We start from the raw sequence: 111,231 nt of genomic DNA, 5'->3' as shown, positions 1-111,231 counted from the left end.
GAGACGAGCGTCTACTCGCGCACCCTCGCGGCCGACCTGGTCGACCCCGACGGCAACGTCGTCGGCAAGGCCGGCGACGACGCGGGCGACGTCCTCATCGACGCCGCGGTCACCGCGGGCGTCCGCGAGGCCAAGGTCCGCTCGGTCCTCACGTGCGAGTCGCGCGTCGGCACGTGCGCGAAGTGCTACGGGCGCTCGCTCGCCACGGGCAAGCTCGTCGACATCGGCGAGGCGGTCGGCATCATCGCCGCCCAGTCGATCGGTGAGCCGGGCACGCAGCTGACGATGCGTACCTTCCACACCGGTGGTGTCGCCTCCGCGGACGACATCACGCAGGGTCTGCCGCGTGTCACGGAGCTCTTCGAGGCCCGCACCCCCAAGGGTGAGGCGCCCATCGCGGAGTTCTCGGGCCGCATCGCGATCGACGACTCGGAGCGCTCGCGCCGTCTGGTGCTCACTCCGGACGACGGCTCGGAGGAGATCGCCTACCCGGTGACGAAGCGTGCCCGCCTGCTCGTGCAGGACGGCGACCACGTGAACGTCGGCACGCAGCTCGTCCAGGGTGCGGTGGACCCGAAGAAGGTCCTGCGCATCCTCGGCCCGCGCGCCACGCAGAAGCACCTGGTGGACGAGGTCCAGGAGGTCTACCGCTCGCAGGGCGTGGACATCCACGACAAGCACATCGAGGTCATCGTGCGGCAGATGCTGCGTCGCGTGACCGTGCTCGACTCGGGCGACTCGCACCTCCTGCCGGGCGAGCTCGCCGAGCGCGGCCGCTTCGAGGACGCGAACCGTCGCGCGGTGGCGGAGGGTGGCCAGCCGGCCTCCGGCCGTCCGGAGCTGATGGGCATCACGAAGGCGTCGCTCGCGACGGACTCGTGGCTCTCGGCCGCGTCGTTCCAGGAGACGACGCGCGTGCTCACCGAGGCGTCGATGAGCGGTCGTCGTGACCCGCTCCTCGGCCTCAAGGAGAACGTCATCATCGGTAAGCTCATCCCGGCCGGTACCGGTCTTCCCCGGTACACCAAGGTCCAGGTCGAGCCGACCGAGCAGGCCAAGACGGAGCTCTACCCGAGCTTCGGCTACGACGAGATCGACTTCCCGGCGCTCGGCATGGGCTCCGGCGAGGCGATCCCGCTCGAGGACCTGGACTTCGGCGACTACCGCTGACGTCCCACGACGGGTGCCCGTCGGCTGCCGCGCCTCGTGCGCGGTGGCCGGCGGGCACCCGTCGTCGTCCCTCCTGCGGGACGACGACGGGCCCGGGGGAGCGGCCGTGCTCGCGACCTGCTCCTTTGACTCCTTGCCGGGTGGCAGGTAACCTGGTAAACCGTGCCCGCGCCGTCGGGCCCTCCGTGATGTCCCTGGCGGGACGGTGCGGGCGAGCGATCGTCGCACACCGCCGCGTGGCGGTCTCCGGACGGGCCGATGTGAGTGCCCGGGCACTCCGGATCCCGGTCCTGGTGGCGCGCTCGCGCCCACGGCCCGGAGCCGGACCATCGAGCCGGTGGTAGGTGGCTGCTGCAGCGTCTCTCGCGCTGCGGGTGCCTCGTGCGATCGGCTCCAGCAGCCAGCACGACCACCATCGGGGATAGCCCCGGTAGCTCGAGAAGACACGGAGACGTAGTGCCTACGATCCAGCAGCTCGTCCGCAAGGGGCGGACCTCGAAGGTGGGGAAGTCCAAGACTCCCGCCCTCAAGGGCTCCCCGCAGCGGCGCGGTGTGTGCACGCGCGTGTACACCACCACCCCGAAGAAGCCGAACTCCGCGCTGCGCAAGGTCGCTCGCGTGAAGCTCTCCTCCCAGGTCGAGGTCACGGCCTACATCCCCGGCGTCGGCCACAACCTCCAGGAGCACTCCATCGTGCTCGTGCGCGGCGGTCGTGTGAAGGACCTCCCGGGTGTGCGCTACAAGATCGTGCGCGGCGCGCTCGACACGCAGGGCGTGAAGAACCGCAAGCAGGCCCGCAGCCGCTACGGCGCCAAGAAGGAGAAGAGCTGATGCCTCGCAAGGGCCCGGCCCCGAAGCGGCCGCTCATCGTCGACCCGGTCTACGGGTCTCCCGTCGTCACGCAGCTCATCAACAAGGTGCTGCTCGACGGCAAGAAGTCCACCGCCGAGTCGATCGTCTACGGCGCCCTCGAGGGCGTCCGGGCGAAGACGGACGGCGACCCGGTCGTCGTGCTCAAGCGCGCGCTCGAGAACGTCCGCCCGGCGCTCGAGGTCCGCTCGCGCCGCGTCGGTGGTGCGACCTACCAGGTCCCGGTCGAGGTGCGCCCGGCGCGTGCGACGACCCTCGCGCTGCGCTGGCTCACGGACTACTCGCGCGCCCGTCGCGAGAAGACCATGACGGAGCGCCTCATGAACGAGATCCTCGACGCCAGCAACGGCCTCGGCGCCGCGGTCAAGCGCCGCGAGGACATGCACAAGATGGCGGAGTCCAACAAGGCCTTCGCCCACTACCGCTGGTAGTCCGCACGACGGGCCCCGGGGACCGGAGCGTCCCCGGGGCTGTCGGCGGGTCCGAGGCCGGTCATCCCGGTCCGAGCAGCGCCCCCGACTCAACCCATCTAACGAGGGAAGCAGACCGTGGCACTTGACGTGCTGACCGACCTGAGCAAGGTCCGCAACATCGGCATCATGGCCCACATCGATGCCGGGAAGACCACGACCACCGAGCGCATCCTGTTCTACACGGGTGTGAACTACAAGCTCGGCGAGACGCACGACGGCGCGTCCACGACCGACTGGATGGAGCAGGAGAAGGAGCGCGGCATCACGATCACGTCCGCCGCCGTCTCGTGCTACTGGAACAAGAACCAGATCAACATCATCGACACGCCCGGCCACGTCGACTTCACGGTCGAGGTCGAGCGCTCCCTGCGCGTGCTCGACGGCGCCGTCGCCGTCTTCGACGGCAAGGAGGGTGTCGAGCCGCAGTCTGAGACGGTGTGGCGCCAGGCGGACAAGTACAACGTCCCGCGCATCTGCTTCGTCAACAAGATGGACAAGCTCGGCGCGGACTTCTACTTCACCGTCGACACGATCATCAACCGCCTCAAGGCGAAGCCGCTGGTCATCCAGCTCCCGATCGGGGCCGAGAGCGACTTCACCGGTGTCGTGGACCTGCTCGAGATGAAGGCGCTCGTCTGGCACGGGGAGACCCAGCTCGGCGAGGCGTACGACACCGAGGAGATCCCCGCGGACCTGGTCGAGAAGGCCCAGCAGTACCGCAGCGAGCTCGTCGAGGCCGTCGCTGAGGCCGACGAGGAGCTGCTCGAGAAGTACCTCGGTGGCGAGGAGCTGACGATCGCCGAGCTCAAGGCCGGCATCCGCAAGCTCGTCATCGCGGGCGAGGCGTTCCCGGTCCTGTGCGGCTCCGCGTTCAAGAACAAGGGCGTCCAGCCCATGCTCGACGCGGTCATCGACTACCTGCCGTCGCCCCTCGACGTGCCGGCCATCGACGGTCACGACCCGAAGGACGAGGAGAAGGTCATCCAGCGTCACCCCGACGCCTCGGAGCCGTTCTCCGCGCTCGCCTTCAAGGTCGCGGCGCACCCGTTCTTCGGCAAGCTCACCTACGTGCGCGTGTACTCCGGTCGCGTCGAGCCCGGCCAGCAGGTCGCGAACTCGACCAAGGGCAAGAAGGAGCGCGTCGGCAAGATCTTCCAGATGCACTCCAACAAGGAGAACCCGGTCGACGAGGCGAGCGCCGGTCACATCTACGCGGTCATCGGCCTCAAGGACACCACGACCGGTGACACGCTGAGCGACATGGCGAACCCGGTCATCCTCGAGTCGATGAGCTTCCCCGAGCCCGTCATCGACGTGGCGATCGAGCCGAAGACGAAGGCCGACCAGGAGAAGCTCTCCACGGCGATCCAGAAGCTCGCCGAGGAGGACCCGACCTTCCGCGTGAAGCTGGACGACGAGACCGGCCAGACCGTCATCGGCGGCATGGGCGAGCTCCACCTCGACATCCTCGTCGACCGCATGCGTCGCGAGTTCAAGGTCGAGGCGAACGTCGGCAAGCCGCAGGTCGCGTACCGCGAGACGATCCGCCGCAAGGCCGAGAAGATCGAGTACACGCACAAGAAGCAGACCGGTGGGTCCGGGCAGTTCGCGAAGGTCCAGGTGACCTTCGAGCCGCTCGACACGTCCGAGGGCGAGCTCTACGAGTTCTCCAACGCGGTCACCGGTGGTCGCATCCCGCGCGAGTACATCCCCAGCGTCGACGCCGGCATCCAGTCCGCGATGGAGCTCGGCGTGCTCGCCGGCTTCCCGCTGGTCGGGGTGAAGGCGATCCTGCTCGACGGCGCCTACCACGAGGTCGACTCCTCGGAGATGGCGTTCAAGATCGCCGGCTCGATGGTCCTCAAGGAGGGCGTCAAGCGGGCGGACCCGGTTCTGCTGGAGCCGGTGATGGCGGTCGAGGTGCGTACGCCCGAGGAGTACATGGGCGACGTCATCGGCGACCTGAACTCACGTCGTGGAATGATCCAGTCCATGGAGGACGCGACGGGTGTGAAGGTCGTCCGGGCCCACGTACCGTTGTCAGAGATGTTCGGGTACATCGGTGACCTCCGGTCCAAGACCCAGGGTCGTGCGGTGTACTCGATGCAGTTCGACAACTACGCCGAGGTTCCTCGGAACGTTGCCGAAGAGATCATCAAGAAGACCCGGGGCGAGTGAGTCCCCACAGGTCGAAGACCCGCACAACCATCAACCTGTAGGAAACCGCAACGCCCCGCGGATGTAGGATCTCTCGGTCGACATTCGCAACGTTCGGCACATCTACCCAAGTCCCAGGAGGACCCCAGTGGCTAAGGCCAAGTTCGAGCGGACCAAGCCGCACGTCAACGTCGGCACCATCGGTCACGTCGACCACGGTAAGACGACGCTCACGGCGGCGATCTCGAAGACGCTCGCGGACACGTACCCGGACCTGCCGGCGAACACGCAGCGCAACTTCGACGAGATCGACGCGGCTCCCGAGGAGAAGCAGCGCGGTATCACGATCAACATCGCGCACATCGAGTACGAGACGCCGAAGCGCCACTACGCGCACGTCGACGCCCCGGGTCACGCCGACTACATCAAGAACATGATCACCGGTGCCGCCCAGATGGACGGCGCGATCCTGGTGGTCGCCGCGACCGACGGCCCGATGGCCCAGACGCGCGAGCACGTCCTGCTCGCCCGCCAGGTCGGCGTGCCGTACCTGCTCGTGGCGCTCAACAAGTCCGACATGGTCGACGACGAGGAGATCCTCGAGCTCGTCGAGATGGAGGTGCGCGAGCTCCTCTCCTCGCAGGAGTTCGACGGTGACAACGCGCCGGTCGTGCGCGTCTCCGGTCTCAAGGCGCTCGAGGGCGACCCCGAGTGGACCGCGAAGATCCTCGAGCTCATGGAGGCCGTGGACGAGAACGTCCCCGAGCCCGTCCGCGAGCTCGACAAGCCGTTCCTCATGCCCGTCGAGGACGTCTTCACGATCACCGGTCGTGGCACCGTCGTCACCGGCAAGGTGGAGCGTGGCACGCTCGACCTCAACTCGGACGTCGAGATCGTCGGCATCCGCTCGCCCCAGAAGACCACGGTCACGGGCATCGAGACGTTCCACAAGCAGATGGACCAGGCTCAGGCCGGCGACAACACCGGTCTGCTCCTGCGCGGCATCAAGCGCGAGGACGTCGAGCGCGGCCAGGTCGTCGTGAAGCCGGGCTCGATCACCCCGCACACGCAGTTCGAGGCGCAGGTCTACATCCTGGGCAAGGACGAGGGCGGCCGTCACAACCCGTTCTACTCGAACTACCGTCCGCAGTTCTACTTCCGCACGACGGACGTCACCGGCGTCATCACGCTGCCCGAGGGCACCGAGATGGTCATGCCCGGCGACAACACCGAGATGACGGTCGAGCTGATCCAGCCGATCGCCATGGAGGAGGGCCTCGGCTTCGCCATCCGTGAGGGTGGCCGCACCGTCGGCTCGGGCCGCGTCACCAAGATCCTCAAGTGATCTGACGCTGCCTCCGCAGCACCTCGTCGAAGGCCCGGTCCCGTCCGCGGGACCGGGCCTTCGGCCTGCGGTCACCGTCACACCGGCGTCGCGTCGTCCCGACTTGGACGACGGCGGCTTCGTGTGGCAGACTGTTCAGGTTGCCTGTTACGGGTGCGCTCTTTCACGTGTCGAACAGTGTGTTGAACCGGTCCTCTCGCCGAGGGCCAGGACCCCGGGACTTCTCCCGGGTCTGCGGGTTGAGCTCTCTGTGTCGCCATGGATCGAGTACCCCGCGGAACACACGTTCCGACAGGCTCGCACAAACGTTGTGGTCCGGTTCGCGGAGCCGTGCGTCAGCACGGAGCCCGGCGGGAGTCCACATATCCAACGGCCCTGCGCCTCTCGGCGTGTGCGCCCAGGTGCGTCGCGACTACGCGACACGCCCGAGCGCGGGGGTCGGACAGCTAGCGGTTCGAGAGAGAGAGTCAGACGACGCCATGGCGGGACAGAAGATCCGCATCCGGCTCAAGTCCTACGACCACGAGGTCATCGACAGCTCGGCGCGCAAGATCGTCGACACGGTGACGCGCGCTGGTGCAACGGTCGTGGGTCCGGTGCCGCTGCCGACGGAGAAGAACGTCTTCTGCGTCATCCGGTCGCCTCACAAGTACAAGGACAGCCGCGAGCACTTCGAGATGCGCACGCACAAGCGGCTGATCGACATCATCGATCCCACGCCGAAGGCGGTCGACTCGCTCATGCGTCTCGACCTGCCGGCTGACGTGAACATCGAGATCAAGCTCTGAGGCTGGAGGACATCATGACTACCCCCCAGCAGAACGCGCGCCCGGTCACCGCGGTGCTCGGCACGAAGCTCGGGATGACGCAGCTCTGGGACGAGGCCGGGCGCCTCGTGCCCGTCACCGTCGTCGCGGTCGGCACGAACGTCGTGACGCAGGTGCGCACGTCGGACGCCGACGGCTACGCCGCCGTGCAGCTCGCCTACGGCCAGATCGACCCGCGCAAGGTCACGAAGCCGCTCAAGGGCCACTTCGAGAAGGCCGGCGTCACGCCGCGTCGTCACGTCGCCGAGGTCCGCACCACCGACGCCACCGAGTACTCGCTCGGCCAGGAGATCACCGCGGAGGCCTTCGAGGCCGGCGCCGTGGTCGACGTCGTGGGCACGACCAAGGGCAAGGGCACCGCCGGTGTCATGAAGCGTCACGGCTTCTCCGGCGTGGGTGCCTCCCACGGCTCGCACCGCAACCACCGCAAGCCCGGCTCGATCGGTGGGGCCTCGACCCCGTCGCGAGTCTTCAAGGGCCTGCGCATGGCCGGTCGGATGGGCAACGTCCGTCAGACCACCCAGAACCTGACCGTCCACGCGGTCGACGCCGAGAAGGGTCTGCTGCTCGTCAAGGGCGCGGTTCCCGGCCCCAAGGGCGGCGTCGTCCTCGTGCGCAGCGCCGCGAAGGGAGCGTGAACCCCATGTCCGCTCTGACCGTTGACGTGCTGGACCCCAAGGGCAAGAAGGCCGGCACCGCCGAGCTCCCCGCCGAGGTGTTCGACGTCGAGCTCAACGTCCCGCTGATCCACCAGGTCGTCGTCGCCCAGCGTGCTGCCGCACGCCAGGGCACCCACGACACCAAGTCCCGCGGCGAGGTCCGCGGTGGTGGTCGCAAGCCGTACAAGCAGAAGGGCACCGGCCGCGCCCGCCAGGGTTCGACCCGTGCGCCGCAGTTCGCCGGCGGTGGCGTCGTCCACGGCCCCACGCCGCGCTCGTACGACCAGCGGACGCCCAAGAAGATGAAGGCCGCCGCGCTCCGCGGTGCCCTCTCGGACCGCGCCCGCAACGGCCGCGTCCACGTGGTGACCGGCTTCGGCGTCGACGGCGTGCCGTCGACCAAGACCGCCGTCACGACGCTCGCCAAGCTCTCCGGGCGCAAGCACGTCCTCGTCGTCACCGAGCGTGGCGACGAGCTGACGATCAAGTCGCTGCGGAACGTCGAGCAGGTCCACCTCCTGGTGGCCGACCAGCTCAACACCTACGACGTGCTCGTCTCCGACGACGTCGTCTTCACGCAGGGCGCGCTCGACGCGTTCCTGACGGGCCCGGCCACGGGTCGCTCCGCGAAGGCCGTCGCCACCTCCACCGAGGCGGACGAGACTGCTGCCGAGGAGGCCGCGAAGTGACCACCGTGACCAAGGACCCCCGTGACGTGATCCTCGCGCCGGTCGTCTCCGAGAAGAGCTACGGCCTGCTCGACGAGGGCAAGTACACGTTCGTCGTCGACCCGCGGGCCAACAAGACCGAGATCAAGATCGCCGTCGAGCAGATCTTCTCGGTCAAGGTCGCCTCGGTGAACACGATCAACCGCAAGGGCAAGACGCGTCGCACGCGTTTCGGCCTGGGCAAGCGCAAGGACACCAAGCGTGCGATCGTCACCCTCCGCGAGGGCACGATCGACATCTTCGGCTGAGCCGACGAGAGCAGATTGAGGACAGATCCCCATGGGAATCCGTAAGTACAAGCCGACGACGCCCGGCCGCCGCGGCTCGAGCGTCGCCGACTTCGCCGAGATCACGCGCTCGCAGCCGGAGAAGTCTCTGGTCCGCCCGCTCTCCAAGAGCGGCGGCCGCAACAGCTCCGGTCGTATCACCACCCGTCACAAGGGTGGTGGCCACAAGCGTGCGTACCGCGTGATCGACTTCCGTCGTCACGACAAGGACGGCGTGCCGGCGAAGGTCGCGCACATCGAGTACGACCCCAACCGCACCGCGCGCATCGCGCTCCTGCACTACGCGGACGGCGAGAAGCGCTACATCGTCGCGCCGGCCAAGCTCAAGCAGGGCGACGTCGTCGAGGCGGGCGCGGGCGCGGACATCAAGCCCGGCAACAACCTGCCGCTGCGCAACATCCCGACCGGTACGGTCATCCACGCCATCGAGCTCAAGCCCGGTGGCGGCGCGAAGATCGCCCGTTCGGCCGGTGCGTCCGTGCAGCTCGTCGCCAAGGACGGGCCGTACGCGCAGCTGCGCATGCCCTCCGGCGAGATCCGCAACGTCGACCTGCGCTGCCGCGCGACGGTCGGCGAGGTCGGCAACGCCGAGCAGTCGAACATCAACTGGGGCAAGGCCGGCCGCATGCGCTGGAAGGGCAAGCGCCCGACCGTCCGCGGTGTCGCCATGAACCCGATCGACCACCCGCACGGTGGTGGTGAGGGCAAGACCTCCGGTGGTCGCCACCCGGTGAGCCCCTGGGGCCAGCCGGAGGGTCGTACCCGCCGTCCCAACAAGCCGAGCGACAAGCTGATCGTGCGTCGTCGCCGTACCGGCAAGAAGCGCTGATAGGAGCCTGGAGACATGCCTCGTAGCCTGAAGAAGGGCCCCTTCGTCGACGACCACCTGCAGAAGAAGGTGGACGCTCAGAACGAGAAGGGGACCAAGAACGTCATCAAGACCTGGTCCCGTCGGTCGGTCATCACGCCCGACTTCCTCGGTCACACGTTCGCCGTGCACGACGGTCGCAAGCACACGCCGGTGTTCGTCACCGAGTCGATGGTCGGCCACAAGCTCGGCGAGTTCGCTCCCACGCGGACCTTCCGCGGCCACGTGAAGGACGACAAGAAGGGTCGTCGCCGCTGACCCCCGGGTCAGTCTGGTGACGACCTGGACGGTCAAGAGACAAGAAGGCAGGACAGCAATGGAAGCCAAGGCGCAGGCGCGGTTCGTCCGTGTCACGCCCCAGAAGGCCCGGCGCGTCGTGGACCTCATCCGTGGCAAGCAGGCCTCCGAGGCCGTCGCGGTGCTGAAGTTCGCACCGCAGGCGGCGAGCGAGCCCGTCCGCAAGGTCGTGGAGAGCGCCATCGCCAACGCCCGGGTGAAGGCGGACCGCGCGAGCGAAGCGTTCGAGGAGCAGGAGCTCGTCGTGCGTGAGGCGTTCGTCGACGAGGGCCCGACCCTCAAGCGTTTCCGCCCCCGGGCCCAGGGCCGTGCGAACCGCATCCTCAAGCGCACCAGCCACATCACCGTGGTCGTCGCTCCGCGTGAGAACACGAAGGGAAGTGCCCGATAGTGGGACAGAAGGTTCACCCGCACGGGTACCGCCTCGGCATCACCACCGACCACCGGTCGCGCTGGTTCGCCGACAGCACCAAGCCCGGCCAGCGGTACCGCGACTACGTCCGCGAGGACGTCCAGATCCGCAAGCTCATGAGCACGGGTCTCGAGCGCGCCGGCATCTCCAAGGTCGAGATCGAGCGCACCCGTGACCGCGTCCGCGTGGACATCCACACGGCGCGCCCGGGCATCGTCATCGGCCGCCGCGGCGCCGAGGCCGACCGCATCCGCGGCGAGCTCGAGAAGCTCACCGGCAAGCAGGTGCAGCTCAACATCCTCGAGGTGAAGAACGCCGAGACGGACGCGCAGCTCGTCGCGCAGGGCATCGCCGAGCAGCTCGCGAGCCGCGTCTCGTTCCGTCGTGCCATGCGCAAGGGCATCCAGTCCGCGCAGCGCGCCGGCGCGAAGGGCATCCGCGTGCAGGTCTCCGGCCGCCTCGGTGGCGCGGAGATGAGCCGGTCGGAGTTCTACCGCGAGGGTCGTGTGCCGCTGCACACGCTGCGCGCGTACATCGACTACGGCTTCTTCGAGGCCCGCACCACGTTCGGCCGCATCGGCGTGAAGGTGTGGATCTACAAGGGCGACGTCACCGAGAAGGAGTTCGCCGCGCAGCAGGCCACGGCCGCTCCGCGCCAGGGCCGTGGCGGCCCGCGCGGTGAGCGCGGCGGCGACCGTCGTGGTGGCGGCCGTCGTCCCGAGCGTTCGGCCGAGCGGACCCCCGCGTCCGAGTCGCCGGCGGCGCCCGAGCAGGCTGCTCCCGCCGCAGAGGCGAAGGCCCCTGAGACCGGAACGGAGGCCTGAGTCATGCTGATCCCGCGCAGGCTCAAGCACCGCAAGCAGCACCACCCGTCGCGCTCCGGCGCGGCGAAGGGTGGCACCCAGATCTCGTTCGGCGAGTACGGCATCCAGGCTCTCGAGCCGGCGTACGTGACGAACCGCCAGATCGAGGCTGCTCGTATCGCGATGACCCGCCACATCAAGCGTGGCGGCAAGGTCTGGATCAACATCTACCCGGACCGTCCCCTGACCAAGAAGCCTGCCGAGACCCGCATGGGTTCCGGTAAGGGTTCGCCCGAGTGGTGGGTCGCCAATGTCAAGCCCGGCCGGATCGTCTTCGAGCTGGCGGGTGTCCCGGAGGACCTGGCTCGCGAGGCCATGCGCCGCGCGATCCACAAGCTCCCGATGAAGTGCCGTTTCGTGGTGCGCGAGGGTGGTGGCAACTGATGGCAATCGGAACGAAGGGGCTCGCCCCCGTCGACCTCGACGCCATGGACGACGAGACGCTCGTCGCCGAGCTCAAGAAGGTCAAGGAGGAGCTCTTCAACCTCCGCTTCCAGTCGGCCACCGGCCAGCTGGAGAGCCACGGGCGCCTCAAGGCCGTCCGCCGCGACATCGCGCGGATCTACACGATCCTGCGTGAGCGCGAGCTCGGCATCCGAACCGCGCCGAGCGCCGAGTGAGTGAGGCTGGAATGAGCGAGAACGCAACGAACGCGCCCGAGGCGGCCGAGGAGCGCGCGCACCGTAAGACGCGCCGCGGCTACGTCGTGAGCGACAAGATGGACAAGACCGTGGTGGTCGAGGTCGAGGACCGGGTCAAGCACCCGCTCTACGGCAAGGTCATCCGCCGCACGAGCAAGGTCAAGGCGCACGACGAGCAGAACTCTGCCGGCGTGGGCGACCTGGTGCTCATCATGGAGACCCGCCCGCTGTCCGCGACCAAGCGGTGGCGCCTCGCGGAGATCCTCGAGAAGGCCAAGTGATCCACCGGTCGTGACGGGCGTGCCCCGGCTCGCTCGTCACGACCGCTCTCGTGCCGCACCGCGGTGCGGCAACCAGTGAGGACAGGTCGGGCGGGTCCACCGCCCGGTCCTGGCCGGTTCACCCGCGAGGGACCCGGCACTGACAGCTATCCGTTCGGCAAGGCTCGCCCCCGGCGAGAACCGGCTCGACGACAGGAGTTCATTACATGATCCAGCAGGAGTCGCGACTTCGTGTCGCCGACAACACGGGTGCCAAGGAGATTCTCTGCATCCGTGTTCTCGGTGGCTCGGGCCGTCGCTACGCCGGAATCGGCGACGTCATCGTCGCAACCGTCAAGGACGCGATCCCGGGCGGCAACGTGAAGAAGGGCGACGTGGTCAAGGCCGTCGTCGTCCGCACCGCCAAGGAGCGCCGTCGTCCGGACGGTTCCTACATCAAGTTCGACGAGAACGCCGCCGTGATCCTCAAGAACGACGGCGAGCCGCGCGGCACGCGCATCTTCGGCCCGGTCGGGCGCGAGCTGCGCGACAAGCGGTTCATGAAGATCATCTCGCTGGCTCCGGAGGTGCTCTGACCATGGCCAAGATCAAGAAGGGCGACCTCGTCGTCGTCATCGCGGGCAAGGACAAGGGCAAGCAGGGGCGCGTCCTCGAGGTGCTCACCGACCGTGACCGCGTCATCGTCGAGGGCGTCCAGCGCGTCACCAAGCACACCAAGGTCGGCCAGTCGCAGCGCGGCACGCGGACCGGTGGGATCGAGACCGTCGAGGCCCCGATCCACATCAGCAACGTGATGGTCGTCGACCCGGAGACCAAGAAGGGCACCCGCGTCGGGTACCGCACCGAAGAGGTCGAGCGTGACGGCCGCAAGCGCACCGTGCGCGTGCGTGTCGCCAAGCGCTCCGGGAAGGACATCTGATGAGCACCGAGATCGTCGCCCCCGAGGTGCCCCGCCTGAAGCAGCGCTACCGCGAGGAGATCGTCGCCGGTCTGCGGGAGGAGTTCGGGCACGAGAACGTCAACCAGGTCGCCCGCGTCACGAAGATCGTCGTGAACATGGGTGTCGGTGACGCCGCCAAGGACTCGAAGCTCATCGAGGGCGCCATCCGCGACCTGTCCGCGATCACCGGCCAGAAGCCGCAGGTGACCAAGGCCCGCAAGTCCATCGCGCAGTTCAAGCTGCGCGAGGGCATGCCGATCGGCGCGCACGTCACGCTGCGCGGCGACCGCATGTGGGAGTTCCTGGACCGCCTGCTGTCGATCGCCCTGCCGCGCATCCGCGACTTCCGCGGCCTGTCGCCTAAGCAGTTCGACGGGAACGGCAACTACACGTTCGGTCTCACGGAGCAGTCGATGTTCCACGAGATCGACCAGGACAAGATCGACCGTGTCCGCGGTATGGACATCACGATCGTGACCACGGCGACGACCGATGACGAGGGCCGCTCCCTGCTGCGCCGTCTCGGCTTCCCCTTCAAGGAGAACTGACATGGCGAAGAAGGCCCTGATCAACAAGGCGGCCGCCAAGCCGAAGTTCGCGGTCCGCGCCTACACCCGGTGCCAGAAGTGCGGTCGCCCGCACTCGGTGTACCGCAAGTTCGGCCTGTGCCGCATCTGCGTGCGCGAGATGGCCCACCGTGGTGAGCTTCCGGGCGTCACCAAGAGCAGCTGGTAACAACTACGTCGTAGGTCCTGGCGGAGCGCGTCGCTCGACGCGCCCCGCCCGGATACCACGTCGAGGAAGGGCTAGAGCCCGATGACGATGACCGACCCGATCGCAGACATGCTGACGCGTCTGCGGAACGCGAACTCGGCTTACCACGAGACGGTGACCATGCCGTACTCGAAGCTGAAGTCGCACATTGCCGAGATCCTCCAGGCCGAGGGCTACATCTCCGGCTGGAGCGTCGAGGACGCGACGGTGGGCAAGAACCTCACCATCCAGCTCAAGTTCGGCCCGAACCGTGAGCGCAGCCTCGCCGGCGTGCGCCGCGTGTCGAAGCCCGGCCTGCGCAAGTACGTCAAGTCCACCGAGCTGCCGAAGGTTCTCGGCGGCCTGGGCGTGGCGATCCTGTCCACGTCCTCCGGTCTGCTCACCGACAAGCAGGCCGCCACGAAGGGCGTGGGCGGCGAAGTCCTCGCCTACGTCTGGTAACCCGGAAAGGAGATACGCCATGTCTCGAATCGGCAAGATCCCCGTTCCGGTTCCCGCCGGAGTGGACGTCACCATCAGCGGCGCGCTCGTGACCGTGAAGGGCCCCAAGGGCTCGCTCGAGCACCACGTGCCCGCCCCCATCCAGGTCGCTCAGGAGGACGGCACCCTCGTGGTGTCGCGCCCGAACGACGAGCGCGAGTCCCGCGCGCTGCACGGCCTGACCCGCACCCTCCTGGCGAACCTCGTCCAGGGCGTGACGCAGGGCTACGAGAAGAAGCTCGAGATCGTCGGCACCGGTTACCGCGTGACGGCCAAGGGCTCGGACCTCGAGTTCGCCCTCGGCTTCAGCCACCCGGTCGTCGTGACCCCGCCCGCGGGCATCACGTTCGCGGTCGAGAGCCCGACGAAGTTCTCGGTCTCCGGCATCGACAAGCAGCAGGTCGGCGAGATCGCAGCGAACATCCGCAAGATCCGCAAGCCCGAGCCGTACAAGGGCAAGGGTGTGCGTTACGCCGGCGAGGTCGTCCGCCGCAAGGCTGGAAAGGCTGGTAAGTAACGATGGCTCTGAAGGTTCTCGGCAAGGGCAAGGCCGTCGCGCGTCAGCGCCGGCACCTGCGCCTGCGCAAGAAGATCAAGGGGACCGCCGGTCGTCCGCGCCTCGTGGTGACGCGTTCCACGCGTCACATCACGGCTCAGGTCGTGGACGACACGATCGGTCAGACGCTCGCGTCGGCCTCGTCGCTCGAGGCGGACCTGCGTGCGCTCGACGGCGACAAGAGCGCCAAGGCCCGCAAGGTCGGCGAGCTCGTCGCCGAGCGTGCGAAGGCCAAGGGCGTCGACTCCGTCGTCTTCGACCGTGGTGGCAACAAGTACCACGGTCGGGTCGCTGCGGTCGCCGACGGCGCTCGCGAGGGCGGTCTGTCCCTGTGACGACGCCGACCATCCCCACACGGAAGCAAAGGATTCTCTGATGGCTGCAGGGCAGCGCAGCAACACCGGCGCCCCCACGGGTGCCGCCAACGAGTCGAGCGACCAGAACGCGCGCGGGGGGCGCCGCGACGACCGTCGCGGTGACCGTCGCGACGGTCGCCGTGGCGACGCAGCCGAGAAGAACGCCTTCGTCGAGCGCGTCGTCACCATCAACCGCGTCTCCAAGGTCGTCAAGGGCGGCCGCCGCTTCAGCTTCACCGCGCTCGTCGTGGTGGGCGACGGCGACGGCACCGTCGGCGTCGGCTACGGCAAGGCGAAGGAGGTGCCCGCGGCGATCGCCAAGGGTGTCGAGGAGGCCAAGAAGAACTTCTTCAAGGTCCCGCGCATCCAGGGCACCATCCCGCACCCCATCCAGGGTGAGGCCGCCGCCGGCGTCGTGTTCCTCCGTCCGGCCGCTCCGGGTACCGGTGTGATCGCCGGTGGTCCGGTGCGCGCCGTGCTGGAGTGCGCGGGCATCCACGACGTGCTGAGCAAGTCGCTCGGCTCGTCCAACGCGATCAACATCGTGCACGCGACCGTCGAGGCCCTGCGCAACCTGGAGCAGCCTGAGGCTGTCGCCGCGCGCCGTGGTCTCCCGCTCGAGGACGTGGCCCCGGCCGCGCTCCTGCGTGCCCGTGCTGCGGGGGTGAACGCCTGATGGCCAGGCTCAAGGTGACCCAGACGAAGTCCGCCATCGGCGGCAAGCAGAACCAGCGCGACACGCTGCGCACTCTGGGCCTCAAGCGGATCGGCGACACCGCCGTGAAGGAGGACCGCCCGGAGATCCGCGGCATGGTCGCGACGGTGGCGCACCTCGTCACCGTTGAGGAGGTCGAGTGACCATGGCTGAGAAGGCCACCAAGGAGACCGCCGAGGCTCCGAAGAAGAAGACCGCTGCGAAGGCGTCTGCTCCGGCGAAGGCCGAGCAGACCCCCGCGCAGACCGAGGGTGCCGGCGGCACGCTCAAGGTCCACCACCTGCGTCCGGCTCCCGGCGCCAAGAAGGCCAAGACCCGCGTGGGTCGTGGTGAGGCGTCGAAGGGTAAGACGGCGGGCCGCGGTACCAAGGGTACGAAGGCTCGTTACCAGGTTCCCGAGCGCTTCGAGGGTGGGCAGATGCCTCTGCACATGCGCCTCCCGAAGCTGCGCGGCTTCAAGAACCCGTTCCGCACCGAGTACCAGGTCGTGAACCTGGACAAGCTCGCGGCGCTGTACCCCGAGGGTGGCCAGGTCACCGTCGAGGACCTCGTCGCGAAGGGCGCGGTCCGCAAGGGCCAGCTCGTCAAGGTGCTCGGCACGGGTGAGATCACCGTCAAGCTCGAGGTCGCGGTCGACGCCCTCTCGGGCGCGGCTCGCGAGAAGATCCTCGCGGCCGGCGGTTCGGTCTCGGAGGACTGACACCCCTGGACAGGGCCGGTGGCGCGTACGCGCCGTCGGCCCTGTCCGCGTCTGAGGGCGCCTCCCTGCACGACCCGTGGTCCGTCCGGCAGCGCACCACGGTCTAGACTCTCCGACGGCTGTCTCCCCGCACCCCGGGGGTGACCGCCGTCACTCCCAGGTCCACGGCCGGCCCGTCCGGTGATCGGGACCGACTTGCCGTTCGACGCGGCGCTACGGCTAGGGTGCCTCTTGGCGCCCGTGCCGTGCGTCACACCTCGCCGGGCCTCCCGGCGACACGACATCCCGCCTCGGCGGGCCAGGAGGATAGGTGCTCAGCGCATTCGCCCGGGCTTTCCGGACGCCCGACCTGCGGCGCAAGCTGCTGTTCACGATCGCGATCATGGCGATCTTCCGGGTGGGGTCGTTCATCCCCACGCCCGGCGTGGACTACCCCAACGTGCAGCAGTGCATCGCGGAGACCGCCGACGGCAACGACCTGCTCAGCCTGGTCAACCTCTTCAGCGGCGGCGCGCTGCTCCAGCTGTCGATCTTCGCGCTCGGCATCATGCCGTACATCACCGCGAGCATCATCGTCCAGCTGCTGCGCGTCGTGATCCCTCGCTTCGAGGCGCTCCACAAGGAGGGCCAGTCGGGCCAGGCGAAGCTGACGCAGTACACGCGCTACCTGACGATCGCGCTCGCCATCCTCCAGTCGACGACCGTCATCACGACGGCGCGCAACGGCCTGCTCTTCCAGGGCTGCTCCGTCGACGTCATCCCGGACGCCAGCTTCGTCACGATGGCCCTCATGGTCATCACGATGACCGCGGGCACCGGCCTCATCATGTGGCTCGGCGAGCTCATCACGGAGCGCGGCGTCGGCAACGGCATGTCGCTGCTCATCTTCACGTCCATCGCCGCGAGCTTCCCGACCGCCCTGTGGTCGATCGCCGGCGGCGCGAACGGCGCGACGAACTTCATCATCATGATCGCGGTCATCGTGCTCGTCATCGGGCTGGTCGTCTTCGTCGAGCAGTCCCAGCGCCGCGTGCCGGTGCAGTACGCCAAGCGCATGGTCGGTCGCCGCATGTACGGCGGCTCGAGCACCTACATCCCGATCAAGATCAACATGGCGGGTGTCATCCCGGTGATCTTCGCGGCCTCGCTGCTCGCGGTCCCGGGCCTCATCGCGCAGTTCGGCGACCAGAGCGCCGACTGGGTGATCTGGATCAGCACCAACCTGGCCGACCCGTCCGCGCCGCTGCACATCCTGCTGTACGTGCTGATGATCCTGTTCTTCTGCTTCTTCTACACGTCGATCACGTTCAACCCGGACGAGGTCGCGGACAACATGAAGAAGTACGGCGGCTTCATCCCGGGCATCCGTGCCGGCCGGCCCACCGCCGAGTACCTCGACTACGTCATCACCCGCATCACCTCCGCGGGTGCCATCTACCTCGCGCTCGTCGCACTGCTGCCGACGCTGGTCCTCATCGGGCTCGGCGTGAGCACGAACATCCCGTTCGGTGGCTCCTCGATCATCATCGTCGTCGGCGTCGGCCTGGAGACGGTCAAGCAGATCAACTCCCAGCTGCAGCAGCGCCACTACGAAGGGTTCCTCCGTTGAGCAACGCCACCGACGGCCAGTCCGCCACGCGCCCCGCGCGCCTCGTCATCATGGGCCCGCAGGGCGCGGGCAAGGGGACGCAGGCCGCCCGGCTCGCCGAGCAGCTGTCCATCCCGGCGATCTCGACCGGCGACATCTTCCGGGCGAACATCAAGGGCGGCACGGAGCTCGGCCGCCTCGCGCAGGAGTACACCGCGAAGGGCGACCTCGTCCCCGACTCGGTGACGAACGCGATGGTCCGCGACCGTCTCGCGCAGGACGACGCCGCGCAGGGGTTCATCCTCGACGGCTACCCGCGCAACGCGGCCCAGGTCGTCGAGCTCGACGCGATCCTCGCCGACCTGGGCGTCGCGCTGGACGGCGTCGTGGAGCTCACCGCGGACCGTGACGAGCTGCTCGCGCGCCTCGCGAAGCGCGCGGAGATCGAGGGTCGCGAGGACGACACGGAGGAGGCCATCGCGCGCCGCCTCGACATCTACGCGGAGCAGACGGCGCCGCTCACCTCCGCCTACGCGGACCGCGGCCTGCTGGTGCGGGTCGACGGGATCGGCGACATCGACGAGGTCACCGGCCGCATCGTGTCGGCGCTGACCGCGCTCGTCGGCTGAGCGCCCGCACGTCTTTCCGTCGGTTCTGAGGAGCAGCAGGGTGTTCGGTCGCGAGCGCATCGAGTACAAGACGCACGACCAGGTCCGGTCCATGCGCAGCGCCGGCCTCGTCGTGGCGCGCGCGCTCGGGACGGTGCGCGACGCCGTCCGACCGGGCATGACGACCGCCGACCTCGACGCGCTCGCCGCCGCGGTCATCGCCGACGCCGGGGCGACGCCGTCGTTCCTCGGGTACGAGGGCTACCCGGCGTCGCTCTGCGTGTCGGTGAACGACGAGGTCGTCCACGGCATCCCCGGGCCGCGGGAGCTGCGCCCGGGGGACGTCGTCTCCGTCGACTGCGGGGCCGTCGTCGACGGCTGGCACGGTGACTCGGCGGTCTCGTTCGTGCTCGGTGAGGGCGACCCGCACGACGAGGCGCTCGTCGAGGCCACGCGCCGCGCCATGTGGGCCGGGATCGCCGCGCTCGCGACGAGCGAGCGGCTGTGCGACGTCGGGGCCGCCATCGAGGACTCGGTGCGTGTCTCGGGGGAGTCTGACGGCGTCACCTACGGCATCGTCGAGGACTACGTCGGCCACGGGATCGGGTCCGCGATGCACCAGCCCCCGGACGTCCCGAACTACCGCACGCGCGAGAAGGGCCCGCGGCTGCGCCCGGGCATGTGCCTCGCGATCGAGCCGATGCTCACGCGGGGCGAGCGGTTCACCGAGGTGTGCGAGGACGACTGGACGGTCGTGACGGACGACGGCACCCGTGCCGCGCACTGGGAGCACAGCGTCGCGATCCTCGACGAGGGCATCTGGGTCCTCACCGCGCCCGACGGCGGCGCCGCGGAGCTCGCGGAGCTCGGCGTGCGCGTCGCACCGCTCGCGGCCTGACCGCGCACCGGCCCGTCGCGGGCCGGCTCGCTCCCGTCCGGCAGCGCCCGACGGACCCGGCGCGACGGGGGAGTGACGCGTCGCGCCGCGCGTCCGACCCGCCACGGTTTCCCGTCCCTTGCCGGATGCCGTAGGATGGTCCGTCGGGTGTAGTCCGTGCACGTCGTTCATCCGGCCCCCGTCCCTCGGGACCCGGGCGACCGACCACCGCACGCGGCTCCACGCACCTCCCACGATCGGACGACCCTCGGGTCGGGCGTGCGCGGGAGTCCTAGCAGTTCAGACGAGAGTTAGCGGAGGACATGGCAAAGAAGGACGGTGTCATCGAGATCGAGGGCAGCGTGGTCGAGGCCCTGCCGAACGCGATGTTCCGCGTGGAGCTGGCCAACGGGCACAAGGTTCTCGCGCACATCTCGGGCAAGATGCGCCAGCACTACATCCGGATCCTCCCCGAGGACCGGGTCGTGGTCGAGCTGAGCCCGTACGACCTGTCCCGCGGCCGGATCGTCTACCGCTACAAGTAGTCGTCACGCGTCCACCCACTCACCCGCCTCGCACCCGGGACCACCGGGGCCGCTCGTCGGTCGCGCCCGGAGCGGGGCACCACTGAGGGAACGAAGATGAAGGTCAAGCCCAGCGTCAAGAAGATCTGCGACAAGTGCAAGGTGATCCGCCGGCACGGTCGCGTCATGGTGATCTGCGAGAACCTGCGGCACAAGCAGCGCCAGGGCTGAGCCCTCACCTGCGCCACGGGTGACGGTCCTCCGGGACCGCGATCACCAGGCCGCCCGTCACGACGACGGCCGGCCACCAGCGCACCACCACGAACCTGCTCGGCACCCCGGACGCGAGTCCGGGAGGAGAACGCCACAGGCAGGGGAACCCCCGGCTCGGAGGCCGGGGCCCACGGAGCTCCCCGTGGGAGGGCGGTGCGACAGACCTCCGACGAAGCACGAGGAGCCGAAAGGCACATGGCACGTCTCATCGGCGTCGACCTCCCCCGCGACAAGCGGCTCGAGGTCGCGCTCACCTACATCTACGGCGTCGGCCGTACCCGCGCCCAGCAGACGCTGGCCGCCACCGGCATCAGCCCGGACGCACGCGTGAAGGACCTCGGCGACGCCGAGCTCGTCGCGCTCCGCGACTACCTCGAGGGCAACTACAAGCTCGAGGGTGACCTCCGTCGTGAGGTGGCCGCCGACATCCGCCGCAAGGTCGAGATCGGCACCTACCAGGGCCTGCGTCACCGCCGCGGCCTGCCTGTGCGCGGCCAGCGCACGAAGACCAACGCGCGCACGCGCAAGGGACCGAAGCGCACCGTGGCCGGCAAGAAGAAGGCCCGCTGAGCCAGTCCGCAGGGCGGGCCCTGCTCGCGCACTGACGCGGACCTCACGGTCCGTCCCGTGCCGGGTGGAGATCCCCGCGGTCAGACCACCTCAGACCAGGAGAGAAGAAGGACATGCCTCCCAAGACTCGCGCCGCCGCTGGGCGCAAGCCTCGTCGCAAGGACAAGAAGAACGTCCCCGCCGGCCAGGCGCACATCAAGAGCACGTTCAACAACACGATCGTGTCGATCACGGACCCGTCGGGCGCCGTGATCGCGTGGGCCTCCGGCGGCGACGTCGGCTTCAAGGGCTCCCGCAAGTCGACCCCCTTCGCCGCCGGCCTCGCGGCCGAGGCCGCTGCCCGCAAGGCTCAGGAGCACGGCATGAAGAAGGTCGACGTCTTCGTCAAGGGCCCGGGCTCGGGCCGCGAGACGGCGATCCGCTCGCTGCAGTCGGCCGGCCTCGAGGTCGGCTCGATCCAGGACGTGACGCCGCAGGCGCACAACGGGTGCCGGCCGCCCAAGCGTCGTCGCGTCTGACCCTCGTCGTCGGCGTGCCGTCGACGGGCCGCCCGGTCACCGACCGGCCGAGCCCGTCGACGGCGCCCGTCACGGGGCAGCCGCCTCCTGACGGGGTCGACGCACCCTTCCCGGCCGGGTGGACAGAGTCCCGGCCGGGGCCGCGTGCCGCAGGCACGCACCTCGCCTTGAACCGTGCAGCGTCATATGGCGGACGCTCACCGAAAGGAAACCACCAGTGCTGATCGCACAGCGCCCCACCTTGACCGAAGAGGTCATCTCGGAGAACCGTTCGCGCTTCTCCATCGAGCCGCTGGAGCCCGGCTTCGGCTACACGCTCGGCAACTCGCTGCGTCGCACGCTGCTGTCGTCCATCCCGGGCGCGGCGGTCACCTCCATCCGCATCGACGGTGTGCTCCACGAGTTCACCACCGTGCCGGGTGTGAAGGAGGACGTGACCGAGGTCATCCTCAACATCAAGAACCTCGTCGTCTCCTCGGAGAACGACGAGCCCGTCGTGATGTACCTGCGCAAGCAGGGTGCTGGTGCGGTCACCGCGGCGGACATCGTCCCGCCCGCGGGTGTGGAGGTCCACAACCCCGAGCTGCACATCGCCACGCTCAACGACAAGGGCAAGCTCGAGATCGAGCTGACCGTCGAGCGCGGCCGTGGCTACGTCTCGGCCTCGCAGAACAAGTCGTTCGACGCCGAGATCGGCCGGATCCCGGTCGACTCGATCTACTCGCCGGTCCTCAAGGTGACCTACAAGGTCGAGGCGACGCGTGTCGAGCAGCGCACGGACTTCGACAAGCTGGTCGTGGACGTCGAGACGAAGCCGGCGATCTCGCCGCGCGACGCGCTCGCGTCGGCCGGCAAGACGCTGGTGGAGCTCTTCGGCCTCGCCCGCGAGCTCAACGTCGAGGCCGAGGGCATCGAGATCGGTCCGTCGCCGACGGACGCGGCCCTGGCCGCGGACCTGGCGCTGCCGATCGAGGAGCTCAACCTCACGATCCGCTCGTACAACTGCCTCAAGCGCGAGGGCATCCACCAGGTGGGCGAGCTCGTCGCACGCAGCGAGGCGGACCTGCTGGACATCCGCAACTTCGGTGCGAAGTCCATCAACGAGGTGAAGGAGAAGCTCGCCGAGCTCGGCCTGTCCCTCAAGGACTCGCCGCTCGACTTCGACCCGTCGGCCGCCGCGTACTACGACGGCGACGACGACGAGGCGACGTTCTCGGACACCGAGCAGCAGTACTGAGCCTGCGGCTCTAGACACCTCAGCGCGTCCGGGTCCGCACCTGCGGCGCGATCACTTCCCAAGGAGCACATCCCATGCCTACCCCCGCCAAGGGCCCCCGGCTCGGCAGCGGACCGGCTCACGAGCGCCTGATGCTCGCGAACCTGTCCACCCAGCTCTTCGAGCACGGCCGCATCACGACCACCGAGACCAAGGCGAAGCGCCTGCGCCCGGTGGCCGAGCGCCTCATCACGTTCGCCAAGCGCGGCGACCTGCACGCGCGCCGTCGCGTCCTGCGCGTCGTCCGCGACAAGTCCGTGGTGCACACGCTGTTCACCGAGATCGCCCCGCAGATGGCGGAGCGTGAGGGTGGCTACACGCGCATCACGAAGGTCGGCACGCGCAAGGGCGACAACGCGCCCCTCGCGGTGATCGAGCTCGTGACCGAGCCCGTCAGCCCGAAGCAGGCCGTCGTCCGCGAGGCGGAGAAGGCTGCCGAGAAGGCGAGCAAGAAGAAGGCCGACAAGCCGTCCAAGAAGGCCGACAAGGTCGAGGACACGGCCGTCGAGGACGCCGCCGTCGAGGACGCTCCCGCCGAGGACGTCCAGGACGCGCCCGTCGAGGACGCCACGGAGGAGAAGAAGGAGGCCTGAGCCTCCTCTCCCCGCCCGAGCCCTCCGGGGCTCGTCGCGCAGGGCCCGGGACCGTACGGTCCCGGGCCCTGCTGCGTCTCCGGCTCTGCCGAGTCTCCGGCCCTGCCGCGTCCCTGGCCTGCCGCGTCCCGGCCGCTCCGGGGGAGGGGCACCGTCGGGCCGGGACGGGCCGAGCGAGCGGCCGGGTTCGACCCGGACGGCGGAGACCGGCCTGCCCGAGGTCGGCCTCGTGCCCCCTCGGGTCGATCTCGCGTGGAGCAGGGCCTACGGTCGAGACGTGACCTCCACCGACGCGTCGCCCGGGACCGGGACGTGGCCGCCCGTCGTCCTCGTGCACGGGTCGCGCACCTCGCGCTCGATGTGGCGCGACCAGCTCGCGGCGCTGCGTCGCGCCGGTGTGCGGGCCGTCGCGGTCGACCTGCCGGGCCACGGTGTGCGGCGCAGCGAGGCGTTCACGCTCGACGGCGCGGTCGAGGCGGTCGCGTCCGGGATCGACGAGGTCGGCGGCCGCGCGCTCGTCGTCGGGCTGTCGCTCGGGGGCTACGTCGCGATCGAGACGCGCGCGCGGCACCCCGAGCGCGTCGTGGGGCTCGTCGCCGCCGCGTGCTCGACGCCGCCGTCGACGCGCCTGCGCGGCGGCTGGCTCGTCCTCGCGCGCGGGATCGAGCGGCTCCCGGACGGGGGAGCCGGGCTGAACCAGGCGCTCGTCGACCGGGCGATGACGGCCCAGGCCGCCGCCGACCTCGCGGCCGGCGGGTTCGCCCTCGACGTCATGAGCGCGATCCTGCGCGAGGTGGGGTCGGTCGACCCGGTCCGGGCCCTCGCGGCGGCGGACTCGCCGGTCTGGCTCGTCAACGGGCGCTGGGACCACTTCCGGCTGGGGGAGCGCGGGTTCCTCGCCGCGGCGCGCGCGGGCGGGGGCCCGGCCCGGCTCGTCGTCGTCCCGGGCGCGCGGCACCTGGTGAGCCTGGACGCGCCCGTGGCGTTCAACCGCGTCCTGCTCGACGCGCACGGCGCGCTCGCCGCGGGCGCGCCGCCGGGGGGCGGGGACGAGGGCGCGCCACCGGGCCTCCTCGAGCCCGCCGCGGCCGCGCCCAGGCCGCGCACCGCGGACGGGGCGCCGGACCGCGGCACGGCCGGTCGCTGAGGCGTCAGGCCGGCGGGAGGTCCCACGCCCGGGCGCCCCCGACGAGGGCCGCCGAGTTCGGCACCACGACGACGTCGTCGCCGAGCCGGTCGAGGACGCTCGGGGTGATGCGCCGCGAGTTGCCCCCGCCCAGGTAGAGGCGGTCCCACCAGAACACGGGCCGCAGCCCCTCGACGACCGCGAGGACGCGGCGCGACCAGAGCCCGTCGCCGAGGCGGCGGCGCTCGGGCTCGCCGACGTACTCGTCGTACGTGGTGCCCCGCCGCACCGGGGCGCGCGACCACTCGAGGTGCGGCGCGAGCCGGCCCCCGTGGAACAGCGCGGAGCCGAGCCCCGTCCCCAGCGTCAGCACCAGCTCGAGCCCGGACGCCGCGACGACGCCCGCGCCGTGCACCTCGGCGTCGTTGAGCACGAGCGCCGGGACGCCGAGCCGGCGCTCGACCGCCGCGCGGACGTCGAAGCTCGTCCAGGCCTCGACGAGCGCGGGGTCCACGCGCGAGCGGGGCCCGCTGAGCGTCACGTAGTGGGGCGTGTGCACGACGACGCCGCGCCGGATCATCCCGGGCATGCCCACCGTGATGCGGTCGGCGGGAGGCAGCGTGGCCGCGATGCCCGCGACCGTCTCGACGAGGAGGTCGGGCGGGAGGGGGTAGGGCGTGGGGACGCGCACCGCCGCGGCGTGCGCGGTGCCCGACGCGTCGAGCACGTTCGCCTTGATGCCGCCCCCGCCGCAGTCGACGGCGAGGGTGCGGACGTCGTGCGGGTCGCCGGTCATGGGCGGCAGCGTAGGCACGGCGGCGCGCGCGGCGCACGGGCGGGCGACTACGGTGAACTCCCGTGACCGCCGTCCCGCCCCCCGCCCTCCCGGACCCCGACGCCCCGCGACCCGACGTGCCGGACGACGTCGTGCGCGTGCGCCTGGACCTCGCCTACCAGGGGACGGCGTTCGCCGGCTGGGCCCGGCAGCCGACGCTGCGCACGGTGCAGGGCACGCTCGAGGACGGGCTCGCGACGATCCTGCGGGGCGCGGCGCCGCGGCTCACGGTGGCGGGGCGCACGGACGCGGGCGTGCACGCGCGGGGGCAGGTCGCGCACGTCGACCTCACGCGGGCGCAGTGGGAGGCGCTGCCCGGCCGGTCCGACCGCGCGCCGGGGGACGCGCTCGTCGCGCGGCTGGGCGGCGTGCTGCCGGGGGACGTCGTCGTGCACCGTGCCGCGCCGGCCCCGGCCGGGTTCGACGCCCGATTCTCCGCGCTGCACCGCGCGTACACCTACCGCGTCGCGGACGACCCGGCGCAGCGCGACCCCCTGCGCCGGGAGTGGGTGCTGTGGAACCGGCGGCCGCTCGACGTCGCGGCGATGGACGCCGCCGTGCGGCCCCTGCTCGGGGTGCGGGACTTCGCGGCCTTCTGCAAGCCGCGACCCGGCGCGACGACCATCCGGGAGCTGCAGCACCTGTCGTGGTCGCGCCCGGCGGACGGGCCCGACGCGGGGCTCGTGGTCGCGCACGTCCGCGCGGACGCGTTCTGCCACAACATGGTGCGCGCGCTCGTCGGCGCGTCGCTCGCGGTCGGAGAGGGGCGCCGCGACATCGGGTGGCCCGCGGAGCTCCTCGCGAGCCGGCGCCGGGACGCGGGGGCGGGCGTCGTGCCGGCGCACGGGCTCGTGCTCGAGGAGGTCACCTACCCGCCCGACGCGGAGCTCGCGGCGCGTGCCGACCGCATCCGCGCCGTGCGGAACGAGGAGGACGTCTGGGAGGACGCGCCGCCCCGCGAGCCGGCCTGAGCCGGACGCGGGCGGGCGCTCGCCCTCAGGGCTCCTCGACGACGTGGACGGCGGCCTCCTCGGCGCCCGCGGCGCCCCCGGAGATCCCCTCGTCGTCGGCGTACGTGTCGTTCTGGCGCCCGTCGAGGGCGTCGGGGTCCGCGACGAGGCGGCCCGCGCGGGTCTCGTCGGGCCGCTCGGCCGGGTCGCGCTCCCACTCCTCCGGCTCCTCCTCGGCGAGGCGCTGGTCGAGCGTCTCGCCGTGCACCTCTTCCCACGGCGTCTCGCCGAAGTGGTTCGAGCGGGGGCGCTCGGGCGGGGAGTAGCCCTCGTCGAGCACGTCGTCCACGCCGCGGTCGAGGAGCGTCTCCTCGGGCTGGAGCTGGTCGGTGTCGCCCTCGGCGCCCGTCTCCGGGTCGGGGCTCGTGGCGGTGGTGTCTTCGCTCATGCGTCCCACCCTGGCACCTCACGGGGACGGACGCAGCCCCGGACGCGAGTGCCTGCGAGGGCGCCCGGCCGGGACTACGGTGGGGCCGCACCGCGCCCCGGTGCGCACCCGCTGGAGCACCCCTGAACCGGAGGACGACCCCATGGCCGGCATCGACGACATCCTGTCCACCGTCCCGCTCGACCAGCTCGCCGGTCGGCTCGGCGTCGACGAGGCGACGGCGCAGCGCGCGGTGGGCGCGGCGCTGCCCGCGCTGCTGGGCGGGCTGCGCGCCAACGCGCAGGACCCGGCGGGCGCGGCGTCGCTCGGTGAGGCCCTCGCGCAGCACGACCCGGCGCTCGTGGAGGGCGGCGTCGACCTCGACGACGTCGACACCGACGACGGCCGCAAGATCGTCGGGCACGTGTTCGGGCAGAACGAGCAGGCTGTCGTCGCGCAGCTCGCCCGGTCGACGGGCACCGGCAAGGACCTGCTCGCGAAGGTGCTGCCCGCGCTCGCGCCGATCGCGCTGGCCTTCCTCGCGAAGCAGCTCGGCGGCGCCGGGTCGTCGGGCGGCGTCCCGACCGGCACCTCAGGCGGCACGGCGGGCGGTACCGCGGCGGGGAAGGGCGCGGGCGAGCGGCCGGGCGCCTCGCAGACCGGCGAGGGCGGCCTGGGCGACGTCCTCGGCGGGCTCCTGGGCGGCGGGTCGGGCGCCGGCGGCGGTCTCGGCGACCTCCTGGGCGGGCTGGGCGGCCTCCTCGGCGGCGGCCGGCGCTGAGCCGTCCCGCCATCCCGGCGTCCCGCCATCCCGGCGTCCCGCCACCCGCCATCCCGCCACCCGGCGTCCCGCGTCTCGGCGCCCGCCGGCCGTGGTGCCGGGCGGCGGGTGGCGTCGGCCCGGCCGAAGTGCCGGACGCCGGGGTCCGCAAAGCGCGTGACCGCGCGGCCGACGTCGGGGACCATGACGGGGTGGGACACCTCGACCTCAGCGACGTCACGTATCACCTGCCCGACGGGCGCACCCTGCTCGACGGCGTCGACCTGCGGGTCGCGGACGGCGCGCGCGTCGCGCTCGTGGGGCCCAACGGCGTCGGGAAGTCGACGCTGCTGCGCATCGTCACCGGTGAGGTCGCCCCGCACGGCGGTGCCGTCGTGCGCAGCGGCGGGCTCGGGGTGATGCGCCAGGACGTCGGCCGCATCGACGACGACCGCACGGTGCGCGACCTTCTCGTCGGGCTCGCGCCGACCGCCGTCCGCGAGGCGGCGCTCGAGCTCGCGGCTGCCGAGCACGACATCATGACGGTCGACGACGAGCCCGCCCAGCTCCGCTACGCCCAGGCCCTCGTGGACTGGGCGGACGTGGGCGGCTACGACGCCGAGGCCGGCTGGGACGAGGTGACCGACGAGGTGCTGTCGGTCCCGTTCGAGAAGGCGCAGTGGCGCGACGTGCGGTCGCTGTCCGGGGGCGAGCAGAAGCGGCTCGCGCTCACGGCCCTGCTCCGCGGGCCGGAGGAGGTCCTGCTGCTCGACGAGCCGGACAACCACCTCGACGTGCCGACGAAGCGCTGGCTCGAGGAGCGGCTCGTCGCGTCGTCCAAGACGGTCCTCTTCGTGTCCCACGACCGCGAGCTGCTGTCGCGCACCGCGACCCAGGTCGCGACGCTCGAGCCGACGCCGGGCGGCGGCACGGTGTGGGTGCACGGCGGCGGCTTCGCGACGTACGCCCAGGCCCGTGCGGACCGGCGCGACCGGCTCGCCGAGCTCGCGCGCCGCTGGGACGAGGAGCACACCAAGCTCCAGGAGCTCGTGCGGACGCTCAAGACGAAGGCCGCGTTCAACGACGGCCTCGCGAGCCGGTACCAGGCCGCGCGCACCCGCCTGCGCAAGTTCGAGGAGGCGGGGCGTCCCGAGGTGGTCGCGCGCGACCAGAACGTGACCGTGCGGCTCACGGGCGGGCGGACGGCCAAGCGCGCGGTGACGTGCGAGCGGCTCGAGCTCACGGGGCTCATGAAGCCGTTCGACGTCGAGGTGTTCTTCGGCGAGCGCATCGCGGTGCTCGGCTCGAACGGCTCGGGCAAGTCCCACTTCCTGCGCCTCCTCGCCGCGGGCGGGAGCGACCCCGAGCCGGGCACCGTGCCCGACGACGTGGCCGGCAGCCCGGCGGCGCCCGCTCCCGTGGCGCACACGGGCCGGGCCGTGCTCGGGTCGCGGGTGCGGCCGGGGTGGTTCGCGCAGAACCACGACCACCCGGAGCTGCGGGGGCGCACGCTGCTGGAGATCCTCCACCGCGGTGAGGGGCACCGGGCGGGCATGGGGCGCGAGGGCGCGAGCCGGGCGCTCGACCGGTACGAGCTCGTGGGCCAGGCCGAGCAGCGCTTCGAGACGCTCTCGGGCGGCCAGCAGGCGCGCTTCCAGATCCTGCTCCTCGAGCTCGACGGCGCGACGCTGCTCCTGCTCGACGAGCCGACCGACAACCTCGACCTGCACTCGGCGGAGGCGCTCGAGGCGGGGCTCGCGGCCTTCCAGGGCACCGTGCTCGCGGTGACGCACGACCGGTGGTTCGCGCGCGGCTTCGACCGGTTCCTCGTGTTCCGCGAGGACGGCGAGGTCGTCGAGGCACCGGAGCCGGTCTGGGACGTCGAGCGCGTCCGTCGGGCGCGCTAGCCCTCCCTATCCTGGTGGGCATGGCCGTCCACAAGATCGTGCTCTTCTACGCCTTCACGCCGCTTCCGGACCCGCGTGCCGTGCAGCTCTGGCAGCAGGCGCTGGGGGAGCGGTGGCACCTCACGGGTCGCGTGATCGTGTCGGAGCACGGGATCAACGCGACCCTCGGCGGGACGGTCGAGGACCTCAAGCAGTACGTGAAGACGACGCGCCGGTACCCGGGCTTCGAGGGCGTCGACGTCAAGTGGTCCGACGGCACGGGCCGCGACTTCCCGCGCCTGTCCGTCAAGGTGCGCCCCGAGCTCGTCGCGTTCGGCGTGCCGGACGAGGTCCGGGTCGACGAGCACGGCGTCGTCGGCGGCGGGGAGCGGCTGAGCCCGCAGGCCCTGCACGACCTCGTCGAGGAGCGCGGCGACGACGTCGTGATGCTCGACGGCCGCAACGCGTTCGAGGCGGCCATCGGCCGCTTCCGCGGGGCCGTCGTGCCCGACGTCGCGACCACGCGGGACTTCGTCGCCGAGATCGACTCGGGCCGCTACGACGACCTCAAGGGGCGGCCCGTCGTCACGTACTGCACGGGGGGCGTGCGGTGCGAGGTGCTGTCGGCCCTGCTGCGCGCCCGCGGGTTCGAGGAGGTGTACCAGCTCGACGGCGGCGTCGTGCGCTACGGCGAGGTGTTCGGCTCGCAGGGGCTGTGGGAGGGGTCGCTCTACGTGTTCGACGAGCGCATGCACGTCGAGCTCGGCCCGGGGTCGACGCCGCTCGGCGCGTGCACGGCGTGCGGGGCGCCGACGGCGAAGTACGAGAACTGCGCCGACCCGAGCTGCCGGACCCTGCGCCTGTACTGCCCCGGCTGCGTCCACGAGGCCCGCTCGACGCGCTGCGAGACGTGCGTCCGGGAGCGCCCGGCCGCTTTGACCGGCGGCCTGCCTCGCGGGTAGTCTGGTGAGTCGTTGTGCTCATCTCACGACACCCGTGTCGCTAGCGCGCCCACTCGCTGCCGGCCAAGGAGCGGGTGTCGACCGAGCCCGCCGCGCAACGACCTGCCCTCTCGGCCGCACGCTTCAGCGGTCGAAGAAGACATCCTGAGACAGAAACGAAGGCTACGACCGTGCGTACGTACACCCCGAAGCCCGGCGACGTCCAGCGCGACTGGTACGTCATCGACGCGACCGACGTCGTCCTGGGCCGCCTGGCCACCCACGTGGCCACCCTGCTGCGCGGCAAGCACAAGCCGACCTTCGCTCCGCACGTCGACGGCGGTGACTTCGTCATCGTCATCAACGCCGGCAAGGTCGCCCTGAGCGGCAACAAGCGCGAGCAGAAGATGGCCTACAACCACTCCGGTTACCCGGGTGGTCTACGTGCCGTCGCCTACGGCGACCTGCTCGACAAGCACCCCGAGCGTGCCGTCGAGAAGGCCGTCCGGGGCATGCTCCCCAAGACGACCCTCGGTCGCGCCCAGTTCGGCAAGCTGAAGGTCTACGCGGGTGCCGAGCACCCGCACGCCGCTCAGCAGCCGAAGCCGTTCGAGATCACCCAGGTCGCGCAGTAATCGCCGCCCAGGCGTAGCGCACAGAGAGACGCGAGGACACCACCCGTGGCCGAGACCACCGTCGACACCGACACCCTGGGCGACGAGACGCCCAGCACCTACACCTCCGAGTCCGCCGCCCCCACGGGCCGCGGCCAGAGCATCACCGCCCCCGGCCAGGCCCTGGGCCGCCGCAAGGAGGCCGTGGCGCGCGTGCGCCTCGTCCCCGGCACCGGCACCTGGAAGGTCAACGGGCGCACGCTCGAGGACTACTTCCCGAACAAGGTCCACCAGCAGCTCGTCAACTCCCCGCTGAAGCTGGTCGACGTCGAGGGTCGCTTCGACGTCGTCGCCCGCATCACGGGCGGCGGCTCCTCGGGCCAGGCCGGCGCGCTGCGCCTGGCGATCGCGCGCGCGCTCAACGCGATCGACGCCGAGCACAACCGCCCCGCGCTGAAGAAGGCCGGCTTCCTCACTCGCGACGCCCGCGTCGTCGAGCGCAAGAAGGCCGGTCTCAAGAAGGCCCGCAAGGCACCGCAGTACTCCAAGCGCTGATCCTGCGCTGTGCGCTCGTCGGCCCCGGTGGACCTCGTCCACCGGGGCCGACGGCGTTTGTGAGGAGCGGTGACCAAGACCCGTCGACGGCGGGCAGCGGCTGACGGTCGTACGGTCGGCGTACGGCCGGTACGAGGGGAAGGACTTCCATGGGACGGCTTTTCGGCACCGACGGGGTGCGCGGTCTCGCGAACGGCAACGTGACGGCGGAGCTCGCGCTGGACCTCGGCGTCGCCGCGGCCCGCGTGCTCGCGAGCGGTCAGGAGGAAGGGCACCGCCCGCGCGCGGTCGTCGGGCGCGACACGCGCGTGTCCGGGGAGTTCCTCGGCGCGGCGCTCATCGCGGGGCTCGCGAGCGCGGGCGTCGACGTGAAGGACGTCGGAGTCCTGCCGACCCCGGCGGTCGCCTACCTGACGAGCACCATGGACGTCGACTTCGGCGTCGTCATCTCGGCGTCGCACAACCCCATGCAGGACAACGGGATCAAGTTCCTCGCGCGCGGCGGCGTGAAGCTCGACGACGCGGTCGAGGACCGCATCGAGAGCCTCCTGGGCCAGGAGTGGGAGCGCCCGACGCACGGCGTCGTCGGCCGCATCTCCCCGGACTCGGGCCGCGCGGGCGGCGCGTACGTCGAGCACCTCATGTCGAGCATCGGCGCCGACGAGGACCACAAGCCGCTGGCCGGCCTGCGGATCGCGGTCGACTGCGCGAACGGCGCGGCGAGCGACGTCGGGCCCGCGGCGCTGCGTGCGGCCGGGGCGGACGTCGTCGTCATCAACGCGAGCCCCGACGGCCGCAACATCAACGCGGCGTGCGGCTCGAACCACCCGGAGCAGCTCCAGGCCGTCGTCGTCGCGTCCGAGGCCGACTTCGGCGTCGCGTTCGACGGCGACGCGGACCGCTGCATCGCGGTCGACCACGGGGGCACCGTCGTCGACGGCGACCAGATCATGGGCGTCCTCGCCCTCGCGCTCAAGGACGAGGGCGCGCTCCCGCACGACACGCTCGTCGTGACGGTCATGAGCAACCTGGGGCTCCTCCTCGCGATGCGCGCGGCGGGGATCAGCACCGTCCAGACGGCGGTCGGCGACCGGTACGTGCTCGAGGAGATGCGCGCCCACGGCTACGGCCTGGGCGGCGAGCAGTCAGGCCACATCGTCATGTCGCGCTACGCGACGACGGGCGACGGCGTGCTCACGGCCCTCCAGCTCGCGGCGCGGGTGCGCGCGACGGGCCAGAAGCTCGCGGACCTCGCGGGTGTCGTGCAGCGGCTCCCGCAGACCCTCCTCAACGTCCCGGGCGTGGACAAGGCGCGCGCGTCGACCGACGAGGCGCTGCTGGCCGCGGTCGCCGGTGCGGAGCGCTCGCTCGGCGAGACGGGGCGGGTGCTCCTGCGGCCGTCGGGCACCGAGCCGCTCGTCCGGGTCATGGTCGAGGCGGCGACGCAGCAGCAGGCCGACGCGGTCGCCGGGCAGCTCGCGGGCGTCGTGCGCGAGCGGCTCGCCCTGTGAGCGCGTCGGGACGGCCGACGGGACGCGAGGCGGGCACGAGCGTGCGGCAGGGGGTCGACGAGGCGCTGCGCGAGCACGTGCTCGCGCTCCTCGCCGCCTACCCCGACGGCGTCCTGCCGATCGTGCAGGCCGGCCACCCCGTGCTGCGCACGCCGGCCGTGCCGTACGCGGGCCAGCTCGGCGACGCGCTGCCGAGCTTCCTCGACGCGATGCGCGCGACCATGCGCGCGGCGCCCGGAGTGGGGCTCGCCGCGCCGCAGGTCGGCCTCGGCCTCGCGGTGGCCGTGGTCGAGGACCCGGGTGCCCCGGACGTCGACGACGACCGGGAGCGAAGCCCCCTGGAGTACCGGGTGCTCGTGAACCCGCGCTACGAGGTCGTCGGCGAGGAGACCCGCACGTTCTTCGAGGGCTGCCTCTCCGTGCACGGCTGGCAGGCCGAGCGGACGCGCGCCCACGCCGTCCGGCTCACGGGCCAGGACGAGGCCGGCGAGCCGTTCGACGACGTGCTGACCGGGTGGCCCGCGCGCATCGTCCAGCACGAGACGGACCACCTGCGGGGCGAGCTCTACCTCGACGCCGCCGACCTGCGCACGCTGTCCTCGACCCTCGGGGTCGCGCGGCTCCCGGGCGCCGGGAACTAGCCCACCGGGCGTCCGCGGCCCCTGGTCCTCACGACGTACGGGCCCGCCGCGGGAAGTCGTCCGCCGGGATGACGACCCTGCCGCGGCGGGCACGGCAGAATCGTCACGGGCGCGGCACCGTCGCGCCCGGGGTCCTCAGGGGTGAACCGGGGGTCTCCCTGATGGTCGTCGTCCTCGCGCTCCGTAGGCTTGTCCTGGTGCAGGACGACCGACCTGCCGCCACCGCCCGCCTGGCCTCCCCGCCAGCAGACGAACGAGGACGCCGTTGCCGGACGCCGTGTCGACCTTCCTGGAGAATCTCGAGCACTGGATTCTCGCCCTCGCGGCGTCCGCGTGGATCTATCCCGCCCTGTTCGGCTTCGCGACGATCGACGGGTTCTTCCCGCCGGTCCCCAGCGAGTCGGTCGTCATCACGCTCGCGGTCTCCGCGCACGCGACCGGCGAGCCGAACCTCGTCCTCGTGCTCCTCGTCGCGGCCCTGGGTGCCTGGACCGGGGACCAGATCGCGTTCGCGATCGGTCGCGCCGTCGGCACGGAGCGTCTGCGCATCCTGCGCACGCCCCGCGGGCGGCGCGCCGTGGGGTGGGCCGAGCGCGCCCTCGCGCACCGCGGGGCGTCGTTCATCCTCGCGGCGCGCTACATCCCCGTGGGCCGCGTCGCGGTGAACATGACGGCCGGCGCCGTCGGGTACCCGCGGCGTCGGTTCATGGCGTTCTCCGGCATCGCGGCGGTGACGTGGGCCGTCTACTCGGTGCTCATCGGGCTCGTCGCCGCCCGCTGGCTGGGCCACGAGCCGCTGCTCGCGATGGTCGTGGGCATCGTGCTGGGCGTCGGGAGCGGGTTCGTCATCGACCGCGTGCTCATGATGCGCGCGCGCCAGCGCGGCGAGCTGCCGCCGACGGCGCGGGTGCCTGTCGGAGAGGATGCGACCGACCCGGCCGGGGCCGCGCCGACGACCGGCGGGACGCCGGCCGCGACCGCGCCCGGCGGGGGCGCGACGGCCGGCGGGAACCCCGCGACCGGGCCGGTGACCGGCGCGCCCGCGCCCCGTCCGCGCGCGGCGGACGCCTCCGGGACGGTGCCGCCCGGGTCGTCGGGGGCGACGTCGTCGGGCACGCCGCCCCGCGCGACCTGACCCTGCCCTGTGCTGAGCGTGCCGCCTCAGAGCTTGCGCAGGCGGACGCGCTGGACCGAGTGGTCCGAGCCCTTCGTGAGGACGAGGGTCGCGCGGCCGCGCGTCGGCAGGATGTTCTGCTCGAGGTTCGGCGCGTTGATCGCGTCCCAGATCGACTTCGCCCGCTCCACCGCCTGCTCGTCCGTGAGGTCGGCGTAGCGGCGGAAGTACGACTCGGGGCGCGCGAACGCGGTGCGGCGCAGCGCGAGGAACCGGTCGACGTACCACTGGCGGATGTTGCGCGTGCGGGCGTCCACGTAGATCGAGAAGTCGAAGAAGTCCGACACGGCGACGGTCGACTCGTCGTGCGCGCTCGGGCGCGCCGGCTGGAGCACGTTGAGGCCCTCGACGACGAGGACGTCGGGCTTGCGGACGACGGCCTCGGCCCCCGGCACGATGTCGTACGTGAGGTGGTCGTAGACGGGGGCCCGCACCTCGGCGTGCCCCGCCTTGACCTTGGACAGGAACCGGATGAGCGCGCGACGGTCGTAGGACTCGGGGAAGCCCTTGCGGTCCATGAGGCCGCGGCGCGCGAGCTCCGCGTTGGGGTAGAGGAAGCCGTCGGTCGTGATGAGCTCGACGCGCGGCGTCTCCGGCCAGCGGGCCAGCATCTCGCGCAGCACGCGCGCCGTCGTCGACTTCCCGACGGCCACGGAGCCGGCCACGCCGATGACGTACGGCGTGTTGCCGGTCTCCTCGCGCAGGAACGTCGACGTCGCCTCGTGCAGGCCGGACGTCGCGGTGACGTAGAGGTTGAGCAGGCGCGAGAGCGGCCGGTAGACGGCGTCGACCTCGGCGAGGTCGATCGGGTCACCGAGGCCGCGCAGGCGCGCGACGTCGTCGTCGGTCAGCGGCAGCGGCGTCGACTCCGACAGCCGGCTCCACACGGCCCGGTCGAGATCGACGTACGGCGAGGACGACGGCGCGGCCAGGTGGGCCCGCAGGAGGTCGGACGGGTCGTCGGCGGGGGAGGACACCCGCCCGATTCTGCCGGATGCGCGCCCGTGCCGGTGCACGGGGCGGCTTCGCGTCCCGACGAGGGCACCGCGAGGCCGCCCTCCGCGGGTCGTCTCAGCGGGCGTCGTCCGCCCCGCGCGCGGCCCGACGACGGCGCGGCGCCGGCTCGACGGCGGGCCCCGGGCCGGGGAGCGCGAGGTCGGGCAGGCGGGCCATGAGGGCGAGCGCGTCGGCCGGGGCGTGGGCGTCCACGTCGTTGTCGAAGTAGACCTCGACGTCGTGGCCCGCGGCGTGCCAGGCGCGCACGCGCTCGGCCCACGCGTCGAGCACGTGCGGCCGGTAGCCGCTGCGGTAGAGCTCCTGGTCCCCGTGCAGGCGCACGTACACGAGCGGGCTCGTGACCGCCTCGACGAGCGGCCACCGGCCCGCGCCGTCCGACACGGCGAACGCCACCCCGTGCCGGCGCAGGAGGTCGAGCGCCTCCGGCGTGGCGAACGACGCGTGCCGCGGCTCGAGCGCGTGCACGAGCGGGCGGTCCGCGTCGGTCTCCGTCCAGGCGGGCGCGCGCAGGCGGTCGTCGTGCTCGTGCGCGAGCCGCGCCGCCTCGCCGGTGGTGCGCGGCAGGAGCGTGAGGAACGCGTCGAGCAGGTCGTGGTCGAAGGTGGTGCGCGCGGGGAGCTGCCACAGGACGGGCCCGAGCCTGCTGCTGAGCGCGAGGACGCCGCTCGCGAGGAAGTTGGCGACCGGCGTCCGCACGTCCCGCAGCCGCTTCATGTGGGTGACGAAGCGCGGTCCCTTGACCGCGAACGTGAAGCCCTCGGGAGTCTGGTCGCGCCACGCGACGAACGACGACGGCCGCTGCAACGAGTAGAACGACCCGTTGAGCTCGACGGCGGGGAAGAGCGAGGCGACGTGCTCGAGCTCGCGGCGCTGGGGGAGCCCCGCGGGGTAGAACGGTCCGCGCCAGTCGGCGTACCGCCACCCCGAGAGACCGATCCGGACGGTGGGCACGAGCACCAGCCTCGCGGTGCCGCGCGTCCCACGCCCGGCGAACGCGCCACGGGCCGGGACACGACGAGGCCGCGGGCGCGAGGACGGCTCGCGCGCCGCGGGGGCCCCGATTAGGCAGCGGACCTCACGAAGAACCGCGGGATCGCGCGGCCCCGAAGCGCCGCGGGTCCGTGGCTAGACTCGATCACCATGTGCGGAATCGTGGGCTACGTAGGCCCTGGAACCATGGTCGGAGAGGCCTCGGGGCGACCCCTCGACGTCGCTCTCGAAGGACTCGGACGGCTCGAGTACCGCGGCTACGACTCGGCCGGGGTCGCGCTCGTCGCGCCCGGCGTCGACGCCGTCGCGTTCGCGAAGAAGTCCGGCAAGCTCGCGAACCTCGTGCAGGAGATCGAGACGCACCCGCTGCCCGCGGCGACCGCGTCGATCGGGCACACGCGGTGGGCGACGCACGGCGGCCCGACGGACACCAACGCGCACCCCCACCTCGCGGACGACGACCGCCTCGCCGTGATCCACAACGGCATCGTCGAGAACTTCGCGACCCTCAAGGCCGAGCTCCTCGCCGAGGGCGTGACGTTCCGGTCCGAGACCGACACCGAGGTCGCGGCGCAGCTCCTCGCGCGGGCGTACCGCGACACGAAGGACCTCACGCTCGCGATGGGGCAGGTGGCGCGGCGGCTCGAGGGCACCTTCACGCTCCTCGCCGTGCACGCCGACGCCCCCGACACGGTCGTGGGTGCGCGGCACGACTCGCCGCTCGTCGTCGGGCTGGGCGAGGGCGAGAACTTCCTGGGCTCCGACGTCGCGGCGTTCATCTCCCACACCAAGGAGGCGCTCGAGCTCGGGCAGGACCAGATCGTCACGATCACCCCGACGTCGGTCGAGGTGACCGACTTCGACGGCAACCCGGCCGAGGCGAAGCGCTACACGGTCGACTGGGACGCGGCCGCCGCGGAGAAGGGCGGCTTCTCGTCCTTCATGGACAAGGAGATCCACGACCAGCCGCACGCCGTCGCCGACACCCTGCTCGGCCGCACCGACCCGTCGGGCAAGCTCGTGCTCGACGACCTGCGCATCGACGAGGCCGTGCTGCGCTCGGTCGACAAGATCATCGTCGTCGCGTGCGGCACGGCGGCCTACTCGGGCCACGTCGCGAAGTACGCGATCGAGCACTGGTGCCGCATCCCGGTCGAGGTCGAGCTCGCGCACGAGTTCCGCTACCGCGACCCGATCGTCGACGAGAAGACGCTCGTCGTCGCCGTGACCCAGTCCGGCGAGACCATGGACACGCTCATGGCCGTGCGCCACGCGCGCGAGCAGGGCGCGAAGGTCATCTCGATCGTCAACACGCACGGGTCGACGATCCCGCGCGAGTCCGACGCCGTGCTCTACACGCACGCCGGCCCGGAGATCGCCGTCGCCTCGACGAAGGCCTTCCTGTCGCAGATCACCGCCGCGTACCTCCTGGGCCTCTACCTCGCGCAGCTGCGCGGGAACAAGTTCCCCGACGAGATCGCGGCGATCCTCGAGGACCTGCGCGAGATGCCGCGCAAGATCCAGACCGTCATCGAGCGCGGCGAGTACGTGCGCGCGACCGCCCGGTCGATGAAGGACGCCTCGTCCGTGCTGTTCCTCGGGCGCCACGTCGGGTTCCCCGTCGCGCTCGAGGGCGCGCTCAAGCTCAAGGAGCTGGCGTACATCCACGCGGAGGGCTTCGCGGCCGGCGAGCTCAAGCACGGGCCGATCGCGCTGATCGACGAGGGCCAGCCGGTGTTCGTCGTCGTGCCGTCGCCGAAGGGCCGCGAGGGCCTGCACTCCAAGGTCATCTCGAACATCCAGGAGATCCGGGCGCGCGGCGCACGCACGCTCGTCATCGCCGAGGACGGGGACGACGCCGTGCGTCCCTACGCGGACGAGATCTTCTGGATCCCCGAGTCCCCGACGCTGCTCTCGCCGCTGCTGGCCGTCGTGCCGCTGCAGATCTTCGCGATGGCGCTCGCGACGGCGAAGGGCCTCGACGTCGACCAGCCGCGCAACCTCGCGAAGTCGGTCACGGTCGAGTAGCCCTCCCGGCCCCGCCCCCGCCCACGCGCCGACCAGGTGGTCCTGGTTCGTCCGGTCTCCCGGACGAACCAGGACCACCTGCTCGTGGAGGCGGGGAGGCCTGGTCACCACCGTAGGGTGGACGCATGATCAAGGGCGTGGGGATCGACGTCGTGGACGTCGCGCGGTTCATGGAGACCCTGGAGCGCACGCCCCGGCTCCGCGAGAAGCTGTTCACCGAGGCCGAGCGTGACCTGCCTCCCGCGTCGCTCGCCGCGCGGTTCGCGGCGAAGGAAGCCATCGCCAAGGCGCTGGGTGCCCCCGCGGGCATGCGCTGGCACGACGCGACGGTGCACCGCGTCGTCGGCGGCCCGCCGGAGGTCGAGATCACCGGCACGGTCGCGGCACGTGCGGACGCGCTCGGCATCACGGCCTGGCACCTGAGCATCTCGCACGACGCCGGGATCGCCTCAGCGATGGTCGTCGCAGAGGGCTGACCCCATCCCGCCGAACATGCCGTTGCCGCCCGTCAACGAAGCCGGACGGGCTCCCACCGCATGGTGAACGGCGGCCGTGGGGTCTCGGCGTCGTCCACAGGACGCGACGTCGGGTCGTTGTCCACAGGTCAGTCGCCTGGCCCGACGACGACGGGTCCTCGTGCGGTGGGGTGGCACCCGTGCGTCGTGCTCAGATTCCCCCGTCACTGCTCTCCGTCGCCGCGGTCCAGGGCGGTCTCGTCTCCATCGTCCAGTGCCGAGGGCACGGCCTGAGCGACAAGGACGTGGCCGGCCTGACGCGCCGGGCGACCCTCGTGCGCGTGACGCGCGGCGTCTACGACGTCAGTACCGCGCCGCTCGCCGACCGGTCGTGGGACGAGCGCCGAGCCCGGGCCGCGTGGACGGGCCTGCTCGCCTTCGGCGAGGACGCGGTGGCGGGCGGGCCCTGTGCGCTCGTCCTCCACGGCGTCCGTGGGCTGCCGCCGACCCTCCGGCCCGAGGCAGCCGTCCCTCGTGGGCGCAACCGGCTCGACCGCGACGGGATCGCGCTACGGCAGTTCGACGCAGGCATGACGGCCGTCGAGATTCGGGGCAGGCGGGTCGTGACGCTCGACTGGGCGCTCGCGCAGGCTGTCCCCGAGCTCCCGCGCGCGAACGGCCTCGCCGTGCTCGACTCCGCCCTCCACCAGGACCTCATCGACGCGGACGGGCTGCGCCGCGCGCACGAGCACGCGCGCGGGAGACGCGGTGTCGCCAGTCGACACACGCTGTGGGAGATGGCCGACGCGCGGGCCGAGTCACCCCTCGAGTCCTTCGCCCGGCTCGACTGCATCGACGAGGGCGTGCCGCCGCACACGCTGCAGCTTCCCGTCCACGACCACGGCGGGAGGGTCGTCGCACGGGGCGACCTGGCCTGGCGCTACCGCGACGGTCGGTGGCTCGTCGCCGAGCTGGACGGTCAGGATGTCCACAGCACTCCGCATGCGGTGTTCTCAGACCGAACCCGGCAGAACACTCTGGTCGCGACGGGAAGGATCGACGTCCTGCGCTTCACAGGTCGCGACGTCGGGACGATCGGCCGTACTGTCCGGGTGGCTCTGCACAGAAACGGCGGAAGGCCCCCGCCGAGCATGGGGTCGTGGCCCGTCGGGTCGCTCTGACAGGCCACGACCCCATGCTCGGCGGACTGCCCGAGGAGGGGGAAGGGGAGAGAGTCAGCGCTGGAGGGCCGGGATGACCTGGCGCTGGAAGAGCTCGAGCTGGTCGCGGTCGGTCGCGGCGAAGGGGAAGTAGCCGATCGCGTAGCCGAGGCCCTGGGCGCGCAGCACCGTGAGGGTCTCGACGATCTGCTCCGGTGTCCCGACGAGGGGGCCGTTGCGCCACGACGCGATGCTGTCGTCCGCCTTCTCGGGGAAGTACCGGCGGGCGTGCTCCTCGACGCGGGCGAGGCGGTCCGCGACGTCCCGCTCGGTCTCGCCGATGACGACGTTGTAGTTGGCCGACCGCGTGATCTCCCCGAAGTCGCGGCCCAGGTCGCGGCAGTGCTGCTCGAGCACGGCGGACTTGCGGGCGAAGCCCTCCGGCGACCCGTCGAAGTTCGTGTACTGGGCGTGCTGAGCCGCGATGCGCAGCGTCTTCTTCTCGCCGCCGCCCGCGATCCACAGGGGGATGCTCGGCACGGCACCCTCGCCGTCGACCGCCACGCGCTGCAGCGGCTGCGGGTAGCACAGCGCGCCGTCCACCTGGTAGCGCCGGCCCTCGAACGTGCCCGACGACCCCGTGCGCCACATGCGCGCCATGATCTGCACGCCCTCGTCGAGCGCGCGCAGGCGCTCGCCAGCGCTGGGGAAGCCGTACCCGTAGGCGCGCCACTCGTGCTCGTACCAGCCCGCGCCGATGCCCATCTCGAGGCGGCCGCCCGAGACGTGGTCGACCGTCGCGGCGACCTTCGCGAGGTAGGTCGGCTCGCGGTACGCCATGCACGTGCACATCTGGCCCAGGCGCACGCGCTGCGACGCCGCGGCGAACGCCGCCATGAGCGTCCACGCCTCGTGGGTCGCCTCGGTGCTCGGGGTCGGCGTCGTGTGGAAGTGGTCGTAGACCCACACCCCGTCCCACGCGAACTCGCCGCCGGGCAGGGGCTCGCCCGCCGCCGCGTTGTCGGCGTAGTGGAGCAGGGAGAGCATGGTCTTCCAGTGGTCCTCGGGCGCGACGTCGACGAGGTCGTAGCGCCAGCCCTGCGGGATGAAGAGTCCGAATCGCATGCTCGTCACCCTATGCGGGTCCGCGCGGCCCGCAGCGCGCCCGTGGGGACCGTCTCAGCCCTCGGCCGTCCCGGCGGTCGTCGCCCCGGCCGGCTCGGCGCGGGCGCCGCGCAGGCGGCCTCGGCGCCCGGTGGGCAGGATGAGGTCATGATCGAAGCCTGGTCCGTCGCCGACGTCCGCGCCGCCGAGGAGCCCCTGCTCGCCGCGGGCGTCCCGCTCATGGAGCGGGCGTCGTTCGCGCTCGCCACCGTCGTCGCGCGCGACCTCGCCCGACGCCGGTCGGTCGCACTGCCCGACGGCGGCCGCCGCGACGGGCGCGTCACCGGCGCCCGGGCGGTCCTGCTCGTCGGCTCGGGCAACAACGGCGGGGACACGCTGTACGCGGGCGCGTACCTCGCGCGCCGCGGCGTCGAGGTGCTGGCGGTGCTCACGGGCGAGCACGCGCACGCCGGTGGTCTCGCCGCGCTCCGGGACGCGGGCGGGCGCGTCGAGGTGCTCGTGGGCAGCCCGGACGGCGCGGCGTACGGCGACGGTCACGACGACCGCCACCGCGACCACCTCGACCCGCACGTCGCCGACCGGGTCGCTGCCCAGGCGGCGCGCGCCGACGTCGTGCTCGACGGCCTCGTCGGGATCGGCGCCCGGGGCGCGCTGCGCGGGGTCGCGGCGGACCTCGTGGAGCGGCTGACAGCGGTGCTCGACGGCGGCCCCGCGCACGGTCCCGAAGGCCCCGGTCGGCCGTGGGTCGTCGCGGTGGACGCGCCGAGCGGCATCGGCGTCGACGACGGCACGGTGCCGGGCCCGGTGCTGCGCGCCGACCGCACGGTGACGTTCGGCGCCGCCAAGCCGGGGCTGCTCCTGCCGCCCGCGACGCACCTCGCGGGGCACGGCGCGGTCGTCGACATCGGGCTGCGCCTCGGCGCACCCGTCCCTGACGCACCCGGCGCTGACGCACCCGGCCTCGGCGCACCGGGCCCCGGCGTCGCCGGCCCCGACGCGCCCGCCCCGGACCGGGGGAAGACGACACCGGTCGTGCGTCGGCTCGAGCCGGCGGACGTCGCGGCGCTCTGGTCCGTGCCCGGCGCGACCGACCACAAGTACACGCGCGGCGTCGTCGGCGTCGTGGCGGGCACGCCGACCTTCCCGGGCGCGGCGGTGCTCGTCACGACCGCGGCCGTCCGCACGGGTCCGGGCATGGTGCGCTACGGCGGGCCCGACGACGCCACGCGCGCCGTCCTCGCGGCCCGCCCCGAGGTGGTGCCCGCCGCGGGCCGCGTCCAGTCCTGGGTGCTGGGCCCGGGCGTCCCGGCGGTCCCCGGCCCGGGCGACGACCCGGTCGACGACGGCGGCCAGCACGAGCGCGTGCGGACCGCGCTCGCTGCCGCGACGGCGACCGACGCGACGACCACCGACGCCACGACCACCGACGCGACGCCGGAGCGCGTGCCCGCGGTCGTCGACGCGGGCGCTCTGTCCCTGCTGCCCGAGCGCTGCCCGCCGTCGGTCGTCCTGACCCCGCACGCCGGGGAGCTCGCGACGCTCCTGCGGGCGCGCGGCGACGACGTGACGCGGACCGACGTCGAGGCCGAGCCGCTGCGCTGGGCGCGCCGCGCGCACGACGCCACCGGCGCGACGGTGCTGCTCAAGGGGTCGGCGACGGTCGTCGTCGGGCCGGAGGGCGCGTGGTCGCAGGCGGACGCGCCTGCGTGGCTCGCGACCGCCGGGGCGGGCGACGTCCTCGCCGGCATCCTCGGCACGCTGCTCGCGGCGCACGCGGAGCGCGTCGTGCGGGAGCCGGGCCTCGCCGCGCGGCTTGCTGCGGCGGCCGCCGTCGTGCACGGTCTCGCCGCCGAGCGCGCGAACCCGGGCGGTCCCGTCGCGGCGCTCGACGTCGCGGACGCGGTCCCGGGCGTCGTCGCGGAGCTGCTCGCCGCGCGCTGACCGCGCCCACGGCGTGCCGCACCACGCGCCGACCGCGCCGGTTGCGCCCGCGTGCCGACCGCGCCGCCGCGCACCCCACCGCACCCACGCGCGACCCGCACCGACCGCGGGGACGCCGCCGGTACCGTGGAGGGCGTGGTCCCCCTCCCCGTGCGCGACGGCCTCAACCCGACGCGCCTCGTGCTGCCGCACGACGCCGAGAGCGTCGCGCGGTACCCGCGCACCCTCGACTACGTGCGCCACCGCTTCCCCGACGACGCCGCGCGCCTCGCGGAGAAGGTCGCGGCGGGGGAGGTCGTCGACGGCCGCGGGCGCCCGGTGGACGCGCGCACGCCGTACGAGCCGCGCGGGTTCGTGTTCCTCTACCGCGACCCGCCCGTCGAGCCGGACGTGCCGTTCGAGGTCCGCGTGCTGCACCGCGACCGGGACCTGCTGGTCGTCGACAAGCCGCACTTCCTCGCGACCATCCCGCGCGGGGCGTACGTCGCGCGGTCGGTGCTGGTGCGGCTGCGCCGCGACCTCGACCTGCCCGAGCTCAGCCCGGCGCACCGCCTCGACCGCGTGACCGCGGGCGTCCTGCTGCTCACGCTGCGCCCGCAGGTGCGCGGGGCGTACCAGGAGCTCTTCGCGCGCCGCGAGGTGCGCAAGACCTACGAGGCGGTCGCGCCGTGGGACCCGTCGCTCGACCTCCCCGCGACCGTGCGCAGCCGCATCGTCAAGCGCCGCGGCGTCATGCGGGCCGAGGAGGTGGACGGCGAGCCCAACGCGGAGAGCCGCGTCGACGTCGTCGAGACCGACCCGGCACGCGGGCTCGCGCGGTACCGGCTCGAGCCGCACAGCGGCAGGACGCACCAGCTCCGCCTGCACATGGCGCGGCTCGGCGTGCCGATCGTGCACGACAACTTCTACCCCGAGCCGTACGACGTCTCGCCCGAGGACTACTCGCGCCCTCTCCAGCTCGTGTCGCGGTCGCTCGCGTTCACGGACCCGTTCACCGGCCGCGAGCGCCGCTTCGCGACGGACCGCGCGCTCTCCGCGTGGTGACGCGCGGGTGAGAGAATCGACGACCGTGAGCGACACCCAGCGCACGACCTCTCCCGGCACACATCCCGGCACACCCGCCGGCGCCCCCGGCACCGTCCCCACCGGCGCCCGGGCGGGCTCCCTCGCGGGCCCCGCCCCGACGTCCCGCGCGAGCGGCTCCGACGGCCCGGACCCCCGCGCCTACCCGGCCCGCGCCGTCGTCGACCTGGCGGCGGTCCGTGACAACGTGCGCGCGCTCGCGGACCTCGCGCCGGCGTCCGAGGTGATGGCCGTGGTCAAGGCGGACGCGTACGGGCACGGGCTCGTCGCGAGCGCGCTCGGGGCGCTCGCGGGCGGTGCGACGTGGCTCGGGACGGCGCAGCCGGGCGAGGCGCTCGCGCTGCGGGCGGCGGGCGTCGGCCCGGACCGGGCGCGCGTGCTCACGTGGCTGTACCCGCCGGGCGCGCCGCTGCGCGACCTCGTGGAGGCGGACGTCGACGTGTCGCTCGCGGCGCGCTGGGCCGTGGACGAGGTCGTCGCCGCGGCGCGGGCCGCGGGCCGGACCGCGCGGGTGCACCTCGCGGTCGACACGGGCCTGGGCCGCAACGGGATCATGCCGGCGGACCTGCCGGACGTGCTCGACGCCGTGGCGCGCGCCGAGGCGGAGGGTGCCGTGCGCGTCGTCGGCATGTGGTCGCACCTGGCGTTCGCGGACGAGCCCGGCCACCCGACCGTCGTCGCGCAGGCCGACGTCTTCGACGAGGCCGTGCGCGGGGCCGCGCGGGCGGGCGTCGTGCCGGAGCTGCGCCACCTCGCGAACTCCGCCGCGACGCTCACGGCCCCCCGCACCCACTACGACCTCGTGCGCCCGGGCCTGGCCGCGTACGGGATGACGCCCGTGCCGCAGCTCGGGCCGCCGTCGCGGTTCGGACTGCGCCCCGCGATGACGCTCGAGGCGCGCCTCGCGACGGTCAAGCGCGTGCCCGGCGGTCACGGCGTCTCCTACTCGCACCACTACACGACGCCGCAGGACACGACGCTCGGCGTCGTGCCGCTCGGCTACGGCGACGGGATCCCGCGCCACGCGTCGGGCGGCGGGCCCGCGGGCGCGCCGGGCGGGCCGGTACTCGTCGGCGCCCGCCCGGGAGAGCCCGGCGGGCGCGTCGTGCGCGTCGCGGGCCGGGTCTGCATGGACCAGCTCGTGCTCGACCTCGGCCCGGACGCGACCGAGCGCGCGGGCGACGTCGTCACGCTGTTCGGCGCGGGCGACGGCGTGGCGCGCGCCGGGTTCCCCACGGCCGAGGACTGGGCGCAGGCCGCGGGCACCATCAGCTACGAGATCACGACGCGCCTCGGTGCGCGCGTGCCGCGCGAGCACGTGGGGACGCACGTGCTCGACGACGGCGCGCGGGCGCTCCTGGCGCGCGACCCGAGCCCGCACGACAGCACGGAAAGGACGGTCCGCGCGTGAGCGACGACCCGAACCACTCGACCCCGGCGCCCGCCGCAGGGGGGACTGCGTCCGACGACGCCCCGGGCGGCGTCGTCGTGCTGCCCGACGCCGAGGCGACCCGCGCGTTCGGCCGCGCCCTCGCCGCGGTGCTGCGCGCGGGGGACCTGGTGATCCTCACGGGCGACCTCGGGGCGGGGAAGACGACGCTCACGCAGGGGATCGGGGCGGGGCTCGGCGTGCGCGGCCAGGTCGCGTCCCCGACGTTCATCGTCGCGCGCGAGCACCCGTCCGTCGTCGGGGGCCCGGCCCTCGTGCACGTGGACGCGTACCGCCTGGGGTCGCTCGACGAGGTCGACGCGCTCGACCTCGACTCGAGCCTGGACGAGTCGGTGACGGTCGTCGAGTGGGGCAGCGGCCTCGTCGAGGCGCTCGCGGGCGACCGCCTGGAGATCGTGCTCGAGCGCCCGCGCGGCGGGGTCGGCGCGGAGCAGGGCCCGGACGACGACGCCCCCGAGGCGGGGGAGCGGCGCGTGACCGTGCGCGGCGTGGGGGCGCGCTGGGCCGGCCTCGACGTCGCCGCGCTCACCCGGTAGCGCCCGGCGACGAGGACGGCCCCGCTCCCGGCCGTAGGCTGGAGCCGTGGCTGTTCTCGCGCTCGACACCTCCGCCTCCGTCACCGTCGCCGTCGTCTCCGACGACGGCGCTCGTCTCGCCCGCCGCGACGCGCCCGAGCGTCGCCGGCACGCCGAGGCGCTCGCCCCGCTCGTCGAGGCGGCGCTCGCCGAGGCCGGCGTCGACCGCCGCGACCTCACGGCCGTCGCCGTCGGGACGGGCCCGGCGCCGTTCACCGGCCTGCGGGTCGGGCTCGTCACCGCCCGGGCCCTGGGCTTCGCGCTCGGCGTCCCCGTGCTGGGCGTCCCGAGCCTCGACGCCGTCGCCGTGCAGGCCGTGAGCGACCTCGGCCTCGCGCCCGACGACGAGCTCCTCGTCGCGACCGACGCCCGCCGTCGCGAGGTCTACTGGGCGCGGTACCGCGTCGTCGCGCACGAGGGGCCGCACGCGGTCCCCGTGCTCGAGACCGTCGCGGGGCCCGACGTCGGCCCCGCCGCCGACGTCGCGACGCACGCCGCGGGCGCCGTCGTGGTCGGGGAGGGCGCCGAGCTGTACCCCGACGCGCTCGACGTCGCGCAGGACGCGCCGCAGGTCCCCGACGCCGCCGTGCTCGCGCGCCTGGCGATCGCGCGCCGGGCGGCCGGGCTCGAGCAGCCGACCGAGCCGCTGTACCTGCGCCGCCCCGACGTCCAGGAGGCCGCGGCGCGCAAGCGCGTGAGCGACGCGTCGCCGGAGCGGTCGCGATGAGCACGCGGTCGTACGAGATCCGGCTGCGGCCCCTCAAGGCCGCGGACCTCGACCGGGTCGTCGAGCTCGAGCGTGAGCTGTTCGGGCGCGGCGCGTGGACCTACGGGATGCTCGCCGACGAGCTCGCCGGGTTCGGGCGGTGGTACGTCGCCGCCGAGCCCGTGCGGCTCTACGCCGCGGGGCCCCAGCCGCTCGTCGGGTACGCGGGCCTGTGGTTCGACGGCGACGTCACCCAGGTCATGACCATCGGCGTCGACCCGGCGTTCCAGCACCAGGGCGTGGGCTCGGTGCTCCTGGAGGCGCTGGTCGAGCGGTCGCGCGAGCTCGGGGCGAGCGCCGTGCTGCTCGAGGTGCGCGTCGACAACGACGCGGCGCTCGGGCTCTACGCGAAGCACGGGTTCGAGCAGCTCGGCATCCGCAAGCGGTACTACCAGCCCGAGGACGTGGACGCGTACACGATGCGGCTCGAGCTGGGCGCCCCGCCGCCGCGCGACGAGCCGGACTACGGGACGGCGTCCGCCGACGTGGTCGCGTGACGGGCGACCTCGCGCGGCGCGACCGCGTGCTCGTCGACGCGCGCGGCCTCGCCGCGGCGCTCGCGGGCGACCGCCCGCCCGTCGTGCTCGACGTGCGGTGGGCGCTGGGCGTCACCGACGGGCGCGAGCAGCACCGCGCCGCGCACGTGCCGGGCGCGGTGTACGTGGACCTGGAGACCGAGCTCGCGGCGCCGCCGTCGCCCGCCGCGGGCCGCCACCCGCTGCCGGAGGCGGGCGACCTGCAGGCGGCGGCCCGGCGCTGGGGCGTCCGCGCCGACCGGGGCGTCGTCGTGTACGACGCCGTGGGCGGCACGTCGGCCGCGCGCGCGTGGTGGCTGCTGCGCTGGGCGGGCCACGACGACGTCCGCCTCCTCGACGGCGGCCTGCCCGCGTGGCGCGCGGCGGGGTACCCGACCGAGGAGGGCGACGTGCGGCCCGAGCCTGGCGACGTCGTCGTCTCCCCGGGCGGGATGCCGGTGCTCGACGCGGACGGCGCGGCCGGGCTCGCGGCGTCGGGCGTGCTGCTCGACGCGCGCGCGGGCGAGCGGTACCGCGGGGAGGTCGAGCCCGTCGACCCGCGGGCCGGCCACGTCCCGGGCGCGGTGAGCGCCCCGACGACCGGCAACCTCGCCGCCGACGGGACGTTCCTCGACCCGGAGGCGCTCCGCGCGCGCTTCGTCGCGCTCGGGGTGGCCACGCAGCCTGGGAGCACGACCGAGGGCGCCGCCGGGGACAGCGCGGCGTCCCGTTCCGTCGGGGTGTACTGCGGCTCGGGCGTCACCGCCGCGCACGAGGTCGCCGCGCTCGCGACGCTCGGCGTCGACGCGGCGCTCTACGCGGGGTCGTGGTCGCAGTGGTCGAACGACCCCGGCCGCCCCGTCGCGACCTGACGCACGCCGCGCCTCCCGGACGGAGGAGCGCGCGCAGCCCCCGGACGCGACGAGGCGGCACCCCGGTGGGGTGCCGCCTCGGCGCGGACGGTGCGGGACGGGCTCAGAGGACCTCGGCGACCTGGTGGAAGTCGAGGCGCGCCTGGCGCGGGAAGTGCGCGCCCTCGTCGGCCGGGTAGCCCACGTTGATCGCGACCAGCGTGCGCCAGCCGGACTCGCCGAAGAACTCGGCGTCGATCCCGGCGGCGTCGAAGCCCGTCATGGGGCCCACGGACAGGCCGGCGGCGCGCAGCCCGACGATGAGGTAGCCGATCTGGATGAGGGCGTTGGTGCGGGCCATACCCTCACGCAGGTCCGCCTGCGGGTCGAGCTGCTCGGCGATGCCCTCGCGGAACGGCGCGAGCGTGCCGAGGTGCTGGTGGAACGACGGGTCGGCGGCGGCGACGATCGTCACCGGCGCGGCGAGCGTCTTGTCGCGGTTGAAGTCCGCCATGTGCGCGCCGAGGCGCTGCTTCGCCTCGGGCGTGCGGACGACGAGCAGCCGCAGCGGGAGGGTGTTCATCGCGGTGGGCGCCCAGCGGACGAGGTCCCAGGCGGCCTGGATCTGCGCGTCGGTGACGGGCTCGTCCGAGAACGCGTGCGTGGTGTGCGCCGCGCGGAACAGGCGGTCCGCGGCCTGCGCGTCGATCGCGAGCTGGTCGGCCTGCTCGCTCGGCGCGGCAGAGGACTCGATGAGGGTGTCGGTGCTCATGACTGGGACAAACAGTTGAACCCTTGATCATCTTCCGAACAGACGGTGTGACGTGCGCGACACGGACGGTCCGGCCCCCGCGCGCGACTACCCTGGACGCCATGGTCCCCACTGCTCCCGCGAGCTCCGGCGAGCCCCTGGTGCTCGGCATCGAGACGTCCTGCGACGAGACGGGCGTGGCGCTCGTCCGCGGTCGCGAGCTGCTCGTCGACACGGTCGCGAGCTCCATGGACGAGCACGCGCGCTACGGCGGGATCATCCCCGAGGTCGCGTCGCGCGCCCACCTCGAGGCGATGATCCCCACGCTCGAGCGCACGCTCGGCACGGCCGACGTCGACCTCTCCGAGGTCGACGCGATCGCTGTGACCGCCGGGCCGGGCCTCGTCGGCCCGCTGACCATCGGCGCCTCCGCCGCGAAGGCCCTCGCGCTCGCGCTCGGCAAGCCGCTCTACGGCGTGAACCACGTCATCGGCCACGCGGCCGTCGACGAGCTCGTGCACGGCGCGTTCCCCGAGCGCGTCATGGCGCTCGTCGTGTCCGGCGGGCACAGCTCGCTCCTGCTCGTGGACGACGTCGCGACGTCCGTCACCGAGCTCGGCTCGACGCTCGACGACGCCGCGGGCGAGGCGTTCGACAAGGTCGGGCGCCTGCTCGGCCTGCCGTACCCCGGCGGCCCGCACATCGACCGCCTCGCGCGCGAGGGCGACCCCACGGCGATCCGGTTCCCGCGGGGCCTCACCGCACGCAAGGACCAGGAGAAGCACGCGTACGACTTCTCCTTCTCCGGCCTCAAGACGGCCGTCGCGCGCTGGGTCGAGGCCCGCCAGGACGCGGGGGAGGAGATCCCCGTGCACGACGTCGCCGCCTCCTTCGCGGAGTCCGTCGCCGACGTGCTCACCGCGAAGACCATCGCCGCGTGCGAGCGGCACGGCGTCTCGACGCTCGTCGTCGGCGGCGGGTTCAGCGCGAACTCCCAGCTGCGCGACATGGCCGCGGAGCGCTGCGCGGAGGCGGGCATCGAGCTGCGCATCCCGCCGATCCGCTACTGCACCGACAACGGGGCGATGATCGCCGCGCTCGGCTCGGCCGTCGTGCGGGCGGGCGTCGCGCCGTCGAGCCTGGACATCGGCGTCGACTCGTCGATGCCGCTCACCGTCACGCACGTGTGACGGCCCGGCCGGGTCACAGGGGCCGGCCGGCCCGCATCTCGGCGACGAGCGAGCGCACGACGGCGTCCAGCTCGCCCCCGTGGCGCCGCGCCACCGCGCGCTGCCGCTGGTAGGACGCGCCGCGCCGCACGATGGTGCGCACGCCGTCGAGCTCGTCGAGGCAGCCGAGGCGCGCCGCGACGGGCTCGAGCTCGACGAGCAGCCCCCCCACGGCGTCGGTCACGAGCTCCTCGTTGCCCTCGCGGTCGAGGATGATGATCGCGTCCATGCCGTAGCGCGCCGAGCGCCACTTGTTCTCCTGCGCGTACCACGGTGGGATGCTCGGCAGCTCGCGTCCCTCGTCGAGCATCGTCGAGAAGTGCTCGACGAGGCAGTGCGTGAGGGCGGCCAGCGCCAGGAGCTCGGAGATGTTCGTGACGCCGTCGCAGATGCGCGTCTCGAGCGTGCCGAACTGCGGCGCGGGCCGCAGGTCCCACCGGACCTCGTCGAACGCGTCGATGACGCCGGTGTGCAGCATGTCGGCGACGTAGCCCTCGAGCTCCTCCCACGTCCCGAACGGGAACGGCAGGCCCGCGGTCGGCAGCTGCTGGAACATCAACGCGCGGTTCGACGCGTAGCCGGTGTCCTTGCCGCCCCAGAACGGCGAGCTCGCCGAGAGCGACTGAAGGTGGGCGAACGTCGTGAGCATCGCGCGCTGGATCGGCAGCACCTTGGCGCGGTCCTCGATGCCGACGTGCACGTGCACGCCGTAGATGAGCATCTGCCGCCCCCACCACTGGGTGCGGTCGATGAGCGTGGTGTAGCGCTGCTTGTCGGTGACCTTCTGCTGCGCCCAGCGCGCGAACGGGTGCGTGCCCGCGCTCATGAGCTCGACGCGCAGCGGGTCCGTCACGGCGCGCAGCTCCTCGACCGAACGCTGCAGGTCGCGGCCGGCCTCGCCCACCGTGCGGCACACGCCGCTCACGACCTCGACGGTGTTGAGCAGGAGCTCCTGCTTGATCGACGGGTGCGGCCCGCCGTCGGCCGGGCGCACGGCGTCGAGCACGGTCTGCGCGACCTGCCGCAGGTCGCCCGAGTCGGCGTCGACGAGTGCGAGCTCCCACTCGAGCCCGACGGTCGAGCGCTCCGAGCGGGCGAAGGGGATCGCCGTGCGGCGCGGCAGGGCGCTCACCGGTGCCCGTCCTGCCCGGCGCCGGCCGGGGAAGCAGAGAGCGGCTCGACGACGAGCACCTGCTGGGAGCCGCCGACGCGCGTGAGGACTATCGTGGCGGTCGCGTCGCCCGTGAGGGCGAGCTGCCGGCGGAGCTGCTCCGGCGTGACGGCGGTGCCCCGCTTCTTGATCGTCAGACGACCCACGCCGCGCTCGCGCAGGTAGGAGCGCAGCCGCTTGAGGCCGAACGGCATGGTGTCGAGCACGCGGTAGCCGCGCGCGAGCCCGTCCGCGAGCCCCGTCGCGTCGAGCGGCGCGGGGGAGTCGGTGGTCACGTACGCGATGGTCCGGTCGAGCAGGCGACCGCCCAGCCCGCGCGCCGCGTGGGCGACGAGCCCCGCGCGGATCACGGCGCCGTCGGGCTCGTAGAGGTACTGCCCGACGGCGCCCACCTCGGGCACCACGTCTGCGTCGCCCGGGCGGTGGGCGATCCGGCGCGTGGTGGTGCGCGCGGTCCCGTCGGGCCCGGTCCACGACGACAGGACGAGCGCCGACCGGCCCGGTCCCTCGGGCGCCAGCGGGCCGAACCAGAGCCCGGCCTCCACGACGTCCCCGTCGACCGACACCCACTCGGTCTCGGCGTCCTCGGGCAGACCCGCGTGCGGGATGCCCGGGCCGACCTTGATCCCGACCGCGGGCACGCGCTCGCGCAGCGCCCACACCGCGTCGAGCGGCGGGGCGTAGGCCTTCGGGTCGAACACGCGCGCGCCGGCGCGCGTGCGGCGCGCCGGGTCGGCGTACACGCCCTCGATCCGCTCGCCCTCCAGGTCGAGCGCGAGCCCGTCGCCGTGGCGCACCTCGGCCTCGGGGAAGTGGCGCAGGTTGACGGTCGCGATCGCCGCGGTGAGCTCGTCGACGTCGGTCGCGAGCACTTCGAGCTCCGCGGCGGCGAACGCGAGCGCGTCGACGCCGATCCCGCTCGTGAGGTCCGCGACGCGCCGGATCCCCGCCTCCTGGTACCGCCGGGCGTGCAGGCCCGCGACGACGAGCCGGCTCGCCTGCTCCAGCCCCGCCTGCGTGAAGAGCATGCCGTCGGCGAACGCGCCGAGCTTGCCGTGCGCCGCGGCGCGCAGCCGGGACTGGGTGAGGGCCGCGGCGGCCAGGTCGGGGTCGACGCCCTTCGCGCGCAGCCCTGCCGCGAGCACGAGCGCCTGCTGCTCGTCGTACGGCGGGAGCGCGCCGAGCAGGGCCCAGCCCTCGGGGCTGAGCAGCTTGGTGAGCGTGGCGGCGTCCATGGCGTCGATCCTTCCACGGGGGCCGGGGACCACGCGCAGCCGGAGCCCGGATCGTCCGCAGGGCGGACGTTGGCACTCGCCTTGACCGAGTGCTAACCGGGACCTAGATTTGAGACGTGCCGCCACCGCTCGCGGAGGCGGCGCCACGTGCGACCAGGCTGTCCGGCACCCGCGACGACGGCCAGCCGGTGCGCTCGACCCATCCGTTGCAGTTCTCACCGCGAAAGGGGAGGTCCGACGTGTCGGTCCCCATCAAGCCGCTCGAGGACCGGATCGTCGTGAAGGCCCTCGAGGCCGAGACCACGACCGCATCCGGCCTGGTCATCCCGGACACCGCCAAGGAGAAGCCCCAGGAGGGCGAGGTCCTGGCTGTCGGTCCGGGCCGTGTCGACGACAACGGCAACCGCGTCCCGCTCGACGTGACCGTCGGCGACAAGGTCATCTACAGCAAGTACGGCGGCACCGAGGTCAAGTACGGCGGCGAGGACTACCTCGTCCTGTCCGCGCGCGACATCCTCGCCGTGGTGGTCGGCTGACGCCGACCCGGTTCAGCAGCAGGGCCCCGCGACCGTCGGTCGCGGGGCCCTGCTGCGTTCCGTGGCCGGTCGCCCCACCGGTGGTCCCACGGGTCGTGCGCACGTGCGCCCGGTACGACGTCGGACCGGGGCCGTGCAGGTCTGCTGGTGGCGCGGAGGCACCGAGGACGGTGCCCGGAGGGAGGGGTGCGTCAGCCGGTGCGGCGGGCGCCGCCCGCGAGGATGGCGGCGCGCTCGTCCTCGCTCAGGCCGCCCCACACCCCGTACGGCTCACGCACGCGGAGCGACTGCTCGCGGCACTGCATCATCACGGGGCACGAGTGGCAGATCGCCTTCGCGGCCTCCGCTCGCCGTCGTCGCGTCGAGCCGCGTTCACCCTCGGGGTGGAAGAACAACGTGTCGTCCGCGTCGCGGCACGAACCCTGGTACTGCCATTCCCACAGCTCCATGACGGGCCCGGGGAGCCTCGAGATCTCTGCCATGCCGAACAACCTACAAGCGTTGCAAGGGTTGTTCAAGTCCCCTGTGAGGAAAAAGTGAACGAGCAGGTTGAACCGCTCGTGGAGCGGTGCGGGTCTGCTCAACCGCGTCGGCTGGTCCTGCCGCGCTGACGCGATCGGCGGCGCCCGGCGCGTTTGCGCGTGCAGCGAACAAATACGGCACGGGTCTGGCGCGAAGGGTGCACGACTGTGACCTCTACGAGGTGGCGAGACGGGTGCCCGCTCGGCAGAATCGATCCATGACCTCAGTCCGGTCCGCCCCCGACCCCGAGGGAGCCCGACCGAGCATGACCTCGTCCCCCGGCCTCGCCGTCGCCGCCGTCGCGCGCCGGCTCGGCGTCGCGCCCGCGACCCTGCGCACCTGGGACCGTCGCTACGGCCTCGGCCCCTCGCAGCACCGGGCCGGCTCCCACCGGCGCTACACCGACGACGACGTCGCTCGCCTCGTCGTGATGCGCCGCCTCACGCTCGACGGCGTCGCGCCCGCCGACGCGGCCCGCGCCGCGCTCGCCGCCGACGAGGAGGAGCTCGCCGCGAACCGTGGGGCGATCTCCTTCGACGACCGCGGCGCCGACGGCGCGGGCGACCTCGACGCCGACGAGCCCGAGGCCGACGACGAGGCGCCCGAGCCGCCGCCGTCGCGCCCGTTCCTGCGCGCCGTCCCGGGTGGCGAGCCCGCACGGGCCGCCGGTCCCCGTCCGGTCGGCGTCCGTGAGGGACCGCGGCCCACGCGCGTCTCCGACGTCGTCGACGCGGCGATCGCCTACGACCAGCGCGCGTGCGACCGGCTGCTACGCATCCCGACGGGCGGCGACCCGGCCGCGTGGTGGTCCGACCTCGTCGAGCCCGCGCTCGAGCGCCTGGCCGAGCGCACCGTGCTCGCCGGCCCGGGCGAGGTGCCCGAGGTCGTGCTCGCCAACGCGACGCTCGTCGCGCTGCGCGAGTACACGCAGGCGAGCGAGGACGCGATCGTGGCCGCCGGGGGGCCGCCCCGGAACCACCCGAGCCGCATGCGGCGGATCGTCCTCGTCTTCGCTGCGCCCGACGAGCCGCTCCCGCTGGCCGCGCACGCGCTCGCCGCGTCGCTCGCCTCGCACGGCGCGATGGCGCGGATCGTCACCGGGCCCGCGAACGTGCACCGCACGCTGGAGATCGTGACGATGGTGCGGCCGTCCGCGGTGGCGATGGTGACCACGCAGGCGCGTCCCGACCTGGGCATCGTGCACGCCGCGCACGACGCGAACCCGAGCCTGCCGTTCTTCGTCGGTCTCCCGAGCGACCAGGCCGCGGAGGAGCTCCCGCTCGCCGCGACCGTCCACCGGGTGCGCAGCTTCACGGGCCTCCTGCACGAGCTCCTCGCCGTCGTGCGCTGAGCCGTCCGCGGGGCCGCCCGGCCGGGTGCGGCGCGCGCCTGCACGCCCACGTGCCTCCCGCCCGTCCGTGCCTCCCGGGCCCCGGGCGGGCGGGGACCGGGCGGGAATACGGCGAGGGCCCCCGGCGTAGAATCCTGGTGTGACCGCCTCGCCCGTCCCCGCCGCCGTCCCCGACCGTGACCCCTTCGGATTCCTGGGTCTCACCTACGACGACGTCCTGCTGCAGCCCGGCTACTCGGACCTGGCGCCGTCGGACATCGACACCACGACGCGCCTGACGCGCGAGATCTCGATCCGCGTGCCGCTCGTCTCGGCGGCCATGGACACCGTCACCGAGTCGCGCATGGCCATCGCGATGGCGCGCCAGGGCGGCATCGGCGTGCTGCACCGCAACCTCTCGATCGAGGACCAGGCGCTCCAGGTGGACCTGGTGAAGCGCACGCAGACGGGCATCATCGACAACCCGGTGACCATCGGCCCCGACGCGACGCTCGAGGAGCTCGACAAGACCGCGGGCGAGTACCGCATCTCCGGCTTCCCGGTGCTCGACGCCGAGCGCCGCCTCATCGGCATGGTGACCAACCGCGACCTGCGCTTCACGCCCGTCGCCGAGTGGGCGACGACGAAGGTCGACGAGGTCATGACGCCCCAGCCGCTCATCACGGGCCCGGCGGGGATCTCCCGCGAGGAGGCGACCGCGCTCCTGCGCAAGCACAAGCTCGAGCGCCTGCCGCTCGTCGACGCGGACGGCCGTCTCACCGGGCTCATCACGGTCAAGGACTTCGTCAAGTCCGAGCAGTTCCCCAACGCGTCGAAGGACGGCCAGGGCCGCCTGCTCGTCGGCGCCGCGATCGGCTACTTCGGCGACGCGTGGCAGCGCGCCACGACGCTCATCGACGCGGGCGTCGACGTGCTGGTCGCGGACACGGCGCACGGCAACGTCCGGATGCTCATCGAGATGGTCGCGCGCCTCAAGTCCGACCCGGCGACGCGCGACGTCCAGGTGATCGGCGGCAACGTCGCGACGCGCGAGGGCGCGCAGGCGTTCGTCGACGCCGGCGCGGACGCGGTCAAGGTCGGCGTCGGGCCGGGCTCGATCTGCACCACGCGCATCGTCACGGGCGTCGGCGTCCCGCAGGTGACCGCCGTCTACGAGGCGTCGCTCGCCGCGCGCCCGGCCGGGGTCCCGGTCATCGCCGACGGCGGCATGCGCCACTCGGGCGAGATCGGGAAGGCGATCGTCGCGGGCGCGGAGACGGTGATGCTCGGCTCGATGCTCGCGGGCACCGAGGAGTCCCCGGGCGAGACGATCCTCGTCAAGGGCAAGCAGTACAAGGCGTACCGCGGCATGGGCTCCATGGGCGCCATGTCCTCGCGCGGCAAGAAGTCGTACTCGAAGGACCGCTACTTCCAGGCCGAGGTCACGAGCGACGACATGATCGTCCCCGAGGGCGTCGAGGGCCAGGTGCCCTACAAGGGGTCGCTCGGCACCGTGGCGCACCAGCTCGTCGGCGGCCTGCACCAGACGATGTTCTACGTCGGCGCCCGCACCGTGCCCGAGCTCCAGGAGAAGGGGCGCTTCATCCGCATCACGTCGGCGTCGCTCAAGGAGAGCCACCCGCACGACGTGCAGATGACGGTCGAGGCCCCCAACTACACGGGCTTCTGAGCGCGCAGCACCACGACCGACGGCCCGGCACCACCCTCGCGGGTGGCGCCGGGCCGTCGTCCCGTCAGCGCTGCGTGCGGTCGGCGGTCACGACGCCATGACGCGCGCGTGCAGCGCCTGGACGGCGTAGCGCGCGGCCCAGAACGCGCCGTGCTGCCAGGCCGAGATCTCGGACATCCAGTCGCCCGCGAAGTACACGTTCCCGGCGCCCTGCTGCAGGAGCTTGAAGCGCGACGACTGCGTGTTCGGGTAGGCCCAGGCGCCCTCGATGTAGGGCACCTTGTGCCACGCGATGGAGAACGAGCTCTCGAGCTCCGTCCGGTACTTCTCGCCGTGGATCTTCACGCCCTGCTCGACGGCGCGCATCTCCCGCTGCCGCGGCGTCATGTCCGCGTAGGCGCGCGCGTTCGCGCCGGTGTTGTAGTAGCCCACGACGAGCCCGCGGCGCTCCCCGTAGCCGTAGGACGGGTACCAGACGTGGGCGAGGTCCATGTCGGTCTCGGTGATGCCGCCGTAGATCCGGTGGTCGTCCTCCCAGAACCGCGACCGGTACTGGAGCCCGATCTTGCCCGCGGGCGACCCGACGGCGAACTCGCCGAGCGCGGCGTCGACGTCGGGCCCCCAGTTCGTGTCCCAGCGGCGCATGAGCCCCGCGGGCGCCGAGACGACGGCGAAGTCGGCGTCGATCTGCCGCGCCTTGCCGTTGGGGGCGGTGTACGTGACCGAGACGCCGCGCGGCGTGTTCTTCACCGCGGTGACGGGCGAGCTGAGCTGGACGTTCTGCTTGCCGATCGCCTTGACGAAGTAGTCGTAGGTGGTGTCCATGCCGCCCTTGGGCTGGAACATGAGCATCGACTGCTCCCAGTTGATCTCGAACGGGAAGTACTGCCCGACCTTCGAGGCGAGCACCTCCGACACCGAGCCCGGGCCGGGCAGGGGCGTGCCGTGCTCGTTCCACGCGGACGGGTAGACCGCGTACCCGCGGTTGCTCCCGCCCCGGTAGCTCCCGTCGGCCTGGAGCGACCCCCACGACCGGAGGAACGCGCGCAGGTTCTCCTTGTCCGCGGCGGTGAGCTTCTGGTCGAGCGCACCCTGGTCGGTCGCATAGCCGAGCAGCTCGGACGTATAGCCGAACACGTCGGCCTTCGCGGTGCGGTATCGGACCGGGTTGCCGGGGGTCGCGCCGGAGCGCTCGTTGTAGAGGTAGGCGTCCGCGTTGGCGTTCGTGAACACCTCGTAGGGGACTCCGAGCTCGCGCAGGTAGTCCATGGTGACCATCCACTGGGCGATGCGCCCCGCGCCCGCGTTCATGTAGACGCCGTCGGCGAACTGCGCCTTCTGCGTGACGCCGTTGACATCGGTCTCCGCGTCGCCGCCGCGTATCGTCAGCGTCCGGCCGCCGACGCGGTGCCGCGCCTCGAGGACCGTGACGCGGTAGCCGGCCTTCTGCAGCTCGTACGCCGTGGCCAGGCCCGCCGGCCCGGCGCCGACGACGACGACCTTCTTCGCGGAGCGGCCCGTGAGGCTGAAGTCGCTGCCCCGCGGCGGTGTCCACGACTCGTTCCGCGGCTGGGCGGCGGCCGTCGGGGCGAGGCCGACCGCGCCCATCGTCGCGAACATGACGCCGGCGCTGGAGCCGACCCCGACGGCCTGGAGGAAGTTGCGGCGCGAGACGCCGGTCGTCTTCTCGTCAGTGACCATGTGGCTGGAGCCCTCTCGTCCACGGCCTGACGGGCGGCGAGCCCGGCCCACGATGCCGGGTGCCGCCGTCAGCACCGGGCCCGACGCTAGGGACGTGTCGTCGCGAGCACGGGTCCGGCGCGTTTCGCGTCGGTCAACGGTTCGCGGCTCTCGTAAACGTCTCGTGTCGCGGCCCTCGGCGGCGCCCGCGGGACGGCGCGCCGCGGCGTCCGGGCGCGCGGTGGCACCGGCGACGACCCGACACGTGGCGGTCACGGCGCGGAAACGGAGGCTGGCTAGCGTCGCGGCCCCGGCGGTCCTCGCGACCGGCCGGAGCCCGGGCGCCAGGGTGGCGCCCGTCGTCCCCCTGGGAGGCATGCATGAAGAACCGCACCAAGGTCGTCGTCGCCGTCGCCCTCACCGCCGCCGTCTCCGTCCCCGGCACCGCCGTCGCCGCCGGGAAGCTCTTCGAGCCGAGGCCGACCGAGGCCCACTCCTTCGTCACCGGCGACACCCCGTCCATCGCCGACGGCGTCGCGATCGGGAAGAACGTCTCCTGGTACAAGTCGTCCGGCCTCGGTCCCGCCGCGATGAACACGACGCCCGGCGCGACGGCCGAGCAGCGCTACGTCCCGACCGACGTCTTCCCCGGCGGCGTCCTGCCGGCCGGCGTGACGATCACGGAGGCGCAGGGCATCAACGTCCTCATGCGGATCGGCGAGAACCTCGAGCGGGCCGGGCTCTCCTACGACGACGTCGTCTCCATGCGGGTGTTCCTCCAGAATCCCGCGGGCCAGGAGAAGATGGACTTCGCCGGCTGGAACCGCGCCTACCGCCAGTTCTTCGCGAACACGAACCTCGCGACCGGCGCGACGCTCGAGGTCCAGCTCGGCTCGGCCCGGACGGCGCCCATGGTGGTCAACGCGGCCCGGCCGTCGCGCTTCGCGCTCGAGATCGAGAACCTGCCGGTCGACGGCTGGCTCGTCGAGGTGGAGGTCGACGCCGTCTACCCGAAGTGACGGCGACGGGCCGCCCTCCCGCAGGAGGGCGGCCCGTCGTGGTCGTGCCGGCGTCGTGGGCACCGAGGGCTCGAGGGCCCGTGGGCGCCGAGGGTGCCGAGGGGTCAGTCGCGGAACGTCTCGATGTTGGCGCCGAGCTCGCGCAGGCGCTCGGTGAGGCCCTCGTAGCCGCGCGCGATGATGTCGACGCCGCGCAGGACGGAGGTGCCCTTCGCGGCGAGCATCGCGAGCAGGATGACGACGGCGGGGCGCAGGGCGGGCGGGCAGCTCACCTCGGCGCCCGACCAGCGCGTGGGGCCCGTCACCTGGAGCCGGTGGGCGTCCAGGAGCCGCACGTCGGCGCCGAGCCGCGTGAGGTCGGTGAGGTGGATGGCGCGCCCCTCGTAGACCCAGTCGTGGATGAGCGTCGTGCCCTGCGCGTTCGCGGCGATGACCGCGAAGAACGGCAGGTTGTCGATGTTGAGGCCGGGGAACGGCATGGGGTGGATCTTGTCGATCGGCGCGTGCAGCTCGCTGGGGTGCACCGTGACGTCGACCAGGCGCGTGCGGCCGTTGCGCGCCACGTACTCGGTGCTCTGCGTGTACCGCAGCCCCATCTCGGCGAGCGTCGCGAGCTCGATCTCCATGAACTCGATCGGGACGCGGGCCACGGTGATCTCCGAGCCCGTGACGATGCCCGCCGTGAGCAGGCTCATCGCCTCGACCGGGTCCTCCGAGACGGCGTACTCCACGTCCACGTCGATGTCGGTGCGGCCGTGCACGCGCAGGGTCGTCGTGCCGATCCCCTCGACCTGCACGCCGAGCAGCTCGAGGTAGAAGCACAGGTCCTGCACCATGTAGTTCGAGCTGGCGTTGCGGATCGTCGTCACGCCCTCGCGGCGGGCCGCGGCCATGAGCGCGTTCTCGGTGACGGTGTCGCCGCGCTCGGTGAGCACGACCGACAGGTCCGTGCCCGACGCCGGGGCGACGGTCGCGTGGTAGTTCCCGCCCGTCGCGGTGACGGCCAGGCCGAAGGGCCGCAGGGCGATCATGTGCGGCTCGACGGTGCGGGTCCCGAGGTCGCAGCCGCCCGCGTACGGGAGCTCGAACGTGTCCCGCAGCCCGAGCAGCGGCCCGAGGAACATGATGATCGAGCGCGTGCGGCGCGCGGCGTCGACGTCGATCGCGGCGAGGTCGAGGCGCTCCGGCACGACGATCTCGAGGTCCCGGCCGCCCGTCGTCCAGGTCGCCCGCACGCCGATGGAGCGCAGCACGTCGACGATCCGGTCGACCTCGACGATGCGGGCCACGCCGCGCAGGGTGGTGCGACCGCGGTTGAGGAGCGAGGCGCACAGCAGCGCGACCGCGCCGTTCTTGGAGGAGTTCACCTCGATGCGGCCGGAGAGGGTCTGGCCGCCCTGGACGCGCAGGTGCGCGTGCTTGGGGCCGCCGAGGCTGATGATCTCGGAGTCGAGCGCGAGGCCGATGCGGTTGAGCATCTCCAGGCTGAGGTTCTGCGAGCCCTGCTCGATGCGGTGCACGGCGCTCTGGCTCGTGCCGAGCCGCTCCGCGAGCTGTGTCTGGGTGAGACCCCGGTTCTGGCGGGCGCCGCGGATGAGCGCGCCGACCTGCGTGAGAGGTGCGTCGTCGATCGCTGTCATGAGAGCGACGATAACTCATGGATGAGATATCGACGCGGCGAAGGGGCGCGTGCGGTCCGCCATCATGCCTCCATCACACGACCTTCACCCGCACCATGAGATATGCCCGCAGGTGGCGACGCGGGCGTGCGCCCGGGTCAGCCCGGCCAGCGGCCGTCCGCGCCGGCGCCGACGTAGGGCTGGTCGCGGTCCGGGTCCAGGGCGTCGACCCACTGCCGGTGCGCGACGACCTGCAGGTCGTGCAGCGCGACCGGGCCGAGCCCGGCCAGGTCCGGGTACGCGCGCGCAAGCGCGTCGAGCAGGTCGAGCGTCGCGAGCACGTCCCCGTCCGCCGTGTGCAGGGGCCCGACGTCGAGCACCTCGTAGCGCGCGCACAGGTCGACGAGCCTGCGCTTGCCCTCGCGGGCCGGGTCCCACGCCCGGTCGAGCACGAGCGGGTCGAGCACCGGCCGCACGGGCCGCCCGAGGCGCGCGGCGAGCGTCGGCAGGCCGTGCCGCACGAGCTCGGTGTCGAGGATCGCGAGGTCGAACGCGGCGTTGTAGGCGACGAGGGGGACGCCGTCGCGCTGGGCGTCGACGACGAGCGTCGCGATCTCGTCGAGCGCGACGGCGGGGGCCGACCCGTGCGCCGTGGCGTGCGCGGTCGTGATGCCGTGGATCCCCGTCGCCTCCGCCGGGATCTCGACGCCGGGGTCGAGGAGCCACGTGCGCACGTGCGTGGCGCCCGGCTCGCGGAGCACGAGCGCGGCGGTGACGACGCGGTCGACGTCGACGTCGAGGCCCGTGGTCTCGGTGTCGAGACCGAGCAGCGGTCCCGCCGTCCAGGGCGTCGTCGTCATGGTCCACCTCTGCCGTCCGGTCGGGGCCCGGGGCGCCCGGCGCTCCCGTCGTCGCCGGACGTCCCGGCGACGAGCGTCACCCTGCCAGCGCCCACCCACACGGTGGTCGGTGCAGGTGACGGGCACGGCCCGCCGGTAGGCTGACCCGGTGAGCAACGAGATCGAGATCGGACGTGGCAAGCGCGGTCGGCGCGCGTTCTCCTTCGACGACGTCGCCGTCGTGCCCTCGCGGCGCACGCGCGACCCGGAGGAGGTGTCGGTCGGCTGGCAGATCGACGCCTACCACTTCGACCTGCCGATCCTCGCGGCGCCCATGGACTCGGTCATGAGCCCGGCGACCGCGGTCGCGCTCGGCAACCACGGCGGCCTCGGTGTCCTCGACCTCGAGGGCCTGTGGACGCGCTACGACGACCCGACCGCGCTCCTCGAGGAGATCGCCGGGCTCGAGCCGCTCGAGGCGACGCGCCGCATGCAGGAGATCTACGCCGAGCCCATCAAGGCCGACCTCATCACGCAGCGCCTCAAGGAGATCCGCGCGGCGGGCGTCACCGTCGCCGCGGCCCTGTCGCCGCAGCGCACCCAGGAGCACTACCAGACGGTGGTCGACGCGGGCGTCGACCTGTTCGTCATCCGCGGCACGACGGTCTCCGCCGAGCACGTGTCCGGCGTCGCCGAGCCGCTCAACCTCAAGCGCTTCATCTACGAGCTCGACGTCCCGGTCGTCGTGGGTGGCGCGTCCACGTACACCGCGGCGCTGCACCTCATGCGCACGGGCGCCGCGGGCGTCCTCGTCGGCTTCGGCGGCGGCGCCGCCCACACCACGCGGGTCTCGCTCGGCATCCACGCGCCCATGGCGACCGCGGTCGCGGACGTCGCGGCGGCCCGCCGCGACTACCTCGACGAGTCGGGCGGCCGCTACGTGCACGTCATCGCGGACGGCGGCGTCGGCCGCTCGGGCGACCTCGTCAAGGCGGTCGCGTGCGGCGCCGACGCGGTGATGCTCGGCGCGGCGCTCGCGCGGGCCGAGGAGGCGCCGGGCAAGGGCTGGCACTGGGGCTCGGAGGCCCACCACGCCCAGCTCCCGCGCGGCGAGCGCGTGCGCGTCGGCACGGCCGGCACGCTCGAGGAGATCCTCTTCGGGCCGGGCCGCCAGGCGGACGGCACGCTCAACCTCGTCGGGGCGCTCCGCCGGGCCATGGCGACGACCGGCTACTCGGACCTCAAGGAGTTCCAGCGCGTCGAGGTCGTCGTCTCCCCGTACCAGCCTCGCTGAGCCCGCCGTGGCCGGACGCATCGCCGACGGTCCGCGCCTGACGCACGCCGGCGACGGCGCGCCGGGCGGCAACGGCTCCGTGCCCGCCGCGGGCGCGGCCCGCCCGGAGGCGGACGTCGCGGACACGGCCTCGTCGGAGGCCTCCACCGACCTGGTCTTCACGGAGGTCGAGGACGTCGATGTCGAGGCGGTCGTCGCGCTGTGGCGGGAGTGCGGGCTCACCCGGCCCTGGAACGACCCGTACCGCGACCTCGCCGACGCCCGCCTGGGGGAGACCTCGACGGTGCTCGTGGGCCGTGCGACGCGCGACCTGCCCACGGTGGCCCCGGACGGTGCTCCCGAGGCGCCTGGGGTCGCGGCGGGGGAGATCGTCGCGACGGCGATGGCCGGCGTGGACGGGCACCGTGGCTGGCTCTATTACGTAGCGGTCGACCCGCGCGTCCAGGGGCGCGGCGCGGGCCGTGCGACGGTCGTCGCGGCGGAGGCGTGGCTCGCCGCGCAGGGCGCGCGGGCCGTGCGCCTCATGGTGCGCGCGACGAACGACGCGGTGCGCGGCTTCTACGAGCGCCTGGGGTACGCGGACCAGGAGTGCGTCGTGCTCGGCCGCCCGCTCGGAGCCCCGGACGCCCGCGACGCCGGACGATGACCCCCGCCGCGTGGCGGCCGGACGACGACAAGCTCGCCGCCCTCGAGACCGAGCACCGCGCGCGCGTCGCCGCGCTCGACCCGCTCGTCGCGGTCCCCGCTCTCGGTGCCACCGCGGACGACGAGCGTCTCCTCGCCGTGCGGCTCCCGGACGGTTCCCGGGCCGCAGCGCTCCTCGGGGTGGGGGACGTCGGACCCGGCTCCGCGGCGGCGGGGTTCCGCGCGCTGCGCGAGCACCGGCTGCGGGCGCGCGCGGCGGGACCGGACGTGGGCGGCGCGGTCCGCGCGCTCGTCGCGGCCTGGACGGCGCGCGTCGGGCGCGACCCGGGCAGCGCACCGGCGGGCGACGGGCTGCCCGAGCGGGGCCCTGCACCCCGCGACCACGGCCTGGCGCTCCTGTGGCCGAGCCGCGACGTCGAGGCCGTGGGCGCCCTCGCGGCGAGCGGCCTGCGCCCCACCGTGCACCTCGCCGCGCGCCGCGGCGCCCCGTCGGCCCGGCCCCGCACGGACCTCCCCGGGCTCGTGCTGACCGACGCCGGCCCGGACGACGTAGCCGCCGTCGTCGAGCACCAGCGCGCCGAGCTCGCGTACGACGAGCTCGTGGGCGCGGCCCGCGTCCGGCCGCTCGCGGCCGAGCACCTCGCCGCCCAGGTCGCCGCCGCCGTCGAGCACCCGCGCACCACGGTCCTCGTGGCGCGCCGCCAGGGGCCGGGGGAGCGGACGGGCGAGGTCGTGGGTGTCGTCGCGGTCGAGCCGCCGGAGCGCTCCGGGGCCGTGGCCGGGACCGTCACGACGGGGCCGGTCGCCTACCTCGTCCTGCTGCACGTGACGGGCAGCGCGCGCGGTACCGGGGTCGGCGGGGCGCTCGTCGACGCGGCGCTCGCGCGCGTGCACGAGCAGGCCGGGCCGGGCGCCGTCGTCGTGCTGCACCACGGCGTGCTCAACCCGCTGTCCGCGCCCTTCTGGGCGCGGCAGGGGTTCCGTCCCGCGCTCACCACGTGGGAGCAGCCCGTCGACGCGCTGTCAGCGCCACGACGTAGCCTGTCCCCATGACGAGCTCATCCGGCACACCCGGCTCCGGGCGCGGCGACGGCGCCGCGCTGGACGGCCTGATCGACCCCGAGAACCCGGCCGCGACCTACGTCCTCGAGCCGGAGGTCGTGGCCCCCCTCGCGCAGCGCGTCGTCACGAGCAACGAGGCGGGCATGCACCGCTCCGTCCTGCCGTCCACGGGAGCCCCGCTCGCCGCGGTCCCCGTCTCGTCCGTCGAGGACGTCGCCCGTGCCGTGGCACGCGCGCGGGCCGCGCAGCCGGCCTGGGCCGCCCGCTCCGTGCGCGAGCGCGCGGCGGTGCTGCGGCGCTTCGGCGAGCTCGTGCTCGCGCGCCAGTCCGACGGCCTCGACCTCATCCAGATGGAGTCCGGCAAGTCGCGGCGCAGCGCGTTCGAGGAGGTCGCGGACGTCGCGATCCTCACGCGCCACTACGCCCAGCGCGGCCCGCGCTACCTCGCCGACCGGCGGGCGCCGGGGATGCTGCCCGTGCTCACCGGCACGCGCGTGCACCGCCGTCCCGTGGGCGTCGTCGGCGTCATCGCGCCGTGGAACTACCCGCTGACGCTCGCGTTCGCCGAGGCCGTGCCCGCCCTCGTGGCGGGGAACGCCGTCGTGCTCAAGCCGGACCCGCAGACGACGCTCACCGCGCTGTGGGGAGCGGAGCTGCTCGAGGAGGCGGGGCTGCCCGCGGACCTGTTCCTCGTCGTGGCGGGCGGGGGAGACGTCGGCGCCGCGGTGACCGACCACGTGGACCACATCGCGTTCACGGGCTCGACGGCCACCGGCCGCAAGGTCGCCGCACGGGCGGGGGAGCGCCTCATCGGCGCGACGCTCGAGCTCGGCGGCAAGAACCCGCTCTACGTCGCGGCCGACGCCGACGTGCGCGCCGCCGCGCGTGGCGCCGTGCGCGCGTGCTTCTCCAACTCCGGCCAGCTCTGCGTGTCGATCGAGCGGCTCGTGCTGCACGAGGACGTCGCGGACGCGTTCCTCGACGAGTTCGTGCCCCTCGTGCGCGAGATGCGCCTCGGCGCCGGGCTCGACTACTCGGCGGACATGGGGTCGCTCACGTCGCAGGCGCAGCTCGACCGCGTGGTCGCCCACGTCGAGGACGCCATCGCGCGCGGCGCGCGCGTCCTCGCGGGCGGCGTGCACCGGGCGGACATCGGCCCGTGGTTCTACGCGCCCACCGTCCTCGACGACGTGCCCGACGACGCGGCGTGCGCGCGCGAGGAGACGTTCGGCCCGGTCGTCTCCGTGCGCCGGGTCGCGAGCGACGACGAGGCCGTCGAGGTCATGAACGACACCGAGTACGGGCTCAACGCGAGCGTGTGGACGCGCGACGCCGCCCGGGGCCGCCGGATCGCGGCCCGCGTCGAGGCCGGGACGGTCAACGTCAACGACGGCTACTCCGCGACGTGGGGCTCCGTCGGGGCGCCGATGGGCGGGTTCAAGGCGTCGGGCCTCGGGCGCCGCCACGGGCGCGAGGGGATCGAGGCCCTCACCGAGGCGCAGACGATCTCCGTGCAGCGCGGCGCGAACCAGGGCCTCACGCTCGACACGCTCTACCAGCTCGGCGGGGAGCTGCCGAGCAAGGTCCTCACGTCGGCGCTCGACGTCATGCGCCGCCTGCGGCTGCCCTGACGGAGCCCGCTCAGCGGAGCACGGCGTCGAGCACGGCCTTCGTCGCCGCGGGAACCTCGCGGGCGCGGTAGAGCACGGCCTTCCACGGCTCCACGCTCGCCGCGCTGACGCCGACCCCCACGGCGTCGAGACCTGCGACGCGGCACGAGAACAGCGTGCGCGGCAGGTGGTACCCCTGCGTGACGACCACCGCCGTGCCGACGCCGAACTCCGACGCCGCGCGCGTGCACGTCGCGTGGGTGTCGAAGCCCTCGCGGTCGAGCAGGATCGCGTCGTCGGGCACGCCGCGGCCCAGCAGCCACGCGCGCATCGAGCCGGGCTCGTCGTAGTCGTCGTGCGCGTCGCCGCTCACGAGGACGACGGGCGCGACGCCCCGGTCGTAGAGCTCGGCCGCCGCGTCGAGCCGACGGCGCAGGTACGTGGACGGCGTCCCGTCCGGCCGCAGCCCCGCCCCCGGGACGACGATCGCGTCGCTCGGCGGCACGTGCGCGGGGTCGGCGACGTGCGCGCGCCCCACGGCCTGCACGACGACGAACGGCGCCAGCACGAGCACCACGAGCCCGGCGGCCGTCCCGAGGGTCAGGCGCCGCCGTCGGGACCGGCGCGGACGCCCCGACGAGGACCTGTCGGACGACGGTGCTGTTGGGCCTGCTGCTGACGCCGTGGTGGCGGGCGGCGACGCCGGATCGTCGGTCACGCCCCGACCCTAACCTCGCCGCCGCGTCGACCAGGCGCTCCTGGCTGGCCGAGCAGGTGGTCCTGGTCCGTCCGCCGTCCGGGACGGACCAAGACCGCCTGTTCGGCGGGTTGGGGTGGAGAGGAAGGGAAGAGGGTCAGGTGGGGGAGGTGAGGGTCGTGAGCTCGGCGGTGAGGTTGGCGCGGGCGCGGTCCTCCCAGAGCGCGGCGGCCTGCGGGGTGCGGAACAGCGTGCCGCCCTCGAGCAGCGCGCGCAGGACGGCGGCGCGCCCGGCCCGGAAGGCGTCGTCGGGCACGTGGGCGTACTCGGCGCGCACCTGGCGGGCGTAGCGGGCGTACCGGTCCGGCGCGGACCCGAGGACGGCGAGGTCGGCGTCCGAGACGAGCGCCCCGGGTGCGTCGCCCGGCGCCGGGGCGTGGTCGGTCGTCACGAGCACGAGCCGCACGACCTCCTCGACCTCGCGGGCGCCGAGGTGGCCCGTCAGCCGGGCGTCCGCGAGCTCGGCCGACCGCTCCTCGTCGCGGCCCGCCTCGCCGTCGTGCACGGCGTCGTGGAACCACAGCGCGAGCTGCGTCACCGCAGGCATCGAGCCCGTGACCGACGCCGCGCCGTCCGACACCGCGCCGCCCGAGGCGCCGCCCGGCGACGCGGCGGTACCTGCGCGGCCTGGGGGCCGGGCGGCGTCGGGCACGCCGGGCGGGCGTCCCTCGAGGAGCGCGAGGGAGTCGAGGGCGTGCACCAGGTGCTCGGGCCCGTGGTAGACGCGGTGCGGCTCGTGCCAGCGCTCGACGAGCTCGACGCCGACGTCGCGCGCGCCCGGGAGGAGCGCGTCCCAGCGTGCGAGGAGCGCGTCGGCCTTCGCCGCGCGCCGCGCCCGGCCGGGCACGCGCAGGCCGGAGGCGCCGAGGCGCCGGGCGAGCTCGCGCCCCCCGACGGGCACCGCGCCCGCGGCGACCGCGACGTCGTACCGCTCGGCGGCGACGTCGTAGTGGTCGAGGTCGAACGCCCGCGGGCTCACGCCGATCGACGCCGCGAACGCGTGCAGCTCCGCGAGCGACGCGTCGGACACGAGATGGCTGAACAGCGTCCCGTGCGCGGGCCACGCGGGCGGGTCGATGAGAACGGTCACCGCCCGAGCATGCCACCGACCGGTGAGCCGACGCGCGGGCGTCGGCTCACCGGCCGGGGAGCGGGCTGAGCCGGGTGGGCAGCACCCGGAGGGGTCCGGGCGGGATCCCGGCGTGCGAGCCTCAGCCCGCGCGCGAGGCCGCCTCGACGACCTCGACCGACTGGCGCGCGATGGCGAGCTCCTCCATCGTCGGGACCACCATGACGAGCGTGCTCGTCCAGTCCGGCGAGATGACGCGCGGCTCACCGGAGTCGACGGCGTTGCGGTCCGGGTCGACCGCGAGGCCGAGCGGCTCGAGCCCCTCGACGACGGCGGCGCGCACCTCGGCGTCGTGCTCGCCGACGCCCGCGGTGAAGGCGACGACGTCCACGCGGCCGAGCACGGCGGCGTACGCGCCGACGTACTTGCGCAGCCGGTGGATGTACACGTCGAACGCGAGGCGGGCGCCCTCGTGGCCGGCCTCCATGAGCCGGTGCAGCTCGCGGAAGTCGTTCACGCCGGACAGCCCCTTGACGCCCGAGCGCTTGTTGAACAGGTCGTCGATCTCGTCGATGCTCATGCCCGCGTTGCGCGCGAGGTGGAACACGACCGCAGGGTCGATGTCGCCCGTGCGCGTGCCCATGACGAGGCCCTCGAGCGGGGTGAGGCCCATCGAGGTCTCGACCGGCACGCCGCCCTTGACGGCCGACGCCGAGGCGCCGTTGCCGAGGTGCAGCACGATCGTGTTGAGACCCTCGATCCGGCGCCCGAGGACGCGCGCGACCTTCCCGGACACGTACTGGTGGCTCGTGCCGTGGGCGCCGTAGCGCCGGATCGCGTACCTCTCGGCGACTTCGGCGTCCAGGGCGTACGTCGCGACGTGCTGCGGCAGCCGCTGGAAGAACGCGGTGTCGAACACCGCGACGTGCGGCACGTCGCCGAGCAGCGACCGCGCGACCTCGATGCCCTTGACGTTCGCCGGGTTGTGCAGCGGCGCGAGCGGGGACAGCGAGCGGATCCGCTCGAGCACGCCGTCGTCGACGAGGACCGGGTCGGCGAACAGCGAGCCGCCCTGCACGACGCGGTGCCCCACCGCGTACACGTCGGCGTCCGAGAGCGTCGGGCCGACCTCGTCGAACATGCTCAGCGCGATGCGCAGCGCGTGCCCGTGGTCCGCGACGGGCTCCTCGCGCGTCGTCGTGTTCCCGGCAAACCGGTGCTTGATGATCCCGGACTCCTCGCCGATGCGCTCGATCGTGCCCGCGGCGATCGCCTCGCCGCCGACGGGGTTGACGAGCTGGTACTTGAGCGAGGACGACCCCGAGTTCATGACGAGCACGGACCCGTGCGCGCCGTACGCGCTGTAGGGGTTGGGGCGCTCGCCCTCGGGCAGGATCGTCATGACGTGGCTCCCTGGGAGTCAGAGGTGGGGTCGACGGCGTCGGCCGGGGCCTGCGCCTGGATCGCGGTGATCGCGACGGTGTTGACGATGTCCTGCACGAGCGCGCCGCGCGAGAGGTCGTTCACCGGCTTGTTGAGGCCCTGGAGGACCGGGCCCACCGCGACGGCGCCCGCCGAGCGCTGGACCGCCTTGTAGGTGTTGTTGCCCGTGTTGAGGTCCGGGAAGATGAACACGGTCGCGCGCCCCGCGACGTCCGAGCCTGGCATCTTCGACGCCGCGACGGACGCGTCCACGGCCGCGTCGTACTGGATCGGGCCCTCGACGAACAGGTCGGGGCGCCGCTCGCGCACGAGCGCGGTGCCCCGGCGCACCTTGTCCACGTCGGCCCCCGAGCCGGACTCGCCGGTCGAGTACGACAGCATCGCGACCCGCTGGTCGACGCCGAACTGCTGCGCCGTCGCCGCCGAGGAGATCGCGATGTCCGCAAGCTGCTCGGCCGTCGGGTCGGGGATGACCGCGCAGTCGCCGTAGACGAGCACGCGGTCCTGCAGGCACATGAGGAACACGGACGAGACGACGGACACGCCCGGCTGGGTCTTGATGATCTCGAACGACGGCTTGATGGTGTGCGCCGTCGTGTGCTTGGCGCCCGACACCATGCCGTCCGCGAGCCCGAGGTGGACCATCATCGTGCCGAAGTAGGACACGTCCTGGACGCGCTCGCGCGCCTCCTCGAGCGTCATGCCCTTGTGCGCGCGCAGCCGCTGGTACTCCGCGGCGAACCGCTCCACGAGCTCCGGGTCGTGCGGGCTGACGACGTGCGCGGCGTCGATGTCGAGGCCGAGCTCCGCCGCGCGGGCGCGGACCTTCTGCTCCTCGCCGAGGATCGTCAGCTCCGCGACCTGACGGCCGAGCAGCGTGGACGCGGCGCGCAGGATGCGGTCGTCGTCGCCCTCGGGCAGCACGACGTGCTTGCGGTCCGCGCGGGCACGCGAGAGCAGCTCGTACTCGAACATCAGCGGCGTGACGACCTCGGGCCGGGGCACGTCGAGCCCCGCGAGGAGCGCCGCGCCGTCGACGCTCTGCTCGAACAGCGCGAGCGCCGTGTCGACCTTGCGCTGCGACTCCTTGGTCACGCGGCCCCGGGCGCTCGCGGCGGCGCTCGCCGAGCGGAACGTCCCGAGGTCGGTGCGGATGATCGGCAGGCTCGGGTCGAGGTCCGCGACGAGGCGCGCCGTCGACTCGGGCGGGAAGAACCCGCCGTTGAGGATGACGCCCGCGAGCGACGGGAAGCCCGACGCCGAGTGCGCCGCGAGCAGCCCGATGAGGATGTCCACCCGGTCGCCGGGCGTGATGACGACGGCGCCGTCGGTGAGCCGGTCGAGCAGGTGCTCGAACGACATCGCACCGACGAGCAGGTCGGTCGCCTCGCGCGCGAGGAGCTCCTCCTCGCCGAACGCGAGCGTCCCGCCCACGGCCTCCATGAGGATCCGCACGGTCGGCGCGTCGAGGAACGGGTCCTCGGGCACCGCCCAGCCCGGCAGCCGCGTACCCGGGGCGGGCTGCGCCGTCGGGCCCGACGACGTCCCGCCCGCGAGCGGCTCGCCGTCCGGTCCCAGCGACCCGAGCAGCGCGCGCACCGCGTCGAGGTCGTCCGGCTGCACGCGGTTCGCGACGACGCCGATGGGCTGCGCGTGCTGCGAGCGCAGCTCGGCGACGCTCACCTCGATGAGGTTGCCCACGGCGTCGGGCGTGCGGCCCTTGCCGGAGACGACGAGGAGGACCGGTGCGCCGAGGTTCGCCGCGACGCGCGCGTTGAACGACAGCTCGGTCGGCCCGGCGACGTCGGTGTAGTCCGTGCCCACGACGACCACGAAGTCGCACTGGCTCGCGACCTCGTGGTACCGGGCCACGATCCGCGAGAGCGCGGCCTCCTGGTCGGCGTGGACGTCCTCGTACGTGACGCCGATCGCCTGCTCGGCGGTGACGTCCACGCCGTCGTGCGCGAGCAGGAGCTCGAGCACGTAGTCCTGCACGTCCGGGCCGGCGGCCCGGGTGACCGGCCGGAAGACCCCGACCCGCTGGACCTTGCGGACCAGCAGGTCGAGGACCCCCAGCGCGATCGTGGACTTGCCCGTCTCGCCCTCGGGCGAGGTGATGTAGATGCTGCGAGCGGTGTCGCTCACTCGTTGTCTCCTCCGGTGTCCTGCACGGCGGCGCTCGCGCCGTTGTACTGCGGGCCACCCTCCTCGGTCGCCGTCTCGCCGACGTCCGGCCACACCCAGTCGCGCACCTCGGGGATGTCCTCCCCGTGCTCGCGGGTGTACTGGCGGGCCGTCAGCCGCGCGTCGACCATCTCCTGGCGCAGGCCCGCGTAGGTCGAGCGCAGGGACGGCACACGGTCGATGACGTCGATCACCAGGTGGTAGCGGTCGATGTCGTTGAGCATGGCCATGTCGAACGGGGTGGTGGTGGTGCCCTCCTCCTTGTAGCCGCGCACGTGGATGTTCGCGTGGTTCGTGCGGCGGTACGTGAGGCGGTGGATGAGCCACGGGTAGCCGTGGTAGTTGAAGATGACCGGCCGGTCCGTCGTGAAGAGCGTGTCGAAGTCCTTGTCCGACAGGCCGTGCGGGTGCTCCTTCTCGTCCTGGAGCCGCATGAGGTCCACGACGTTGACGACCCGGACCTTGAGGTCGGGGATGCGCCGGCGCAGGATGTCCGCTGCGGCGAGCACCTCGAGCGTGGGCACGTCGCCCGCGGCGCCGAGCACGACGTCCGGGTCCTCGCCCTCGACCTCGGTGCCGGCCCAGTCCCAGATGCCGAGGCCGCGCGAGCAGTGCGCGATCGCCTGGTCCATCGACAGGAACTGCGGCGCGGGCTGCTTGCCCGCCACGACGACGTTCACGTACTGGCGCGAGCGCAGGCAGTGGTCGTACGTCGAGAGCAGCGTGTTCGCGTCCGGCGGCAGGTAGACGCGGACGATCTCGGCCTTCTTGTTCACGACGTGGTCGATGAAGCCCGGGTCCTGGTGGCTGAAGCCGTTGTGGTCCTGGCGCCACACGTGGCTCGACAGCAGGTAGTTGAGGCTCGCGACCGGGCGCCGCCACGGGATGTGGTTCGTGACCTTGAGCCACTTCGCGTGCTGGTTGAACATCGAGTCGACGATGTGGATGAAGGCCTCGTAGCTCGTGAACAGGCCGTGCCGCCCGGTGAGCAGGTAGCCCTCCAGCCAGCCCTGGCACTGGTGCTCCGACAGCATCTCCATGACGCGGCCGGCGCGCGCGAGGTGCTCGTCGACGTCGGGCCCGAAGAAGTCGGCGTTCCACTGCTTGTCCGTGACCTCGTACACGGCCTGGAGGCGGTTCGACGCCGTCTCGTCGGGGCCGAAGATCCGGAAGTTGTCCGGGTTCTTCCGCACGACGTCGGTGAGCCACTGGCCGAGGACGCGCGTCGACTCGGCGATGCTGCTGCCCGGCCCCGTGACGTCCACGGCGTAGTCGCGGAAGTCCGGCAGGCGGAGGTCCTTGAGCAGGAGGCCGCCGTTCGCGTGCGGGTTGTCGCTCATGCGGAGCGTGCCCTCGGGGGCGAGCGCGGCGACGTCGTCGACCAGGCGGCCGTCCTCGTCGAACAGCTCGTCGGCCCGGTAGGACTCGAGCCAGCCGCGCAGCACCTCGAGGTGCTCCGGCGTGTCCCGGGCGCTCGCGAGCGGCACCTGGTGCGCGCGCCACGAGTCCTCGGTCTTCTTGCCGTCGATGACCGGCGGGCACGTCCAGCCCTTCGGCGTGCGGAACACGATCATCGGCCACGCGGGACGCTCGTCGTTCCCCGCCGCGGCGTCGGCCTTGATCTGCGCGATGTGGTTGAGCACCTCGTCGAGGAGCTGCGCGAAGCGGCGGTGCACCTCGAAGTGGTCCTCGCCGTCGAACCCGCCCGTGAAGAAGTAGGGCGTGTGGCCGTAGCCGATCATGAGGTCGCGCAGCTCGTCGTCGCTGATGCGCGCGAGCACCGTCGGGTTGGCGATCTTGTAGCCGTTGAGGTGCAGGATCGGCAGGACGACGCCGTCGTTGCGCGCGTTGACGAACTTGTTCGAGTGCCAGCTCGTCGCGAGCGGGCCCGTCTCCGCCTCGCCGTCGCCGACGACCGCGGCGACGAGCAGGTCGGGGTTGTCGAACGCGGCGCCGTACGCGTGGGAGAGCGCGTAGCCCAGCTCACCGCCCTCGTGGATCGACCCGGGCGTCTCCGGCGCGACGTGGCTCGGGATGCCGCCCGGGAAGGAGAACTGGCGGAACAGCCGACGCAGGCCCTCGGTGTCCTGGGTGACGTCCGAGTAGGTCTCGGAGTACGTGCCCTCGAGGTACGCGTTCGCCACGAGGCCGGGGCCGCCGTGGCCGGGGCCGGCGACGTAGATCGTCGACTGGCGGCGCTGCGCGATCGCGCGGTTGAGGTGCGCGTAGAGGAAGTTGAGGCCCGGCGTGGTGCCCCAGTGGCCCAGGAGGCGCGGCTTGACGTCCTCGCGGTCCAGCGGCGTGCGCAGCAGCGGGTTGTCGAGCAGGTAGATCTGGCCGACCGAGAGGTAGTTCGCCGCGCGCCACCAGGCGTCGACCCGACGCAGGGTGTTGTCGTCGAGCGGTGCGATCTCGGCGGGCTGCCAGGCGGTGGACTCGGTGACGGTGGTCGTGCTCATCTCACGCTCCTGCGGGGGAAGGGTCCGTGAACGACTACGGCTTCATACAACCCCATCGACCGGGGGCCTGCACTATTCCTCCTGCCGCCCGGCGGTGTGACCTGCGCCCACGACGGCACAAAAGGTCCAAGGTCCCGCGCCCGGGAACCACGGCCGAGGACGTTGTCCCCGGCCCCGAGGGCCGGTGGGCGGCGTGTGACGTTCGCCCGCCAGGCGGTCCGGATGCGGGGACCCGCCCGCGCCCCGGATACCGTGGGGTCGTGCCCGAGCCCACCGCGCCCCGCTCGTTCTGGGCGGTCGCCCGCCAGCCCCGGGTCGTCGGGCTGCTCGTGCTCCTCCTCGTCGCCGCGGCCGTGTGCGCGCGGCTCGGCGTCTGGCAGCTCGACCGCGCCCAGCAGCGTGCCGAGCTCGCGGCGCAGCACGAGGCCGCCGAGCTCGAGGCCGCCGGCCCCGAGGGCGTCGGCGTGCTGCTCCCGCCGCAGTCCACGTTCCCCGGCGAGCTCGTCGGGCGGCAGGCCTGGGTCGAGGGCGAGTACGACGCGGAGGGGCAGCTCCTCGTCGAGGGCCGCGCGCTCGACGGCCGCACCGGCTACCTCGTGCTCACCCCGCTCCACGTGACCGACGACGGCACCCAGGGCGCGTCGTGGGCCGACCTCTCGGGCGCCCCGGTCCTGCCTGTCGTGCGGGGCTGGGTCGAGTCGCCCGACGCGAGCGCCGCGCTCGACCCGCCGGACGGCGTCGTGCGCCTCACCGGCTACCTCCAGGCGTCCGAGGCCGCCGGGCAGGGCGGCTCCGCCCCCGGCCGCACCGACGCGATCTCCACGGGCGAGCTGGTCAACGCGTGGGGCGGACCGATCTACTCGGGCTACCTCGTGCTGCTGTCCTCGGACCCGGCGCAGCCGTCGGCGGCCGACGGCGGCCCGGCCCAGCTTCCGCGCCCGACGATCGAGGGCGGCACGGGGCTCAACCTGCAGAACCTGTTCTACGCGCTCCAGTGGTGGGTGTTCGGCGGGTTCGCCGTGCTGCTGTGGGTCCGGCTCGTGCGTGACGAGGCGGCGGGTGGCAAGCGCCGCGCGCGCGGGGAGGACGCCGGGATCGCCGGCCTCCCCGGGCCGGCCGACGCCGACGCGACGGGCCCGCGAACGACCCCCTGAGAGCGGGCCGGGAGCGCACGCGCCGCGTCCCGGGCCAGGAGCGAACGGACCGCCGTCTCACCACGTGACACAGCGCTTGCCGGACATATGTACGGACCTCAGTCTTATCCCGCCCGGACAGAGCGTCCGGGCGGTCCGCCGGTCGACGTCGCCCGGCGGTCGGAGAGACACGGGGGTACTCCATGAAGAAGCGTCTTGCACCGTTCGCGGTGGCAGCGGTCACGATCGGTCTGGTCCTCGCCCCGGCGGCGAGCGCGAGCGCGGCGAGCAGGACCACGCCGTACAACTGCGGCACCCGCGACGCGAAGATCACGGCGAGCGCGCCGACGAACGTGTCGCTCCGGGTCAACGGGACGACCAACAGCGCGCGCAACAGCGCGGGCGCGGCGGTGACGATGTACGACTACGACGGCCAGGGCACCGCCTACGCGACGTCGACCGACGCGTCGGTGGCGATCCACGTCTCGTGCTTCTGACGCGCTCGTCCCGTCGGGTCGGCTGACTCCGTCAGGCCACCCGACGCGGCGTCACCCGGTGCCCGGTCGTCGTCCGCGACGGCCGGGCACCGGCGCGTCCGGCCCCGGCCCCGCGACCGGGCCCGGCCCCGAGTCCGGGCCCGGGCCCCCGACCCGGCTGCGCGTCCCGGCCGCCCGCGGTCAGTCGTCGAGGTCCAGGTCCTTGAACCACGACTCGGTGACGTAGTCCGTCTCCCAGCCGAGCGAGCGGTAGAGCTGGTCGGCCTTCGTGGGGGAGTCGGCGTCGACCTCGAGCGCCACGCGGTCGCGACCGTCCCGGGCGGCGTCCGCGATCACCGTCGCGAGCAGCGACTTCGCCACGCCGCGGCCGCGGGCGGCGCGCGTCACCCCGATGTACTCGACGTAGGTGCCCGGCGCGCCGCTCTCGCCCGCGGCGATCGACGAGCACACGACCGTGCCCGCGGGGACGCGGTGGCCATCGTCGGTGTCCACGTACGCGAGCCACCAGTGGTCCCAGCTGTGGCCCGGGTCCTCGCGGAGCCGCTGCACGAACTCCGAGAAGCTCTCCCGGTAGGAGTTGAAGTGGTCCTGGAAGGACGTCTCCAGCATCTGGTGCACGACCTGGAGGTCGGCCGCGACGGGCATCCCGTTCTCGTGCCGCTCGACCGGGCGGACCGTGACCCCGGCGCGCGGGGCGAGCGCGGCCTCGTCCGGGACGACGGGGCGCGTCATGTGCAGCCAGCTCCGCCGCCGCGCGTACCCGGCCCGGGTCAGCCACTGCGCCTGGCGCGCGTCGTCGGCGAACGGGCTCTCGTCGAGGCGCGTCGCCGTCACGCCGCGCAGGCGCGCCATCGCGACCGCGGTGCGCTCCGCCCAGCGGTAGAACGCGTCCGCGATCGCGTCGACCTCGGCCACGTCGCGGTCGAAGTAGCCCCAGACGGTGGCCCTCCCGGCGGCGCGGTCGTGCACGGTCACCCAGGCGCGGGGGACGTCGTCGGGCCCGACGGCGACCAGCTGGCGCCGCGTCCAGGAGGCCAGCCCCGCGACCTCGGACTCGATCCCGGCGGGGTCGACGTGCGTCGAGCCCGTCCCCTGGAGCTCGTCCAGGCGCCGCAGCCGGACGAGCGCGTCGATGTCGGCGTAGCCGGGGACCCGGGCCCGCCAGGGGCTCGGGAGGGTCGGGAGGTCGTGCGGGGTGGCGCTCGTGGTTCCAGGCATCGGCACCATCTTGGCACCGACCGGCGCTACTCCTGCTGCCAGGAGTGCCACAGCCGCGCGTAGTCGCCGCCCGCGGCGACGAGCTCGTCGTGCGGGCCGATCTCGCTGATGCGGCCGCCGTCGACCACGGCGACGCGGTCGGCGTCGTGCGCGGTGTGCAGGCGGTGTGCGATCGCGACGACCGTCCGGCCGGCCAGCACGGCGTCGAGCGAGCGCTCGAGGTGGCGAGCCGCCCGGGGGTCGAGGAGCGACGTCGCCTCGTCGAGCACGAGCGTGTGCGGGTCGAGCAGCACGAGGCGCGCGAGCGCGAGCTGCTGCGCCTGCGCCGGGGTGAGCACGTGCCCGCCCGACCCCACGGTCGTCGCGAGGCCCTCGGGCAGCGACTCGGCCCACCCACGCGCGTCGACGGCGTCGAGCGCGTCGAGCAGCTCGGCCTCCTCCGCGTCGACCTTCGCGAGGCGCAGGTTGTCCGCGAGCGTGCCGACGAACACGTGGTGCTCCTGCGTGACGAGCGCGACCTCGCGCCGCAGGTCCTCGAGCGGCAGGTCGACGAGCCGCACGCCGCCGGAGCGGACGGAGCCCGCCGTCGGAGGGTGGATGCCCGCGAGCATGCGTCCGAGGGTCGACTTGCCCGCGCCCGACGGCCCGACGACGGCGAGCCGCTCGCCCGGCTCGAGGTCGAGCGAGACGCCGTGCAGCACGGGGTGGCCCTCGCGGTAGGCGTACTCGACGTCGCGCGCGACGAGGCGGTCGCCGTCGGGCACGTCGCCCGTCGGGGTGCGGTCGCCGGGCACCTGCGCGACGCCGACGATGCGCGCGTACGACGCCGCGGCCACCTGGATCTCGTCGAGCCAGAAGATGAGGTTCCACACCGGCCCGGCGAGCTGGAACGCGTAGGTCGTCACCGTGGCCACGGCGCCGAGCGTCGTCTGGCCCTGCGAGAGCAGCCACGCGCCCCACACGAGCGCCGCGACGGGCGCGATCGCGATGGCCAGGTCGATGCCCGGGAACAGCACGGTGCGCAGCCCGAGGGTGTACCGCTCCGCCTCGAACGCCTCGGTGAGGTCGGCGCGCACGCGCGCCTGGCGGCGCTCGGTGAGCGAGAGCGCGTCGACCGTGCGCGCGCCCTCGACGCTCTCGGTGATGGTGCCGTTGAGCGTCGCGTAGGCGGCGGCCTCGCGCTGGTAGCCGGCCGACGCGCGCTTGAGGTACCACCGCGACACGACGACGAGCAGCGGCACGCCCACGAACAGCGCGAGCGCGACGAGGGGTGCGACCACGACGGCTGCCACGGCCGTGAGCACGAGCGTGACGACCGCGACGAGGAGCTGCGGCACGCCGAACCGCACGGCGTGCTGGATGCGGTCGATGTCGTTCGTCGTGCGTGCCACGAGGTCGCCCGTGCCCGCGCGCTCGACCGTGGACAGCGGCAGCGACGTCACCGTCTCGACGAGGTCCTCGCGCAGCTCGGCGAACACCGTCTCGCCGAACACCATGGACAGGCGCTGCGCGTACCGGCGCAGGACGGCCTGCGCGAGGACCGCGCCCGCGCCCACGGCGACGACGGTCGTCACGTACGACGACGTGGTGCCCTCCGTGACGGCGTCGACGAGCCGGCCGAGGAGCCACGGCCCCACGAGACCCGCGACCGCGGCCAGGGTGTGGAGGACGGCGATGAGCACGAACGTGCCGCGGTGCCGGGCGAACAGGCGACCGGCGGCGGCGCGGACGGCGGGGCCGTCGGCGACGGGGAGCCTCATGCCTGGCCTCCTTCGGGTGCGGTGCGGGCGAGGGCGGGGGTGTCGTCGAGCGAGCGCCCGACGACGCGCAGGTACCGGGCCGCGTCGTCGTCCGGTGCGGTCGCGGGGGAGTGGGCGCGGTCGACGAGGTCGCGGTGCGTGCCGCGCGCCGTGACCCGGCCGTCCTCGAGGAGCAGCACCTCGTCGACGTGCTCGAGCACGAGCGGCGACGCCGTGACGACGAGGGTCGTGCGCCCGCGGCGGGCCTGCGCGAGGCTCGCGGCGATCCGCGCCTCGGTGTGCGCGTCGACGGCGCTCGTCGGCTCGACGAGGACGAGGATCTCCGGGTCCGTGAGGAGCGCCCGGGCGAGCGCGACGCGCTGGCGCTGGCCGCCCGAGAGCGACCGCCCCTTCTCGGGCAGCTCGCCCGCGAGGCCGTCGGGCACGGAGTCGAGCACGTCGTGCGCGTCGGCCGTGCTCACCGCGGCGAGCACCTCGGCCTCCGTCGCGGTGCCGCGCGCGTCGAGCTCGTCGCGCAGCGCGCCCGAGAAGAGCTGGGGCGTCGCCTCGGCGACGACGACGCGGCGCCGGAGCGCGTGCTTGTCGAGCGCGGCGAGCGGCGTCCCGCCGAGCCGCACGGGCGTGGCCGCCTCCGCGGCGTCGTCGAACCGACCCAGCCGGGTCGCGACGGCCGCCGACGCGTCCGGGTCCGCCGAGACGAGCGCGACGACGCGCCCCGGCTCGAGCACCAGGCCGCTCGTCTCGTCGACCAGGGGGCTGCCCTCGGGCGGCATGGGCGCGGTGGCCGGGGTCGCGCCCGCGGCCGGTTCGACCGCGAGGACGCGCACGATCTTGCGCGCGGCGACGTGGGCGCGCGTCGCGATGTTGAGCATCTGCGTCGCGACCTGCAGCGGCCAGCCGAGGAACGCCGCGTACCCGTAGAACGCGACGAGCTGCCCGGGCGTGATCTCGCCGCGCAGGGCCGCCGTCGCGCCGAGGTAGACGACGAGCACGACGAGCAGGCCGGGCAGGAGCACCTGGAGCGCGTCGAGCGTGGCCTGGGTGTGCGCGACCTTCACGCCGGCCTCGCGGACCTTCTGCGACTGCCGCGCGTAGCGGCCCACGAACACGCCCTCGCCGCCGATCCCGCGCAGGATGCGCAGGCCCGAGACGGTGTCCGCGCCGAGCGTCGTCAGGCGGCCCTGCGCCTCGCGCTGCGCGGCCTGGCGCTGCTGGAGCGGTTTGACGAGCAGCGCGAGCACCGCGGCGACGACCGGCAGACCCAGCACGACGACGAGCCCGAGCTGGAGCGACGTCGAGAGCATGATGACCGCCACGACGACGTACGCGCCGAGCGCGCCGAGGAACTGGCCCATCATCGAGAAGAGCTGGCCGACGCGCATCGCGTCGCTCGCGACGGTGGACACGACCTCGCCCGTCGGGAGCTCCTCGGTGATCGCGTCGCCCGAGCGGGCCGTGACGTCGCCCACGAGCTGCGACGTCGTGAGCGCCGAGCGCAGCCAGTTCGCGATGTCGAACCGGTGCTGCGTCACGCCCGTGACGACGATGCCCAGGCCCAGCGCGAGCAGGAGGCCCGCCCAGCGCCACAGCTCGGCACCGAACCCGGCGGTGAGCCCCTCGTCGAGCGCGCGGCCGAGCATGTACGGCTGGAACGCCTGGCACGCGAAGTTCACGAGGCCGAGCAGCACGGACACCGTGAGCACCGTCCACTGGCGCCGGGCGATCCAGAGGAGGTAGCGGGACGGTCCGCGCAGGTCGGGGGTCCCCGGGTCGGGGAGGGGGAGGGGTCGCACGGTGTTCTACCCTAGGTTCGGCGTCCGACACGCGGCGACGGTTTAACGCGGCGACCGCGTCACGCCACCGCACGCGGCGGAGACCGCCGCGGCCGTCTCGCCCGGAACGAGGACCTCTCCCATGACCACGCAGGACCCGGCCACCCCCACCGACGCGCCCGTCGTCGCCCCCGCCGACGCGGCGGCCCCCAGCGCGGAGGCCGCGCGCACCGCGATCGGCAAGGCGCGCGGCGCGCTCGCGCGCTACCGGGTCCTCGCGATCATCACCGGTGTGATGCTGCTGATCCTGTGCGTCGAGATGCTCGTCAAGTACGGCGTGGGCCAGTTCGTCGACGTCGACGGGGTCATGCGGTACGTGTCCTGGATCCCCTTCGCGCACGGCTGGATCTACGTCGTGTACCTCGTCACCGTGCTCGACCTGTGGACCAAGATGCGTTGGGGCTGGGGCCGCCTCACGACGATGGTGTTCGCCGGCGTCGTCCCGGTCATGTCGTTCATCCTCGAGAAGAAGGTGCACGCCGAGGCCGACGCGAAGCTCGTCGCGCTGGAGGAGCAGTACGCGGCATGACCACGCCGCTCGCGCCCCTCGTCGCGCCCGGTCCCGAGCTCTCGACGCCGGAGCTCGAGCGCTACGCGCGCCACCTCGCGCTGCCGGGCGTCGGTACCGAGGGCCAGCGGCGGCTCGCGGCCGCGCGCGTGCTCGTCGTCGGCGCGGGCGGCCTCGGCAGCCCCGCGCTGCTCTACCTCGCCGCCGCGGGCGTCGGCACGATCGGCATCGTCGACGACGACGCCGTCGACACGTCCAACCTCCAGCGCCAGGTCATCCACGGCGGGTCGGACGTCGGACGTCGCAAGGTCGACTCCGCGCGCGAGAGCATCGCGGACGTCAACCCGCACGTCCAGGTCGTCGAGCACGCGCTGCGGCTCGACGCGGACAACGCGCTCGACGTGCTGCGCGGCTACGACGTCGTGCTCGACGGCGCCGACAACTTCCCGACCCGCTACCTCGTCTCCGACGCGGCCGAGGTCCTCGGCCTGCCCGTCGTCTGGGGCTCGATCTACCGCTTCCAGGGACAGGTCAGCGTCTTCTGGGCCGCGCCCCGGTTCGCCGTGCCCGACGACGCCCCGCACCCGGACGCCGCGGGTCCCGATCCCGCGGCGGGGTCGGGGGAGCAGGGCCCGCGCGGGGTCACCTACCGCGACGTGTTCCCCGTCCCGCCGCCCCCGGGCGCGGCACCCGACTGCGCGACCGGCGGCGTGTTCGGCGCGATGTGCGGCACCGTCGGCTCCGTCATGGCGACCGAGGCGATCAAGCTCGTCACCGGCGCCGGCACCACGCTGCTGGGCCGCCTCGCCGTCTACGACGCCCTCGACCTCTCGTGGCGCCAGCTCACCGTGCGCGCCGACCCGACGCGCGAGCCCGTCACCGCGCTCCTGCCGGGCGACGACGCCTACGCCGCGTTCTGCGGGCTCCGGCCCGCGGCGCAGGCCGTGGCGACGCCCGGTGCCGGGGCGGGGCCGACCGGGGCAGCGGGGCCCGCGCCGCGCGACGTGTCCGCCCCTGACGCGGCCGCCCTGCTGCGGGCCGACGACGCCGCACCCTTCCTGCTCGACGTCCGCGAGGACTGGGAGGCGCAGGTGCGCCCGCTCCCCGGGTCGACGCTCGTCCCGAGCGGCGCGTTCCTCGGCGGCACGCAGGACCCCGGTGCCGCCGCGGCGCTCGCGGACCTGCCCGCCGACCGCCCGGTGCTCGTGGTGTGCGCGGTCGGCGGCCGGTCGGCCCGCGTCGCCGATGCCGCCCGCGCCGCGGGCCTCGACGCCCGCTCCGTCGTCGGCGGCGTCCAGGCCCTCCTCGACGCCCTGAAGACCCCCACCCTCTAGCCCCCCTGCACGTCGACCAGGTGGTCGTGGCGCGTCCTGGTCGACGGACGAGCCGGGATGGCCTGCTCGGCCCGCCGGGACGGCCTGGTGGACGAGGTCAGAGGGCCAGGTCCAGGCGGCCCTGCGGGGACGAGCTCGCCAGGGCGCCCTCGCGGCGGGGGATGCGCCCGGCGCCCGCGGCGAGCCGGCCCGACTCGACGGCGAGGCGCATCGCGCGGGCCATGCGGACCGGGTCGGCGGCGCGCGTGACGGCCGTCGCGAGGAGCACGCCGTCGCAGCCGAGCTCCATGGCGAGCGTGGCGTCGGACGCCGTGCCGATCCCCGCGTCGAGGATGACGGGCACCCGGGCCGCGGCGGCGATCGCCTCGATGTTGCGCGGGTTGAGGATGCCGAGCCCCGTGCCGATGGGTGCCCCGAGGGGCATGACGGCGGCGCAGCCGACGTCCTCCAGCCGGCGCGCGAGGATCGGGTCGTCGTTCGTATAGGGCAGCACGACGAACCCGTCGCGCACGAGCTGGTCGGCCGCCTCGACGAGGCCGACCGGGTCGGGCAGGAGGGTCACGTCGTCTGCGATCACCTCGAGCTTGACCCACTCGGTGCCGCACGCCTCGCGCGCGAGGTGCGCGGTGAGGACGGCCTCCCGCACGGAGAAGCACCCGGCGGTGTTGGGCAGCGCGCGGATGCCGAGGCGGGCGAGCAGCGCCCAGATCCCGGCGTCGGGGCTCGCGTCCCCGCCGGCGCGGACGGCGACGCGTCGCATCGCGACGGTCGTCAGGGCGGTGCCCGACGCGACGAGCGCGTCCTCGAGCGTGAGCAGGTTCGCGGCCCCGCCGGTGCCCATGACGAGGCGCGACCCGACGGGCGTGCCGGCGACGACGAGCGGGTCGTCGGCGCCGGCCGGGCCGCTCGCGGTGGCGGGGGAGACGTCGGTCGTGGTCATGGGTCCTCCTCAGCCGCCCTGGACGGCGGTGACGATCTCGATGCGGTCCCCGGGCACGACGACGGTCGTCGCCCAGGCGCCGCGCGGCACGACGGCGTCCCCGACGGCCACCGCGACGCCCTGCGGCGTGCCGTCGGCGACGTAGGCGGGGACGAGCGCGGCGACGAGCCGCTCCAGGTCGACGTCGCCGTCGAGCGGGTACGGCTCGCCGTTGACGAGCGCGGTGGGTGCGGGTGCGGTCACGGGTCTCACCTCGGTGTCGTGGCGGTGCGGGCGAAGCGGTCGGTGCGGGCGGTGGCGAGGGCGGTCGCGACGTCGTCGCCGTGCTCGGTCCCGCCGAGCGCGGGGAGCCCGCCGAGCCCGGCGACGACGGCGTCGGCCGTGAGCGGGGCGAGCAGGATGCCGTTGCGGCCGTGGCCCGTCGCGAGGTGCAGCCCCGGGACGTCCGTCGGCCCGACGAGCGGGAGGTTGTCCGGGGTCGCGGGGCGCCCCCGCGGCGTCACCTCGACCAGCGCGGCCTCGTCGATCCCCGGCAGGAGGGCGCGCGCGTCCCGCAGGAGCGCGAAGACCCCGCCGGCGGTGGCGCGGCGGTCGTCCGGGTTCTCCTCGGTGGTGGCCCCGACGACGACCTCCCGGTGACCCGCGCGCGGCCCCGCCGGCTCGGCGTCGCGCGGCACGACGTACACCGGCCGGCCCTGCACGAGCCCGCGCACGACGTGCTCCAGCGCGAGGTCCGGGCCGGCGTCGAGCCGCAGCGTCTGACCCTTCACCGGGCGCGTGGGCACGACGACGCCCGGCACGTCCGCGAGGAGGGCGCCCGACTGCCAGCCCGCCGCGACGACGACCGCACCCGCGCGGTGGAGCCGGCCGGCGTCGTCGTGCACGCCGACCACGCGCCCGGCATCGAGCGCGAGCCGGGTCGCGGACGCGCGGACGACGCGCGCCCCGGTGGCCGAGCCCGCACCCGCGGCGTCGCGCCCGCCGACCGCCGAGAGCAGCGCGGCGTGCGTCGCGCGCGGGTCGACCGCGTGGTCCGCGGGGGCCCACGCCGCCCCGGCGACGCGCGGGCCCAGGTACGGCTCGCGGCGGCGCGCGTCGGCGACGGTGAGCTCGTGCGACGCGAGACCGTGTGCGGCGTGCAGCGCGAGGACGCGGCGGAGCAGCGCGAGGTCGTCCGCGTCGTAGGCGAGGGTGAGCGTCCCGGCGGTCCGCAGCCCGACGTCCGCCCCCGTCGCCGCGCGCAGGTCCGCGGCGAACGCCGGCCACGCCGCGGCGGCCGCGAGGTGGAGCCGCAGGGCGGCCTCCTCCCCGAAGTCGGCCTCGGTCACCGGCGCCAGCATCCCCGCGGCGGCATGCGTCGCGCCCGCGCCCGGCGCCGGGTCGAGCACCGTGACGGTCAGGCCCGCGCGCGCCGCGCGCCACGCGACGGCGAGACCCACGATCCCGCCCCCCACGACGACGACGTCACGCGCGCCGTCGGGCACGACGGAGCCACCCGCGGACGGGTGGACGGACAGGCTCATGTGCGCTCCCTTCGCTGGCATGACCCAGATCAGGTTCGACGGTCGGCGGCGACGCCCTCTCAGCCCCGTGCGGGGCTCCCGTGCTGTCGGCCACAGTACCTCCTGCCGTGGGCCCGCCGAGGTTAGGCTCCCGCGGGTGAGCTCCGAGACCTCCACCACCCCGGCCACTCCCGCCCCGTCGGCGGCGGACGCCGCACGCGCCCGGCTCGCCGACGCGCGGCTCTACCTCTGCACGGACGCGCGCGAGGAGCGCGGCGACCTCGAGGACTTCCTGCGGGCGGCGCTCGCGGGCGGGGTGGACGTCGTGCAGCTCCGCGACAAGACGCTCGACGTCGCGCGCGAGCTCGAGCTCCAGGAGCTCGTCGCGCGCGTCGCGACGGAGCACGGCGCGCTGTGGGCCGTGAACGACCGGGCGGACGTGGCGTCGGTCACGGGCGCGCCGGTCGTGCACATGGGCCAGGGCGACCTGCCGGTCCCGGCCGTGCGGGCGCTGCTCGGCGCGGGGCCCGTGCTCGGCCGGTCCACGCACTCGGCCGCGCAGGCGGCCGCGGCGGAGGCCGACCCGGCGGTGGACTACTTCTGCGTGGGCCCGCTGTGGGCGACCCCGACGAAGCCGGGGCGGGCCGCCGTCGGCCTGGACCTGCTGCGCGACGTCGCGGCGACCCGGCCCGCGACGCCGTGGTTCGCGATCGGCGGGATCGACGCGGACCGGCTCGACGCGGTCCTCGACGCCGGCGCGACCCGGATCGTGGTGGTGCGCGCGATCACGGCGGCGAGCGACCCGGAGGCGGCCGCCCGCGCCCTGCGCGAGCGCGTCGCGGCGCGCGCCGAGGTGCGCACCGACGCCTGAGACGCGGGACGAGCCCCGCCGCACGGCGACTATCCTGGACGGGTGACGTCACCCGCCACCGCTCCCGACACCCCCACCACCGCCGAGGTGGCCTCGACCCCGCGGCCCGTGCTCGTCGTCGACTTCGGCGCCCAGTACGCGCAGCTCATCGCGCGCCGCGTGCGCGAGGCCAAGGTCTACTCCGAGATCGTGCCGCACACCTTCACGGTCGAGCAGATGCTCGCCAAGGACCCGGCCGCGATCATCCTCTCGGGCGGTCCCTCGTCCGTGTACGCCACGGGTGCCCCGTTCGTCGACCCGGCGCTGTTCGAGGCCGGCGTGCCCGTCATGGGCATCTGCTACGGCTTCCAGGCCATGGCGAAGGCCCTCGGCGGCGAGGTCGCCCAGACGGGCCTGCGCGAGTACGGCGGCACCGAGGTCGAGGTGTGCGCCGCGGGCGTGCTGCTCGACGGCACGCCGCAGAACCAGACCACGTGGATGAGCCACGGCGACGCCGTGCACCGCGCGCCCGAGGGCTTCGAGGTCCTCGCGACGTCGTCGGGCTCGCCGGTCGCCGCGTTCGAGGACCGCGAGCGTCGCCTCTACGGCGTGCAGTGGCACCCGGAGGTCAAGCACTCCGCGCACGGCCAGACGGTGCTGGAGCACTTCCTGTACGACGGCGCGGGTCTCGCCCCGGACTGGACGCCCGGCAACGTCATCGCGGACCAGGTCGCGGCGATCCGCGCCCAGGTCGGCGACGCGCGCGTCATCTGCGCCCTCTCGGGCGGCGTGGACTCCGCCGTCGCCGCGGCGCTCGTGCAGCGCGCGGTGGGTGACCAGCTCACGTGCGTGCACGTCGACCACGGGCTGATGCGCGCGGGCGAGGTCGAGCAGATCGAGCGCGACTTCGTCGCGGCGACGGGCGTCAACCTCGTGATCCGCGACGAGAAGGAGCGGTTCCTCACCGCGCTCGCCGGGCACAGCGACCCGGAGACCAAGCGGAAGATCATCGGTCGCGAGTTCATCCGCGTGTTCGAGGACGCGGCGCGCCAGATCGTCGAGGACGCGGGCGAGCACGGCGCCGAGGTGAAGTTCCTCGTGCAGGGCACGCTCTACCCGGACGTCGTCGAGTCCGGCGGCGGCGAGGGCGCGGCGAACATCAAGAGCCACCACAACGTGGGCGGCCTGCCCGACGACCTGCAGTTCTCGCTCGTCGAGCCGCTGCGCACCCTGTTCAAGGACGAGGTCCGCGCGGTCGGCCGCGAGCTCGGCGTGCCCGAGGAGATCGTCGCGCGGCAGCCGTTCCCGGGCCCCGGGCTGGGCATCCGCATCGTCGGCGAGGTCACGGCGGACCGCCTCGAGACGCTGCGCGCCGCCGACGCGATCGCGCGCGAGGAGCTCACGAAGGCCGGCCTCGACCAGGAGATCTGGCAGTGCCCGGTCGTGCTGCTCGCCGACGTCCGCTCGGTCGGCGTCCAGGGCGACGGCCGCACCTACGGCCACCCGATCGTGCTGCGCCCCGTCTCGTCCGAGGACGCGATGACGGCCGACTGGACGCGCCTGCCCTACGACGTGCTGTCCGTCATCTCGACGCGCATCACCAACGAGGTCTCCGAGGTCAACCGCGTCGTGCTCGACGTGACGAGCAAGCCCCCGGGCACCATCGAGTGGGAGTGACCCCCTAGCGGGACGGGCGGGCCCGACGATCCACGGCGATCGTCGCGGCCCGTTCGTATGCACGCTCCACGTCGGCGAGCACGCGCGGCCAGCCTGCCGACGACGGCACGTCCCGGTTGTGGGCGACGATCCGGTCGAGCAGGCCGTCCTCGGTCGCGAGGCGCACGAGCGCGTCGGCGAGGCCGGCGTCGTCGTCGGCCACGAGCGCGTCGACGCCGTCGGTGAGGCGCTCCGCCACGCCCGACTGCGAGCGCGTGAGCACGGCCAGCCCCGCGGCCTGGCCCTCGAGCGCGGCGATGCCGAACGCCTCCTCGACGGCGGGGGCGGCGAACACGTCGGCGCGCGCGTAGAGCCGCTGGAGGCCCGTCGCGTCGAGCCGCCCCGGGAGCGACACGACCGACCCCAGCCCGTGCTCGGCGACGAGGCGCCGCGCGTCGGCCAGCTCGGGGCCGTCCCCGGCGAGCGTCACGTGCAGCGCCCCCTCGGGGAGGCGCGCGACGGCGTCGCGCACGACCTCGAGGAACGGCAGCACGCGCTTGCGGGGCGCGAACCGCGTCGCGGCCACGACGTGGACGGCCGAGCCCTCCATGCGGTCGGCGCGCTCGGTGCGCGGGACGCGCCACGCGTCGAGGTCGAGGCCGTTGTGCAGCACCACGACCTCGCCGTGGTCGCCGACGATCCGACGCAGGGGAGCGGCGGTCAGCTCGCTCACGGCCGACCACAGCACGGGCCAGCGGGACCAGCGGACCACGCGGTCGAGCCCGGCGAACGCGCGCTCCGCGCCGCCCCAGACGCTGTGCACGGTGAGGACCGCGGGCAGCCCCGCGCGCACGACCGTCCGCAGCGACGCCTGGGTGGAGGGCGTCAGCACGCCCATGTGCAGGTGCACGACGTCGGGCCGGTCGGTCCGCAGGACCCGCGCCACGTGGTGCGGCGCGCGCGGGTGCACGGGGTACCCGCCCGGGACGCGCGCGGCGAGCCGGTGCACCGTGACGTCGCCGTCCCGCTCGGTCGACACGCCGTGCGCGCCGGGGCGCGCGGGCGTCGTGCAGACGACCGCGACGTCGTGACCGGCGGCCGCCTGCTGCAGCGCGAGCCGCGCGACCTGGGTCTCGATGCCGCCGAGCAGCGGCAGGTAGCAGTCGGTCAGGTGGGTGATGCGCACGGACCGCATCCTCCCATCCCGGCCCCGGCGGACCGCGCGGTCGTCGCCGCGCCCGCCCTGAGGTGCGCGTTCGCCGCGCGGTGGGCGTCTCCCGTCGCTACCGTGGGCCCCGTATGGGTGGTTCGACCGTCCCGTGACCGGCCCGCACCCGCGGGCCGTCTCGCGCGGGCGGCTGCAGGTGGGTCCTGACGAAGGGGAGAACGCGCCATGTCGAGCACCGTCACCGTCACACCGACGAAGGGGGCACGGGGCATCGGCCTCGTGTCGATCATCGCGGGCATCATCCTTCTCCTCGCGGGCATCGGCACATGGATCGTCGTGTCGAACCAGCTGTCCGCCGAGGAGATCACCGTCTCCGACGACGCGTCGTTCCTCGCGGGGCGCCACGTCAACGGGCCGCTCACCGCGTACGCGCAGGCCGAGGTCATCAACAAGCACGCGCTCGAGGCGAGCGACGGCAAGACCTACGCCGAGCTCGACCAGGACGACCCGACGCGCCAGACCGTCATGACCGCCTCGTTCCTGCGCGCGTCGCTGTTCACGTCCGTCGTCGCGTTCGGGGTGTGCGCGCTCGTCATCGGGCTGGGCATCCTGTTCATCCTCGTCGGCATCGCGCTGCGCCGGCTCGCGGGCGGGCCGAGCGTCGCCGTCGAGACCCCGGGCGGCTACTCGTCGTCGGGCGACCTGTCGGACGCCGGTCGGCACGCCGCGCCCGCGCACGCCACGCCGGGACACGTCGAGCCGTCGCCGACGGCGCCTCCCGTGCGTCCCGAGCCGACCACCCCGGGCCGCCCCTCCGCGCTCTCGACACCCGGCGCCGAGGCCCGCGCGGCCGCTCCCGGCACGACCGCGACGCCCGTCGAGCCGACCGGTGCCGCCGGGACGGGCACGCCGAGCGCTCCGGGCTCCTCGCCCGCGGCGTCGCCCGACACCCCCACGACGACGACCGGGCCGACCACGCCCGAGCACCGGGCCGACGGCCCGACGCGGCGGGGCGACGAGCCGACCCCCTGACCGTCCCGGCAGCCCGTCCGGGCGCCGAGGACCCGCTCCCACCGGGTCGCACCGGGGAGAGCGTGCGGGGCGGCGTCGCTCGGGCACACCGAGGGCCGTGGCACGACGTGCCACGGCCCTCGGCGTACCCGGAGGTCCCGGTGCGGCTCAGCCCCGGCGGCGTCGTGCCCCGGAGACGACCGACCCGACGACGAGCGTGACCCCCGCCGCGGCGAGCACGACGATCGTCGCGAGCCCCAGGTCGACCCGGGCACCGAGCGCGGCCGCGAGCACCACGACGGCGAAGGCGACGATGACGAAGCCCCACACGATCGTCGCGACGCGCGGGCCGCGGCGCGGGAGCGGGCCGGGGTCCGCGACCCCGCCCGCGCCGGGCCCTCCGCCCGCGCCGGGCGCCCCGCCCGTGGGCGACGGGGCGGCGCCCGACGTCGTCGGGGCCGCGCCGTAGAGCGGCGCACCGACGGACGGCGCACCGACGGACGGCGCCCCGACGGGTGGTGCCCCGGACGGCGGGGCACCCACGGGCGGCGCGTCGGCGGACGGTCCGTCGACCGACAGCGGGTCGGCCGGCGGCATGGCGGGCAGCGGCGTCGTGGCCCCGGTGTCGGTGGACGGTGCCGCGGCCGGGAGCGGGGTCGTCGCGCGGGCGTCAGCCGCGGGCGTCACGGCGGGGAGCGGGGTCGTCGCGCGGGCGTCAGCCGCGGGCGTCACGGCGGGGAGCGGGACCGTCGCGTCCGTCCCGGACGCCTCCCGGCGTTCCTGCTGCTGAGCCGGCTCGGGGCCCTGCGCGGGGGCGGGGTCGAACAGCTCGTCCCCGAGCGGCCGCGTGTCGTCGTCGCGGCGGTTCTCGTCGTTCATCAGTCCTCCTCGATCGTGACCTGACCGGCGCCGACCTCGACCTGCAGCACGAGCAGCGGGTCGTCGCCCGCCTGGACCTCGTCGTTGTCGAACGTCACCGGCTGCGTGCTGACCCCGCCGATCTCCTGACGGTCGCCGTCCACGTGCCAGCGCGCGTTGCCCGCGAGCACCTGGACCTCGGCGCGGACGGGGACGCCGTCCGGCACGACGACCGTCGCGTCGCCCGCGCCGAGCCGGACGGGGACCTCGACGGGCGAGCCGGCGGTCGCGTCGGACAGGTCCAGGTCGGACAGGTCGATGCGCGGGTCGCCGAACGACACGCCGAACCCCTGCTCGGCGACCTCGGGGTCGGTGATGCGGTGCGTGCCGTCGGTGACGGTCCGCACGGAGTCGTCGACGAACACGGTGAACGGGGTCGTGCGCCACGCCGAGGCGGGGAGCGCGATGACGAGCAGGACCACCGCGAGCCAGCCGAGGCCGCCGCTCGTCCGGCCCCGGAGCCCGCTGACCACGATCGCGAGGCCCGCGAGGATCCCGCTGAGGCCCGCCCAGGTCAGGAACACCGGCCAGGGCAGCGCGCCCTGGCGGTCGAGCACGAGGAGCAGCGCCCCCAGGAGGAGGCTCAGCCCGACGACGACGCCGGTCGTCGTCGCCCCCGGGCCGCGCGGGCGCGGGGGCTTCGGCGGGCGCGGGGCCCGCGCGGCCTGCGGAGGGAGCGGCGGCTGCGGTGCGCCGCCCTGCGGGGACGGGGCGTACGGCGCGTGCGGGGGGAGGGGCGCGGTCACGCCGGGCGCGGGGGCGGCGTACGGGCTCGCCTCCGCCGACCAGACCGCGTCGTCCTGCGTTCCCGTCGGCGCACCGCCCACGGGCGACCCGCCGGGGGTGCCGGACGTCGTCGGGCCGCCCGGGTACGTCGGGCCGGGGCTGCCCCACGGGGCGTCCGAGGGTGCGCCGCCCGCGGGGGCGCCGGGGGTCGCCGTCGGGCCGTGGCCCGGGGCGTACGGGCCCTGCGCCGGACCGGCACCCGGGCCGTGACCCGGACCCCCCAGGCCGTGGCCCGGACCGCCCGGCCACGGCGGAGCCTGCGGAGGCGTGCCCTGGCCACCGCGGGGACCGCGCTGCGTGAGCGCCGAGACCGCGACGACCGCCACGGTGACGAAGGCCGCGACCCAGAACAGGCCGGTCAGCCAGCCCAGGTGGAGCGCGTCCCACCACGACCACCAGCCGCCGCCCCACGAGAACCCGACCACGACGAACGCCGCGGCGCCGAGCAGCGCGACGTCGACGTTGCCGCGGAACGCCTCCTGGAGGTGGATGCGGCCGTCGCGACGCTCGGGCAGCAGCGCCCACGCCGCGCCGTACAGGACGAGCCCGGCGCCGGAGAGGAAGAACGTCACGAACAGCAGGCCGCGCACGACCAGCGGGTCGATCCCGAACCGCTCCGCCACGCCGGACGCGACGCCGCCGATCCAGCGGTCGTCCGAGCGGTAGATGCCGACACGGCGCACCGCGTCGAAGAAGCCGTCGGCGCCGCTCGGACGCCGGGGCGGCTCGCCCGGCGCCGCGCCCGGTGCACCCGGGGACTGGCCGGCGGGGCCGGTCCAGCCCGGTCCGCCGCCGTGGTCGGGGTCGCTCGGCCCCGGGGGGACGGTGCCCGGCTGCGCGCCGGGTGTCTCGGTGTCGCCGCCGGAGCTCCCGGGCTGGGCGCCGGGTCCGGGGAGGTCGGGAGTGCTCATGACCACCATGCTGGTGCGCGGGGCGCGCCGCCGGTATCGGGTGCCACCCTGACCCGACCCTGAACCGTCCGGGGCCCGACCCTGGTTTCCCCGCCCGGGGGCGCTCGAGGCGTCCGCGCCGTGTGACGATCGGGGGGTGACGACAGCAGCCCGGCCCGGCGCCCGACCGCGCGACCTGCCGCTGCGCCGCCCCGAGCGCGGCCGGTGGGTGGGTGGCGTGTGCGCGGGCCTCGCGGCGCACCTCGGCGTCGGCGTCGGGGTCGTGCGCCTCGTCATGGCGCTCCTCGCGCTCGCGGGCGGCGCGGGCGTCGCGCTGTACGTGTTCTGGTGGCTCACCGTCCCGTCCGGCGACCCGCTGGCCGCGCGCGACGAGCAGCGCCCCGCCTCGCTGTCCCGGCTCGCGCCGCGCCTCCAGGGGAGCGTGCGGCGCCTGCCCGTGCGCGACGTCGCGATCGGCGTCGTCCTCCTGGGCGGCGCCGCGCTGCTCGTGGCGCTGCGCACGGGCGTCGACGTCGAGGTCTCCTGGGTCATCCCCGTGCTCATCGCGCTCGCGGGCGCGGCGCTCGCGTGGAGCCAGCTCGACGCCGTCGAGCGGGGCCGGCTGCTCACGCGGGCGGGCGGGCGCACGCCCGCCGGGGTCGTGCGCATCGCGGGCGGCGTCGTGCTCGTCCTCGTCGGCATCGTGCTGCTCGTGGGACAGGACGCGCGGCCCACCCAGGTCGTGCGCGCCGCGGTGGCCGCGGTCGCGGTGCTCGCGGGCGTCGCGATCGTCCTCGCCCCGTGGTGGCTGCGGCTCGTGCGCGAGCTCGGCGACGAGCGCGCCGCCCGGGCGCGCGAGGCCGAGCGGGCCGACATCGCCGCGCACCTGCACGACTCCGTGCTCCAGACGCTCGCCCTCATCCGCGCCCGGTCCTCCGACGCCGACACCGTCGCGCGCCTCGCGCGCGCCCAGGAGCGCGAGCTGCGCGAGTGGCTCTACGACGACCGCCCCTCGCCGGGGACGTCGCTCGCCGCCGAGCTGCGCGCGCTCGTGGCGGAGGTCGAGGACGGGCGCGTGGGCCGCCGCGCCGAGCCGATCGGCGCGGCGCCCGGTGCGCCCGAGCCGGGGCCGGTCGTCGTGGACGTCGTCGTGGTGGGGGACTGCACCCCGACGCAGGAGACGGCGGCGCTCCTCCAGGCGACCCGCGAGGCGCTCGTCAACGCCGTCGCGCACGGCGGGCCGCCGTACTCCGTCTACCTCGAGGTGAGCGACGCGGCGGTCGAGGTGTTCGTCCGCGACCGGGGCGAGGGCTTCGACATGGACGACGTCGCCCCCGACCGGTTCGGGGTGCGCGAGTCGATCCTCGGGCGCGTGCAGCGCCGCGGGGGCAAGGCCGAGATCATCAGCCGGCCGGGGTGGGGCACCGAGGTACGGTTGCGCGTGCCGCGGGCCGTGTCGACGGACGTGCCGACGGACCCCGGCCCGGCGCGGACCGCACCGAGCGAGGAGACCCCGTGACGACCATCCCCAGCGCGGCGCCCGACGGCGCACCCGCCACCGGGCCGGTGCCCGTGGTGCTCGTCGACGACCACCACATGTTCCGGGCCGGTGTGCGCGCGAGCCTCGACCCGGCGCTCGTCACGGTCGTGGGCGAGGCGGACGACGTGGGGTCGGCGGTCGCGCGCGTGCACGAGCTGCGGCCCCCGGTCGTGCTGCTCGACGTGCACCTGCCCGGCGGGAACGGCGGCGGGGGCGCGGAGGTCATCCAGCGCTGCGCCGACGTGCTGGGCGACGTGCGGTTCCTCGCGCTGTCCGTGTCCGACGCCGCGGAGGACGTCGTCGCGGTCATCCGCGCCGGCGCGCGCGGGTACGTGACGAAGGCGATCTCGGGGCCGGACCTGTCGGCCGCCGTCGGGCAGGTCGCGGGCGGCGACGCGGTGTTCTCGCCGCGGCTCGCGGGCTTCGTGCTCGACGCGTTCGGCACGGGCGCGGGCGACGTCGCCGTGCACGACGACGAGCTCGACCGGCTCTCCGCGCGCGAGCAGGAGGTCATGCGCCTCATCGCGCGCGGGTACACGTACCGCGAGGTCGCGTCGGAGCTGTTCATCTCCATCAAGACCGTCGAGACCCACGTCTCCGCGGTCCTGCGCAAGCTCCAGCTGTCGTCCCGCCACGAGCTCACCCGCTGGGCGGCCCAGCGCCGCCTCCTCTGAGCCCCGCCCACCGCTGAGTGCGGGAAACAGTCGCGCGGAACGGATCCGAGGGCGACTGTTTCATGCACTCAGCGCGGGGCGGGCGGAGTGCGGGGCGGCCAGGCGGGGGAGAGGGTGACCACGTCGCCGACGACGGTCACGGCCGGGGGCCGCACTCCGGCCTCGCGGGCCCGCTCGGCGATGGTCGCGAGCGTCCCGACCGTCGTCCGCTGGCGCGGGCCGTAGCCGTCCTCGACCACCGCGACCGGCGTGTCGGGCGAGCGGCCCTGCGCGACGAGCGCCTCGGCGGTCTCCGCGAGGCGCGAGACACCCATGAGCAGGACGACGGTGTGATCGCGCGCCGCGGGGACCTTCCCGACGTCCTCGTGCCCCGTGAGCACGGTGAACCCGCGCGACAGGCCCCGGTGCGTCACCGGGATGCCCGCGGCGGCGGGCACGGAGACGGCGCTCGTCACGCCGGGCACGACCTCCACCGGGACGCCGTGGGCGCGGCACGCGTCGAGCTCCTCGCCACCCCGTCCGAACACGTACGGGTCGCCGCCCTTGAGCCGGACGACCCGCTTCCCCACGAGCGCGTGGTGCACGAGGATCCGGTTGATCTCGTCCTGCGGCACGGGGTGGTTGCCCGACGTCTTGCCGACGTCCACCACCACGACGTCGTCGCCGAGCTCGGCGAGCAGCGCGCGCGGCGCGAGCCGGTCGACCACGACGACGTCGGCCTCCGCGAGCACCCGGCGCCCGCGCACGGAGATCAGGCCCGCGTCGCCCGGCCCCCCGCCGACGAGGGCGACGGAGCCCACGGGCCGCACGAGCGGCGCCGTGACGGGTCCCGCCCCGGTGGCCTCGTGCCCGGCGTCGCCAGACCCCGCGGCGACGGCGCGGGCCGGCCGCACCGCCCGCAGCGGCAGCTCGCCCGTCTTGAGGAGCACCGCGACGGCGTCGCGCACGCGCTGGGCGCGCCGTGGGTCCCGGCCGGCGTTGATGGCCACCGTGACCTCGGCCTCCCCGGCTCCGGAGGCGCCCGGCGCGAGCGTGCGCGCGACGGCCGGGACCCACGCGGTCGCGCGCTCGGCGTCGCCCGCGGTGACGCAGAAGACGCGGTCCGCCTCGGCGTCGGCCGCGACCTCGGCGTCGACGCGGGCGTCGCCCGTCGCGGTCTGGACGAGCCACGCGCCGTCGAGGTCGCCCGTGAGGTAGTCGCGCCGCACCCAGGAGAGCCGGGCGTCCCGCGCCGGGACGGCCGCCGGGGCGTGCGCCGCGTGACCGGCGGCCCCTGGGCCGTGCGCCGTGAGGAGCTCGGCGAGGTCCTCGCACACGTACGGCGCGACGACGGCCACGATCGCGCCCGCGTCGAGGAGGCCCCGCGTGCGGCGTGCGGCGACGGGGCCGCCGCCGACGACGACGACGCGGCGGCCGTCGAGACGCAGGCCGAGGGGGTACGTCTCGTGGATGGGTGCGGTCACGGTGCCAGCCTAGGTGTCGTCTAGATCGCGTAGGAGCCGGGGCGTTCCGCCGGGCGGCGGGCGGCGGCGAGCGCGTCGCCGACCATGCCGGCGGCGAGCGTGCCGCCGTCCTGCGCGTCGACGAGCAGGAACGCGCCAGTGCGGCGCGCCACGACGTACTCCTCCGCCGCGACGGGCGACGCGAGCCGCAGCGTCACGCGGCCGATGTCGTTGAGCTCCAGGCGCTCGGCGGGCTCGAGCTCGGCCGTGTCCAGGTCGAGGCGCCCGACGACGTCGCGCACCACGGCCTGCACGGTGCGGGTCGTGTGCTTGAGCAGCACGCGCGCGCCGGGCAGGAGCGGACGGTCGCCCAGCCACGCGACCGTGCCCTCGACGTCCTGCGTGACGTCGGGGGCCTCGGCCGCGGACGCGAGGAGGTCGCCGCGCGCGACGTCCACGTCGTCGGCGAGGCGGATCGTCACCGACTGCGGGGCGAACGCCTCGGTGAGCTCCGTGCCGCTCGCGAGGGAGTCGGCGGTGTCGATCCCGACGACCGTCGTGCGGCGCCCGGAGGGCAGCACTACGACCTCGTCGCCGACCGTCACGACGCCCGACGCGACCTGCCCCGCGTACCCGCGGTAGTCGCGGTAGCGCTCGTCCGCCGCGGCCTGCGGGCGGATGACGACCTGGACCGGGAAGCGGAACGCCTCGGCCTCCGGGTCGTCGCCCGTCGGGAGCTCCTCGAGCAGCTCGAGCAGGCTCGGGCCGTCGTACCAGGGCGTGCGCGCGCTCGCCCGGTCCACGACGTTGTCGCCGACGAGCGCCGAGACGGGGATCGTGTGCACGTCGCCGACGCCGAGCGACGTCGCCGCCGCCCGGATGTCCGCGGCGAGCTCCGCGTAGCGCGCCTCGCTGTAGTCGACGAGGTCGATCTTGTTCACCGCGACGACGACGTGCGGCACGCGCAGCAGGCTCGCGACCGCGAGGTGGCGGCGCGTCTGCTCCAGCAGGCCCTTGCGCGCGTCGATGAGCAGCACGACGACGTCCGCCGTCGACGCCCCGGTCACGGTGTTGCGCGTGTACTGCACGTGCCCGGGGCAGTCGGCGAGGATGAACGACCGGCGCGCGGTCGCGAAGTACCGGTACGCGACGTCGATCGTGATGCCCTGCTCGCGCTCGGCGCGCAGGCCGTCGGTGAGCAGCGCGAGGTCGGCGGTCTCCAGCCCGCGGTCGCGCGAGACGCGCTCGACCGCGTCGAGCTGGTCGGCGAGCACGGACTTCGAGTCGAACAGCAGGCGGCCCACGAGCGTGGACTTGCCGTCGTCGACGGAGCCCGCCGTCGCGAGGCGCAGCAGCGTGCCGCGGCGCGCGTCGTCGAGCGGGGGCGCCGCGTCGGCGGTGACGGTGCCGGTGGTGGTCTGGGTGCCCATCAGAAGTACCCCTCCTTCTTGCGGTCCTCCATGGCGGCCTCGGAGAGGCGGTCGTCGGCGCGGGTCGCGCCGCGCTCGGTGATGCGCGTCGCGGCGACCTCGGCGATGACGTCGTCGACGCCCGCTGCGTCCGAGCGCACGGCGCCGGTGCACGACATGTCGCCGACCGTCCGGTAGCGCACGGTCTCCGTCCGCAGCGACGCGGTCTCGGCGTCCGTGCGGGGCGCGGAGTACGGCCCGACGGCGAGGAGCATCCCGTCGCGGTCGAACACCTCGCGCTCGTGCGCGTAGTAGAGCCCGGGGAGCTCGATGCGCTCGCGCGCGATGTAGCGCCACACGTCGAGCTCGGTCCAGTTCGACAGCGGGAACACGCGGACGTGCTCGCCCGGGCGGTGCCGCCCGTTGTAGAGGTTCCACAGCTCCGGGCGCTGGTTGCGCGGGTCCCACTGGCCGAACTCGTCGCGCAGGGAGAACACGCGCTCCTTGGCGCGCGCCTTCTCCTCGTCGCGACGACCCCCGCCGAACACGGCGTCGAACCGGTGCCCCGAGATGGCGTCGAGGAGCGGCTGCGTCTGGAGCGGGTTGCGCGTGCCGTCGGCGCGCTCGCGCAGCCGGCCGTCGTCGATGTAGTCCTGCACGCGGGCCACCTCGAGCCGCAGGCCGAGGCGCTCGGCCGTGGCGTCGCGGTAGGCCAGGACCTCGGGGAAGTTGTGCCCGGTGTCGACGTGCAGCACGGGGAACGGCACCGGGCCGGGCGCGAACGCCTTGACCGCGAGGTGCAGCATCACCACGGAGTCCTTGCCGCCGCTGAACAGCAGGACCGGTCGCTCGAACTCGGCGACGACCTCCCGCACGATGTGGATGCCCTCGCTCTCGAGCGCGTCGAGCTGGGCGAGGCGGCGCCCGCCGGGAAGCGCCGCGGCGGGGGTCGTGCCCGCGGCGGCGGAGGCGCCGGGGGAGCCCGGCGCGTCGGTCGTCAGGTCGATGGTCGTCATGCCCGTCCTCATACGTGGAGTCCGCACTCTGTCTTGTCGAGCCCCGCCCAGCGGCCGGCCCTCGGGTCCTCGCCCGGCGCGACGCGCCGGGTGCACGGCTGGCAGCCGATCGACGGGTAGCCGTCGTGGAGCAGGGGGTTGAGCACCACCTGGTGCCGCGCCGCGTACGCGAGCAGGTCGTCGAAGGACCACGCCGCGAGCGGGTTGATCTTCACGAGCCCGTTCTTCTCGTCGAACGTGACGAGCGGCGTGCCGGTCCGCGTCGGCGCCTCGTCGCGGCGCACGCCCGTGACCCACACCTCGTAGCCCGCGAGCGTGCGGTGCAGCGGCTCGACCTTGCGCAGCTGGCAGCACAGCGCCGGGTCGCGACCGAACAGGTCCTTGCCGTGCGCCGCGTCCTGCTGGGCGACCGTGAGCTCGGGCCTGACGTCGACGATCGTCACGTCCAGCTGCTGCTCGACGGCGTCGCGCGTCCCGACGGTCTCGGCGAAGTGGTAGCCCGTGTCGAGGAAGAGCACGTCGACCCAGGGGATCTGCGCCGCGACGACGTGGGGGAGCACCGCGTCGGCCATGGAGCACGCGACCGCGACGGACGTCCCGAACTCGCGCGCCGCCCAGGCGACGACCTCGTCGGCGGTCGCCTCCGGGCGCGTGGCGCCCTCGACGCCGGGCGTGCCCACGCCGTGCAGCAGCTCGGCGCCGCGCCGCGCGATCTCGCGCAGCTCGTCGGTCGAGCGCTTCTCCCGGCCCTGCGCGGCCTGCCGCGCACGCTCCGCGTGGTGCGCGGCCTTCGCGCTCTCGCGCTGCTCCGTCCGGGCCCGCGCTGCGGCGCGCAGCGCCGCGAGCGGGTCGGTGCCCGCAGGAGCACCGGGCACTCCGGTCAGGTCCGCGGTCATCGGAGCGCCTCCTCGTCCGCGCGGTGCGCCCACTCGGCGAACGTCTCGGACCCGTCCTTGTCGCTCTCGTAGCGCCGGACGACGCGCTCGACGTAGTCCGTGAGGTCGTCCGCGGTCACCTTGAGCCCGCGGACGGTCCGGCCCATGCCCGCGACCTCGCGGTCGTCGGAGGCCAGCCCGCCGCCCAGGTGGACCTGGAAGCCGGGGACCTGCTGGCCGTCGTCGTCCATGACGAGCTGGCCCTTGAGGCCGATGTCCGCCGTCTGGATGCGCGCGCACGAGTTGGGGCAGCCGTTGACGTGCAGGGAGAGCGGCTTCATCTGGGACAGGTCCCCGAGCCGCTGCTCGAGCTCGTCGATCGTCGCGGTCGCGGTGTCCTTCGTGTCGACGATCGCGAGCTTGCAGTACTCGATGCCGGTGCACGCGATCGTGCTGCGCCGGAACGGGCTCGGCCGGGCGTCGAGGCCGTTCTCCTTGAGCGTCGACACGACGTGCTCGACGTGCTCGTCCGGCACGTCGAGGACGAGGAGCTTCTGGTGCGGGGTGAGGCGCACGCGGTGCGACCCGACCGACTCCGCGAGGTCGGCGACGTTCGCGAGGATCGTGCCGGACACGCGCCCGACGTACGGTGCGGCCCCGACGTAGTTGAGCCCGTCCTTCTGCTTGTGCACGCCCACGTGGTCGCCGGGGACGGACGGCTTGGGCGCCGGGGGGCCGTCGGGCAGCGCGTACCCGAGGTACTCGGTCTCGAGCACCTCCCGGAACTTCTCCGGCCCCCAGTCGGCGAGCAGGAACTTCAGCCGGGCCTTGTTGCGCAGCCGGCGGTAGCCGTAGTCGCGGAAGATCTGCACGACGCCGTGCCACACGTCGGGCACCCGCTCCTCGGTGACGAACGCCCCCAGGCGCTCCCCGAGACGCGGGTTCGCGGACAGCCCGCCGCCGACCCACAGGTCGAACCCGACGCCCAGCTCGGGGTGGCGGTGCGCGACGAACGCGACGTCGTTGATCTCGTGGACGACGTCCTGGCTCGGGTGGCCGGTGAGCGCCGTCTTGAACTTGCGGGGCAGGTTCGCGAGCTCGGGGACGCCGATGTACTTCTCGGTGATCCCCGCGACGGCCGGGCCGATGTCGATGAGCTCGTCGGCGGCGATGCCCGCGACCGGGCTGCCGAGCACGACGCGCGGGACGTCGCCGCACGCCTCGGTCGTCTGCAGCCCGACGGACTCCAGGCGGCGCCAGATCTCGGGGACGTCCTCGACCTCGACCCAGTGGAGCTGGATGTTCTGGCGGTCGGTGATGTCCGCGCTGTCGCGGGCGAACTCCGTCGAGATGCCCGCGACGACGCGGAGCTGCTCGGTCGTGAGCGCCCCGCCGTCGATGCGGACCCGGAGCATGAAGTACCGGTCCTCGAGCTCGTGCGGCTCGAGCGTGGCGGTCCGGCCGCCGTCGATCCCGGGCTTGCGCTGCGTGTACAGGCCCCACCAGCGGAAGCGTCCGTGCAGGTCGTCGCCGGGGATGGAGTCGAAGCCGTCGCGCGCGTAGATCGTCTCGATGCGCTCGCGGACGGACAGACCGCCGTCCTCCTGCTTCCACTTCTCGTTCGCGTTGAGCGGCTCGGTGCCGTCGACCTTCCACTGCCCGTTCGGTCGAGCGGCGCGCGCGGGGCGGTCTCCCGGCGTCCGGGCTGGGCGCTCGGCGGTCCGTGGCGGACGGGCGGGAGGAGCGCTGCCGTCCGTGGCCTCGGGCGCAGTCGGTGCCTGCGTCATCGGGGTTCCTCGTGTCCTCGTTGGGGGGCGGGGACGCGCGACGGCGAGCGCTCAGCGAGGATGCTGCGAGTGGCTGAGGACCGACGGCGCGCGCCGGTTCTCAGGGGTTCTCGGGAAGAGAGGCGAGCGATGGCTCGCGCTGAGTCGGGCGCGGTTCAGCGACAACAGCTCAGACACGTGTGCGCGCACGCCGGCGTCCCGTGACCGGAGGTCACGAGGAGGGTGCGGGCAGCCGTGGTCATGCCGAGAACAGTAGCCGCGGTCCGGACGCGTGGACAGCCCCGGTCCGCATGGTGGGAAACCGGAAATAGTAGACCGTTTCGGTCTGCTTTGTCGAGCGCCGTAGATCACCGGGCGTATCTCACCTTGTGCAAAGTTTCACGACACTGTCGTCAGCAAATACCATGGGGTCATGGAGTTCCTCTACAACGTCTTCGTCGCGCTGCACTTCATCGGGTGGGCCATCGTGCTCGGTGGCTACCTCGCGTCCCTGCGCTCGCCGGGCCTGTACAAGGGCGTCTTCCACGGGGCGCTCACCGCGCTCGTCGCGGGGATCGCCATGGTCGGGATCGGTGAGGCCTCGGTCTGGGGCGACGGTGGCCCGGACATGGCCAAGATCGGCGTCAAGCTGGTCGTCGCCCTCGTCATCGCCGTCCTCGCGTTCGTCGCCAAGCGCCAGGGGGCCAAGTCCTCCGACGGCGCCGTGGCGCCGGGCCTCAAGCACGCCATCGGCGGCCTGACCCTCGTCAACATCCTCGTCGCCGTGTTCTGGAACTGACCGCACCACCGGCACCCGGCCCGTCGACGCTCCGCGTCGGCGGGCCGTCGTCGTCTCGGGAAGCGTTGACCTGGATCTAGGTGCATGGTCTACTAGTCGCATGGTCCTTCGATACCTCGTGCTCGGGCTCCTCACGGTCCGGCCCATGACCGGCTACGACCTCAAGCGCGCGTTCGACACCTCCGTGCACCACTTCTGGGCCGCGGACCGCTCGCAGCTCTACCGCACGCTCGCGGCCCTCGTCGACGCGGGCCTCGCGGAGGTGGAGGTCGTGCCGCAGGAGAGCTACCCCGACCGCAAGGTCCACACGATCACCGCCGCGGGCCGCGCGGCGCTCCGCGACTGGCTCGCCGCACCGCTCGAGCCGGAGGACGCGCGCGAGCCCTTCCTCGGGCGGCTGTTCTTCGCCGACCAGCTCGACGACGCGGGCGTCGCGGAGCTCCTCGCGTCCCGCCGCGCGCAGGCGGAGGAAGCGGTCGCGGCGCTCACCGCCGAGCAGGAGCGCGTCGCCGCCGTCCTCGCCGGCGGCGGCCCCGACGCCGACCGCGTCCGCAGCACCCGCGGGCTCGCCCTGCGTCTCGCCACGCTCCGCCACGGCCTCGCGCACGCCCGGACCGAGCTCGCCTGGCTCGACGAGACCGAGCGGGAGGTGCTCCCGTGACCACGCCGGACGCCGTCGGGCGCCACCCCGCGACGCCGCCCGACGGGTCCGGGGCGGACGAGGTCTCCGTCGTCCTGCTGCACGGCGGCAACGTCGCGTCGTGGATGTGGGAGCCGCAGGTCGAGCACCTCGCCGACCTCGACGTCCGGACGCCGGACCTGCCCGGCTTCGGGTCCCGGGCGGCCGAGGACGTCGTGTCGCTGGACGCCACCGCCGACGACGTGGCCGCCCTCGTCGCGGCTCTGCCCGCGGGCCGGGCCGTGCACCTCGTCGGGCTGTCGTACGGCGGGATCGTCGCCCTCCGTGCCGCGGCGCGGCACCCCGGGCTCGTGCGCTCCGTCCTCGCGTCCGGCGCTGCGGTCGACGGCGTGCCGGGTCTCGCCGGGGCCGTCGGGCGCGCCCAGCTCCGGGTGTGGGACCGGCGCTGGTACTGGGAAGCGCAGGCCCGCGCCTTCCGCCTCCCCGCCGACGCGCGCGACGTCTTCGTCCGGACCGGCCTCGCGATCCGCCGCGACAACATGGCCCGCACCCTGCGTGACGTCTACGGCGGCTGCTGGCCGACCGGCCTCGAGGCGTCGGGTACGCGCGTCCTCGCCGTCGCGGGCTCGCGCGACCTGCGCGCCGCGCGCTCCGCGCTCGGGACGATCGCCCGCCGGGTGCCGGACGCCGTCGTCCGCCTGGTGCCCGGCATGCACCACCAGTGGAGCGCGGAGGACCCCGACCTGTTCAGCGCGATGATCCGCTCGTGGGTGGTCGACGGCGTCGCGCACCCCCGGCTGGTCCCGCCCGCGGGGCGTGCGTAGCGCGCCGGACGTGCGAGGGTTTCCCCCGTGAGCGTCGGTGGTGAGGTCCTCGTCGGGCTGGCGATCCTGGTCGGGCTGATCGGGATCGTCGTGCAGATCCTGCCCGGGAACGTGCTCGTGCTCGGGGCGATCCTCGTGTGGGCGATCGTCACGGGCGGCACGGCCGCCTGGGTCGTCTTCGCGGTCGCGGCCGTGCTCGTCGTCGCCGCCGAGGTGTCGCAGTACGTCCTCGCGGGTCGGCACATGCGCCGGGCGGACGTCCCGTGGTCGACCCTCGTGTGGGGCGGGATCGCGGGTGTCGTCGGGTTCTTCGTCATCCCGGTGGTCGGGCTCTTCATCGGGTTCGTGCTCGCCGTGTTCCTCGCCGAGCTCGTGCGCCGCCGCGACCGGCGCGCCGCCTGGCGCGCGACGGTCGCCGCGATGCAGGCGACCGGCATCACGATCCTCGTCCAGCTCCTCGGCGGGCTGCTCGCCGCCGCGACGTGGGGCATCGGGCTCACGTTCACCTGACGCTCCGTCGGCCGCGCCTGTCGCGGCGAGCACGTGCACGAGCGCGGGTCCTCCCGACTCGCGGGGAGGGCGCTGCAGGTGACGGATAGGGTGAGCGCCGGTGGGGTGTCCACCGACGGAGCACGACAGGCGGCGAGGCGTCCGATGGAGAAGGCTCGCGTTTCGATGGCGGACACAATGCGCCACGTCGGTGCAGCGTCTGCGCCCAGCCCTCTCTTCACGTTCGTGCGGTGGGCAACCGCCTTCGTGCTGGCAGCAGTCTTCGCGGTGACCTTCGCGGTGCTCGACGGGCCGTGGTTCGTCGCGGGACTCGTCTTCGCCGGAATCCCTGGCGGGCTGCGCGCGTCCGCCTACCTCGTCCGCAGGGGGCGCGGTCCGGGTCTGCCGAGGCTGGGTCTCGGACGCTCGGTCGCGCTCCTGGGGGCGAGCTGCGCGCTCGTGTGCGTGTCAGCGGGTTTCCTCGGTGCCTGGGCCGCCCTGGCCTTCGGAGTGGTCACCTGGTTCGCGGAGTTCGTCGTCGCCCGAGAGTTCGTCCTGAGCGAAGGGGCGCAGGAGAGGCCTGACGACGGTGGTCTCGCCCGCTGACCGAGGGTGGGCGAACGCCGCCGGCCGGGTGTCTCCGCACCACGGTCCGTGACGTGGCGGCCCTGACTCTCCGGGGCACAGGCCTCACTTCTCGGGAGACAGGAGCTGCTCGAGCGAGCCCGAGCAGCGGGGAGCGCGACGCCGTGCCCCTCGGCGGACGTCTCGGTCGGGCGGTGCCGGGTGTGGGCGCGGGCGCCTAGGCTGGAGGGGCTATGGCTTCGCTCTTCGAGAACCTCCCGCTGCCCGGCCTCGACACGCTGTTCGACGGCCCGCGCGTCGACCACGGCGGCGAGTCCCGCCTCCCGCGGACCGCCCCGCGCTGGACCGACGACCCGGCCGTGCCCGACGGCGCGGGGTCGCCCGCCGGGGACGGCGCGCCGGGGACGACCGGCGGTGCGCCGTCGGGCGAGCGCCGGGGCCGGTACGCGCACCTCGACCCCGACGCTCTGCTCGACGGGCTCAACCCGCAGCAGCGCGAGGCCGTCGTGCACGCGGGCGGGCCGCTGCTCATCGTCGCGGGCGCTGGGTCGGGCAAGACGCGCGTGCTGACGCACCGCATCGCGCACCTGCTCGCCACGGGCCGGGCGCGGGCGGGCCAGATCCTCGCGATCACGTTCACCAACAAGGCCGCGGCCGAGATGCGCGAGCGCGTCGAGGCGCTCGTCGGGCCGTCGGCGCGGAACATGTGGGTCTCCACGTTCCACTCGGCGTGCGTGCGCATCCTGCGGCGCGAGGCGAAGACGCTCGGCCTGCGGTCGAGCTTCTCGATCTACGACGCCGCGGACTCTCAGCGGCTCATCACCCTCGTCACGCGCGAGCTCGACCTGGACCCGAAGAAGTACCCGGCCCGGTCGCTCGCCAACAAGATCTCGGACCTCAAGAACGAGCTCATCGACCCCGAGACCTACGCGCGCGACTCCGGCGCCCACGCGACGGACGACGGCCTCGCGGCGCGGGCCGGCCAGCACGGCGCGAACGTGCCCGAGTTCGACCAGGTACTCGCCGACGTCTACACGCGCTACCAGGCCCGTCTCGTCGCGGCCAGCGCGCTCGACTTCGACGACATCATCATGACCACGGTGAACCTGCTCCAGGCGTTCCCCGCGGTCGCCGAGCACTACCGCCGCCGGTTCCGCCACGTGCTCGTCGACGAGTACCAGGACACCAACCACGCGCAGTACGTGCTCGTGCGCGAGCTCGCGGGCGTGGGGGAGGACTCCGCGGCGACCGACCCGGCGACGAGCGGCACGGGCGAGGCGCAGGTCCCGGCGCTGGACCCGGCCGAGCTCACGGTCGTCGGCGACGCCGACCAGTCGATCTACGCGTTCCGCGGCGCGACGATCCGCAACATCCTCGAGTTCGAGGCCGACTACCCGGACGCCCGGACCATCCTGCTCGAGCAGAACTACCGCTCGACCCAGAACATCCTCTCGGCCGCCAACGCCGTCATCTCGCGCAACCCCGACCGCAAGCCCAAGCGCCTGTGGACGGACTCGGGCGCGGGCGCGAAGGTCATCGGCTACGTCGCGGACAACGAGCACGAGGAGGCGCGGTTCGTCGCGGAGGAGATCGACCGCCTCGGCGACACCGAGGGCGTGCGTCCCGGCGACGTCGCGGTCTTCTACCGCACGAACGCGCAGTCCCGGGCGCTGGAGGAGGTGCTCATCCGCGTCGGCCTGCCGTACAAGGTCGTCGGCGGCACGCGCTTCTACGAGCGGCGCGAGGTCAAGGACGCCGTGGCGTACCTGCGCGCGATCGACAACCTCGACGACGACGTCAACCTGCGCCGCGTCCTCAACGTGCCCAAGCGCGGTCTCGGCGACCGCGCCGAGGGTGCCGTCGCGGCGCTCGCGGACCGCGAGCGCATCTCGTTCGGCGCGGCGCTCGCCCGCATCGACGAGATCCCCGGCCTGACGAACCGCACGCTCAACCCGCTGCGCGCCTTCGCGGAGCTCATGACGGGGCTGCGCGAGCTCGCGGACTCCGGCGCGAGCCCGTCCGAGATCCTCGGCGCCGTCCTCGACCGCACGGGCTACCTCGCCGAGCTGCGCGCGAGCGACGACCCGCAGGACGCGACGCGCGTCGAGAACCTCGCCGAGCTGCACGCCGTCGCGACGGAGTTCAGCGAGCTCGACCCCGAGGGCACGCTGTCCGACTTCCTCGAGCGCGTCTCGCTCGTCGCCGACGCGGACCAGATCCCCGCGGACGACGGCGACGACGAGGACGCCGAGGGCGAGGAGAAGGAGGACCCGGGCGTCGTCACGCTCATGACGCTGCACACCGCGAAGGGCCTCGAGTTCCCCGTCGTCTTCCTCACCGGCATGGAGGACGGCACGTTCCCGCACATGCGGTCCCTGCACGACGACGCCGAGCTCGCCGAGGAGCGCCGCCTCGCCTACGTGGGCATCACCCGCGCGCGCGAGCGGCTCTACGTGTCGCGGTCCGCGGTGCGCTCCGCGTGGGGCATGGCGAACGAGTTCCCGCCGAGCCGGTTCCTCGAGGAGATCCCCGAGGAGCTGTGGGACTGGCGGCGGCGCGAGTCGTCGATGGCGACGCTGCGCGCGGGCGGGTCCGTCTGGGGCCGCGGCTCGGGCTCGTGGTCAGGTTCGCGTTCGGGATTCGGGTCGGGGGCGCGGACAGGCGCCGACGACGACGGGTCTACCATCCGCGGCCCTCGTTCCTCGGGCAGCTCCCGCCAGACCCGCCACGCCCCGTCGTCGGCCCCTGCCCGCGCCGCGTTCGGCTCGCCTTCCGGCGGGGCGAAGTTCGGGTCGGCGACGCCGCGGGCCGACGGGGACGTGCCGAACCTCGCCGTCGGCGACAAGGTCACGCACGACGCGTACGGGCTCGGGACGGTCGTCTCGCTCGAGGGCGCGGGGCCGAACGCCGTCGCGAAGATCGACTTCGGCGCGGACGGGACCAAGCGGCTGCTGCTGCGGTACTCGCCCGTCACGAAGCTCTGACGCACCACGCTCCGACGCACCACGCGCTGACACACAGGGCGCTCGACCGGCCGGTCGAGCGCCCTGCGTGCGCGGGGGACGTCTGCCGCGTCAGCCGATGGTGCCGAGCGCGCGGTAGGCGAGGACGAACGCCGTGGCAACGACGGCGGTGCCTCCCGCGGCGACGGCCACCGGGACGGGGCCGCGCAGGCGCCGGGCCAGCATCGCGGCGAGCAGGACGAGCGACGCGAGCCCGATCACGACCCAGTACGTGGCGCCCGTCGTCTCGACGACCGTGGTGAGCCCGTACACCGACTCGCCGAGGCCGATGCCCGCGAGCACCGCCGTGCCGAGAGCCGCGCGCACCCCTGCGCGCCACAGCCACGCCGCCGCGACCCCGACGAACGGGCCGACGACCAGACCGACCACCCCGAACAGCGTCGGGTCGTAGAAGAACCCACGCAGGTCGGCGGCGACCGTGTACCCGAGGGTGAGCAGCACGAAGCTCGCCGCGCCCAGCACGGCGGCGTGCCAGGTCCGGGTCCGCGCGTCGCGCGCGGCCCAGGCGACGAGGATCGCGGTGAGCAGGGTCCAGCCGCTCGCCGAGTTCGCGAAGGGGGCCGCCGCGTCGGGCAGGAAGCCCTGGGCGTAGGACGTGAGGCCGCCGAGCAGGAAGCTCGCGGCGAGCACGACGGCGCCCCGCACCCACGGCTGTCCACCGGGCGCCGGGGCGCCGGCGTGGCGGCTCGGCGCGGAGCACGTGCGGAGGGCGGGGGCGTCGGAGCGGGCGTCCGAGCGGCGGGGGAGCGCAGTCTGGTCGGGCACACCCCGACGGTAGGTGCGCCGGGCGCCGCGGGGCGTCAGCCCGTCGTCGGGCACGAGCGCGCGCCCGGTCCTCCCGTGGCAGGACGACCGAGCCCGAGGAGCCTGCCGTGACGCTGCCGTCGGCCGCCCGTCCCGTCCCTGGCCCGACCGCGACGTGCGGCGCGGCGTGCCGGTCAGGACGCCGCGCGGTGGCGGGTCGCGAGCGCCGCGCGCAGCCCGGCGTCGTCGGACCCGGCGGCCTTGAGCGCGCCGGTGAGCGCCCGGTGCGCCGTCGAGCCCGTGCTGCGCGCGACGGCCGCGAGGACGTGGCCCGAGTCGATCACGCGCGACGCGTCGTGCACCGCCTCGCGGAGCGAGAGCTCGAGCACCTTCTTCGCCTCGGGAGTGAACGGGACGTGCGAGCGGCTTCGACGGCGCCCGCGGCCCCTCGCCTCGTTCCCTGCCCGGTCGAGCGCGCCGGGGCCGAACGCGGCGTCCGTGCGGGCCCGGACCTGGTCCAGGTCGATCCCGAGCGCCGCGAGCGCGGGGCCGTCGAGCGGGTCGAGCCCGCCGGCCGCGTCGACCTCGCGCTCGAGGTCGGCCGGACTCACGTCGACCGCACCGAGCGCGGCCGCCCCGGCGCCGCCCTCCTGCCGGGCGAGCGACAGGAGCAGGTGCACCCCGTCGATGGTGTCGTCGCCGCGCTCCCGCGCGACCTCCTGGGCGCCGACCACGGTCTCCCGGGCGTCTGCGGCGAAGCGTTCGAACATGTCACGACCTCCTCGTGGTGCGGGACGCGCCGTACTTCTTGTGCACGGCCTGACGCGTGACGCCGAGCCGGTCGGCGATCTCCTGCCAGGACCAGCCGAGCGACCGGGCGTGCTCGACCTGGAGCGCCTCGAGGCGCTCGGCCAGCACGCGCAGCGACCGCACGGCCCGCAGCCCGACGTCCGGGTCGGTGCTGCTCGCGGCGTCCATGTCGACGGGTTCCATGCGTGTCAATCTAGGTTGACGCTCGGCGTGATGTCAACGGTGGTTGACGCTCGTCGTGCGGGGTGACGAAAGGAACACCGGTCCGCGAGCCACCGCAGCGGCCCCGGATAGGCGCGCCCCGGAGCGGGGGCTACCCTGTACGGGGATGTCTTGATGTCGAGACATCGGTCATGCCGCACACGGCGCATCAGACGGAAGGACGCAGCAGGGTGGACCTGTTCGAATACCAGGCGCGTGACATCTTCGAGAAGCACGGCGTGCCCGTGCTGGGCGGGGTCGTCGCGACGACGCCCGAGGAGGCCCGCGCGGGAGCCGAGAAGCTCGGCGGGGGCACCGTGGTCGTCAAGGCCCAGGTGAAGACCGGCGGCCGCGGCAAGGCCGGCGGCGTCAAGCTCGCCCACTCGCCCGAGGAGGCCGCCGAGAAGGCGTCCGAGATCCTCGGCATGGACATCAAGGGCCACACCGTCCACCGCGTGATGGTGGCGCAGGGTGCCAAGATCGCCGAGGAGTTCTACTTCTCGGTGCTGCTGGACCGCTCGAACCGCAACTACCTCGCCATGTGCTCCGTCGAGGGCGGCATGGAGATCGAGCAGCTCGCCGTCGAGCGCCCCGAGGCGCTCGCCAAGGTCGCCGTCGACCCGATCGTGGGCATCGACGAGGCGAAGGCGCGCGAGATCGTCGACGCCGCGGGCTTCGCCGAGGAGCTCAAGGCGCCGGTCGCCGACGTCATCCGCTCGCTGTGGACCGTGTTCACGGCCGAGGACGCGACGCTCGTCGAGGTGAACCCGCTCGTCCGCACCGAGGACGGCTCGATCATCGCGCTCGACGGCAAGGTCACGCTGGACGACAACGCGTCGGAGGTCCGTCACCCGGACCACGAGGCGCTGGAGGACAAGGAGTCGACCGACCCGCTCGAGGCCAAGGCCAAGGAGAACGGCCTCAACTACGTCAAGCTCGACGGCGAGGTCGGCATCATCGGCAACGGCGCCGGGCTCGTCATGAGCACGCTCGACGTCGTCGCGTACGCGGGCGAGGAGCACGGCGGCGTCAAGCCGGCGAACTTCCTCGACATCGGCGGCGGCGCGAACGCGCAGGTCATGGCGAACGGTCTCGACGTCATCCTCAACGACCCGCAGGTCAAGTCGGTCTTCGTCAACGTCTTCGGTGGCATCACCGCGTGCGACGAGGTCGCGAAGGGCATCGTGGGCGCGCTCGAGATCCTCGGCGACGAGGCGACCAAGCCGCTCGTCGTGCGCCTCGACGGCAACAACGTGGAGCTCGGCCGCGCGATCCTGCGCGAGGCGAACCACCCGCTCGTGACCCTCGCCGAGACCATGGACGGCGGTGCCGCCAAGGCGGCCGAGCTGGCCAACGCCTGATCGCCCGTAGACGCGGAAAGCTGAGACAGAGAACACCATGTCGATCTACCTGAACTCCGACTCCAAGATCATCGTCCAGGGCATCACCGGCGGGATGGGTGCCAAGCACACCGCCCTCATGCTCGACTCGGGCGCGCAGATCGTCGGCGGCGTCAACGCCCGCAAGGCCGGCACGACCGTCACGCACAAGGACCACGAGGGCAACGACGTCACGCTGCCGGTGTTCGGCACCGTCGCCGAGGCGATGGCCGAGACGGGCGCGAACGTGTCCGTCCTGTTCGTCC

General features: G+C 73.8%; 115 protein-coding genes and 1 riboswitch (2 of these 116 running past the window's edge). Of the genes, 81 read left to right on the top strand and 34 right to left on the bottom strand.

The window, feature by feature from the left end; all coding sequences use genetic code 11:
* The 36 genes from E1O70_RS10435 to E1O70_RS10260 all read left to right on the top strand — a co-directional run.
* Positions 1-1,170: the end of a DNA-directed RNA polymerase subunit beta' gene (locus E1O70_RS10435; RefSeq protein WP_061268496.1), read on the top strand. 2,712 nt of this gene lie to the left of the window's left edge; 1,170 of the gene's 3,882 nt are visible here — the last part of the coding sequence; its start codon lies off the left edge, out of view; it ends in the stop codon at positions 1,168-1,170.
* A gap of 456 nt (positions 1,171-1,626) precedes the next feature.
* Positions 1,627-2,001, top strand: coding sequence for a 30S ribosomal protein S12 (rpsL, locus tag E1O70_RS10430; RefSeq protein WP_021479869.1), 375 nt, complete (start codon positions 1,627-1,629; stop codon positions 1,999-2,001).
* Positions 2,001-2,471, top strand: a complete 471-nt coding sequence (gene rpsG / locus E1O70_RS10425) for a 30S ribosomal protein S7 (RefSeq protein WP_021479870.1) — start codon at positions 2,001-2,003, stop codon at positions 2,469-2,471. Before rpsL ends, rpsG begins: the two co-directional genes overlap by 1 nt.
* A 117-nt stretch (positions 2,472-2,588) precedes the next feature.
* Positions 2,589-4,691 (top strand): elongation factor G, encoded by a 2,103-nt coding sequence (gene fusA / locus E1O70_RS10420; RefSeq protein WP_021479871.1) that lies wholly within the window; start codon positions 2,589-2,591, stop codon positions 4,689-4,691.
* A gap of 127 nt (positions 4,692-4,818) precedes the next feature.
* A complete protein-coding gene (tuf, locus tag E1O70_RS10415) occupies positions 4,819-6,015 on the top strand; it encodes an elongation factor Tu (RefSeq protein WP_021479872.1) in 1,197 nt (398 codons plus the stop codon).
* A gap of 479 nt (positions 6,016-6,494) precedes the next feature.
* Positions 6,495-6,803 (top strand): 30S ribosomal protein S10, encoded by a 309-nt coding sequence (gene rpsJ, locus E1O70_RS10410; RefSeq protein ID WP_012867945.1) that lies wholly within the window; start codon positions 6,495-6,497, stop codon positions 6,801-6,803.
* Between the two features lie 14 nt (positions 6,804-6,817).
* Entirely contained in the window at positions 6,818-7,480 is a 663-nt protein-coding gene (gene rplC, locus E1O70_RS10405) for a 50S ribosomal protein L3 (RefSeq protein ID WP_021479874.1), read from the top strand.
* A gap of 5 nt (positions 7,481-7,485) precedes the next feature.
* On the top strand, positions 7,486-8,190 hold the full coding sequence (gene rplD, locus E1O70_RS10400; RefSeq protein ID WP_034654917.1) for a 50S ribosomal protein L4: 705 nt from the start codon (positions 7,486-7,488) through the stop codon (positions 8,188-8,190).
* Positions 8,187-8,477 (top strand): 50S ribosomal protein L23, encoded by a 291-nt coding sequence (rplW, locus tag E1O70_RS10395; RefSeq protein WP_021479876.1) that lies wholly within the window; start codon positions 8,187-8,189, stop codon positions 8,475-8,477. Before rplD ends, rplW begins: the two co-directional genes overlap by 4 nt.
* A gap of 31 nt (positions 8,478-8,508) precedes the next feature.
* The gene (gene rplB / locus E1O70_RS10390; RefSeq protein ID WP_021479877.1) at positions 8,509-9,345 is read left to right on the top strand and encodes a 50S ribosomal protein L2; all 837 of its coding nucleotides are present in this window, start codon (positions 8,509-8,511) and stop codon (positions 9,343-9,345) included.
* A gap of 15 nt (positions 9,346-9,360) precedes the next feature.
* Positions 9,361-9,642 (top strand): 30S ribosomal protein S19, encoded by a 282-nt coding sequence (gene rpsS, locus E1O70_RS10385; protein WP_021479878.1) that lies wholly within the window; start codon positions 9,361-9,363, stop codon positions 9,640-9,642.
* A gap of 58 nt (positions 9,643-9,700) precedes the next feature.
* Complete coding sequence (gene rplV / locus E1O70_RS10380; protein ID WP_021479879.1) at positions 9,701-10,072, top strand: 50S ribosomal protein L22; 372 nt, start codon at positions 9,701-9,703, stop codon at positions 10,070-10,072.
* The gene (gene rpsC / locus E1O70_RS10375) at positions 10,072-10,917 is read left to right on the top strand and encodes a 30S ribosomal protein S3 (RefSeq protein ID WP_034654910.1); all 846 of its coding nucleotides are present in this window, start codon (positions 10,072-10,074) and stop codon (positions 10,915-10,917) included. Before rplV ends, rpsC begins: the two co-directional genes overlap by 1 nt.
* Positions 10,918-10,920: 3 nt before the next feature.
* A complete protein-coding gene (gene rplP, locus E1O70_RS10370) occupies positions 10,921-11,340 on the top strand; it encodes a 50S ribosomal protein L16 (protein WP_021480428.1) in 420 nt (139 codons plus the stop codon).
* The gene (rpmC, locus tag E1O70_RS10365; protein WP_021480429.1) at positions 11,340-11,576 is read left to right on the top strand and encodes a 50S ribosomal protein L29; all 237 of its coding nucleotides are present in this window, start codon (positions 11,340-11,342) and stop codon (positions 11,574-11,576) included. The genes rplP and rpmC overlap by 1 nt, the downstream gene beginning before the upstream one ends.
* Before the next feature lie 11 nt (positions 11,577-11,587).
* A complete protein-coding gene (gene rpsQ / locus E1O70_RS10360; protein ID WP_021480430.1) occupies positions 11,588-11,878 on the top strand; it encodes a 30S ribosomal protein S17 in 291 nt (96 codons plus the stop codon).
* A gap of 206 nt (positions 11,879-12,084) precedes the next feature.
* Positions 12,085-12,453 carry a 50S ribosomal protein L14 gene (gene rplN, locus E1O70_RS10355; RefSeq protein WP_021480431.1) on the top strand — a complete coding sequence of 123 codons (369 nt, stop codon included), beginning with the start codon at positions 12,085-12,087 and terminating at the stop codon, positions 12,451-12,453.
* A 2-nt stretch (positions 12,454-12,455) separates the two neighbouring features.
* A complete protein-coding gene (rplX, locus tag E1O70_RS10350; RefSeq protein WP_021480432.1) occupies positions 12,456-12,797 on the top strand; it encodes a 50S ribosomal protein L24 in 342 nt (113 codons plus the stop codon).
* The gene (gene rplE, locus E1O70_RS10345; RefSeq protein WP_021480433.1) at positions 12,797-13,366 is read left to right on the top strand and encodes a 50S ribosomal protein L5; all 570 of its coding nucleotides are present in this window, start codon (positions 12,797-12,799) and stop codon (positions 13,364-13,366) included. Before rplX ends, rplE begins: the two co-directional genes overlap by 1 nt.
* Before the next feature lies 1 nt (position 13,367).
* Entirely contained in the window at positions 13,368-13,553 is a 186-nt protein-coding gene (locus E1O70_RS10340) for a type Z 30S ribosomal protein S14 (RefSeq protein ID WP_021480434.1), read from the top strand.
* 81 nt (positions 13,554-13,634) lie between these two features.
* Positions 13,635-14,033, top strand: a complete 399-nt coding sequence (rpsH, locus tag E1O70_RS10335; RefSeq protein WP_021480435.1) for a 30S ribosomal protein S8 — start codon at positions 13,635-13,637, stop codon at positions 14,031-14,033.
* A gap of 19 nt (positions 14,034-14,052) precedes the next feature.
* Positions 14,053-14,589, top strand: coding sequence for a 50S ribosomal protein L6 (gene rplF / locus E1O70_RS10330; protein ID WP_021480436.1), 537 nt, complete (start codon positions 14,053-14,055; stop codon positions 14,587-14,589).
* A 2-nt stretch (positions 14,590-14,591) separates the two neighbouring features.
* A complete protein-coding gene (rplR, locus tag E1O70_RS10325; protein ID WP_021480437.1) occupies positions 14,592-14,963 on the top strand; it encodes a 50S ribosomal protein L18 in 372 nt (123 codons plus the stop codon).
* Between the two features lie 40 nt (positions 14,964-15,003).
* The gene (rpsE, locus tag E1O70_RS10320) at positions 15,004-15,660 is read left to right on the top strand and encodes a 30S ribosomal protein S5 (RefSeq protein ID WP_021480438.1); all 657 of its coding nucleotides are present in this window, start codon (positions 15,004-15,006) and stop codon (positions 15,658-15,660) included.
* Positions 15,660-15,842, top strand: coding sequence for a 50S ribosomal protein L30 (rpmD, locus tag E1O70_RS10315; protein WP_021480439.1), 183 nt, complete (start codon positions 15,660-15,662; stop codon positions 15,840-15,842). Before rpsE ends, rpmD begins: the two co-directional genes overlap by 1 nt.
* Before the next feature lie 2 nt (positions 15,843-15,844).
* Positions 15,845-16,399: a 50S ribosomal protein L15 gene (gene rplO / locus E1O70_RS10310; RefSeq protein ID WP_074808895.1), complete on the top strand. Its 555-nt coding sequence runs from the start codon at positions 15,845-15,847 to the stop codon at positions 16,397-16,399.
* Between the two features lie 310 nt (positions 16,400-16,709).
* On the top strand, positions 16,710-18,008 hold the full coding sequence (gene secY / locus E1O70_RS10305) for a preprotein translocase subunit SecY (protein WP_021480441.1): 1,299 nt from the start codon (positions 16,710-16,712) through the stop codon (positions 18,006-18,008).
* Positions 18,005-18,616, top strand: coding sequence for an adenylate kinase (locus E1O70_RS10300; protein ID WP_276321414.1), 612 nt, complete (start codon positions 18,005-18,007; stop codon positions 18,614-18,616). Before secY ends, E1O70_RS10300 begins: the two co-directional genes overlap by 4 nt.
* Before the next feature lie 40 nt (positions 18,617-18,656).
* Positions 18,657-19,493 carry a type I methionyl aminopeptidase gene (gene map / locus E1O70_RS10295; protein ID WP_061268495.1) on the top strand — a complete coding sequence of 279 codons (837 nt, stop codon included), beginning with the start codon at positions 18,657-18,659 and terminating at the stop codon, positions 19,491-19,493.
* Between the two features lie 302 nt (positions 19,494-19,795).
* A complete protein-coding gene (infA, locus tag E1O70_RS10290; protein WP_012867920.1) occupies positions 19,796-20,017 on the top strand; it encodes a translation initiation factor IF-1 in 222 nt (73 codons plus the stop codon).
* A gap of 96 nt (positions 20,018-20,113) precedes the next feature.
* Positions 20,114-20,227: a 50S ribosomal protein L36 gene (rpmJ, locus tag E1O70_RS10285; RefSeq protein WP_009740505.1), complete on the top strand. Its 114-nt coding sequence runs from the start codon at positions 20,114-20,116 to the stop codon at positions 20,225-20,227.
* A 237-nt stretch (positions 20,228-20,464) separates the two neighbouring features.
* On the top strand, positions 20,465-20,839 hold the full coding sequence (gene rpsM, locus E1O70_RS10280) for a 30S ribosomal protein S13 (RefSeq protein ID WP_021479758.1): 375 nt from the start codon (positions 20,465-20,467) through the stop codon (positions 20,837-20,839).
* Positions 20,840-20,952: 113 nt separating this feature from the next.
* Positions 20,953-21,357 carry a 30S ribosomal protein S11 gene (gene rpsK / locus E1O70_RS10275; protein WP_021479759.1) on the top strand — a complete coding sequence of 135 codons (405 nt, stop codon included), beginning with the start codon at positions 20,953-20,955 and terminating at the stop codon, positions 21,355-21,357.
* Positions 21,358-21,574: 217 nt separating this feature from the next.
* Positions 21,575-22,594: a DNA-directed RNA polymerase subunit alpha gene (locus tag E1O70_RS10270; RefSeq protein ID WP_021479760.1), complete on the top strand. Its 1,020-nt coding sequence runs from the start codon at positions 21,575-21,577 to the stop codon at positions 22,592-22,594.
* A gap of 74 nt (positions 22,595-22,668) precedes the next feature.
* Positions 22,669-23,226, top strand: coding sequence for a 50S ribosomal protein L17 (rplQ, locus tag E1O70_RS10265; protein ID WP_061268661.1), 558 nt, complete (start codon positions 22,669-22,671; stop codon positions 23,224-23,226).
* A 277-nt stretch (positions 23,227-23,503) separates the two neighbouring features.
* Entirely contained in the window at positions 23,504-24,373 is an 870-nt protein-coding gene (locus E1O70_RS10260) for an alpha/beta fold hydrolase (RefSeq protein ID WP_255218753.1), read from the top strand.
* A 4-nt stretch (positions 24,374-24,377) separates the two neighbouring features.
* Here the strand turns inward: E1O70_RS10260 and E1O70_RS10255 are convergent, their stop codons facing one another.
* Positions 24,378-25,148, bottom strand: a complete 771-nt coding sequence (locus E1O70_RS10255) for an ROK family protein (RefSeq protein ID WP_061268660.1) — start codon at positions 25,146-25,148, stop codon at positions 24,378-24,380.
* Between the two features lie 116 nt (positions 25,149-25,264).
* On the opposite strand from E1O70_RS10255, the gene truA reads away from it, so the two are divergent.
* Positions 25,265-26,158, top strand: coding sequence for a tRNA pseudouridine(38-40) synthase TruA (gene truA, locus E1O70_RS10250; RefSeq protein WP_061268671.1), 894 nt, complete (start codon positions 25,265-25,267; stop codon positions 26,156-26,158).
* Between the two features lie 25 nt (positions 26,159-26,183).
* Here truA and E1O70_RS10245 read toward each other — a convergent pair whose 3' ends face one another.
* A complete protein-coding gene (locus tag E1O70_RS10245) occupies positions 26,184-26,585 on the bottom strand; it encodes a DUF5709 domain-containing protein (protein WP_043652004.1) in 402 nt (133 codons plus the stop codon).
* Between the two features lie 142 nt (positions 26,586-26,727).
* Between E1O70_RS10245 and E1O70_RS20580 the strand changes: the two genes are divergently transcribed.
* From E1O70_RS20580 to E1O70_RS10205, 8 genes are all read left to right on the top strand, one after another.
* Positions 26,728-27,345: a DUF937 domain-containing protein gene (locus E1O70_RS20580; RefSeq protein WP_061268659.1), complete on the top strand. Its 618-nt coding sequence runs from the start codon at positions 26,728-26,730 to the stop codon at positions 27,343-27,345.
* A 191-nt stretch (positions 27,346-27,536) separates the two neighbouring features.
* On the top strand, positions 27,537-29,231 hold the full coding sequence (locus E1O70_RS10235; protein ID WP_061268658.1) for an ABC-F family ATP-binding cassette domain-containing protein: 1,695 nt from the start codon (positions 27,537-27,539) through the stop codon (positions 29,229-29,231).
* A 20-nt stretch (positions 29,232-29,251) separates the two neighbouring features.
* Positions 29,252-30,172 carry an oxygen-dependent tRNA uridine(34) hydroxylase TrhO gene (gene trhO, locus E1O70_RS10230; protein ID WP_082774673.1) on the top strand — a complete coding sequence of 307 codons (921 nt, stop codon included), beginning with the start codon at positions 29,252-29,254 and terminating at the stop codon, positions 30,170-30,172.
* A 170-nt stretch (positions 30,173-30,342) separates the two neighbouring features.
* Positions 30,343-30,786 (top strand): 50S ribosomal protein L13, encoded by a 444-nt coding sequence (gene rplM, locus E1O70_RS10225; protein ID WP_021479847.1) that lies wholly within the window; start codon positions 30,343-30,345, stop codon positions 30,784-30,786.
* A 45-nt stretch (positions 30,787-30,831) separates the two neighbouring features.
* On the top strand, positions 30,832-31,320 hold the full coding sequence (rpsI, locus tag E1O70_RS10220; RefSeq protein WP_021479846.1) for a 30S ribosomal protein S9: 489 nt from the start codon (positions 30,832-30,834) through the stop codon (positions 31,318-31,320).
* 149 nt (positions 31,321-31,469) lie between these two features.
* A complete protein-coding gene (gene glmM, locus E1O70_RS10215) occupies positions 31,470-32,831 on the top strand; it encodes a phosphoglucosamine mutase (protein ID WP_043658749.1) in 1,362 nt (453 codons plus the stop codon).
* The gene (locus E1O70_RS10210; protein ID WP_370670921.1) at positions 32,828-33,472 is read left to right on the top strand and encodes a peptide deformylase; all 645 of its coding nucleotides are present in this window, start codon (positions 32,828-32,830) and stop codon (positions 33,470-33,472) included. The genes glmM and E1O70_RS10210 overlap by 4 nt, the downstream gene beginning before the upstream one ends.
* Positions 33,473-33,737: 265 nt before the next feature.
* Positions 33,738-34,607, top strand: a complete 870-nt coding sequence (locus tag E1O70_RS10205) for a DedA family protein (protein ID WP_082774672.1) — start codon at positions 33,738-33,740, stop codon at positions 34,605-34,607.
* Between the two features lie 26 nt (positions 34,608-34,633).
* Here the strand turns inward: E1O70_RS10205 and coaA are convergent, their stop codons facing one another.
* Both coaA and E1O70_RS10195 read right to left on the bottom strand, forming a co-directional pair.
* On the bottom strand, positions 34,634-35,623 hold the full coding sequence (coaA, locus tag E1O70_RS10200; protein ID WP_044144243.1) for a type I pantothenate kinase: 990 nt from the start codon (positions 35,621-35,623) through the stop codon (positions 34,634-34,636).
* Between the two features lie 94 nt (positions 35,624-35,717).
* Entirely contained in the window at positions 35,718-36,614 is an 897-nt protein-coding gene (locus E1O70_RS10195) for a DUF72 domain-containing protein (protein ID WP_128957547.1), read from the bottom strand.
* 189 nt (positions 36,615-36,803) lie between these two features.
* On the opposite strand from E1O70_RS10195, the gene glmS reads away from it, so the two are divergent.
* The 3 genes from glmS (at position 36,804) to E1O70_RS10180 (ending at position 40,317) form a co-directional block, all read left to right on the top strand.
* Positions 36,804-38,681: a glutamine--fructose-6-phosphate transaminase (isomerizing) gene (gene glmS, locus E1O70_RS10190; RefSeq protein WP_061268657.1), complete on the top strand. Its 1,878-nt coding sequence runs from the start codon at positions 36,804-36,806 to the stop codon at positions 38,679-38,681.
* Positions 38,682-38,806: 125 nt separating this feature from the next.
* Entirely contained in the window at positions 38,807-39,157 is a 351-nt protein-coding gene (locus E1O70_RS10185) for a holo-ACP synthase (protein WP_021482029.1), read from the top strand.
* Between the two features lie 179 nt (positions 39,158-39,336).
* Positions 39,337-40,317, top strand: a complete 981-nt coding sequence (locus E1O70_RS10180; protein WP_061268656.1) for a type IV toxin-antitoxin system AbiEi family antitoxin domain-containing protein — start codon at positions 39,337-39,339, stop codon at positions 40,315-40,317.
* Positions 40,318-40,371: 54 nt separating this feature from the next.
* Here E1O70_RS10180 and E1O70_RS10175 read toward each other — a convergent pair whose 3' ends face one another.
* Complete coding sequence (locus tag E1O70_RS10175) at positions 40,372-41,421, bottom strand: TIGR03560 family F420-dependent LLM class oxidoreductase (RefSeq protein ID WP_061268669.1); 1,050 nt, start codon at positions 41,419-41,421, stop codon at positions 40,372-40,374.
* Positions 41,422-41,568: 147 nt separating this feature from the next.
* Here E1O70_RS10175 and E1O70_RS10170 point away from each other — a divergent pair, with 147 nt between their 5' ends.
* The 7 genes from E1O70_RS10170 (at position 41,569) to E1O70_RS10140 (ending at position 48,623) form a co-directional block, all read left to right on the top strand.
* Positions 41,569-43,362 (top strand): bifunctional ADP-dependent NAD(P)H-hydrate dehydratase/NAD(P)H-hydrate epimerase, encoded by a 1,794-nt coding sequence (locus E1O70_RS10170; RefSeq protein WP_061268655.1) that lies wholly within the window; start codon positions 41,569-41,571, stop codon positions 43,360-43,362.
* Between the two features lie 135 nt (positions 43,363-43,497).
* Entirely contained in the window at positions 43,498-44,406 is a 909-nt protein-coding gene (locus E1O70_RS10165) for a pseudouridine synthase (protein ID WP_043660468.1), read from the top strand.
* 205 nt (positions 44,407-44,611) lie between these two features.
* Positions 44,612-45,856, top strand: coding sequence for an alanine racemase (gene alr, locus E1O70_RS10160; RefSeq protein WP_061268668.1), 1,245 nt, complete (start codon positions 44,612-44,614; stop codon positions 45,854-45,856).
* Between the two features lie 77 nt (positions 45,857-45,933).
* On the top strand, positions 45,934-46,431 hold the full coding sequence (tsaE, locus tag E1O70_RS10155) for a tRNA (adenosine(37)-N6)-threonylcarbamoyltransferase complex ATPase subunit type 1 TsaE (RefSeq protein WP_061268667.1): 498 nt from the start codon (positions 45,934-45,936) through the stop codon (positions 46,429-46,431).
* A gap of 46 nt (positions 46,432-46,477) precedes the next feature.
* Entirely contained in the window at positions 46,478-47,197 is a 720-nt protein-coding gene (gene tsaB / locus E1O70_RS10150) for a tRNA (adenosine(37)-N6)-threonylcarbamoyltransferase complex dimerization subunit type 1 TsaB (RefSeq protein ID WP_061268654.1), read from the top strand.
* Positions 47,194-47,733, top strand: coding sequence for a ribosomal protein S18-alanine N-acetyltransferase (rimI, locus tag E1O70_RS10145; RefSeq protein WP_051028740.1), 540 nt, complete (start codon positions 47,194-47,196; stop codon positions 47,731-47,733). Before tsaB ends, rimI begins: the two co-directional genes overlap by 4 nt.
* Positions 47,730-48,623, top strand: a complete 894-nt coding sequence (locus E1O70_RS10140; protein ID WP_061268653.1) for a sulfurtransferase — start codon at positions 47,730-47,732, stop codon at positions 48,621-48,623. Before rimI ends, E1O70_RS10140 begins: the two co-directional genes overlap by 4 nt.
* A 103-nt stretch (positions 48,624-48,726) precedes the next feature.
* Here E1O70_RS10140 and E1O70_RS10135 read toward each other — a convergent pair whose 3' ends face one another.
* A complete protein-coding gene (locus E1O70_RS10135; RefSeq protein WP_021482305.1) occupies positions 48,727-49,374 on the bottom strand; it encodes a malonic semialdehyde reductase in 648 nt (215 codons plus the stop codon).
* A gap of 101 nt (positions 49,375-49,475) precedes the next feature.
* On the opposite strand from E1O70_RS10135, the gene tsaD reads away from it, so the two are divergent.
* Positions 49,476-50,543: a tRNA (adenosine(37)-N6)-threonylcarbamoyltransferase complex transferase subunit TsaD gene (gene tsaD, locus E1O70_RS10130; protein WP_043655819.1), complete on the top strand. Its 1,068-nt coding sequence runs from the start codon at positions 49,476-49,478 to the stop codon at positions 50,541-50,543.
* 13 nt (positions 50,544-50,556) lie between these two features.
* On the opposite strand, the gene E1O70_RS10125 is transcribed toward tsaD, so the two are convergent.
* Both E1O70_RS10125 and E1O70_RS10120 read right to left on the bottom strand, forming a co-directional pair.
* Entirely contained in the window at positions 50,557-51,714 is a 1,158-nt protein-coding gene (locus tag E1O70_RS10125) for a glutamate--cysteine ligase (protein WP_240696659.1), read from the bottom strand.
* Entirely contained in the window at positions 51,711-52,988 is a 1,278-nt protein-coding gene (locus E1O70_RS10120; RefSeq protein WP_061268652.1) for a class I SAM-dependent methyltransferase, read from the bottom strand. Before E1O70_RS10120 ends, E1O70_RS10125 begins: the two co-directional genes overlap by 4 nt.
* A 239-nt stretch (positions 52,989-53,227) precedes the next feature.
* Between E1O70_RS10120 and groES the strand changes: the two genes are divergently transcribed.
* A complete protein-coding gene (gene groES / locus E1O70_RS10115; protein WP_021482870.1) occupies positions 53,228-53,524 on the top strand; it encodes a co-chaperone GroES in 297 nt (98 codons plus the stop codon).
* A 191-nt stretch (positions 53,525-53,715) separates the two neighbouring features.
* Here the strand turns inward: groES and E1O70_RS10110 are convergent, their stop codons facing one another.
* Positions 53,716-54,006, bottom strand: coding sequence for a WhiB family transcriptional regulator (locus E1O70_RS10110; RefSeq protein WP_031316449.1), 291 nt, complete (start codon positions 54,004-54,006; stop codon positions 53,716-53,718).
* A gap of 257 nt (positions 54,007-54,263) precedes the next feature.
* Between E1O70_RS10110 and E1O70_RS10105 the strand changes: the two genes are divergently transcribed.
* Positions 54,264-55,397 carry a MerR family transcriptional regulator gene (locus E1O70_RS10105; RefSeq protein WP_061268651.1) on the top strand — a complete coding sequence of 378 codons (1,134 nt, stop codon included), beginning with the start codon at positions 54,264-54,266 and terminating at the stop codon, positions 55,395-55,397.
* A gap of 139 nt (positions 55,398-55,536) precedes the next feature.
* Complete coding sequence (gene guaB / locus E1O70_RS10100; RefSeq protein ID WP_021479849.1) at positions 55,537-57,066, top strand: IMP dehydrogenase; 1,530 nt, start codon at positions 55,537-55,539, stop codon at positions 57,064-57,066.
* An 87-nt stretch (positions 57,067-57,153) separates the two neighbouring features.
* On the opposite strand, the gene E1O70_RS10095 is transcribed toward guaB, so the two are convergent.
* Positions 57,154-58,767, bottom strand: coding sequence for a flavin monoamine oxidase family protein (locus E1O70_RS10095; RefSeq protein ID WP_061268650.1), 1,614 nt, complete (start codon positions 58,765-58,767; stop codon positions 57,154-57,156).
* A 359-nt stretch (positions 58,768-59,126) separates the two neighbouring features.
* Between E1O70_RS10095 and E1O70_RS10090 the strand changes: the two genes are divergently transcribed.
* Complete coding sequence (locus E1O70_RS10090) at positions 59,127-59,765, top strand: Rid family hydrolase (protein WP_061268649.1); 639 nt, start codon at positions 59,127-59,129, stop codon at positions 59,763-59,765.
* 104 nt (positions 59,766-59,869) lie between these two features.
* On the opposite strand, the gene E1O70_RS10085 is transcribed toward E1O70_RS10090, so the two are convergent.
* On the bottom strand, positions 59,870-61,405 hold the full coding sequence (locus E1O70_RS10085; RefSeq protein ID WP_170963172.1) for a helix-turn-helix domain-containing protein: 1,536 nt from the start codon (positions 61,403-61,405) through the stop codon (positions 59,870-59,872).
* 137 nt (positions 61,406-61,542) lie between these two features.
* Positions 61,543-62,244, bottom strand: a complete 702-nt coding sequence (locus tag E1O70_RS10080; protein ID WP_061268648.1) for an exonuclease domain-containing protein — start codon at positions 62,242-62,244, stop codon at positions 61,543-61,545.
* A gap of 148 nt (positions 62,245-62,392) precedes the next feature.
* Here E1O70_RS10080 and E1O70_RS10075 point away from each other — a divergent pair, with 148 nt between their 5' ends.
* From E1O70_RS10075 to E1O70_RS10060, 4 genes are read left to right on the top strand one after another with little or no spacing between them, the layout of a single operon-like run.
* The gene (locus tag E1O70_RS10075) at positions 62,393-63,517 is read left to right on the top strand and encodes a GuaB3 family IMP dehydrogenase-related protein (protein WP_034653983.1); all 1,125 of its coding nucleotides are present in this window, start codon (positions 62,393-62,395) and stop codon (positions 63,515-63,517) included.
* 7 nt (positions 63,518-63,524) lie between these two features.
* Positions 63,525-64,163 carry a GNAT family N-acetyltransferase gene (locus E1O70_RS10070; protein ID WP_061268647.1) on the top strand — a complete coding sequence of 213 codons (639 nt, stop codon included), beginning with the start codon at positions 63,525-63,527 and terminating at the stop codon, positions 64,161-64,163.
* Positions 64,160-65,215: a GNAT family N-acetyltransferase gene (locus E1O70_RS10065; protein ID WP_061268646.1), complete on the top strand. Its 1,056-nt coding sequence runs from the start codon at positions 64,160-64,162 to the stop codon at positions 65,213-65,215. The genes E1O70_RS10070 and E1O70_RS10065 overlap by 4 nt, the downstream gene beginning before the upstream one ends.
* A complete protein-coding gene (locus E1O70_RS10060) occupies positions 65,212-66,855 on the top strand; it encodes a succinic semialdehyde dehydrogenase (protein ID WP_082774668.1) in 1,644 nt (547 codons plus the stop codon). Before E1O70_RS10065 ends, E1O70_RS10060 begins: the two co-directional genes overlap by 4 nt.
* Positions 66,856-66,865: 10 nt before the next feature.
* Here the strand turns inward: E1O70_RS10060 and E1O70_RS10055 are convergent, their stop codons facing one another.
* The 5 genes from E1O70_RS10055 to E1O70_RS10035 form a co-directional block, all read right to left on the bottom strand.
* Complete coding sequence (locus tag E1O70_RS10055) at positions 66,866-67,552, bottom strand: SanA/YdcF family protein (protein ID WP_061268645.1); 687 nt, start codon at positions 67,550-67,552, stop codon at positions 66,866-66,868.
* A gap of 136 nt (positions 67,553-67,688) precedes the next feature.
* Positions 67,689-68,681 carry a DUF4031 domain-containing protein gene (locus E1O70_RS10050; RefSeq protein ID WP_061268644.1) on the bottom strand — a complete coding sequence of 331 codons (993 nt, stop codon included), beginning with the start codon at positions 68,679-68,681 and terminating at the stop codon, positions 67,689-67,691.
* Between the two features lie 121 nt (positions 68,682-68,802).
* Positions 68,803-70,062, bottom strand: a complete 1,260-nt coding sequence (locus E1O70_RS10045; RefSeq protein WP_061268643.1) for an acetate/propionate family kinase — start codon at positions 70,060-70,062, stop codon at positions 68,803-68,805.
* On the bottom strand, positions 70,059-72,248 hold the full coding sequence (gene pta / locus E1O70_RS10040) for a phosphate acetyltransferase (RefSeq protein ID WP_043656331.1): 2,190 nt from the start codon (positions 72,246-72,248) through the stop codon (positions 70,059-70,061). The genes E1O70_RS10045 and pta overlap by 4 nt, the downstream gene beginning before the upstream one ends.
* The gene (locus E1O70_RS10035; RefSeq protein ID WP_061268642.1) at positions 72,245-74,746 is read right to left on the bottom strand and encodes a phosphoketolase family protein; all 2,502 of its coding nucleotides are present in this window, start codon (positions 74,744-74,746) and stop codon (positions 72,245-72,247) included. Before E1O70_RS10035 ends, pta begins: the two co-directional genes overlap by 4 nt.
* Positions 74,747-75,006: 260 nt before the next feature.
* On the opposite strand from E1O70_RS10035, the gene E1O70_RS10030 reads away from it, so the two are divergent.
* A complete protein-coding gene (locus tag E1O70_RS10030) occupies positions 75,007-75,900 on the top strand; it encodes an SURF1 family protein (protein ID WP_061268641.1) in 894 nt (297 codons plus the stop codon).
* Between the two features lie 182 nt (positions 75,901-76,082).
* Positions 76,083-76,376 carry a hypothetical protein gene (locus tag E1O70_RS10025; protein WP_034654148.1) on the top strand — a complete coding sequence of 98 codons (294 nt, stop codon included), beginning with the start codon at positions 76,083-76,085 and terminating at the stop codon, positions 76,374-76,376.
* Positions 76,377-76,556: 180 nt separating this feature from the next.
* On the opposite strand, the gene E1O70_RS10015 is transcribed toward E1O70_RS10025, so the two are convergent.
* Genes E1O70_RS10015 through E1O70_RS10005 form a run of 3 tightly spaced genes read right to left on the bottom strand, consistent with a single transcriptional unit; the run spans position 76,557 to position 81,147 of the window.
* Positions 76,557-77,594 carry a GNAT family N-acetyltransferase gene (locus E1O70_RS10015; protein WP_205688637.1) on the bottom strand — a complete coding sequence of 346 codons (1,038 nt, stop codon included), beginning with the start codon at positions 77,592-77,594 and terminating at the stop codon, positions 76,557-76,559.
* A 26-nt stretch (positions 77,595-77,620) separates the two neighbouring features.
* Positions 77,621-79,354 carry an ABC transporter ATP-binding protein gene (locus E1O70_RS10010; protein WP_061268639.1) on the bottom strand — a complete coding sequence of 578 codons (1,734 nt, stop codon included), beginning with the start codon at positions 79,352-79,354 and terminating at the stop codon, positions 77,621-77,623.
* Complete coding sequence (locus tag E1O70_RS10005) at positions 79,351-81,147, bottom strand: ABC transporter ATP-binding protein (RefSeq protein ID WP_061268638.1); 1,797 nt, start codon at positions 81,145-81,147, stop codon at positions 79,351-79,353. The genes E1O70_RS10010 and E1O70_RS10005 overlap by 4 nt, the downstream gene beginning before the upstream one ends.
* Before the next feature lie 121 nt (positions 81,148-81,268).
* Here E1O70_RS10005 and E1O70_RS10000 point away from each other — a divergent pair, with 121 nt between their 5' ends.
* Entirely contained in the window at positions 81,269-81,715 is a 447-nt protein-coding gene (locus tag E1O70_RS10000) for a DUF3817 domain-containing protein (protein WP_082774667.1), read from the top strand.
* Positions 81,712-83,028 carry a ThiF family adenylyltransferase gene (locus tag E1O70_RS09995; protein ID WP_061268637.1) on the top strand — a complete coding sequence of 439 codons (1,317 nt, stop codon included), beginning with the start codon at positions 81,712-81,714 and terminating at the stop codon, positions 83,026-83,028. The genes E1O70_RS10000 and E1O70_RS09995 overlap by 4 nt, the downstream gene beginning before the upstream one ends.
* Before the next feature lie 97 nt (positions 83,029-83,125).
* Here the strand turns inward: E1O70_RS09995 and E1O70_RS09990 are convergent, their stop codons facing one another.
* The 3 genes from E1O70_RS09990 to thiO form a co-directional block, all read right to left on the bottom strand.
* Positions 83,126-83,968 (bottom strand): thiazole synthase, encoded by an 843-nt coding sequence (locus tag E1O70_RS09990; protein ID WP_061268636.1) that lies wholly within the window; start codon positions 83,966-83,968, stop codon positions 83,126-83,128.
* Between the two features lie 9 nt (positions 83,969-83,977).
* Positions 83,978-84,211, bottom strand: a complete 234-nt coding sequence (thiS, locus tag E1O70_RS09985) for a sulfur carrier protein ThiS (protein ID WP_061268635.1) — start codon at positions 84,209-84,211, stop codon at positions 83,978-83,980.
* Between the two features lie 5 nt (positions 84,212-84,216).
* Positions 84,217-85,491, bottom strand: coding sequence for a glycine oxidase ThiO (thiO, locus tag E1O70_RS09980; RefSeq protein ID WP_082774666.1), 1,275 nt, complete (start codon positions 85,489-85,491; stop codon positions 84,217-84,219).
* Positions 85,481-85,583: riboswitch (TPP riboswitch) on the bottom strand. (Overlaps the previous gene by 11 nt.)
* 44 nt (positions 85,584-85,627) lie before the next feature.
* On the opposite strand from thiO, the gene thiE reads away from it, so the two are divergent.
* Positions 85,628-86,341, top strand: coding sequence for a thiamine phosphate synthase (gene thiE, locus E1O70_RS09975; RefSeq protein WP_061268634.1), 714 nt, complete (start codon positions 85,628-85,630; stop codon positions 86,339-86,341).
* Between the two features lie 42 nt (positions 86,342-86,383).
* Complete coding sequence (guaA, locus tag E1O70_RS09970) at positions 86,384-87,997, top strand: glutamine-hydrolyzing GMP synthase (protein WP_061268633.1); 1,614 nt, start codon at positions 86,384-86,386, stop codon at positions 87,995-87,997.
* Positions 87,998-88,001: 4 nt separating this feature from the next.
* Here the strand turns inward: guaA and E1O70_RS09965 are convergent, their stop codons facing one another.
* A complete protein-coding gene (locus E1O70_RS09965) occupies positions 88,002-89,162 on the bottom strand; it encodes a glycosyltransferase family 4 protein (protein WP_061268662.1) in 1,161 nt (386 codons plus the stop codon).
* A gap of 207 nt (positions 89,163-89,369) precedes the next feature.
* Here E1O70_RS09965 and E1O70_RS20665 point away from each other — a divergent pair, with 207 nt between their 5' ends.
* Positions 89,370-90,176, top strand: coding sequence for a hypothetical protein (locus E1O70_RS20665; RefSeq protein WP_306303330.1), 807 nt, complete (start codon positions 89,370-89,372; stop codon positions 90,174-90,176).
* A gap of 147 nt (positions 90,177-90,323) precedes the next feature.
* Here the strand turns inward: E1O70_RS20665 and E1O70_RS09955 are convergent, their stop codons facing one another.
* Together E1O70_RS09955 and E1O70_RS09950 are read right to left on the bottom strand one after the other, a co-directional pair.
* Positions 90,324-91,034, bottom strand: coding sequence for a hypothetical protein (locus E1O70_RS09955; protein ID WP_134724196.1), 711 nt, complete (start codon positions 91,032-91,034; stop codon positions 90,324-90,326).
* Positions 91,034-92,770: a PspC domain-containing protein gene (locus E1O70_RS09950; RefSeq protein WP_128957545.1), complete on the bottom strand. Its 1,737-nt coding sequence runs from the start codon at positions 92,768-92,770 to the stop codon at positions 91,034-91,036. Before E1O70_RS09950 ends, E1O70_RS09955 begins: the two co-directional genes overlap by 1 nt.
* A gap of 136 nt (positions 92,771-92,906) precedes the next feature.
* On the opposite strand from E1O70_RS09950, the gene E1O70_RS09945 reads away from it, so the two are divergent.
* Together E1O70_RS09945 and E1O70_RS09940 are read left to right on the top strand one after the other, a co-directional pair.
* Positions 92,907-94,268, top strand: a complete 1,362-nt coding sequence (locus E1O70_RS09945) for an ATP-binding protein (protein WP_061266871.1) — start codon at positions 92,907-92,909, stop codon at positions 94,266-94,268.
* Complete coding sequence (locus E1O70_RS09940; RefSeq protein ID WP_082774231.1) at positions 94,265-94,963, top strand: LuxR C-terminal-related transcriptional regulator; 699 nt, start codon at positions 94,265-94,267, stop codon at positions 94,961-94,963. Before E1O70_RS09945 ends, E1O70_RS09940 begins: the two co-directional genes overlap by 4 nt.
* Positions 94,964-95,031: 68 nt before the next feature.
* Here the strand turns inward: E1O70_RS09940 and cobA are convergent, their stop codons facing one another.
* From cobA to E1O70_RS09915, 5 genes are read right to left on the bottom strand one after another with little or no spacing between them, the layout of a single operon-like run.
* Complete coding sequence (gene cobA, locus E1O70_RS09935) at positions 95,032-96,426, bottom strand: uroporphyrinogen-III C-methyltransferase (protein ID WP_082774232.1); 1,395 nt, start codon at positions 96,424-96,426, stop codon at positions 95,032-95,034.
* 20 nt (positions 96,427-96,446) lie between these two features.
* On the bottom strand, positions 96,447-97,835 hold the full coding sequence (locus E1O70_RS09930; protein WP_082774233.1) for a sulfate adenylyltransferase subunit 1: 1,389 nt from the start codon (positions 97,833-97,835) through the stop codon (positions 96,447-96,449).
* Positions 97,835-98,830, bottom strand: coding sequence for a sulfate adenylyltransferase subunit CysD (cysD, locus tag E1O70_RS09925; RefSeq protein ID WP_043655371.1), 996 nt, complete (start codon positions 98,828-98,830; stop codon positions 97,835-97,837). Before cysD ends, E1O70_RS09930 begins: the two co-directional genes overlap by 1 nt.
* A gap of 8 nt (positions 98,831-98,838) precedes the next feature.
* A complete protein-coding gene (locus tag E1O70_RS09920; protein WP_051028205.1) occupies positions 98,839-99,726 on the bottom strand; it encodes a phosphoadenylyl-sulfate reductase in 888 nt (295 codons plus the stop codon).
* Positions 99,723-101,492 (bottom strand): nitrite/sulfite reductase, encoded by a 1,770-nt coding sequence (locus E1O70_RS09915; RefSeq protein WP_061266872.1) that lies wholly within the window; start codon positions 101,490-101,492, stop codon positions 99,723-99,725. The genes E1O70_RS09920 and E1O70_RS09915 overlap by 4 nt, the downstream gene beginning before the upstream one ends.
* Positions 101,493-101,904: 412 nt before the next feature.
* On the opposite strand from E1O70_RS09915, the gene E1O70_RS09910 reads away from it, so the two are divergent.
* From E1O70_RS09910 to pcrA, 6 genes are all read left to right on the top strand, one after another.
* Positions 101,905-102,270 carry a hypothetical protein gene (locus E1O70_RS09910; RefSeq protein WP_021482514.1) on the top strand — a complete coding sequence of 122 codons (366 nt, stop codon included), beginning with the start codon at positions 101,905-101,907 and terminating at the stop codon, positions 102,268-102,270.
* 100 nt (positions 102,271-102,370) lie between these two features.
* A complete protein-coding gene (locus tag E1O70_RS09905) occupies positions 102,371-102,931 on the top strand; it encodes a PadR family transcriptional regulator (protein ID WP_061266873.1) in 561 nt (186 codons plus the stop codon).
* Positions 102,928-103,734 (top strand): alpha/beta fold hydrolase, encoded by an 807-nt coding sequence (locus E1O70_RS09900; RefSeq protein WP_061266874.1) that lies wholly within the window; start codon positions 102,928-102,930, stop codon positions 103,732-103,734. The genes E1O70_RS09905 and E1O70_RS09900 overlap by 4 nt, the downstream gene beginning before the upstream one ends.
* A gap of 27 nt (positions 103,735-103,761) precedes the next feature.
* Entirely contained in the window at positions 103,762-104,244 is a 483-nt protein-coding gene (locus tag E1O70_RS09895; RefSeq protein ID WP_034653344.1) for a DUF456 domain-containing protein, read from the top strand.
* 144 nt (positions 104,245-104,388) lie between these two features.
* Entirely contained in the window at positions 104,389-104,829 is a 441-nt protein-coding gene (locus E1O70_RS09890; protein WP_061266875.1) for a hypothetical protein, read from the top strand.
* Between the two features lie 212 nt (positions 104,830-105,041).
* The gene (gene pcrA / locus E1O70_RS09885) at positions 105,042-107,792 is read left to right on the top strand and encodes a DNA helicase PcrA (RefSeq protein ID WP_061266876.1); all 2,751 of its coding nucleotides are present in this window, start codon (positions 105,042-105,044) and stop codon (positions 107,790-107,792) included.
* A 90-nt stretch (positions 107,793-107,882) separates the two neighbouring features.
* On the opposite strand, the gene E1O70_RS09880 is transcribed toward pcrA, so the two are convergent.
* From E1O70_RS09880 to E1O70_RS09870, 3 genes are all read right to left on the bottom strand, one after another.
* Positions 107,883-108,596: a DUF6518 family protein gene (locus tag E1O70_RS09880; RefSeq protein ID WP_240696658.1), complete on the bottom strand. Its 714-nt coding sequence runs from the start codon at positions 108,594-108,596 to the stop codon at positions 107,883-107,885.
* A gap of 173 nt (positions 108,597-108,769) precedes the next feature.
* Complete coding sequence (locus E1O70_RS09875) at positions 108,770-109,345, bottom strand: Clp protease N-terminal domain-containing protein (protein WP_061266877.1); 576 nt, start codon at positions 109,343-109,345, stop codon at positions 108,770-108,772.
* Between the two features lies 1 nt (position 109,346).
* Entirely contained in the window at positions 109,347-109,568 is a 222-nt protein-coding gene (locus E1O70_RS09870; RefSeq protein ID WP_031316040.1) for a helix-turn-helix domain-containing protein, read from the bottom strand.
* A 209-nt stretch (positions 109,569-109,777) separates the two neighbouring features.
* On the opposite strand from E1O70_RS09870, the gene sucC reads away from it, so the two are divergent.
* Both sucC and sucD read left to right on the top strand, forming a co-directional pair.
* Positions 109,778-110,947: an ADP-forming succinate--CoA ligase subunit beta gene (gene sucC / locus E1O70_RS09865; RefSeq protein WP_021482339.1), complete on the top strand. Its 1,170-nt coding sequence runs from the start codon at positions 109,778-109,780 to the stop codon at positions 110,945-110,947.
* A gap of 37 nt (positions 110,948-110,984) precedes the next feature.
* Positions 110,985-111,231 carry the 5' portion of a succinate--CoA ligase subunit alpha gene (gene sucD, locus E1O70_RS09860; RefSeq protein ID WP_061266878.1) on the top strand. The gene runs 644 nt beyond the window's last position, so the window shows 247 of its 891 coding nt (coding positions 1-247); it begins with the start codon at positions 110,985-110,987; the stop codon falls past the right edge of the window.

It is taken from the genome of Cellulosimicrobium funkei, assembly GCF_004519295.1.
In the GTDB taxonomy this organism is placed as follows: Bacteria; Actinomycetota; Actinomycetes; order Actinomycetales; family Cellulomonadaceae; genus Cellulosimicrobium; species Cellulosimicrobium funkei.
The sequence above is the reverse complement of the archived record's forward strand: the minus strand, read 5'-3'. Positions and strand labels throughout refer to the sequence as shown.

What these genes read in the sequence shown, in the direction of transcription:
- E1O70_RS10340 (WP_021480434.1), top strand. Translation starts at nt 13,368, where the DNA reads ATGGCGAAGAAGGCCCTGATCAACAAGGCGGCCGCCAAGCCGAAGTTC.
- thiO (WP_082774666.1), bottom strand. Translation starts at nt 85,491, where the DNA reads ATGAGCCTGTCCGTCCACCCGTCCGCGGGTGGCTCCGTCGTGCCCGAC.
- E1O70_RS10080 (WP_061268648.1), bottom strand. Translation starts at nt 62,244, where the DNA reads ATGACGACGACGCCCTGGACGGCGGGACCGCTGCTCGGTCTCGACACC.
- E1O70_RS10010 (WP_061268639.1), bottom strand. Translation starts at nt 79,354, where the DNA reads ATGAGGCTCCCCGTCGCCGACGGCCCCGCCGTCCGCGCCGCCGCCGGT.
- rpsM (WP_021479758.1), top strand. Translation starts at nt 20,465, where the DNA reads ATGGCACGTCTCATCGGCGTCGACCTCCCCCGCGACAAGCGGCTCGAG.
- E1O70_RS20665 (WP_306303330.1), top strand. Translation starts at nt 89,370, where the DNA reads ATGTCGAGCACCGTCACCGTCACACCGACGAAGGGGGCACGGGGCATC.
- E1O70_RS09910 (WP_021482514.1), top strand. Translation starts at nt 101,905, where the DNA reads ATGGAGTTCCTCTACAACGTCTTCGTCGCGCTGCACTTCATCGGGTGG.
- rplE (WP_021480433.1), top strand. Translation starts at nt 12,797, where the DNA reads ATGAGCACCGAGATCGTCGCCCCCGAGGTGCCCCGCCTGAAGCAGCGC.
- E1O70_RS10085 (WP_170963172.1), bottom strand. Translation starts at nt 61,405, where the DNA reads ATGACAGCGATCGACGACGCACCTCTCACGCAGGTCGGCGCGCTCATC.
- E1O70_RS10060 (WP_082774668.1), top strand. Translation starts at nt 65,212, where the DNA reads ATGACGAGCTCATCCGGCACACCCGGCTCCGGGCGCGGCGACGGCGCC.
- E1O70_RS10045 (WP_061268643.1), bottom strand. Translation starts at nt 70,062, where the DNA reads ATGACGATCCTGCCCGAGGGCGAGCGCCCCAACCCCTACAGCGCGTAC.
- E1O70_RS10025 (WP_034654148.1), top strand. Translation starts at nt 76,083, where the DNA reads ATGAAGAAGCGTCTTGCACCGTTCGCGGTGGCAGCGGTCACGATCGGT.
- glmS (WP_061268657.1), top strand. Translation starts at nt 36,804, where the DNA reads ATGTGCGGAATCGTGGGCTACGTAGGCCCTGGAACCATGGTCGGAGAG.
- E1O70_RS20580 (WP_061268659.1), top strand. Translation starts at nt 26,728, where the DNA reads ATGGCCGGCATCGACGACATCCTGTCCACCGTCCCGCTCGACCAGCTC.
- rplD (WP_034654917.1), top strand. Translation starts at nt 7,486, where the DNA reads ATGTCCGCTCTGACCGTTGACGTGCTGGACCCCAAGGGCAAGAAGGCC.
- rplP (WP_021480428.1), top strand. Translation starts at nt 10,921, where the DNA reads ATGCTGATCCCGCGCAGGCTCAAGCACCGCAAGCAGCACCACCCGTCG.
- E1O70_RS09930 (WP_082774233.1), bottom strand. Translation starts at nt 97,835, where the DNA reads ATGGGCACCCAGACCACCACCGGCACCGTCACCGCCGACGCGGCGCCC.
- rplX (WP_021480432.1), top strand. Translation starts at nt 12,456, where the DNA reads ATGGCCAAGATCAAGAAGGGCGACCTCGTCGTCGTCATCGCGGGCAAG.
- rimI (WP_051028740.1), top strand. Translation starts at nt 47,194, where the DNA reads ATGAGCACGCGGTCGTACGAGATCCGGCTGCGGCCCCTCAAGGCCGCG.
- trhO (WP_082774673.1), top strand. Translation starts at nt 29,252, where the DNA reads ATGGCCGTCCACAAGATCGTGCTCTTCTACGCCTTCACGCCGCTTCCG.
- E1O70_RS09915 (WP_061266872.1), bottom strand. Translation starts at nt 101,492, where the DNA reads ATGACGCAGGCACCGACTGCGCCCGAGGCCACGGACGGCAGCGCTCCT.
- rplV (WP_021479879.1), top strand. Translation starts at nt 9,701, where the DNA reads ATGGAAGCCAAGGCGCAGGCGCGGTTCGTCCGTGTCACGCCCCAGAAG.
- E1O70_RS10135 (WP_021482305.1), bottom strand. Translation starts at nt 49,374, where the DNA reads ATGAGCACCGACACCCTCATCGAGTCCTCTGCCGCGCCGAGCGAGCAG.
- E1O70_RS09920 (WP_051028205.1), bottom strand. Translation starts at nt 99,726, where the DNA reads ATGACCGCGGACCTGACCGGAGTGCCCGGTGCTCCTGCGGGCACCGAC.
- rplQ (WP_061268661.1), top strand. Translation starts at nt 22,669, where the DNA reads ATGCCTACCCCCGCCAAGGGCCCCCGGCTCGGCAGCGGACCGGCTCAC.
- rplC (WP_021479874.1), top strand. Translation starts at nt 6,818, where the DNA reads ATGACTACCCCCCAGCAGAACGCGCGCCCGGTCACCGCGGTGCTCGGC.
- cysD (WP_043655371.1), bottom strand. Translation starts at nt 98,830, where the DNA reads ATGACGACCATCGACCTGACGACCGACGCGCCGGGCTCCCCCGGCGCC.
- E1O70_RS10090 (WP_061268649.1), top strand. Translation starts at nt 59,127, where the DNA reads ATGAAGAACCGCACCAAGGTCGTCGTCGCCGTCGCCCTCACCGCCGCC.
- E1O70_RS09995 (WP_061268637.1), top strand. Translation starts at nt 81,712, where the DNA reads ATGACCACGCCGCTCGCGCCCCTCGTCGCGCCCGGTCCCGAGCTCTCG.
- E1O70_RS10120 (WP_061268652.1), bottom strand. Translation starts at nt 52,988, where the DNA reads ATGGACGCCGCCACGCTCACCAAGCTGCTCAGCCCCGAGGGCTGGGCC.
- rpsS (WP_021479878.1), top strand. Translation starts at nt 9,361, where the DNA reads ATGCCTCGTAGCCTGAAGAAGGGCCCCTTCGTCGACGACCACCTGCAG.
- E1O70_RS10170 (WP_061268655.1), top strand. Translation starts at nt 41,569, where the DNA reads ATGATCGAAGCCTGGTCCGTCGCCGACGTCCGCGCCGCCGAGGAGCCC.
- E1O70_RS09875 (WP_061266877.1), bottom strand. Translation starts at nt 109,345, where the DNA reads ATGTTCGAACGCTTCGCCGCAGACGCCCGGGAGACCGTGGTCGGCGCC.
- rplO (WP_074808895.1), top strand. Translation starts at nt 15,845, where the DNA reads ATGGCTGAGAAGGCCACCAAGGAGACCGCCGAGGCTCCGAAGAAGAAG.
- rpsJ (WP_012867945.1), top strand. Translation starts at nt 6,495, where the DNA reads ATGGCGGGACAGAAGATCCGCATCCGGCTCAAGTCCTACGACCACGAG.
- glmM (WP_043658749.1), top strand. Translation starts at nt 31,470, where the DNA reads ATGGGACGGCTTTTCGGCACCGACGGGGTGCGCGGTCTCGCGAACGGC.
- E1O70_RS09955 (WP_134724196.1), bottom strand. Translation starts at nt 91,034, where the DNA reads ATGAACGACGAGAACCGCCGCGACGACGACACGCGGCCGCTCGGGGAC.
- E1O70_RS09950 (WP_128957545.1), bottom strand. Translation starts at nt 92,770, where the DNA reads ATGAGCACTCCCGACCTCCCCGGACCCGGCGCCCAGCCCGGGAGCTCC.
- tsaD (WP_043655819.1), top strand. Translation starts at nt 49,476, where the DNA reads ATGGTCCCCACTGCTCCCGCGAGCTCCGGCGAGCCCCTGGTGCTCGGC.
- rplR (WP_021480437.1), top strand. Translation starts at nt 14,592, where the DNA reads ATGGCTCTGAAGGTTCTCGGCAAGGGCAAGGCCGTCGCGCGTCAGCGC.
- E1O70_RS09905 (WP_061266873.1), top strand. Translation starts at nt 102,371, where the DNA reads ATGGTCCTTCGATACCTCGTGCTCGGGCTCCTCACGGTCCGGCCCATG.
- rplF (WP_021480436.1), top strand. Translation starts at nt 14,053, where the DNA reads ATGTCTCGAATCGGCAAGATCCCCGTTCCGGTTCCCGCCGGAGTGGAC.
- E1O70_RS10015 (WP_205688637.1), bottom strand. Translation starts at nt 77,594, where the DNA reads ATGCCTGGAACCACGAGCGCCACCCCGCACGACCTCCCGACCCTCCCG.
- rpsK (WP_021479759.1), top strand. Translation starts at nt 20,953, where the DNA reads ATGCCTCCCAAGACTCGCGCCGCCGCTGGGCGCAAGCCTCGTCGCAAG.
- rplN (WP_021480431.1), top strand. Translation starts at nt 12,085, where the DNA reads ATGATCCAGCAGGAGTCGCGACTTCGTGTCGCCGACAACACGGGTGCC.
- E1O70_RS10000 (WP_082774667.1), top strand. Translation starts at nt 81,269, where the DNA reads ATGACCACGCAGGACCCGGCCACCCCCACCGACGCGCCCGTCGTCGCC.
- E1O70_RS09870 (WP_031316040.1), bottom strand. Translation starts at nt 109,568, where the DNA reads ATGGAACCCGTCGACATGGACGCCGCGAGCAGCACCGACCCGGACGTC.
- E1O70_RS10035 (WP_061268642.1), bottom strand. Translation starts at nt 74,746, where the DNA reads ATGAGCACGACCACCGTCACCGAGTCCACCGCCTGGCAGCCCGCCGAG.
- rpsQ (WP_021480430.1), top strand. Translation starts at nt 11,588, where the DNA reads ATGAGCGAGAACGCAACGAACGCGCCCGAGGCGGCCGAGGAGCGCGCG.
- E1O70_RS10065 (WP_061268646.1), top strand. Translation starts at nt 64,160, where the DNA reads ATGACCCCCGCCGCGTGGCGGCCGGACGACGACAAGCTCGCCGCCCTC.
- E1O70_RS10175 (WP_061268669.1), bottom strand. Translation starts at nt 41,421, where the DNA reads ATGCGATTCGGACTCTTCATCCCGCAGGGCTGGCGCTACGACCTCGTC.
- infA (WP_012867920.1), top strand. Translation starts at nt 19,796, where the DNA reads ATGGCAAAGAAGGACGGTGTCATCGAGATCGAGGGCAGCGTGGTCGAG.
- E1O70_RS10255 (WP_061268660.1), bottom strand. Translation starts at nt 25,148, where the DNA reads ATGACCGGCGACCCGCACGACGTCCGCACCCTCGCCGTCGACTGCGGC.
- E1O70_RS10185 (WP_021482029.1), top strand. Translation starts at nt 38,807, where the DNA reads ATGATCAAGGGCGTGGGGATCGACGTCGTGGACGTCGCGCGGTTCATG.
- rpsG (WP_021479870.1), top strand. Translation starts at nt 2,001, where the DNA reads ATGCCTCGCAAGGGCCCGGCCCCGAAGCGGCCGCTCATCGTCGACCCG.
- rpsH (WP_021480435.1), top strand. Translation starts at nt 13,635, where the DNA reads ATGACGATGACCGACCCGATCGCAGACATGCTGACGCGTCTGCGGAAC.
- rpmC (WP_021480429.1), top strand. Translation starts at nt 11,340, where the DNA reads ATGGCAATCGGAACGAAGGGGCTCGCCCCCGTCGACCTCGACGCCATG.
- E1O70_RS10245 (WP_043652004.1), bottom strand. Translation starts at nt 26,585, where the DNA reads ATGAGCGAAGACACCACCGCCACGAGCCCCGACCCGGAGACGGGCGCC.
- E1O70_RS09890 (WP_061266875.1), top strand. Translation starts at nt 104,389, where the DNA reads ATGGAGAAGGCTCGCGTTTCGATGGCGGACACAATGCGCCACGTCGGT.
- rpmD (WP_021480439.1), top strand. Translation starts at nt 15,660, where the DNA reads ATGGCCAGGCTCAAGGTGACCCAGACGAAGTCCGCCATCGGCGGCAAG.
- rplB (WP_021479877.1), top strand. Translation starts at nt 8,509, where the DNA reads ATGGGAATCCGTAAGTACAAGCCGACGACGCCCGGCCGCCGCGGCTCG.
- E1O70_RS10110 (WP_031316449.1), bottom strand. Translation starts at nt 54,006, where the DNA reads ATGGCAGAGATCTCGAGGCTCCCCGGGCCCGTCATGGAGCTGTGGGAA.
- E1O70_RS10095 (WP_061268650.1), bottom strand. Translation starts at nt 58,767, where the DNA reads ATGGTCACTGACGAGAAGACGACCGGCGTCTCGCGCCGCAACTTCCTC.
- pcrA (WP_061266876.1), top strand. Translation starts at nt 105,042, where the DNA reads ATGGCTTCGCTCTTCGAGAACCTCCCGCTGCCCGGCCTCGACACGCTG.
- rpmJ (WP_009740505.1), top strand. Translation starts at nt 20,114, where the DNA reads ATGAAGGTCAAGCCCAGCGTCAAGAAGATCTGCGACAAGTGCAAGGTG.
- E1O70_RS10105 (WP_061268651.1), top strand. Translation starts at nt 54,264, where the DNA reads ATGACCTCAGTCCGGTCCGCCCCCGACCCCGAGGGAGCCCGACCGAGC.
- rpsE (WP_021480438.1), top strand. Translation starts at nt 15,004, where the DNA reads ATGGCTGCAGGGCAGCGCAGCAACACCGGCGCCCCCACGGGTGCCGCC.
- E1O70_RS09990 (WP_061268636.1), bottom strand. Translation starts at nt 83,968, where the DNA reads ATGACCACGACCGACGTCTCCCCCGCCACCGCGAGCGGCCCGGCCGGC.